The organism is Pyxidicoccus trucidator, assembly GCF_010894435.1.
Taxonomy (GTDB): Bacteria; Myxococcota; Myxococcia; order Myxococcales; family Myxococcaceae; genus Myxococcus; species Myxococcus trucidator.
The window spans coordinates 330,352-443,573 of record NZ_JAAIXZ010000007.1; the positions used below are offsets into that span (position 1 = coordinate 330,352).

General features: G+C 70.2%; 94 protein-coding genes and 2 pseudogenes (1 of these 96 running past the window's edge). 59 read left to right on the forward strand and 37 right to left on the reverse strand.

What is annotated here, in order from left to right:
• The first annotated feature begins 78 nt into the window (after window positions 1-78).
• From G4D85_RS21485 to G4D85_RS21515, 7 genes are all read left to right on the forward strand, one after another.
• The gene (locus G4D85_RS21485; protein WP_164014836.1) at window positions 79-1,446 is read left to right on the forward strand and encodes an AHH domain-containing protein; all 1,368 of its coding nucleotides are present in this window, start codon (window positions 79-81) and stop codon (window positions 1,444-1,446) included.
• 47 nt (window positions 1,447-1,493) lie between these two features.
• Window positions 1,494-2,744 (forward strand): imm11 family protein, encoded by a 1,251-nt coding sequence (locus G4D85_RS21490; RefSeq protein WP_164014838.1) that lies wholly within the window; start codon window positions 1,494-1,496, stop codon window positions 2,742-2,744.
• A gap of 139 nt (window positions 2,745-2,883) precedes the next feature.
• A complete protein-coding gene (locus G4D85_RS21495) occupies window positions 2,884-4,053 on the forward strand; it encodes a YcaO-like family protein (protein WP_164014840.1) in 1,170 nt (389 codons plus the stop codon).
• Entirely contained in the window at window positions 4,050-5,243 is a 1,194-nt protein-coding gene (locus G4D85_RS21500) for a TfuA-like protein (RefSeq protein WP_164014842.1), read from the forward strand. The genes G4D85_RS21495 and G4D85_RS21500 overlap by 4 nt, the downstream gene beginning before the upstream one ends.
• 79 nt (window positions 5,244-5,322) lie before the next feature.
• Window positions 5,323-5,469, forward strand: a complete 147-nt coding sequence (locus G4D85_RS21505; protein WP_164014844.1) for a hypothetical protein — start codon at window positions 5,323-5,325, stop codon at window positions 5,467-5,469.
• Window positions 5,466-7,481, forward strand: a complete 2,016-nt coding sequence (locus tag G4D85_RS21510; protein ID WP_164014846.1) for a serine/threonine protein kinase — start codon at window positions 5,466-5,468, stop codon at window positions 7,479-7,481. The genes G4D85_RS21505 and G4D85_RS21510 overlap by 4 nt, the downstream gene beginning before the upstream one ends.
• Window positions 7,482-7,538: 57 nt before the next feature.
• Window positions 7,539-8,462, forward strand: coding sequence for a DUF2381 family protein (locus G4D85_RS21515; RefSeq protein ID WP_164014848.1), 924 nt, complete (start codon window positions 7,539-7,541; stop codon window positions 8,460-8,462).
• A 47-nt stretch (window positions 8,463-8,509) separates the two neighbouring features.
• Here the strand turns inward: G4D85_RS21515 and G4D85_RS21520 are convergent, their stop codons facing one another.
• Together G4D85_RS21520 and G4D85_RS21525 are read right to left on the reverse strand one after the other, a co-directional pair.
• Window positions 8,510-9,421 carry a type VI immunity family protein gene (locus G4D85_RS21520; RefSeq protein ID WP_164014850.1) on the reverse strand — a complete coding sequence of 304 codons (912 nt, stop codon included), beginning with the start codon at window positions 9,419-9,421 and terminating at the stop codon, window positions 8,510-8,512.
• Window positions 9,418-10,209: a hypothetical protein gene (locus G4D85_RS21525; protein ID WP_164014852.1), complete on the reverse strand. Its 792-nt coding sequence runs from the start codon at window positions 10,207-10,209 to the stop codon at window positions 9,418-9,420. Before G4D85_RS21525 ends, G4D85_RS21520 begins: the two co-directional genes overlap by 4 nt.
• Before the next feature lie 112 nt (window positions 10,210-10,321).
• Here G4D85_RS21525 and G4D85_RS21530 point away from each other — a divergent pair, with 112 nt between their 5' ends.
• Together G4D85_RS21530 and G4D85_RS21535 are read left to right on the forward strand one after the other, a co-directional pair.
• Complete coding sequence (locus G4D85_RS21530) at window positions 10,322-10,564, forward strand: hypothetical protein (protein WP_164014854.1); 243 nt, start codon at window positions 10,322-10,324, stop codon at window positions 10,562-10,564.
• 37 nt (window positions 10,565-10,601) lie between these two features.
• Window positions 10,602-11,384: a DNA-methyltransferase gene (locus G4D85_RS21535; RefSeq protein WP_164014856.1), complete on the forward strand. Its 783-nt coding sequence runs from the start codon at window positions 10,602-10,604 to the stop codon at window positions 11,382-11,384.
• Here G4D85_RS21535 and G4D85_RS21540 read toward each other — a convergent pair.
• Complete coding sequence (locus G4D85_RS21540) at window positions 11,363-12,001, reverse strand: hypothetical protein (protein WP_164014858.1); 639 nt, start codon at window positions 11,999-12,001, stop codon at window positions 11,363-11,365. The two genes, G4D85_RS21535 and G4D85_RS21540, sit on opposite strands and share 22 nt — an antisense overlap.
• Window positions 12,002-12,106: 105 nt before the next feature.
• On the opposite strand from G4D85_RS21540, the gene G4D85_RS21545 reads away from it, so the two are divergent.
• The 3 genes from G4D85_RS21545 to G4D85_RS21555 all read left to right on the forward strand — a co-directional run bounded on the left by G4D85_RS21545 (window position 12,107) and on the right by G4D85_RS21555 (window position 16,186).
• A complete protein-coding gene (locus G4D85_RS21545; protein WP_164014860.1) occupies window positions 12,107-13,447 on the forward strand; it encodes a dicarboxylate/amino acid:cation symporter in 1,341 nt (446 codons plus the stop codon).
• A 72-nt stretch (window positions 13,448-13,519) separates the two neighbouring features.
• Complete coding sequence (locus G4D85_RS21550; RefSeq protein ID WP_164014862.1) at window positions 13,520-14,005, forward strand: FKBP-type peptidyl-prolyl cis-trans isomerase; 486 nt, start codon at window positions 13,520-13,522, stop codon at window positions 14,003-14,005.
• A 102-nt stretch (window positions 14,006-14,107) separates the two neighbouring features.
• Window positions 14,108-16,186 carry an OPT family oligopeptide transporter gene (locus tag G4D85_RS21555; RefSeq protein ID WP_164014864.1) on the forward strand — a complete coding sequence of 693 codons (2,079 nt, stop codon included), beginning with the start codon at window positions 14,108-14,110 and terminating at the stop codon, window positions 16,184-16,186.
• Window positions 16,187-16,222: 36 nt separating this feature from the next.
• Here the strand turns inward: G4D85_RS21555 and G4D85_RS21560 are convergent, their stop codons facing one another.
• From G4D85_RS21560 to G4D85_RS21570, 3 genes are all read right to left on the reverse strand, one after another.
• Window positions 16,223-16,603 (reverse strand): DUSAM domain-containing protein, encoded by a 381-nt coding sequence (locus tag G4D85_RS21560; RefSeq protein ID WP_164014866.1) that lies wholly within the window; start codon window positions 16,601-16,603, stop codon window positions 16,223-16,225.
• 3 nt (window positions 16,604-16,606) lie between these two features.
• Window positions 16,607-16,996 carry a hypothetical protein gene (locus tag G4D85_RS21565; RefSeq protein WP_240359423.1) on the reverse strand — a complete coding sequence of 130 codons (390 nt, stop codon included), beginning with the start codon at window positions 16,994-16,996 and terminating at the stop codon, window positions 16,607-16,609.
• A gap of 201 nt (window positions 16,997-17,197) precedes the next feature.
• On the reverse strand, window positions 17,198-18,112 hold the full coding sequence (locus G4D85_RS21570) for a flagellar motor protein MotB (RefSeq protein WP_164014869.1): 915 nt from the start codon (window positions 18,110-18,112) through the stop codon (window positions 17,198-17,200).
• Between the two features lie 329 nt (window positions 18,113-18,441).
• Here G4D85_RS21570 and G4D85_RS21575 point away from each other — a divergent pair, with 329 nt between their 5' ends.
• Window positions 18,442-20,916: an ABC transporter permease gene (locus tag G4D85_RS21575; RefSeq protein ID WP_164014871.1), complete on the forward strand. Its 2,475-nt coding sequence runs from the start codon at window positions 18,442-18,444 to the stop codon at window positions 20,914-20,916.
• 42 nt (window positions 20,917-20,958) lie between these two features.
• Here the strand turns inward: G4D85_RS21575 and G4D85_RS21580 are convergent, their stop codons facing one another.
• On the reverse strand, window positions 20,959-22,899 hold the full coding sequence (locus tag G4D85_RS21580; protein ID WP_164014873.1) for an ABC-F family ATP-binding cassette domain-containing protein: 1,941 nt from the start codon (window positions 22,897-22,899) through the stop codon (window positions 20,959-20,961).
• Between the two features lie 86 nt (window positions 22,900-22,985).
• Window positions 22,986-25,100 carry an elongation factor G gene (fusA, locus tag G4D85_RS21585; RefSeq protein WP_164014874.1) on the reverse strand — a complete coding sequence of 705 codons (2,115 nt, stop codon included), beginning with the start codon at window positions 25,098-25,100 and terminating at the stop codon, window positions 22,986-22,988.
• Between the two features lie 180 nt (window positions 25,101-25,280).
• Here fusA and G4D85_RS21590 point away from each other — a divergent pair, with 180 nt between their 5' ends.
• On the forward strand, window positions 25,281-25,643 hold the full coding sequence (locus G4D85_RS21590; RefSeq protein ID WP_164014877.1) for a nuclear transport factor 2 family protein: 363 nt from the start codon (window positions 25,281-25,283) through the stop codon (window positions 25,641-25,643).
• An 88-nt stretch (window positions 25,644-25,731) separates the two neighbouring features.
• A complete protein-coding gene (locus G4D85_RS21595; RefSeq protein ID WP_164014878.1) occupies window positions 25,732-26,073 on the forward strand; it encodes a hypothetical protein in 342 nt (113 codons plus the stop codon).
• Window positions 26,074-26,076: 3 nt separating this feature from the next.
• Here the strand turns inward: G4D85_RS21595 and sthA are convergent, their stop codons facing one another.
• Window positions 26,077-27,483 (reverse strand): Si-specific NAD(P)(+) transhydrogenase, encoded by a 1,407-nt coding sequence (gene sthA / locus G4D85_RS21600; protein WP_164014880.1) that lies wholly within the window; start codon window positions 27,481-27,483, stop codon window positions 26,077-26,079.
• 38 nt (window positions 27,484-27,521) lie between these two features.
• Window positions 27,522-29,318: a dienelactone hydrolase family protein gene (locus tag G4D85_RS21605; RefSeq protein ID WP_164014882.1), complete on the reverse strand. Its 1,797-nt coding sequence runs from the start codon at window positions 29,316-29,318 to the stop codon at window positions 27,522-27,524.
• A gap of 323 nt (window positions 29,319-29,641) precedes the next feature.
• Here G4D85_RS21605 and G4D85_RS21610 point away from each other — a divergent pair.
• From G4D85_RS21610 to G4D85_RS21620, 3 genes and pseudogenes are all read left to right on the forward strand, one after another.
• Window positions 29,642-30,975, forward strand: a pseudogene (locus G4D85_RS21610) (hypothetical protein).
• Window positions 30,965-32,512 carry a DUF2380 domain-containing protein gene (locus G4D85_RS21615; RefSeq protein ID WP_164014884.1) on the forward strand — a complete coding sequence of 516 codons (1,548 nt, stop codon included), beginning with the start codon at window positions 30,965-30,967 and terminating at the stop codon, window positions 32,510-32,512. Before G4D85_RS21610 ends, G4D85_RS21615 begins: the two are co-directional and overlap by 11 nt.
• Window positions 32,509-32,979, forward strand: a complete 471-nt coding sequence (locus G4D85_RS21620; protein WP_164014886.1) for an NUDIX hydrolase — start codon at window positions 32,509-32,511, stop codon at window positions 32,977-32,979. The genes G4D85_RS21615 and G4D85_RS21620 overlap by 4 nt, the downstream gene beginning before the upstream one ends.
• Before the next feature lie 221 nt (window positions 32,980-33,200).
• Here G4D85_RS21620 and G4D85_RS21625 read toward each other — a convergent pair whose 3' ends face one another.
• Together G4D85_RS21625 and G4D85_RS21630 are read right to left on the reverse strand one after the other, a co-directional pair.
• Window positions 33,201-34,007 carry a pseudouridine synthase gene (locus G4D85_RS21625; protein WP_164014888.1) on the reverse strand — a complete coding sequence of 269 codons (807 nt, stop codon included), beginning with the start codon at window positions 34,005-34,007 and terminating at the stop codon, window positions 33,201-33,203.
• A 54-nt stretch (window positions 34,008-34,061) separates the two neighbouring features.
• Window positions 34,062-34,277, reverse strand: coding sequence for a hypothetical protein (locus tag G4D85_RS21630; RefSeq protein WP_240359424.1), 216 nt, complete (start codon window positions 34,275-34,277; stop codon window positions 34,062-34,064).
• Window positions 34,278-34,416: 139 nt separating this feature from the next.
• Between G4D85_RS21630 and G4D85_RS21635 the strand changes: the two genes are divergently transcribed.
• Window positions 34,417-35,409: a DUF1028 domain-containing protein gene (locus G4D85_RS21635; protein ID WP_164014890.1), complete on the forward strand. Its 993-nt coding sequence runs from the start codon at window positions 34,417-34,419 to the stop codon at window positions 35,407-35,409.
• Between the two features lie 126 nt (window positions 35,410-35,535).
• Entirely contained in the window at window positions 35,536-35,787 is a 252-nt protein-coding gene (locus G4D85_RS21640; protein WP_164014892.1) for a hypothetical protein, read from the forward strand.
• On the opposite strand, the gene G4D85_RS21645 is transcribed toward G4D85_RS21640, so the two are convergent.
• Window positions 35,784-36,506 carry an RNA methyltransferase gene (locus tag G4D85_RS21645; protein WP_164014894.1) on the reverse strand — a complete coding sequence of 241 codons (723 nt, stop codon included), beginning with the start codon at window positions 36,504-36,506 and terminating at the stop codon, window positions 35,784-35,786. The genes G4D85_RS21640 and G4D85_RS21645 overlap by 4 nt on opposite strands.
• Before the next feature lie 264 nt (window positions 36,507-36,770).
• Here G4D85_RS21645 and G4D85_RS21650 point away from each other — a divergent pair, with 264 nt between their 5' ends.
• On the forward strand, window positions 36,771-42,503 hold the full coding sequence (locus G4D85_RS21650) for an alpha-2-macroglobulin family protein (RefSeq protein WP_164014896.1): 5,733 nt from the start codon (window positions 36,771-36,773) through the stop codon (window positions 42,501-42,503).
• On the opposite strand, the gene G4D85_RS21655 is transcribed toward G4D85_RS21650, so the two are convergent.
• Window positions 42,500-43,183 carry a phospholipase D-like domain-containing protein gene (locus G4D85_RS21655; protein WP_164014898.1) on the reverse strand — a complete coding sequence of 228 codons (684 nt, stop codon included), beginning with the start codon at window positions 43,181-43,183 and terminating at the stop codon, window positions 42,500-42,502. The two genes, G4D85_RS21650 and G4D85_RS21655, sit on opposite strands and share 4 nt — an antisense overlap.
• A gap of 163 nt (window positions 43,184-43,346) precedes the next feature.
• Here G4D85_RS21655 and pbpC point away from each other — a divergent pair, with 163 nt between their 5' ends.
• The gene (gene pbpC, locus G4D85_RS21660; RefSeq protein WP_164014900.1) at window positions 43,347-45,719 is read left to right on the forward strand and encodes a penicillin-binding protein 1C; all 2,373 of its coding nucleotides are present in this window, start codon (window positions 43,347-43,349) and stop codon (window positions 45,717-45,719) included.
• Window positions 45,720-45,771: 52 nt separating this feature from the next.
• Complete coding sequence (locus G4D85_RS21665) at window positions 45,772-46,152, forward strand: hypothetical protein (protein ID WP_164014902.1); 381 nt, start codon at window positions 45,772-45,774, stop codon at window positions 46,150-46,152.
• 1 nt (window position 46,153) lies between these two features.
• On the opposite strand, the gene G4D85_RS21670 is transcribed toward G4D85_RS21665, so the two are convergent.
• Together G4D85_RS21670 and G4D85_RS21675 are read right to left on the reverse strand one after the other, a co-directional pair.
• Window positions 46,154-46,567, reverse strand: a complete 414-nt coding sequence (locus G4D85_RS21670; protein ID WP_164014904.1) for a thiol-disulfide oxidoreductase DCC family protein — start codon at window positions 46,565-46,567, stop codon at window positions 46,154-46,156.
• 48 nt (window positions 46,568-46,615) lie between these two features.
• Window positions 46,616-48,427 carry a CotH kinase family protein gene (locus G4D85_RS21675; protein ID WP_164014906.1) on the reverse strand — a complete coding sequence of 604 codons (1,812 nt, stop codon included), beginning with the start codon at window positions 48,425-48,427 and terminating at the stop codon, window positions 46,616-46,618.
• A gap of 337 nt (window positions 48,428-48,764) precedes the next feature.
• On the opposite strand from G4D85_RS21675, the gene G4D85_RS21680 reads away from it, so the two are divergent.
• On the forward strand, window positions 48,765-49,235 hold the full coding sequence (locus G4D85_RS21680) for a hypothetical protein (protein WP_164014908.1): 471 nt from the start codon (window positions 48,765-48,767) through the stop codon (window positions 49,233-49,235).
• A gap of 70 nt (window positions 49,236-49,305) precedes the next feature.
• Here the strand turns inward: G4D85_RS21680 and G4D85_RS21685 are convergent, their stop codons facing one another.
• On the reverse strand, window positions 49,306-52,830 hold the full coding sequence (locus tag G4D85_RS21685; protein ID WP_164014910.1) for a PD40 domain-containing protein: 3,525 nt from the start codon (window positions 52,828-52,830) through the stop codon (window positions 49,306-49,308).
• A 197-nt stretch (window positions 52,831-53,027) separates the two neighbouring features.
• Between G4D85_RS21685 and G4D85_RS21690 the strand changes: the two genes are divergently transcribed.
• Both G4D85_RS21690 and G4D85_RS21695 read left to right on the forward strand, forming a co-directional pair.
• Window positions 53,028-54,473 (forward strand): LVIVD repeat-containing protein, encoded by a 1,446-nt coding sequence (locus G4D85_RS21690; RefSeq protein ID WP_240359425.1) that lies wholly within the window; start codon window positions 53,028-53,030, stop codon window positions 54,471-54,473.
• An 8-nt stretch (window positions 54,474-54,481) separates the two neighbouring features.
• A complete protein-coding gene (locus G4D85_RS21695) occupies window positions 54,482-55,576 on the forward strand; it encodes an EAL domain-containing protein (RefSeq protein ID WP_164014915.1) in 1,095 nt (364 codons plus the stop codon).
• Here the strand turns inward: G4D85_RS21695 and G4D85_RS21700 are convergent.
• The 9 genes from G4D85_RS21700 to G4D85_RS21740 form a co-directional block, all read right to left on the reverse strand.
• Window positions 55,566-57,854 (reverse strand): hypothetical protein, encoded by a 2,289-nt coding sequence (locus G4D85_RS21700; protein WP_164014917.1) that lies wholly within the window; start codon window positions 57,852-57,854, stop codon window positions 55,566-55,568. The two genes, G4D85_RS21695 and G4D85_RS21700, sit on opposite strands and share 11 nt — an antisense overlap.
• A gap of 590 nt (window positions 57,855-58,444) precedes the next feature.
• Window positions 58,445-59,770: a flavin monoamine oxidase family protein gene (locus G4D85_RS21705; RefSeq protein WP_164014919.1), complete on the reverse strand. Its 1,326-nt coding sequence runs from the start codon at window positions 59,768-59,770 to the stop codon at window positions 58,445-58,447.
• A 174-nt stretch (window positions 59,771-59,944) separates the two neighbouring features.
• The gene (locus tag G4D85_RS21710) at window positions 59,945-61,579 is read right to left on the reverse strand and encodes a hypothetical protein (protein ID WP_205525643.1); all 1,635 of its coding nucleotides are present in this window, start codon (window positions 61,577-61,579) and stop codon (window positions 59,945-59,947) included.
• Window positions 61,576-62,358: an outer membrane lipoprotein-sorting protein gene (locus tag G4D85_RS21715; protein WP_164014923.1), complete on the reverse strand. Its 783-nt coding sequence runs from the start codon at window positions 62,356-62,358 to the stop codon at window positions 61,576-61,578. The genes G4D85_RS21710 and G4D85_RS21715 overlap by 4 nt, the downstream gene beginning before the upstream one ends.
• Before the next feature lie 7 nt (window positions 62,359-62,365).
• Window positions 62,366-63,667: an ABC transporter permease gene (locus G4D85_RS21720; RefSeq protein WP_164014925.1), complete on the reverse strand. Its 1,302-nt coding sequence runs from the start codon at window positions 63,665-63,667 to the stop codon at window positions 62,366-62,368.
• A 4-nt stretch (window positions 63,668-63,671) separates the two neighbouring features.
• Complete coding sequence (locus G4D85_RS21725; RefSeq protein WP_164014927.1) at window positions 63,672-65,783, reverse strand: ABC transporter permease; 2,112 nt, start codon at window positions 65,781-65,783, stop codon at window positions 63,672-63,674.
• A 1-nt stretch (window position 65,784) separates the two neighbouring features.
• Window positions 65,785-66,525: an ABC transporter ATP-binding protein gene (locus G4D85_RS21730; protein ID WP_164014929.1), complete on the reverse strand. Its 741-nt coding sequence runs from the start codon at window positions 66,523-66,525 to the stop codon at window positions 65,785-65,787.
• Window positions 66,522-67,019 (reverse strand): GbsR/MarR family transcriptional regulator, encoded by a 498-nt coding sequence (locus tag G4D85_RS21735; protein WP_164014931.1) that lies wholly within the window; start codon window positions 67,017-67,019, stop codon window positions 66,522-66,524. The genes G4D85_RS21730 and G4D85_RS21735 overlap by 4 nt, the downstream gene beginning before the upstream one ends.
• Before the next feature lie 284 nt (window positions 67,020-67,303).
• Complete coding sequence (locus tag G4D85_RS21740) at window positions 67,304-67,948, reverse strand: S1 domain-containing protein (RefSeq protein ID WP_205525644.1); 645 nt, start codon at window positions 67,946-67,948, stop codon at window positions 67,304-67,306.
• 261 nt (window positions 67,949-68,209) lie between these two features.
• Between G4D85_RS21740 and G4D85_RS21745 the strand changes: the two genes are divergently transcribed.
• The 28 genes from G4D85_RS21745 to G4D85_RS21880 all read left to right on the forward strand — a co-directional run bounded on the left by G4D85_RS21745 (window position 68,210) and on the right by G4D85_RS21880 (window position 91,055).
• Window positions 68,210-68,491: a hypothetical protein gene (locus G4D85_RS21745; protein ID WP_205525645.1), complete on the forward strand. Its 282-nt coding sequence runs from the start codon at window positions 68,210-68,212 to the stop codon at window positions 68,489-68,491.
• A 151-nt stretch (window positions 68,492-68,642) separates the two neighbouring features.
• The gene (locus G4D85_RS21750; RefSeq protein WP_164014933.1) at window positions 68,643-69,236 is read left to right on the forward strand and encodes a hypothetical protein; all 594 of its coding nucleotides are present in this window, start codon (window positions 68,643-68,645) and stop codon (window positions 69,234-69,236) included.
• Window positions 69,237-69,317: 81 nt separating this feature from the next.
• Window positions 69,318-69,749 (forward strand): tetratricopeptide repeat protein, encoded by a 432-nt coding sequence (locus G4D85_RS21755; RefSeq protein ID WP_164014935.1) that lies wholly within the window; start codon window positions 69,318-69,320, stop codon window positions 69,747-69,749.
• Between the two features lie 19 nt (window positions 69,750-69,768).
• The gene (locus G4D85_RS21760) at window positions 69,769-70,164 is read left to right on the forward strand and encodes a hypothetical protein (RefSeq protein WP_164014937.1); all 396 of its coding nucleotides are present in this window, start codon (window positions 69,769-69,771) and stop codon (window positions 70,162-70,164) included.
• A 7-nt stretch (window positions 70,165-70,171) separates the two neighbouring features.
• Window positions 70,172-71,008, forward strand: coding sequence for a sigma-70 family RNA polymerase sigma factor (locus G4D85_RS21765; RefSeq protein ID WP_164014939.1), 837 nt, complete (start codon window positions 70,172-70,174; stop codon window positions 71,006-71,008).
• Window positions 70,890-71,450 (forward strand): ATP-dependent helicase HrpB, encoded by a 561-nt coding sequence (locus G4D85_RS21770; protein ID WP_240359426.1) that lies wholly within the window; start codon window positions 70,890-70,892, stop codon window positions 71,448-71,450. The genes G4D85_RS21765 and G4D85_RS21770 overlap by 119 nt, the downstream gene beginning before the upstream one ends.
• Before the next feature lie 104 nt (window positions 71,451-71,554).
• Window positions 71,555-72,370 carry a type III secretion protein gene (locus G4D85_RS21775; RefSeq protein WP_164014941.1) on the forward strand — a complete coding sequence of 272 codons (816 nt, stop codon included), beginning with the start codon at window positions 71,555-71,557 and terminating at the stop codon, window positions 72,368-72,370.
• A gap of 71 nt (window positions 72,371-72,441) precedes the next feature.
• A complete protein-coding gene (locus tag G4D85_RS21780; RefSeq protein WP_164014943.1) occupies window positions 72,442-74,349 on the forward strand; it encodes a hypothetical protein in 1,908 nt (635 codons plus the stop codon).
• Between the two features lie 24 nt (window positions 74,350-74,373).
• Entirely contained in the window at window positions 74,374-75,048 is a 675-nt protein-coding gene (locus G4D85_RS21785) for a FliH/SctL family protein (RefSeq protein ID WP_164014945.1), read from the forward strand.
• A gap of 10 nt (window positions 75,049-75,058) precedes the next feature.
• Window positions 75,059-76,372 (forward strand): type III secretion system ATPase SctN, encoded by a 1,314-nt coding sequence (gene sctN / locus G4D85_RS21790; protein WP_164014947.1) that lies wholly within the window; start codon window positions 75,059-75,061, stop codon window positions 76,370-76,372.
• A gap of 50 nt (window positions 76,373-76,422) precedes the next feature.
• Window positions 76,423-76,911 (forward strand): flagellar assembly protein FliH, encoded by a 489-nt coding sequence (locus G4D85_RS21795; protein ID WP_164014949.1) that lies wholly within the window; start codon window positions 76,423-76,425, stop codon window positions 76,909-76,911.
• A gap of 33 nt (window positions 76,912-76,944) precedes the next feature.
• Window positions 76,945-77,817 carry a flagellar hook-length control protein FliK gene (locus G4D85_RS21800; protein WP_164014951.1) on the forward strand — a complete coding sequence of 291 codons (873 nt, stop codon included), beginning with the start codon at window positions 76,945-76,947 and terminating at the stop codon, window positions 77,815-77,817.
• Window positions 77,814-79,292: a type III secretion system cytoplasmic ring protein SctQ gene (gene sctQ / locus G4D85_RS21805; protein WP_164014953.1), complete on the forward strand. Its 1,479-nt coding sequence runs from the start codon at window positions 77,814-77,816 to the stop codon at window positions 79,290-79,292. The genes G4D85_RS21800 and sctQ overlap by 4 nt, the downstream gene beginning before the upstream one ends.
• A gap of 90 nt (window positions 79,293-79,382) precedes the next feature.
• The gene (locus G4D85_RS48905; protein WP_240359427.1) at window positions 79,383-80,252 is read left to right on the forward strand and encodes a FliO/MopB family protein; all 870 of its coding nucleotides are present in this window, start codon (window positions 79,383-79,385) and stop codon (window positions 80,250-80,252) included.
• Between the two features lie 10 nt (window positions 80,253-80,262).
• Window positions 80,263-81,093, forward strand: a complete 831-nt coding sequence (sctR, locus tag G4D85_RS21815; protein ID WP_164014955.1) for a type III secretion system export apparatus subunit SctR — start codon at window positions 80,263-80,265, stop codon at window positions 81,091-81,093.
• A 14-nt stretch (window positions 81,094-81,107) separates the two neighbouring features.
• Window positions 81,108-81,371 (forward strand): flagellar biosynthesis protein FliQ, encoded by a 264-nt coding sequence (gene fliQ / locus G4D85_RS21820; protein ID WP_164014957.1) that lies wholly within the window; start codon window positions 81,108-81,110, stop codon window positions 81,369-81,371.
• Entirely contained in the window at window positions 81,368-82,186 is an 819-nt protein-coding gene (locus G4D85_RS21825) for a flagellar biosynthetic protein FliR (protein ID WP_164014959.1), read from the forward strand. The genes fliQ and G4D85_RS21825 overlap by 4 nt, the downstream gene beginning before the upstream one ends.
• Window positions 82,187-82,211: 25 nt before the next feature.
• On the forward strand, window positions 82,212-83,309 hold the full coding sequence (gene sctU, locus G4D85_RS21830) for a type III secretion system export apparatus subunit SctU (RefSeq protein ID WP_164014961.1): 1,098 nt from the start codon (window positions 82,212-82,214) through the stop codon (window positions 83,307-83,309).
• 11 nt (window positions 83,310-83,320) lie between these two features.
• Entirely contained in the window at window positions 83,321-83,611 is a 291-nt protein-coding gene (locus G4D85_RS21835) for an EscU/YscU/HrcU family type III secretion system export apparatus switch protein (protein ID WP_164014963.1), read from the forward strand.
• A 47-nt stretch (window positions 83,612-83,658) separates the two neighbouring features.
• On the forward strand, window positions 83,659-84,138 hold the full coding sequence (locus G4D85_RS21840) for a hypothetical protein (protein WP_164014965.1): 480 nt from the start codon (window positions 83,659-83,661) through the stop codon (window positions 84,136-84,138).
• Window positions 84,139-84,142: 4 nt separating this feature from the next.
• Window positions 84,143-84,619 (forward strand): SycD/LcrH family type III secretion system chaperone, encoded by a 477-nt coding sequence (locus G4D85_RS21845; RefSeq protein WP_164014967.1) that lies wholly within the window; start codon window positions 84,143-84,145, stop codon window positions 84,617-84,619.
• 135 nt (window positions 84,620-84,754) lie between these two features.
• Window positions 84,755-85,363, forward strand: coding sequence for a hypothetical protein (locus G4D85_RS21850; protein WP_164014969.1), 609 nt, complete (start codon window positions 84,755-84,757; stop codon window positions 85,361-85,363).
• 146 nt (window positions 85,364-85,509) lie between these two features.
• Window positions 85,510-85,725 carry a hypothetical protein gene (locus tag G4D85_RS21855; protein WP_164014971.1) on the forward strand — a complete coding sequence of 72 codons (216 nt, stop codon included), beginning with the start codon at window positions 85,510-85,512 and terminating at the stop codon, window positions 85,723-85,725.
• Between the two features lie 190 nt (window positions 85,726-85,915).
• The gene (locus tag G4D85_RS21860; RefSeq protein ID WP_164014973.1) at window positions 85,916-86,407 is read left to right on the forward strand and encodes a hypothetical protein; all 492 of its coding nucleotides are present in this window, start codon (window positions 85,916-85,918) and stop codon (window positions 86,405-86,407) included.
• Between the two features lie 128 nt (window positions 86,408-86,535).
• Window positions 86,536-87,021, forward strand: a complete 486-nt coding sequence (locus G4D85_RS21865; protein ID WP_164014975.1) for a tetratricopeptide repeat protein — start codon at window positions 86,536-86,538, stop codon at window positions 87,019-87,021.
• 81 nt (window positions 87,022-87,102) lie between these two features.
• A complete protein-coding gene (sctV, locus tag G4D85_RS21870) occupies window positions 87,103-89,226 on the forward strand; it encodes a type III secretion system export apparatus subunit SctV (protein ID WP_164014977.1) in 2,124 nt (707 codons plus the stop codon).
• Window positions 89,227-89,388: 162 nt separating this feature from the next.
• Window positions 89,389-90,489, forward strand: a complete 1,101-nt coding sequence (locus tag G4D85_RS21875; RefSeq protein ID WP_164014979.1) for a DUF1521 domain-containing protein — start codon at window positions 89,389-89,391, stop codon at window positions 90,487-90,489.
• A gap of 50 nt (window positions 90,490-90,539) precedes the next feature.
• Window positions 90,540-91,055, forward strand: coding sequence for a tetratricopeptide repeat protein (locus G4D85_RS21880; protein WP_240359428.1), 516 nt, complete (start codon window positions 90,540-90,542; stop codon window positions 91,053-91,055).
• 123 nt (window positions 91,056-91,178) lie between these two features.
• Here G4D85_RS21880 and G4D85_RS21885 read toward each other — a convergent pair.
• Window positions 91,179-92,246: pseudogene (locus G4D85_RS21885) on the reverse strand (FHA domain-containing protein).
• 34 nt (window positions 92,247-92,280) lie between these two features.
• Window positions 92,281-93,342, reverse strand: a complete 1,062-nt coding sequence (locus tag G4D85_RS21890; protein WP_205525646.1) for a tetratricopeptide repeat protein — start codon at window positions 93,340-93,342, stop codon at window positions 92,281-92,283.
• A 100-nt stretch (window positions 93,343-93,442) separates the two neighbouring features.
• Between G4D85_RS21890 and G4D85_RS21895 the strand changes: the two genes are divergently transcribed.
• Window positions 93,443-93,961, forward strand: a complete 519-nt coding sequence (locus G4D85_RS21895; RefSeq protein ID WP_164014983.1) for an outer membrane beta-barrel protein — start codon at window positions 93,443-93,445, stop codon at window positions 93,959-93,961.
• On the opposite strand, the gene G4D85_RS21900 is transcribed toward G4D85_RS21895, so the two are convergent.
• A complete protein-coding gene (locus G4D85_RS21900; RefSeq protein ID WP_164014985.1) occupies window positions 93,958-94,761 on the reverse strand; it encodes an RDD family protein in 804 nt (267 codons plus the stop codon). The two genes, G4D85_RS21895 and G4D85_RS21900, sit on opposite strands and share 4 nt — an antisense overlap.
• 183 nt (window positions 94,762-94,944) lie before the next feature.
• Between G4D85_RS21900 and G4D85_RS21905 the strand changes: the two genes are divergently transcribed.
• Window positions 94,945-98,091 (forward strand): cyclic nucleotide-binding domain-containing protein, encoded by a 3,147-nt coding sequence (locus G4D85_RS21905; protein WP_164014987.1) that lies wholly within the window; start codon window positions 94,945-94,947, stop codon window positions 98,089-98,091.
• Between the two features lie 28 nt (window positions 98,092-98,119).
• Here G4D85_RS21905 and G4D85_RS21910 read toward each other — a convergent pair whose 3' ends face one another.
• Window positions 98,120-99,763, reverse strand: coding sequence for a hypothetical protein (locus G4D85_RS21910; RefSeq protein ID WP_164014989.1), 1,644 nt, complete (start codon window positions 99,761-99,763; stop codon window positions 98,120-98,122).
• A 43-nt stretch (window positions 99,764-99,806) separates the two neighbouring features.
• On the opposite strand from G4D85_RS21910, the gene G4D85_RS21915 reads away from it, so the two are divergent.
• Window positions 99,807-101,372, forward strand: a complete 1,566-nt coding sequence (locus tag G4D85_RS21915; protein ID WP_164014991.1) for a bifunctional metallophosphatase/5'-nucleotidase — start codon at window positions 99,807-99,809, stop codon at window positions 101,370-101,372.
• 94 nt (window positions 101,373-101,466) lie between these two features.
• Here the strand turns inward: G4D85_RS21915 and G4D85_RS21920 are convergent, their stop codons facing one another.
• Window positions 101,467-102,972, reverse strand: coding sequence for a tetratricopeptide repeat protein (locus G4D85_RS21920; protein WP_164015216.1), 1,506 nt, complete (start codon window positions 102,970-102,972; stop codon window positions 101,467-101,469).
• 85 nt (window positions 102,973-103,057) lie between these two features.
• Between G4D85_RS21920 and G4D85_RS21925 the strand changes: the two genes are divergently transcribed.
• Both G4D85_RS21925 and G4D85_RS21930 read left to right on the forward strand, forming a co-directional pair.
• On the forward strand, window positions 103,058-104,080 hold the full coding sequence (locus tag G4D85_RS21925; protein ID WP_164014993.1) for a stage II sporulation protein M: 1,023 nt from the start codon (window positions 103,058-103,060) through the stop codon (window positions 104,078-104,080).
• A gap of 82 nt (window positions 104,081-104,162) precedes the next feature.
• On the forward strand, window positions 104,163-104,615 hold the full coding sequence (locus tag G4D85_RS21930; protein ID WP_164014996.1) for an inorganic diphosphatase: 453 nt from the start codon (window positions 104,163-104,165) through the stop codon (window positions 104,613-104,615).
• A gap of 338 nt (window positions 104,616-104,953) precedes the next feature.
• On the opposite strand, the gene G4D85_RS21935 is transcribed toward G4D85_RS21930, so the two are convergent.
• The 6 genes from G4D85_RS21935 to G4D85_RS21960 form a co-directional block, all read right to left on the reverse strand.
• Window positions 104,954-105,796 carry an Ig domain-containing protein gene (locus tag G4D85_RS21935; protein WP_164014998.1) on the reverse strand — a complete coding sequence of 281 codons (843 nt, stop codon included), beginning with the start codon at window positions 105,794-105,796 and terminating at the stop codon, window positions 104,954-104,956.
• A 303-nt stretch (window positions 105,797-106,099) separates the two neighbouring features.
• Window positions 106,100-106,855 carry a TfuA-like protein gene (locus G4D85_RS21940; RefSeq protein WP_164015000.1) on the reverse strand — a complete coding sequence of 252 codons (756 nt, stop codon included), beginning with the start codon at window positions 106,853-106,855 and terminating at the stop codon, window positions 106,100-106,102.
• Window positions 106,852-108,114 carry a YcaO-like family protein gene (locus G4D85_RS21945; RefSeq protein WP_164015002.1) on the reverse strand — a complete coding sequence of 421 codons (1,263 nt, stop codon included), beginning with the start codon at window positions 108,112-108,114 and terminating at the stop codon, window positions 106,852-106,854. Before G4D85_RS21945 ends, G4D85_RS21940 begins: the two co-directional genes overlap by 4 nt.
• Before the next feature lie 4 nt (window positions 108,115-108,118).
• On the reverse strand, window positions 108,119-108,637 hold the full coding sequence (locus tag G4D85_RS21950) for a hypothetical protein (protein WP_164015004.1): 519 nt from the start codon (window positions 108,635-108,637) through the stop codon (window positions 108,119-108,121).
• A 61-nt stretch (window positions 108,638-108,698) separates the two neighbouring features.
• On the reverse strand, window positions 108,699-112,253 hold the full coding sequence (locus G4D85_RS21955) for a serine/threonine-protein kinase (RefSeq protein ID WP_164015006.1): 3,555 nt from the start codon (window positions 112,251-112,253) through the stop codon (window positions 108,699-108,701).
• Window positions 112,250-113,222, reverse strand: the 3' portion of a protein-coding gene (locus tag G4D85_RS21960; RefSeq protein ID WP_164015008.1) for a sigma 54-interacting transcriptional regulator. It continues 875 nt past the right edge of the window; 973 of the gene's 1,848 nt are visible here — the last part of the coding sequence; the start codon falls outside the window, past its right edge; its stop codon occupies window positions 112,250-112,252. The genes G4D85_RS21955 and G4D85_RS21960 overlap by 4 nt, the downstream gene beginning before the upstream one ends.

The window sequence follows — 113,222 nt, forward strand, 5'->3', positions numbered from 1 at the left end:
TAGCGGTGGTTCTGGCGTGTGCTGACGGGCCTGGCGGATATTGCGCCGCCTGCCCCGCAGGGGGCTCGGGAGGAGTGCATGCCCCTGAAGCGGGGATGGACGGTGCTGTTGCTGGCGCTGCTGGGCACCGGCTGCGCGACGGCTCGCGTGGTGCACCTGGACACGGGCGAGGGGCCGCCGCGCGCCCATGTATCGCGCACGGACGTGAAGCCCGGGGTGCTGGAGGAAGCTGACTTCGAAGACGCGGTGCGGCGGATGGCAGGCACGGTGCCGGTGGGCGCGAGGCCGCGTGACGTGGCGCTGGGGTTGTTCGCGAGGCCCGGCGCTGGTGCGGACGTGCGGGTGCGAGGGCGGCTGGGGCTCGTCTCGGTGGAGGAGCCCGGGCGCGGCCGGCTGAGCCTGTCGGAGCCGGCCGAGGAGGGCACGGAGCTGGAGCGCGCCTATGGACGGTGGTGTCAGCGAAGGCAGCAGGCGGAGGACTGCCTGTACCTGTTGGACGAGGGAGTCACGCTGGACGAAGAGGGCCGGCGCACGCTGGCCTTCCGGCTGGGGCTGGACGCGGTATGGGACGAGACGGCCGAGGCGCTGGAGGAGCTGACGGACCGGGAGGCGGTGGTGACGATGCTGGTCACGACGGGGGCTTTCTACCTGGGGCTGTGGCTGGTGCCGGAGCCGCTACTCTCGAAGGGCATCGCCGCGACGCTGACGGTGGCGCTCATCGGCTACCTGGGCTGGGACACGGTGTGGAGCTTGGTGCGGGGCTGGAGGGTGTTGGCGGCGGAGGTGAAGGAGGCCACCACGTTCGACGAGCTGCGGAGGGCGGGAGAGAAGTACGGGGAGGTGATGGGGAAGAACGCGGCGAGAGCGTTCGTCATGCTGGCGATGGCGGCAATGGGGGGCACGGCGGAGTTGATGGCGGCGAGAGTCGCGACGCTGCCGGGCTCTGGACAGGCGGCGCTGGTGGCTGCTGCGCAGGGGGGAATCCGGCTGGGCGCGGCGGCGCGGGTGGAAGCGGTGGTGATATCCGCAACGGGTGAGGTGACCATTGCGCTGGCGCCGGGCGCGGTGGCCATGACGGCGCAGGGAGCGGGTGGAGCCTCGGCGGCGGTGGTGGCGGCGGGAGGACCGGAGCACCACATCGCCACGAACAAGAACTCGGAATCGGATGTGCGAGGCGGCCCGTGGACGCCCCGGTTCCAGGAAATCTTCGACCGCGCCGGCATGTCACTGGATGACGCCGCGAACCGGGTCCACGTTCCAGGACACAAGGGACCTCATCCCCGAGAGTACCATGAGGAGGTCTTCAACCGGTTGGACCGTGTGACGGCGAGGTGCCGTACCCTCGAACACTGCCGGAAGGCACTCACGGCCGAGTTGATGAGACTGGCGCGGGAAATCTCCTCGCAGGGGTCTCGCCTCAACGAGCTTGTCACCCGGAGCGAGTGACGCGAGGGTGGCGTGTCACCCGGCAGTGAATGCACAGGAGTCGACGCATGCCGAAGCGGTATTTCGACCTGTCGGACGATGTCTACTTCCCAGGGCGATGGGAGTTGGGAGTGCCGCTCGACGAGCGCGGCCAGAAACTCTGGACCTGGCTCTTCAGGAGCGGAGAGCGTGCTGCCTTGGAAGGGCCCATCAGGATTCCCGTCACCATTCAGGGGCAGGCGTTGGGGTTCTCGGTGGCCGGAGCAGCGGTTCCCATCATCGACGAGAAGGCCGCCAGCGTATTTGCCGAGCTGGCTCCAGAGCAGGTTCAGCTCATCCCGGTTGCTGTCGAGTCCAGGAGCGAGAAGTACTTCATCCTCAACGTGCTCCGTGTCGTGAAGTGCATCGACGATGCGGCCTGCAAGGAAGTGCAGCTCTGGACCCAGGAGGATGAGGAGCCCGAGTTGGTCGGAGAGTATCGGTCCGTGGTCGGCCTGCGCATCGACCCCGAGAAGGCGGGCGATGCGAGGGTGTTCCGCCCCTGGGGATGGCCTGTCGCGCTCATCGTCTCCGAAGACATCAAGGACGCACTGGAGCGCGCGGGCGTCACGGGCCTGAAGTTAGAAGACGTGACTGGCCCCGCACCGGCCGAGAGCGAGGACACCGCGGCCGAACAGCGGCACCTTGCCCGTCTGCGGCAACTGGACACGGTGCGTGACGCGGCCTGGAACTCAATGGGCCGGCTGGAGGAATCAGCCATCATCCCCATCATCCCGAGCGGCCCATACTGGCCGGGCCATCGCCAGGCGTGGCGGGTCATCCACCGGGAGTCGGGGAGCACGCTGCTGGTCACCGACGGCCTCTCGGACCCGTTCATCGACCGTGACGAGCTCTCCCCGGGCTTCGGCCTCGAGCTCGCCATCGAGACGAACGAGCCGATGCCCGAGGCACGCGGCAGCTGGCAGCTCCGCCTGTTGCGCGAGGTGACCGACGAGGTGGCGGAGCACGAGAACGTGCGCACGTGGCTGCACCGGGGGCTCATGACGATGGAGGTCTCCGGAGAGGCCATGCCCGAGCCGCTCGTCACGAAGGACGGCCGCGTGGCGGTGCTGCTGGGGCTGGAGTCGAGCACGCTGCCCAGGCGCTTCCCCACGCCCGCGGGAGACGTGCTGCTCGTCACCATCAAGGCCCTGCTGCCGGCGGAGCTCACGTTCCTCCTCGGGCAGGGCCGCGCCGGTCCGGGCGAGCTGGCGCGCCGCTTCGCCCGTGAGAGCGACGCCCCGCACCTGTCCCGCTCGTGGCGGAAGCCAGTGGTATGAAGGAGCCAGCACTTCGAGCAAGGCGCTGCTGCAACCAGGACGCGCGAGCTGGCGGCTCTGGCAAGCCTCGCGCCCGGCCCGGAGTGCCGCACCGGACCGCTAACGACCGGGCGCGGGTTTCAGGCTAGGGTCCGCGCCCGTGCGGCCTACCAGGGACGTCTTTTCCTCGCAGGAGTTCTCCCGTCGGCTGGCCCGGGCCATGGGGGTGACGCGGGTGGCGCGTGTCACGGGCCTGGACCGGACGGGGGTGGAGGTGGCGTGCGCGGTACGGCCCGGCGGCCACGTCCTGCAGGTGTGCAACGGCAAGGGCCTGACGTACGCCGAAGCCTCCAGGGGCGCGCTGCTGGAGACAGCGGAGCTGTGGGCCGCGGAGACGGTGCTCCCGGAGCGGCTGGTGTGGGGCTCCCGGGAGGAGCTGGACGGCCGGCTCGGTGTCCTGTGGAGCGCGGAGGCCCTGGGCTCCGCGGGAGCTCTGGTGGACCCACGCCTGTGGGGAGACACCGTGCGCTGCGCCTGGCGCGAGGCCCTGGAGCTGCACTCGGGGCGGCCCGTCTGGGTGCCCGCGCAGGGCCTCCACGTCCCGCCGCCGGGAAGTCCCTCGCTGGGCCCGGTGGCGGCGGCCTGGACGAGCAACGGCTCCGGGGCGCATCCGGACGCGGGCCTGGCGCTGCTCCATGCGCTGCTGGAGGCCACCGAGAGGGATCAGCTCGCGCGGGCGCTCCCGGAAGGGTGGACGGAGGAGGCCGTGCACCGGCGTCTGCTGCGGCCGACGGAGCTCCAGCAGGCGGCGCCCCGCACGGCGGAGCTGGCGGAGACGCTGCGGGAGCGGGGCTTTGGCGTGTACCTCTTCGACGCCACGCCCTCGTCGCGAACGCCGGGCGCGGTGGGCCTGCCGGTGGGCGCGGCGGTGCTGGTGGACCTGGAGGAAGGCCCGGTGCCGCTCACCGCGGGCTACGCCTGCGCGCTGGGGCGGGACGAGGCGCTGCTGAAGGCGCTGCTGGAGGCGGCGCAGTCCCGGCTGACGGACATCCACGGCGCGCGAGAGGACGTGGCCGCGGCGGACCCCGAGGCGGCGCGAGGCTTCGCGGAGGCCTGCGCGTCGGTGCGTCCGAAGCGGAGGGCGGGGGACATGCCCGACCTGGGCGCGCACGCGAAGGGGGCGGCGGTGAGAAGGGTGCGCAAGGTGCTGGAGCGGCTGAAGGCGGCGGGCTTCACGCGGGTGGCCGCGGTGGAGCTGGACTCGCCGGTGCCCGACCTGCACGTGCGACGGGTGGTGGTGCCGGGCATGAACATCTCGGAGCTCCTATGAAGCGGCGGGCGGACGAGCTGGTGGTCTTCCTGGGCCCCTCGCTGCCGGAGGAGGAGGCACGGCGGCTGGCGCCCTGCACGGTGCTGCCTCCCGCGAGGCAGGGGGACGTGTGGCGGGCGCTGAGTCTCCGGCCCCGGGCCATCGCCCTGGTGGACGGCGTCTTCGAGGCGCAGCCCTCGGTGTGGCACCACGAACTGCTCGCGGCGCTGGAGGCGGGGGTGGCCGTCTTCGGCGGAGCCAGCATGGGCGCCCTGCGCGCGGCGGAGCTGGCGTCACACGGCATGGTGGGCGTGGGGCGCATCTTCGCGTGGTACCGCGACGGGGAGGTGGTGGACGACTCCGAGGTGGCGCTGCTGCACGCCGACGCGGAGCATGGCTGGCGGCCGCTCACGGTGCCGCTGGTCAACGTGCGCCACGTGGCGGAGCGTGCGAGGGCCGCGAGAGTCCTGACCCGGAACGCGGCGACCGCGCTGGTGGAGGCGGCGGAGGCGCTCTTCTACCAGGAGCGCACCTGGCCCCGGGTGCTGGAGCGCCTGCGTCCGCACTGGTCCGCGTCCACGCGCGCCGCGTGGGATGCCTGGTTCCTGAAGGGCGCGGAGGACCTGAAGCGGCTGGACGCCATCGCCTGCGTCCAGGCCGCGGCGACGTTCGTGGCCTCGGGAGCGCCCGCGCCGGTGGGAGCGCGGCGGCAGCCCTCGTCGCTGGTGCGGCGGCGGAGGCTGGTGGACGACGTGACGCGGGTCCGGGGCGGGTGGGTGTCCTCGGGTCGGGTGCTGGAAGCGCTGAAGGAGTCCCCGGACGCGGTGGAGCTGGCGGAGGCGGGCCTGCGGCGGGCGCTGCTCGCCGGCCAGGCTCGCACGTGGGGGCTCACCGCCACTGCCGACGAGGTGGCCGCGGAAGAGGCCGCGTGGTGGGACGAGCGGGGCGTCGCTCCCGAGCGGCGCGAGGCCTGGCTCGCCACGAGCGGGCTCGACGCGGTGGCATTGCGGCGGCTCTGCGAGGAGCGGGCGCTGGAGCGGCTCGTCCTCGAGCACGCGCCGCGCCTGCTGCCGGACGGCCCGTCCTGGGACGAGGCGCTCGCCGACGAGTCCCGCCTGCGGGGGCGCTGGGCCCGGGTCGCCAGGGCCGTTGCGAGGGACGCGGCGGACGGCACGGAGGAGGAACCGACGGGGGACGTCGGGTCGGACTGAAGCGGGGCACCCACCTCGCGGGTGGGAAAATCCGTGACAGACCCAGGGGAGAGGGTAAGGTCAACCCTGGAGGTTGCCCTTGTTCAGCCCCGCTCCCTGGGTGGTTACCGAGCCTCTCGTGCTGTCCTCGCCGGTGACGGCCACGTCATCGCGCGTGGGCCGTCCGGGCGCGCGCGCCACCGTGGGAGGGCAGCCGACCTGGCAGGTGGTGGAGGCGAGGCCATGAGGTCGCCGCCCTTCCACCCGGACCAGCTCGTCCCGGACAGCCAGGTAGGGCCCTGGCGCGTGGTGGCGTCGCTGGGCGCCGGAGGCTTCGGCCGGGTCTTCAAGGTGGAGCGGGGCGGGCGGTTCTACTCGCTGAAGATGGCGCTCCGTCCGGCCGGGCCGCATGCCGCGGAGGAGGAGGACGTCGACGGGCGGCTGGCGCACGAGGTGGCCGCGCTGCTGGCCTGCGCACCGCACCCGAACCTCCCCCGGTTGCACGCGGTGGACCGCTGGCCCGAGCCGCCCGACGGCTACCTGTACTTCGTCACCGACTACATCGACGGAGAGACGTTCCACGAGTGGCGCTGGCGGGTGAAGCCCACGGCGGCGCACCTGCTCTCCGTGTTCACGGAGGTGGTGCGCGTGGTGGCGGACCTGCACCGGCGTGGAATGCACCACCGCGACTTGAAGGGCGACAACCTGCTCATCCGCCGTGAGGACGAGCGGCCATTCCTCATCGACCTGGGCACGGTGCGGATGCCGGGGGCGACGACGCTGACGGTGGGCGTGGCGCCGGCCTCGCCCCACCTGCTGCCGCCCGAGTGCGTGGCCTTCCTTCGTGAGGGCGCCTGGCAGAACGGCGCGCACTTCGACGCGGGTGTGCCGGGGGACCTCTACGCGCTGGGCGCGCTGTTGTACGAGGCGCTCACGGACGGCTACGCGTTCGACCCGAAGCTCCCGTACGACAGGCTGTTGCCGGCGATTGAATTGGTGGCGCCGCGAGCGCCCCACGTGGTGAACCCGAAGGTGCCGCGCGCCCTGGGCGAGGTCGCCATGCGGCTCCTGGCGAAGCGTCCCGAGGACCGCTATCCGGGAACGGAGGCCCTGCTCCAGGCGCTCTGGGACGTGGCCAAGGAGAAGCGCCAGCCCGCGTGGCGGGTGTCGCTGGACCGGCCTCCCGAGGTGGACTCGCAGGGCCCGGGGGCGGAGACGCCGCGCGTGCGGATGGTGCCGGAGCTCGGCCGCGCGCCACTGGAGTCCCTGAAGCCCCCGGAGCCCACCGCCTCCACGGACCCCGCGCCCACCACCCAGCACGAGCCCCAGACACAGCCGCCCATCGTGAGCGGCCTGGAGACCTCGCCGCCGCCCCTCGACGCCGGGGAGGTGGTTCCCCCGCGGGCCTCGCCGCCCTCGAAGCGGGTGGGGCGCCGTGCAGCCGTGGCGCTCGGTGCGGGCGTGCTGTTGGTCCTTGGCTTCGTGGCCTTCGGGCTGCCCCGTCTCTCTCAACCACCGGGGGGCGTGGCGGCGCCAGTTCCTCCACCCCCCGAGAAAGGAAGTCCCACTGTGACGAGCCGTGCTCCGAGTTCCCCTGATGCATCCCCCCTGGCGGCGGTGCCGCCCTCCGCGGACGCGGGATCGTCCCAGGACGCGGGCCTGCTGGCCTCAGCGCCGGTATCGGAACCCTCGGCACGCGCAGCCGCCGCACCGCCTCCGCCGAGGACTCCCTCCGCGAGTCGTTCCATGAGCAAGGCCGCGGCCGCGGCTTGCGTCGGCCTGGCCTGTGCAGGTGCGCCCAAGATCTACGCCGAAGCTCCGCAGAAGGATTGCCCGCCGGAGGTCGTCAAGTGGATGAACGACCAGGGCTTCACCGTCGGCAAGGCGATGGGAACCGAGAGTTCGCTCACGCTCCATTTGGACAGGGGCGCCCCGGCACCGGTGCCGCCAGAGGGGCCCCTGGTGGTCCTCGCCTACAATGACTTCGAGGGTACCGGGAGAAACCCCACGCCCTTCCCGGCGGGAAGCCGACTGCTCGGACAGGCCTTCCGCGGGAAGGACCGTCTCTATGGGTGGCTGACGGAGCTGGAGACGCCTGACGGCAAGCGCTACCCCATATGTGGCAACCTGGTGAACCCCTGGGCCAGGTTGAATGAGGAGATGGGGATTCCTTATCTCCCCTCCAGTACGCCGGAAAAGCCAATGATGGACCCATACTCGGCCGTGATAACTGCAAGGCGTTTCGGAGTCTGGAAGTAACGGGAGCAGCGCACCCGATGGGGTATGGATGTTTCCCCTCCTGGAGGTCTCCTGGCCTTGTCCGTCTCGTCGCCTGCCATCGTGATGACCTGCATGCTGTTGCTGGCGCCTGCTGCTGACGCCGCTGCGCCCGACATGCAGCAGGTTGCCGTCGGCGTGCGCCGTGTCGAGCTGCGGGACGCGAGGGAGTCACTGCCCGAAGTCCATATCGGCCCGGGACTCTCCACCACGGTGCTCTTCGACTCACCGATTCGCCCCGATGAGCTGGTGCTGGAAGGCCGTGAGCGCTTCCAGCGACTGGGGCTGTCTGACGACCACCTGGTGCTCATTCCCTCCGCCACCTTCCGGCAGGGTGAGCGGTTGCGGTTGGAGGTCCGGTTCTCGGATGGCGCAGCTCCGGAGCGGGCCGCGCTCTCGCTGGTGGTCGATGCCGCCCGGGTCGACCGCCAGGTCGAGCTCTATCGCCGTCCCCGTACCGCGGAGTCCTATCGCCAGGAAGTCGAGGCGCTGAAGGCCGCGATGGCGCGGCTTCAGCAGGAGGTGGAGCGGCTTCCGGTACCCGGCGCCACGGCTGTCGGTGGTGCCTCCTGGGCGACGACGGTCGCGCAGGTGGAGGAAGTCGAAGCGAGGCAACTGCCCTACCTGAGCGTGGCCGTCTCTGCCCCCGTCTCCGTCAGGGCGGTCTGGAGCCTTCGACTGCGTCAGCACTGGCAGGCCCTGCGAGTGAAGTTGCATGCAAATCCGGGAGCCTGGATGCCAACAGGCGCTTCCCTGCGGGACGAGCAGGGACGGTTTGTGAACGTATTGGCCCCCTGGGCGCAGGTCGTCGTGGCGCACAGGGTGCCTCAACACAACGAGCCTCAAATCGTTGTAGTTGCGTTGGAGGATGTGGCCGCGTTCCGACCGGGCGGCTACACCCTCAAGCTGTGGGACGAGGGCACCGGGCAATCGGTGACGTTCGAAGGCCTCCAGGTCCCGTGAGCATGAGGCCCTGACCTGGCGGGGCAGGGATGCCAAGAGAGCGGAGCTCAGTCCAGGAAGCGGCGCTCCCAGCGGAGCTTGTCCTCGGGTGGAAAGTCCTGGTTATAGACAGAGCTTGTGTCGTGGTAGAGCCAGGGCTCCAGCACACGCGCGAGCTCGCGGTACGCGGGCAGGCCTTCTCCCGCTTCCACGTTTCCCGCTTGGGGCCACTCGCCGAGCGTGACGACGGCGCGGTCTCCCTCCAACTGCTGCACTGTGGTGCCGGGTGATGACAGTCGGGAGCGTAGCCCCGCCACGCCGCCCAGCTCCCCCAGCACCGGCTGCCCCAGGAACGTCAGCCAGTACGCCCCGGGAACCCGGGTGCCGATGCTCCGATAAACGGAGTCATTGAGAACGTCCATACCCGGATAGCGGAAACAGACGCGTCGAACGTGCCTGGTGACGCCCAGGAGTTGGTGAAGCGCATTGATGGAGAGGCTTGTGTAGCCTGAATGAAATGGCAGGGTCGCGCCCAGCTTCATTGCCAGGTCGCGCACATGCCCCGGCCCATGCTGCTCGAGGAATTCCGTCGACAGCCAGAACCGTGCATCGCATGCCCGTCCAGGTTCATCGAATGGGCCTGTCTCGTCATGCGATACGCCCGTGTACTCGAACTGGAAGTCGGCTGCTCCATCGGGTCTGTTGGCCAGTGTGATGTACGGAGACCTTGATTCGAGCAACTCCTTCCTGGTGTGCTCCCAACACCGGTCATCCAGTCGCCGCCAGTCACCCTCCATGTCTGGGTACCATGCAAGGGTTTGTGGCCCCACGGCCTGAATGAACGCGTCCAGAGCAGCAACCAGGGTGGGTGCGAACTCTTGGTGGGAGTGATGCATGAAGAACCGGATGGTGAGTCCATCCCGGACGAGGACGCTGCCAGCTTCTGAATGGATCCGGATTCTTGGGTATCGCTCAATCATCGGGACGGTCTTCCAGGGGAGATGAGGCGTGCATCCGCGTCGAGGATTTTTTTGTAGGCATCCCCCTGATCCCTGAAAGGGCTTCCAGACGGGTAGGGGCGCCACCTGGCTAGATTGACTTCAGGGCAGGGAAACTTGAAGTCATAGACACTCTGGACCTGCAGTGGGTCACCCGTGTGGATGACGACGTCAGGCACCACCGAGCCCGCCAGTTCCTTGCCTCCGTTGCGGAGCATCCGCAGCTCCGTCTCATGGAGGCTCCGCTCCAGTTGCCGTGTCTCCGGGTGGAGGCGGTAGCGCTGTTCCAGGCTGAAGCGTCCATGGTGGGCCCGGCCCAGCTTCTCCCGTGTACACGCGAGGGCCAGCGTGTGTTTCGCGCCGCCCAGCTGCATGCCTCGCGTCACGGGATTCTCCCGCGTGCCTCCCACCTTCTGCTCGCACTCGGCCGCCGTCGGCTGCCGTCCTCCGAACTCCTGCTGATTCACCTCCGCATCGGCCCACCGTGCGCACTCGACCAGGATGTCCTCGAGGCCCTTCTGGACCAACGCATCGAGCGCCTGCCACGCTTTGCCCGCGGCCCCGGCCTGCGCGGCCCGGACCGCCAGTGGGGCGACCTCCCTGCCGGTCGCCGTGGCGCAGTAGGCCGGGTTGCGCTTGCACGCGGCCGTCGCCGAGTCCGTCGCCCATCCATAGCTCCCCGTGCCGCGCCGGGCCGGGCTTCCCGCTCCACACCCCACGGTGGGCAGCAGCACCGCCACGACAGCCAGGCCCATCCCGCATCGCTTCATCAGCCCCTCCCGTCCCGGAGCACGCCAGCCCACCCGTGAACGAGCCACGCCGCCCACCCGCCGTTACACTCCCCGGGCACGCCCAGCCCGGGCGAGAGGAGGCAGGCACCCCATGGCCCGGATGAGCCAGGACGACGTAGGCCGCTGCGACTTCATCGACGTGCTCGAAGAGGCCGTCCTCTGGCGCCGCCCCGTGTCCATCCAGCTCCGCGCCGGAGACACGTTCACCGACCAGGTCATCGACGTCGTCACCGAGCAGGGGGACGACTTCGCCATCTTCCGCTCGCACGCCCGGGTGCCCGTCGGAGACATCCTCTCCGTCACCCGCGAGCCTCCCGCGCCACCGACGACTTGAGCCCCGCGCCCCGCCGTGTAGGGTGCCACCCAGGACGATGACCTCCCTGCCCTCGCCGGACTCCCTTCGCTGCATCAACGCCGACTCGCGCGAGCCGGGCGGCTACCGTGCCGCCCTCGGCGACACGCGCGCCTCGCTGCTCCACACGGACCCGCCGTACTGCCTCCTCACGCGGCGCCGGAAGGGCGGGGACCTGCGGGACACGCGGGCCCACAAGAAAATCGACCAGAACCCCATCGTCCGCTTCGAGACGGTGCGCGACTACCGCGCCTTCTCCGAGGCCTGGCTCTCCCGCGCCGTCGAGCACCTCACCCCGGACGCGCCCCTCGTCATCTGGACGAACCTGCTGGGCAAGGAGCCCATCCTCACCGCGGCCCGGGGGCTGGGCTACCCGCACCTGCGCGGCGAGTACGTCTGGGGCAAGCGCACCACGGACAAGAACGCCAACGAGCAGACGCTCCGTGTGTACGAGGTCGCCCTCGTCATCGCCCGCACGCCCGCGCCGCCGCTCGCGCCCGGAGACCTGCCCACCGTCTGGGCCGTCGTCGGCGGCTACGACGACGAAGCCGAGGCCGCGCGCTGGGGGGGCCACCCGCACCACAAGCCCTTCTCCGTCCTCGAGCCCCTCGTGCGCACGTACAGCCGCCCCGGGGACACGGTGTTGGACCCGTTCGCCGGCAGCGGCTCCATGCCCTCCGCGGCGCTGCGGCTCGGCCGCCGGCCCGCCTGCCTCGAAATCGAGCCCGAGTGGGCCGAGCGCGTCACCCGCCGCCTCCGCGAGACGGCGGCCCAGGAGGCTCAGCGCGCCAGCGCGCGGTAGAGCCGTGTCTCGGCCCACGCCGGAATGTCCGTGGGCCGGTGCCCCCACCAGTTCATCACCAGCGTGCGCCGCTGTCGCGAGCGTCCCGGCAGCTTCCCGTCCGGAATGCGGTTCTCCGCATCCAGCACGCCATGCGTCAGCGTCCCCTCGAAGCGCACCAGCCGGTTGGCGCGCGGGGCCACCAGGTCCGCCGTGTCCATGCGGGAGGGGGCCAGCGACGGGTTCTCCGCGTCGGGCAACTCGCGCGTCACCACCAGCGCGCCGCCGCGCACGCGGTTGAGGAACAGCACGGAGGAGATGCGCGGGTGCACCAACTCGCCCGTGCGCAGCGCGAGCTTCTCGTCCCGGTCCTGGTGGAAGTCCACGCGGACGTCCGTGGGGTACATGCGTGAGAGCCACCACTCCACCCCGGCGATGCGCCGCCGTCCGGCCACGTCGGGGCGCAGCGTGAGGATGACCTCCTCCACCACGTTGGAGGGGGGGCCGAAGTCGTACCAGAAGGTGGTCTGGTACGTCTGGCGCAGCCGCTCCGTGCCCAGGGCGCCCACGCGCCGCAGCAGCCGGCGGAAGAGGGGAGCGGGCACGGCGCCTTCGGTGAGCTGGACGAGGGTTTCCAATCGGGCACCGAGCATTGTCCTACCGAGAGGGTGGGCGCCACCTTCCTTTACCGCTAGGCTGCGCGGCCCATTCCCCTCCGGCCAGGAGGGCGCGGAGACACCCGGATGAAGCCGCACCAGAAGATGCTCATCGGCATTTCCGCCGGCGCGGTGGCGGGTCTCACCGCCAACGCGGTCGCCACCGCCATGGCCCGGAGCGCGTCCGGAATCTCGGAGGGGCCGCTCCCCGCCGCCGTCATCGCCCAGCATGCGCCCTGGCTGTCGTGGGCCGCGGACAGCGTGGCAGCGCCCGTGGGCCAGATTTTCATCCGCCTGCTCCTCATGCTGGTGGTGCCGATGCTCTTCTCCGCGCTCGTCATGGGCGTGGCGGAGCTGGACTTGAAGCAGGTGGGCCGACTGGGCCTGCGCACGCTGGGCTACACCGTCGTCTTCTCCGCCATCTCCGTCCTCATCGGCCTGCTGCTCGTCAACGCCATTCAGCCCGGCGCCGGCCTCAGCGACGAGGCGCGAGCCATGGCCCGAGGCGCCCCCCAGGTGAAGGCGGCCCCGGCGCCGGGGGAGACGTCGTTCGGCTCCGTGTTCGTCTCCATGGTGCCCACCAACCCGCTCAAGGCCGCCGCCGACGGGGACTTCATCGGCCTCATCGTCTTCTCGCTCATCTTCGGCATGGGCCTGGCGCTCACCCAGGGCGAGGCCGCCCTGCGGCTCAAGGAGACCATCCAGGGCCTCTACGACGTGATGATGAAGCTCATCGACGGCGTGCTGCGGCTGGCGCCCTTCGGCGTGGCCGCGCTGCTGTTCTCGATGACGGCCCGGCTGGGCCTGGGCATCCTCGCGCAGCTCGCCGCCTACGTGGCCACGGTGCTGCTGGCGCTGGGCCTCCACATGTTCGTCGTCTACTCGCTGTCGGTGCGCTTCCTGGGCGGGCGCAATCCCATCCAGTTCTTCCGCGACATCCGGCTCGTCATGGCGACGGCCTTCTCCACGGCCTCCTCCAGCGCCACGCTGCCCACGGCGCTCAAGGTGGCCGAGGAGAACCTGAAGCTGCCGCGCAACGTGTCGCGCTTCGTGCTCACGGCCGGCTCGGCGATGAACCAGAACGGCACGGCGCTCTTCGAGGGCGTCACCGTGCTCTTCCTCGCCCAGGTCTACGGCGTGCCGCTCAGCCTGCCGGACCAGGGGCTCATCATGTTCATCTGCATCCTGGCGGGCATTGGCACCGCGGGGGTGCCGGCGGGCTCCATCCCCGTCATCGCGATGATTCTGGGCATGTTCAAGATTCCGGTGGAGGGCCTGGGCCTCATCCTCGGCGTGGACCGCTTCCTGGACATGTGCCGCACCACGCTCAACGTCACCGGAGACCTGGCCGCGGCGGTGTACGTGGCGCGCGGCGAGCCGGTCGACCGTCCGGCAGGGGAGGGGGCAGCGGACCCTTCCGCTTCCTGACGCCCGGCATTTCGCAGCCCATCCTTCACCACGAGAGAGCAGTCCACTCGCAGCACCCCCCAAGGAGCCCCCATGAGGGTCGCCAAGGATTCCGTCGTCTCGCTGGAGTACCGGCTGCACCTGGGCGATGAGCAGGTCATCGACCAGAGCGCGCCCGGGCAGCCGCTCGCCTACCTGCACGGCCACCGGCAGATTGTCCCCGGCCTGGAGGGCGCCATCGAGGGCATGTCCTCCGGCGAGAGCAAGCAGGTGGTGGTGTCCCCGGGCCAGGGCTATGGCGAGCATGACCCCGAGGGCGTGCGCACGGTGCCGCGCAACATGTTGCCCCCCGGCTTCAACCCGCAGCCCGGCCAGACGCTGATGGCGCAGACGGACCAGGGCGACATCCCCCTGCGCATCCAGGAGGTGCGCGAGGACGCCGTCGTCGTGGACCTCAACCACCCGCTCGCCGGCAAGACGCTGCACTTCGACGTCACGGTGCGCGAGGTGCGCGCCGCGACGACCGAGGAGCTCACCCACGGCCACGTCCATGGCGCGGGCGGGCACGACCACGGCTGACGCAGCGCGGCCACTCGCGGGGTGGGAGTCCCTGGACACCACCTCGCGGGTGGAATGAGCATTTCGCGGGGCAGGGGGCGTTGCACTATCTTTGCCGCCCCAATGAGTCCCTCCTCACCGTCTCCCTCCCCGAGCGAGCTGCGCATCCACCCGTCAGACCCGGCGTCCGGAGACCCGGGGGCGTCCGCGGCGAAGGACCCTGAGCGCTACTGGCTCGAGCACGTCTACCAGGGCGGCAGCCGCCAGCTCACCGTGCGCGCCGTCATCGCGGGCATGCTCATCGGCGCGGTGATGTGCCTCTCCAACCTGTTCGTCATCCTCAAGACGGGCTGGAGCCTGGGCGTCACGATTACGGCCTGCATCATCGCCTTCATGGTGTTCGCCCTGTTCGGGTGGCTGGCCCGCGTATGGGGCCGCCTGCCGCGGGTCGCCAAGCTCTTCCTGGCTGTCGTGGTGGTGGGGTCCAACGCCAGCGTCATCGTCATGTCGGGCTGGAGTGTGTCTTCCCTGGGGGCCTTGCTGGGGCTCGCGGTCTTCGGGAGCATCGTCTGGAGCGCGCACGGGCCGCAGCGGCACTTCACCGACCTGGAGAACAACGCCATGGGCTCGGTGGCCTCGGCCGCGGGCTACATGACGGGCGGCGGCAACATGGCGGCGGTGCCCGCGCTGCTGATGCTCACCGGCACGCTGCCGCCCTCGGGGTGGCTGGTGGTGTGGTTCGCCGTCATCTCCGCGCTGGGCGTCTTCGCGGCCATCCCCATCAAGCGCCAGCTCATCAACATCGAGGCCCTGCCGTTTCCCACCGGCACGGCCACCGCGGAGACCATCCGCGCCCTCCACGGCCACGGTGACGTGGCCCGCCGCAAGTCCATTCTGCTCGGCCTCGCGGGCCTCGTCGGCGCGCTGCTCGTCATCATCCGGGACGCGCGCGGGCGCTGGCTGGATGGCTCACTCTTCCCCTGGCTGACCAACATTCCGGACAAGAAGTCCCTGCCCTTCACGATGATGGGGAAGCCGGCGTCGGCCTGGTCGCTGTCGTTCGACTTCAGCCTGCTGCTGGTGGGCGCGGGCGCGCTGGTGAGCTTCAAGACGGGCTGGTCGATGTTGCTGGGCGCGGTGCTCACGTATGGCTTCCTCGCGCCGGCCATGGTCACCCAGGGGGCCATTCCCGAGGTGACGTACAAGGCCATCAACAGCTGGATGGTGTGGACGGGCTCGGCGGTGCTGGTGTCGTCGGGCCTGCTGTCCTTCGCCTTCCAGTGGCGCAGCGTGGCGCGCTCCTTCAAGGCGCTGTCCGGCCTCTTCGGAAAGAAGGGCGGCAAGCAGGAGGAGGAGGACCCGCTGGCCGGCATCGAGTGCCCGCCGCACTGGTTCCCCATCGGCTTCGCGGTGCTGGGGCCCATCGCCATCTTCCTGATGGCCTACCTCTTCCACATCCCGTGGTGGGCCGGCGTGCTGGCCATGCCGCTGGCCGTCGTCATGGGCGTCATCGCCAGCCGCGTGACGGGCGAGACGGACACCACGCCCACGAAGGCGCTGGGCCCCGTCACCCAGCTCATCTTCGGAGGCCTGGCGCCGGGCAACATCCCCGCCAACGTCATGAGCGCCAACGCCACGGGTGGCGTGGGACTGCACTCGGCGGACCTGCTGACGGACCTGAAGTCCGGCTGGCTGCTGGGGGCCAACCCGCGCCAGCAGTTCATCGCGCAGCTCTTCGGCGTGGTGGCGGGCGCGGCGGCGGTGGTGCCGGTGTTCAACATCCTGGTGCCCAGCGCGGACGTGCTGGGGACGGAGCAGTTCCCCGCGCCCGCGTCCATGGTGTGGGCCGGCGTGTCCAAGATGCTGGCCACGGGCGTGTCCGCGCTGCACCCCACGGCCCGCGTGGGTGCGCTGTGTGGCGTGTTGCTGGGCGTCTTCCTGGTTCTGTTGGACCGGTGGGCGCCGAAGAAGGCCAAGGACTTCGTGCCCTCGGCCGCGGGCTTTGGTCTGGCCATCGTCATCCCCGGCTCCAGCTCCATCGCCTTCTTCATCGGCGCGGCCCTCGCCGCCCTGCTGCGCCGCGCGAAGCCGAAGCTGGCGGAGGACACGGTGCTGCCGGTGTCCTCCGGTTTCATCGCCGGCGAGAGCCTGCTGGGCATCGCCATCGCGATTGCCAAGGCCACCGGGGCGATGCCCAAGTAGTCCGGGGGGGGCGCTGGGTGAGGCCCCCCACCGCTGTCACGGCATGTCGTCCATGCCTTCTAGCTGCCCCTGCGCCGTCTCCCGGTAGCGGGGCACCACTTCGACGGCCAGCACATCGCGCATCTCTTGGCGCGCGCTGTCGAAGTCGCCAGCCTTCTGGTGGCGGTACATCCTGTGTAGCGCGTCCATCAGCCTGTTGGACCCGTCAGTGATGCGCCGCGAGCTTTCGCGTAGGAGTTCTAGCGCCCCTGTGTCCGATGCCAGTGCTTGCTCCGCGTCGGCATCACTGATGGCCACTTCTCGCGCCGTGCGCCGGAGGAGCGCGCGCACCTCATCGTTGAGGACGAGCGGCGCCCCTTCGCGCAATACCCTGCGCGCCAAAGCCCGGATGGGGTCCCAGTCAATCCTCTCGGGCATGACTCACCGTGGCTTCTTGGGCGGGGTGCATCTGTCCTCTGGCCATTCGTGCTGGCCCTCGCAGTAGCGGAAGCAGTCATGGCACGAGCCAGACCAGCCAAATTCCTTGCAGTCACCATAGGCGCGGATGCAGCGTCGTTTCCACTCGGGCAGGCTCGCGTTGTGCGAGTCGTCCCATTCCTCGGTGCTGCTGTGCGTGCCGGTTGCAGCGACGCTGGCTGCCATGAGGGTGGCCGCCTCGGCTGCCGTGAGGCCGCACGCCTCGGGGGTGACGGGGTGCGCTTCGATACAGCACGTCACGCTGTCCATGCAGGTGACGGCGGCGGTGGCGCAGCTCAGGGAGAGCCCGGCGGCGAGCGTGACGAGGTGGCGCCTCCAGTGGGTGGCTTTCACGCTCGCATGGTGTTCATGGCAAGAAGGTCTGCGCCAGGGCCACGACTCAGGCGTGGCTCCGCACCACGAGACGCGGCGCAGCAGCGGCGCTGGTGGCCTGCGACCAGCGACTCCGCGAAGTCAGCGATTGAGAGGCCCGGCCGCCTGAGCGATACGGGGACGGCAGCCGTGGCCTCGAGGACTTCGCGCGGCCGGTGAAGCTCAGTCCACCTTCGACGTGGAGAACGACGCGCCGGCCATGAAGCGGATGGTGGGCGTGTCCAGGCCGGCGCCCACGCCGGGCCCGCCCATGACGTAGAGGTCCAGCCAGGACAGGGCGTGCTTGCGGATGGCCAGCAGCAGCTCGGCGCCCACGCGGCCTCCGTCGAGCGGCAGGCCCGCGAGCACGCTCACCTCGCCGCGGGTGGAATCACCGGCCCGGGACGTCACGGTGGCCCCCAGCCGCACCTCGCTGCCGATGACGTCCTTCGTCTCCAGGGACAGCATGGTCAGCTCCCGCTTCTCGCGCAGCAGCACGCCGGCCTCGGCGCCCACCTGCCAGCCCTCGGCCAGGTAGCCGAGCTGCAGCCGCGGGTGGATGGCGTACTCGTCGCGTGCCAGCAGCTCCTTGCTGCCCACGGGCAGCGCCGCGGTGACGTCCGCCGCCACCTGCAGGCCGAAGTCCTGGCGCAGCAGCGCCGTGCGCAGGCCCAGCCACGGCGTCCCCATGCCCTGGCCCTCTGGAGGGGCGATGTTCATGAACCGCTCGCCTCCCTGGCTGAGGATGTAGGGCACCTCCGCCGCCAGCTGGAGCCAGTTCGTCACGCCGTAGGCGGCCGTCACGTCCAGGGTGAAGCGGTTCTCCACCAGCCCGGAGCCGCCGCCCGGCTCCCAGCGCGTCTGGAAGAGGAAGGGCAGGTTCTCGTAGTGGCCCTGTACCGCCACGCGGAGCACGCCCTGCGGCAGCGTGCGACCGGTGCCCACCGTCAGTGAACCCAGCGCCGCCGGGTCCAGCTTCAGCCGCTGGAGGTTGAACTGGGGCAGCCCGGTAGCCTGCGCCTGCGCGGAGGCGGGGCCCAGGAGCAGGGCAAGGGACGACACAGCGGAGAGCAGGGCGAGCGAAGGCCGGAACGGCACGACGACTCCTTCGATGAAATACTGCGCGAGACTTGGCCCCGAAACCTCGGAGCAGTCGCATGGTTGGTGTTGGAGCGCAAGCGCACCTCAATCTCGCTCACGCGCCGCAAGTATCGGGTTCCATGAGCGGGAAGGCCCTTGACGCCAGCGCCATTCGGGCTCTCCCTGGCTTGCGGTGAAGTCCTCTTCTTTTCGCCCACGCGGAGCGAGCTCATACGGTTCACGGGGAAGAGCCGGCGAGATGGAAATCGATGCAGGGAATCCGCACTCGGCGCGGGTGCAATGGCCCCGGCCGCCGCCCGTAGGGCAGGTACCGCAAGGGGTGCCCCGTGTCCGTACTGGCCGATGACCTCCGCTTCTCCCTCCGGCTGCTGATCAAGAACCGGGGCTTCACCCTCGTCTCCGTGCTGACGCTGGCCCTGGCCATTGGCGCGAACACGGCCATTTTCAGCGTCGTGCATGGGGTGCTGCTGCGTCCGCTGCCCTACCCGGAGCCGCACCAGCTGGTGCAGGTGCTCCGCCGGGAAGGCGGTGGAGAGGGGCCGTCCCAGAGCATCCTCCACTACACGTGGCTGTCCCAGCAGTCCCCGGTCTTCTCCCACCTCACGGCGTACGAGGTGCTCCCCAGTGGCTTCAACCTGGTGGGGGATGGGATGCCCGAGCGGCTGTCCGGCATCCGCGTGACGGGGAGCTTCTTCGACACGTTCGGCGTGCGGCCGGAGCTGGGCCGCGGCTTCCTGCCGGAGGAGGACGTGCCGGGCGGCGCCCGCGCGGTGGTCATCAGCCACGGGCTGTGGCATCGCCGCTTCGGCGGGGCGGCGGACGTCGTCGGCCAGTCGCTCACCCTCAATGACCAGCCCTACACGGTGGTGGGCGTGGCGCCCGCCAGCTTCCGCTACCCGGAGGGCGTGCAGCTCTGGACGCCGCTGCAGCTGGACCTCACCAACGAGGACAACGCCAACTTCCTCTTCCTCACCGGGCGGCTGAAGGCGGGCGTGTCGCGCGAGGCGGCGGACACGGCCCTGGCGACGCTCAGCCAGCGCATGCACGCCGAGAAGCCCCTCCTGATGGACGCGAAGGAGCTCTTCCACGCACAGGACTTGCGCGTGTACCTCGCGGGTGACTTGCGGCTGGCGCTCTGGGTGCTGCTGGGAGCGGTGTCCCTGGTGCTGCTCATCGCGTGCGTCAACCTGGCCAACCTCCAGCTCGCGAGGGCGGCGGCGCGGCAGCGGGAATTGGTGGTGCGCGCGGCCCTGGGCGCGGCGCCGGGGCGGCTGGTGCGCCAGCTCCTCACGGAGAGCCTGCTGCTGTCGCTGGCGGGAGGCGGGCTCGGGCTGCTGCTGGCCGCGGCGGCGCTGCCGGCGCTGATGGCGCTGGCGCCCGTGGGGGCGTCGGTGGCGGGGGCCGGCGGGCTGGCTGGCGCGGAGGTGCGGGTCAACGGCGCCGTGCTGCTCTTCACCCTGGGCGCGTCCGTGGTGACGGGCCTGCTGTTCGGGCTGCTCCCCGCGTGGCAGGCGTCGAGTCCGGACCTGCAGGCGGCGCTTCGAGAAGGTGCGCAGCGGGCCACCTCGGGCCCCGGAGGTGGGCGCACGCGGCGGCTGCTGGTGGTGGGACAGGTGGCGCTGGCGGTGGTGCTGCTGGTGGGGGCGGCGCTGCTCATCCGCGGCTTCGCGGCGATGAGCAGCACGGCGCCGGGGTTCGACCCGCGCGACGTCCACGTGCTGCGACTGTCGTTGCCGGAGGCGCGCTACGCCGAGCCGGCGGCACTGGAGCGCTTCGCGAAGCAGGTGGTGGAGCGGGTGTCGGCGGTGCCGGGGGTGGAGTCGGTGGCCCTCTCGTCGTCGATTCCCATGAGCCTGGGCCCCAGCATGGAGTTCGCGATTGAGGGCAAGTACGAGGGGCGACAGGACGGGCCCGGCGTGGGCGGCGGGCAGTTCCGCCCGGTGACGCCGGACTACTTCCGGACGCTGGACGTGGGGCTGGTGCGGGGCCGGCTGCTGGCGGAGACGGACGTGGCCGGCTCCGAGCCCGTGGTGGTCATCAACGAGGCCGCGGCGCGCAAGTACTGGCCGGGCGAGGAGCCCATCGGCCAGCGCCTCCGGGTGGGCCACACGGTGCCGTCCATCGGCGACACGGTGCCGCGCACCGTGGTGGGCGTGGTGCGGGACGTGCGGGAGAACGGGCTGGCCGAGGACACGCCGGTGGTCCTCTACACGGCCCTGGGGCAGATTTCCCCGACGATGAACCGGATGCTGGTGCGCATGCTGCCGCAGCACATCCTGGTGCGTGCCCCGGGCGGGCACGCGGCGCTGGTGTCCTCCGTGCAGCGCGAGCTGTGGGCGGTGGACCCTCAGCAGCCGGTGACGGAGACGCTGAAGCTGGAGGACCACGTGGAGCGCTCGCTCGGCTCGGAGCGCTTCAACATGGTGCTGCTGGGGCTGATGGCGGGCCTCGCGCTGGTGCTGGCGGCCGTCGGCATCTACGGCGTGCTGTCCTACCTGGTGAGCCAGCGGACGCGGGAGATGGGCGTGCGGCTGGCGCTGGGCGCGCCGCGCGGCGAGGTGGTGCGGCTGGTGCTCGTCCAGGGCCTGGGCTCGGTGGGCCTGGGCGTGCTGCTGGGCGTGGCGGGCGCGTGGGGGCTGACGCGCGTGGTGGAGGGCATGGTGCACGGGGTGAGCGCCCTGGACCCGCTGGCCTTCTCCGCTGCGCCGCTGCTGCTGCTGGGCGTGGGGCTGGTGGCCACCTGGGTGCCCGCGCTGCGCGCCTCGCGCGTGGACCCCATCATCGCCCTCAAGTACGACTGAGCGGGGAGGGCGCCACGGACGGTGGCGCCTGGCGCCTGGCCCTCAGGCCGGGCCGCCGGCCGCCAGGTCCTGGAGCTCCTGCCACCGGGAGTACAGCCGGTCCACCTCGGCGGCGGTGGTCTCCAGCTCCTTGTTCACCTCGGCCACCTTGGAGCCGTTGCTGTACACGGCCGGGTCGGCGAGCTGGGCCTCCAGCGCCGCCTTCTTCGTCTCGGCCGCCTCAATCGCGGCCTCCATGCCGTCCAGCTCGCGCTGGTCCTTGTAGGAGAGCTTCCCTGGCTTGCGCGCGGCCTTCTGGGCGGCGGCGGCCGGCTCCTCCTTCTTCGGCGCGGGCTTTGCGCTGGCCGCCGCCGAAGCCGAGGCCGCCTGTGCCTCCGCCTGCTCCTTGAGCCGCCGGTACATCGCGTAGTTGCCCTCGTACCGGGTGACGCGGCCGTTGCCGTCGAAGGTCAGGATGCTGGTGGCCACCTTGTCCAGGAAGTACCGGTCATGCGTGACGAGCAGGGTGCTGCCGCCGAAGTCCAGCAGCAGCCGCTCCAGGATGTTGAGCGTGACGATGTCCAAGTCGTTGGTGGGCTCGTCCAGCACCAGCACGTTGGCGCCCTCCAGGAACAGGCGCGCCAGCAGCAGCCGGTTGCGCTCTCCGCCGGACAGCGCCTTCACCTTCATGCGCTGCATGGGCACGGGGAAGAGCAGGTCGTCCAGGTAGTCGCGCAGCGCCACCTTCTGGTCGCCCAGGATGACCCAGTCCTCGCCCTGCGAGGCGGATTCGTACACCGTGGCTTCCAGGTCCAGCTGCGCGCGCTGCTGGTCGTAGTACGCCACCTTCGTGTTCTTCCCGATGACGAGCTTCCCGCCGTCGGGGGGCGTCTCGCCCAGCAGCACGCGCAAGAAGGTCGTCTTCCCCACGCCGTTGGGGCCCACCAGGCCCACGCGCTCGCCGCGCTGGAGCCGGAAGTCCACGCCGCTCAGCACCTTCCGCTCACCGAAGGACTTCTGGAGCCCCTCCGCCTCGATGACGGTGTGCCCCAGCCGGGGCGCCGCCGCCACGCGCAGGTCCGCCACCTTGGGCCGCTGGAAGCCCTTCTCCGCCATCAGCTTCTGCGCCCGGTCGATGCGCGCCTTGCTCTTGGTGCGGCGCGCCTCGGGGCCCCGGCGCAGCCACGCCACTTCCTGCGCAATCCAGCGCTCGCGCTTGTGCTGCGCAATCTCCGAGTTCTCCTGCGCCACCAGCTTCTGCTCCAGGTACGCCTGGTAGTTGCCGGGGTAGGACGTCACGCCCTCGCCGGGCTGGATTTCGACGATGCGGTCCACCAGCCCGTCCAGGAAGTAGCGGTCGTGCGTGACGAGCAGCAGCGCGCCCGGCAGCTTGTCCAGCTCCTCCTCCAGCCAGTCCGTCGTGTCCGCGTCCAGGTGGTTGGTGGGCTCGTCCAGCAGGAGCAAGTCCGGCCGCGTCAGCAGGGCCCGGGCAATGGACACCCGCTTGCGCAGGCCGCCGGACAGCTGCGCCACCGGCCGGTCCCAGTCCTTCACGCCCAGCCTGTCCAGCAGCGTCTTCGCGTGGTGCTCGGTGCCCCAGCCGCCCATCTGCTCAATCCGGTCGCTGAGCGCGGAGAACTGCTCCAGCAGCTTCTCGTGCTCCTCGGCCGGGGCGGCCTCCAGCCGCTTCGCCAGCTCGGCGTGGGCGGCCAGGGCCTCCTTCAGCGGCGCCTCGGACACGGACAGCTCCGAGGCCACCGTGGCGCCCTCGGGGAACTCCGGCTCCTGCGGCAGGTAGGTGACGCGGGCGCCGCGGCGCAACTGCAGCTCGCCCGTGTCCGCCTTGGCCGCGCCGGCGAGAATCTTCATCAGCGACGACTTGCCGGAGCCGTTGACGCCCACCAGGCCCACGCGCTCGCCTTCTTCAATGGTGAAGGTGAGGCCCTGGAAGACGGTGCGGCTGCCGAAGCTGAGCTGGACGTTGGCGGCGCGAAGCAGCGTCACGGTGTGTGGACTCCTGAAAAGGCGAAAGGCGCCCCTCATTGAAGAGGAGCGCCTTCCTTACCGCCAGAGTGCGGCGGATGCGTGGACTACTTGCGGGCCGCCTGCTCCGCGGCCAGCTTCTCCTTGTACGCGGCCATCAGCGCCTCGGCCTCGTTGCGCGGCACCGGCGTGTAGCGGGCGAACTCCATCGTGAACTCGCCCTTGCCCTGAGTCGCCGAGCGCAGGTCCGTGGAGTAGCCGAACATGGTGTTCAGCGGCACCTCGGCCACCGCCGTCACGTAGCCCTCGGCGGTCTCCGTGTTGAGGATGGTGCCACGGCGCTGGTTCAGCTGACCCACCACCGAGCCCTGGAAGTCCTCGGGAGCCTGGACCTCCACCTTCATCATCGGCTCGAGGATGATGGGCTTCGCGGCGGCGTAGCCCTCGCGGAAGCCCATGATGGCGGCCGTCTTGAACGCCATTTCGGACGAGTCCACCGCGTGGAAGGCGCCGTCGTTGATGACCACGCGCACACCCACCACGGGGAAGCCGATGAGGCTGCCCTTCTTCACGGCCTCGGCGAAGCCCTTGTCGCACGCCGGAATGAACTCGCGGGGGATGGAACCGCCCACGATGTCATCCACGAACTCGTACTGCTGCACCGCGTCCGAGGGCAGCGGCTCGAGGTAGCCGCACACGCGCGCGAACTGACCGGAACCGCCGGTCTGCTTCTTGTGCGTGTAGTAGAACTCGCCCTTCTGGCTGATGGTCTCCCGGTACGCCACCTGCGGCTTACCGGCCTGGACCTCGCAGTTGTACTCGCGCTTCATGCGCTCGATGTAGATCTCCAGGTGCAGCTCACCCATGCCGCGGATGATGGTCTGCCCGGACTCCTCGTCGCGGTGAACGCGGAACGTGGGGTCCTCCTTGGTGAACCGGTTGAGCGCCTTGGAGAAGTTCGCCAGCGCCCCGCGGTCCTTGGGGGACACGGCGAGCGAGATGACGGCGTCCGGCACGTGCATGGACGTCATCGTGTAGTTCACGGTGCCGTCGGTGAACGTGTCGCCGGAGGCGCACTCGATGCCGAACAGCGCGACGATGTCGCCGGCCGTCGCATCGTTGATGTCGTTCATCTGGCTGGAGTGCATGCGAACGATGCGGGGCACCTTCACCCGCTTCTGGTTCACCTGGTTGACGATGAAGTCACCCTTCGCCACCCGGCCCTGGTAGATGCGCATGTACGTCAGCTGCCCGTAGCGGCCATCTTCCAGCTTGAACGCCAGACCCACGAACGGCTTCTCCGGGTCCGACTCGAGGATGACCTTCGCCTCGTTGTTCTTCTGGTCCAGCGCCTCGTTGGTCGCCTCCTTGGGGTTCGGGAGGAAGCCGCACACGGCGTTGAGCAGCAGCTGCACGCCCTTGTTCTTGTAGGCGGAGCCACACATGACCGGCGTCATCTTCAGGGCGATGGTGGCCCGGCGGACGGCGGCGGCGATCTGCTCGTTGGTGATGGGCTGGTCGGCCAGGAACAGCTCTCCCAGCTGGTCGTCCACCTCGGCCACGCCCTCGATCATCTGCTGGCGGCGCACCTTGGCGTCGTCGAGCATCTCCGCGGGAATCTCCTCCTCGCGGACGTTCTCGCCGTTCTCACCATCGAAGTAGAACGCCTTCATGGTGATGAGGTCGACGAGGCCCTTGAAGCGGTCCTCGGCGCCGATGGGCAGCTGGATCTTCACCGCGTGGTGGTTCAGCTTCTCCTTCAGCTGCGCGGCCACGCGGTCATAGTTCGCGCCGGCGCGGTCCATCTTGTTGACGAACGCGATGCGCGGAACGCGGTAGCGCTTCATCTGCCGGTCCACGGTGATGGACTGCGACTGCACACCGGACACCGAGCAGAGCACCAGGATGGCGCCGTCGAGGACGCGCAGGGAGCGCTCCACCTCGATGGTGAAGTCCACGTGTCCCGGCGTGTCGATGAGGTTGATGTTGTGCTCGCCCCACATCGCGAACGTGGCGGCGGACTGGATGGTGATGCCCTTCTCACGCTCCAGGTCCATCGAGTCCATGATCGCGCCCACGCCGTCCTTGCCGCGGACCTCGTGGATCTCATGGATCCGGCCCGTGTAGAACAGGATGCGCTCGGAGAGCGTCGTCTTGCCCGAGTCGATATGGGCAGAGATACCGATGTTACGAATCTTCTCGATGGGTACGTTGGCGGCCACGATCCGGTCCTTCTTGATTTGAAAAGTGCCTGAGGGAACAGAGCAGGCGGGGCCCTTACTTCCCACAGGACTGAGTTTCCAGCCAAATCCGCATGACGGTGGGCATGCCTACACCCACCTCCGCCTACCAGGCGTGTCTCCCGCCTTTATATAGATGTGGCTTTCCGGGGTCTCTTAACCATGAGCGCGTCCGAAAACTTCTCCGTTGCCCGAGCCTGGCTGAACGCCTTCAACGCCCACGACGTGGACGCCCTGGTGGCGCTCTACGCCGAGGACTGCACCCACACCTCCCCGAAGATTCGGGTGCTGCACCCGGAGACGGGCGGCCGCCTGCTGGGCCGCCCGGCGCTGGCGAAGTGGTGGCGGGAGGCCATCGCCCGGCTGCCCGGCCTTCGCTACGAGGAGACGGCCCTCACGGCGGATCAGGACCGGGTCTTCATGGAGTACCTGCGCCATGCCCCGGGTGAGGCCCCCATGCCGGTGGCGGAGGTGCTGGAGGTGCGTGGGGGGCGGATTGTCGCCTCGCGCGTGTACCACGGCTGAGAGGGCGGACGGCGGCGGGAGGATGGGCTAGGGTGGCCGCGTCCGACGCGCCCCAGGCAGGGCCCGGACGACAACGAGGAGGACGGACGTGGCGAAGAACCCCAGCCCCAGCTCCCCCACCGCCGCTTTCGACAGGGACTTCGGCTACCTCCTGCCGTTCCTGGACAAGGTGGCGGCCGCCGCCTCCGAGCTGCAGGACGCCGCGGCCCGCGAGGAGCTCACGCGGCTGATGGCCGAGGAGAAGGTCCGCTGGCAGCGCATCCAGGCGCTGCTGGGCGGCGCCGGGGGGCAGGGGGCGGCGCCGACGTCCACCCAGGCCTCGGGCCGCTCGGGCGCGCCGTCGCTGGCGCGCGCCTCGGCGGACGGCGTCCACCGCGTGGCGCCCACGGCGGCGGGCCTCACGGTGGGCAGCCTCAAGACCAATCGCTGAGCGTCAGCCGGTGCCGCGCTTCAGGTGGTCCAGCGCGTCGAAGGTGGCCGTCTTGTAGGCCTCCGACAGCGTCGGGTAGTTGAAGCACGTCTCCACGAAGAGGCGCGCGGTGGCGCCGGTGAGCATGGCGGTGAGGCCGATGTGCACCAGCTCCGAGGCCAGCTCGCCGAGGACGTGCACTCCCAGCAGCTTGAGGCTCGTCCGGTGGAAGAGCAGCTTCAGCATGCCGTGCGTGTCTCCGATGATTTGCCCGCGCGGGTTGCTGGCGAAGGCGGCGCGGCCGGCGACGTAGGGCACGCCGCGCTCGCGCAGGCACTCCTCGGTGTCCCCTGCCATGGAGACCTCGGGGATGGTGTAGATGCCGTACGGCAGCACGGGTGCCAGGGTGCGCGTGCCGGACAGGGCGAAGGCGTGCTCCACGGCGATGCGCGCCTGGTCCATGGACGTGGAGGCGAGGGCGGGGAAGCCGATGACGTCGCCCACGGCGTAGAGGTGGGGCACGGCCGTCTGGAAGTCGGCCCCCACCTCCACCTGGCCACGCTTGCTCAGCTTCACGCCGAGCGCCTCCAGCCCCAGGCCGGTGGTGTTGGCGGTGCGGCCGGAGGCCACCAGCACCTGGTCGGTGTCCACCGCCTCCCCCGAGGAGAGCGTCAGGCGGATGGGCAGGTCGGCGTTGTCGGGCACCTCCACCTGGTCCACGTTCATCCCGAAGCGCAGCCGGATGCCGAGCGCCTCCATGCGCTGGCCGAGCAGCGCGGACACCTCGTCGTCGAGGAAGGGCAGCACCTCGTGCTTCAAGTCCACCAGCGTCACGGGGATGCCGAGCGCGGCGAACATGCACGCGTACTCGCAGCCGATGACGCCGGCGCCCACCACCACCAGCGAGCGCGGCAGCTTGCCGATGTCGAGGATTTCATCCGAGTCGTGCACCCGGGGGTCGCCGAAGGGGTACTGCGGGGGCCGGTACGGCTTCGAGCCGGTGGCCACGAGGATGAAGTCGCCGGTGAGCCGGCGCTCCGGCGCCTCCCGGGACTGCACCACCACGGTGTGCGCGTCCGCGAGGGTGCCGGTGCCGCGCACCACCTGCACGCCATGGCGCTCGAGGTTGCGGAGGATGCGCTCGCGCTCCATGCCCTTCACGCGGCGCTCGCGGTAGAGAAAGTCGGAGACGGTGGCCTCGTGGCGCAGCGTGGTCTCCACGCTGTAGAGGCCGCGGGCCTTGAGGCCGGAGAGGTGCAGCGCCGTCTCGCGCAGCGTCTTGGAGGGCAGGGTGCCGGTGTTGGCCGCGGTGCCGCCCAGCACGGGCTCCCGCTCCACCACCACCACGCGCTTGCCCGCCAGCGCCGCCTGCACCGCGCCCCACTCTCCAGCAGGGCCGGAGCCAATCACCACCAGGTCGAAGTCCGCCATGGAGGCCGACGCTATGCGAGCCCGGGGGGGCTTTGAAGTCACGGCTGGAGGTGTTGCTCGAAGAAGCGCGCCGTCTGTCGCATTGCCTCCCGTGAGGACTCCACGTCGTCCACCATGTCGAAGGCATGGTGGGCCTCGGGCAATTCCACCAGGGTGAGTGGGGCGCCCCGGGCCTTCGCGTCCTGGGCGAAGGCGTCCAGGGCGGCGTTCAGCTCGGGCGCGTCCCTGCCGGCGCGGACCAGCAACAGGGGTGGCACCTTCTTCGCGTCGGTGGCGCGCAGGGCCTCGCGGGGGCCAGCGCCCTTCGGGAGCGCGGGCGCGTCGAGCATCGGGTACCAGGCCGCTACGCACCGGATGCTCACGGGCGCGTGGGGCTTCAGCGCGGGGGCCACGCCCCACAGGCCGCCGCCGGACAGGGCCAGCAGGCAGACGCGGTCCGGGTCTACGCGGTGGGTGGCGGACTCGCGGCGGAGGAAGGTGAGGGCCGCCTGCACGCGCTGTTGCAGGTCTGGCACGCCCGCGAACCACTGCTCCCGGGAGGGGCCGGTGGCGGGCGAGCCGAGCGCGGGGACGGCCACCGCGAAGCCCTGGGCCGCCAGCCAGCGCGCCTGCGCGGAGAAGGGGGGCAAATCTCGGACGAAGGGGGCGAGGGCCGGGTGCAGCATGCCGTGGACGAGCACCACCACCGGCGTGGGCGCGCGCGTGGCGCCGTCAGGGAGGTAGAGGTCCAGCTTGTCCTCGCGCTCGCCCGCGCGGGTGTACGTCAGGCCCCGGCGGACCTGGACCTCCTCCATGCCGGGGACGGTGAGGACGGGCCGCAGCTTCGTCCACTCGGGAAGGGGCTGGCCCTTCAGCTCAGGGGCGGTGGGGTGGGCGATGACGGGGAGGCTCTGGGTGGGGACCTCGGCGAAGCCCAGGTGGGTGCGCAGCCACTGGGCACGGTCCCTGCGGGCGGCGTCGCTCAGCTCGTGGCCGCCCTCGTAGAACTTGAAGAGCTTCGGCTCGCTGGCGGCGTCGATGAAGGCGCGGGCGCGGGCGTACGTCACGCCGGGGTCGGCGCGGCCGTACTGGAAGAAGAGGGCGGAGGGCGCGGCGTGGCGCACTCCCACCGCGCCATCGAGGGGTTCCAGGCTCCGCGCCAGCGCGTCGAAGCGCTGCTGTGCGGCGGCGTCGCGAGGCTGCTTCGCATCGGGGCCCTCCGTCTCGCGGAAGCGGGCGGAGAAGTCGCCGATGCCCGCCACCAGCACGAGCGCGCGAAGGCGGGGCTCGACGCCCGCGAGCGCGCCGCCCACGGTGGCGCCCCGGGCGTGGCCGACGAAGCCCAGGCGTTGGCTGTCCACCTCGGGGCGCGAGGCGAGCAGGTCCACGCCGCGCCGCAGGCTCACCAGCATTCCCACGTGGGCATCGAACACGGCGGGGCCGGAGAGGGAACGGCGCCACGGCTCGGGGCGCACGTGGGGCGAGTCCACCAGCAGGGACACCACGCCCGCGCGGGCGAGGGAGAGGGCCTCATCGAGGAACTCGCTCTTCGTGCCCTTGGCCCAGTGCTGGAAGAGGACGGCGGGGAAGGGGCCCTTGCCCGGAGGCGTGACGAGGTACGCGGGCACGGGGCCGCCCCTGGGGCTGGCGTAGGTCAGCTCCGTCACGGTGATTTCGCCGCGCTGCTGCGTGTGCACCGTCTTCACGTCCAGCGGGGCCTTGGCGTCGTACGCCGTCAACCTGCGCAGCTCGGTGAGCTTCGGGTCCGCTGAGGGAGCGGGCTCAGCCGCGAGGGCGGGAAGGGCCAGGGCCAGGGCGAGCAGCAGGGAGGGCAGCGAAGGGCGAAGCCGCGTCATGGGAACCCTCGGTGTGGAAGGCAACAGCGACCTACCATCGGACTACTTCCGGCACCATCTACCGGGGCTCCCGCACGGCGAACAAGGTCGTCTCCGTCAACGTCACGGCGACCGATAACGTCGGAGCGACGGGGCAAGCCAGAACCTCGTTCACCTGTCACCGCCAGCTGGATTGAGCGGATGCGTGATGCGGTAACGGCGCCGCGTCCTGACAGCCCATTGCCACGCAGTTGCGATTGCCAACGGCCCGGCGTTTTGTCGGACCCGGCAGGTATTACCCGGTTCTGCTCCCCGCATGGGAGCGCATCCAGGAGGCGAGCACGATGGGAACCCGCCGGTGGGGCGTGGTGCTGCTGCTGTGGTTCTGGCCGAGGCTGGGAGGGGCCATGGAGCCACCCGTCCCCGAGGAGGCCGCTCCCCCATCGATACCCCCGGCTCGCAGGTGGCACTCCCTGACGCGCCTGGAGGCGGCGACGCTGGCGCTGCTGCCGCGTGCGGGGATGGGCGAGGGCTTCGTACAGGTGGAGCCCACCGTCATCCTCGATGGCGGTGCTGAGTTCGGCGTCAATCTCGGCGCCCCCGTGCGGCTTCGACTGTGGGGGGCGCCGTGGGCGCGAGCCTCGTGCGTCGGGAGGACTGGGACAGTCTTTCGGACTGGGGGCAGTTCGTGCGCGGCCTCAAGTTGGGTTCGGACAACGCGCCGCTGGGGGTGTGGTTCGGCGCGCTGGAGGACTACAGCCTGCTCTCGGCGCACTTGGTCCGGCGCTACTCCAACCGGATGAACCCTGACTACCACCCGGCCGGAGGCTTCCTCACTGGCACACTGGGCCCGCTCTACACGGAAGCCTTTGTCTCGGACGTGCTGGGCGCGCGCCTGATGGGAGCGGAATTCTCCCTGGACATGCAGCACGTCCTCTTTGGCAAGCCGAAGGAGAAGGGACGCTACACTCTGGCCCTGTCCGCCGTGCATGACTGGGGACGGGCTGGCGGGCTCGCGGCGTCGGTGACGCTGGCGCACCTGGACGGTACGGCGGTGGTGGTGGTTCGGCCGGGATTTGAAGCGCTCCTGATTGCAGGCTGGGGGGGACGGCCCGGTGAGGGAGGCGCATGGGGCGCGGTGGTAGGCGCGGGCGCGGACGCGGTGACGCCCACACTGGACATGACACTGCGGCTGGAGTTGCGCAGGCAGCACGGCGGCTTCCGGCACGGCCTATTCGGTCCGGACTACGAGCTGGCACGACTCCGGGCGGCGGGCCCTCACGGCGTGCCCCTGGCTGCCGCGCCATTCCCGGACGGCTTTTCCCTCTACGGAGAGGCTGTAGTCGGTTGGGATGCCGTCAGCTTTGGCGGCCTGTACCGGCACCTGCGGCTGTCAATGGGCGCGGAGGCCTTCTCCTGGGGCCGCCTTGACGTGGATGGGCGCGTGGCGGTGCAGCTCTTCGGGCGCAGCCTGGAGCTGACGGTGAGGGGGCTGGGGGTGGGCATGGGGCAACCCGGAGCGCGTTACCTGGGCGCCGCCGAAGTGCGCTGGCGCATCCTCGGGGGACTCCTTTACGCGCTGGGCACGGGCGGCACGCTACTATTCCCAGAAGGGGATGGGACGCTGCGACCAGGGGCCTTCGCTTCCGTGGGCCTGGGGGTGGACCATGCGCGCTAACGCCCTGCTGCTGTGTGTGGCCGTGCTCGCCACCGGCTGCGCGTCGCTGGCGCCAGCGCTCGGCCAGGGGAGAAACCTGAGCCACACGCCACGCGGAGCCACCGGGCGCGCGTTGGTGCAGCCGCCGAGCGATGAGCACTCCCGCGCCCTCGCCTCCGCGCCACTGTCTACTGCGGGCTCCGAGGCGCCGGAACGGCTGAGCCGTCGTCGGGGCTCCCGTGAAGTGGCGACGGGAGCGAGCCCAGGCAGCCTGGTGAGCCCCGTTGGGGGCGGGCAACAGCGCGCGACACCGACCCGTCACGCGGTGCTCGATGCCATTGACGACGTGAAGGGCTCCACAGGCCGCGTCGCCAGCTCGCTCGCCAGACTCGCGGCCCGTTCACCGGGCCTTGGCGGGAGAGGCATTAGCGGAGTCAACGGTGCCTTCACCCGCTACCTCGACCATGCCTCCAACCAACTGCCATGGCTCTACAGCGCGCTGGGTAGCGCCACCACGCTGACAAATGCGGCCTCGGAAGTCGCTGACTCGGACATGGAAATGGGCATGTTCCGGATGACAGGCCCCCGGCTCCAGGCGGCCATGTTCGGCTCCATGCTGCTGGCCGCATGGCTCGACTTCCTCCAACTCACTGACGTCATGCTCCGAGAGTGCCCCGCCTATAGCGTCGAGAAGCTGTTCATGGACATGCACCGCGTGCAGCGGCTGACAGAGCCCACCCTGGCGGCACTTGCGTCACAGGACCCGGAGCGGGTCGAGGCAGCGGCAACCGCGATGCCCGAGGTGATGGGGCAGCTTACCCGTGAATTCGGCTCCATCCGTGACGGCGCACGTACAGCCATGGAGAAGAGCGGGAAGCTCATGGCAGCAGTGCAGTTCGCGGAAATGCTCACTTTGGTCTCGACAATGAGGATGTCGCTGCCACGGCTGCCGCCCGCCGCTCCCGCTATGCTCGGCGTTGGCTTGGTGATGGGCTCAGGCGGCGTGATGGCGGGCTCGCGGATTGTTGTTTCCGCCGAGTGGGTGGAGATGATTCGCCGGCTCGTGAAGGCGGGCGTCATCTCCGTTCCCGTCGTCAGTGCCGCCGTTCGAATCCACGGCGGCCAGGTGATGATGGCGCAGGCGCACGGGCACTTGCCGCAAGGCGTGCGCGACGCGTTGGGAGACGGACCCGAGGTTCGTGGCATGCACGAAACCGGCAGAGCGGGAGCGGGCATGTCCGAGGCACCGAGGCACCACGTCCTCCCAGATGAGCACCGCGCATGGTTTGAGGAGCGCGGCTTCAAGGGTGACATGGACATCGACCAGTTCTGCGTCCGGCTGGAGCAGGCCCACCATCAGGCGATTCACGGCGGCGGCAACTGGCGCCTGGGCCGGATGTGGCCCGGCGAATGGAGCCGGATGATCATGGAGGCGTTGCGCGACGCCGAGGCGAGAACGGGCCGGCTGTTGACGCGGAACGAGGTTCTGGAGATCGTTTCAGAGCGAATGAAGCGCTACGACATCCCGATGGACTTCACTTCTGGGAGAGGGCGATGACTGACGGACGTTCCTGGCAGGGGAACTGGAGGGTCCGTTTGTATGAGCGGGTTCGTGAGCGCGGCTATGATTCGCTCACCGCTTTTGCTGAGGCGCGCCCTGCCGTCCCGCTGAATTTGCTGGCCGAGGAACTTGGCAAGGATGATGTCGCGGGTGTGCAGGTGTTGAGCGGGTTGCTCGTCGAGGCGGAGCGGAGCAAGCAGGTCACACGCCTTGTTCGGGATGTGCTCGCGCGCCAGCTGTCCGAAAGCCTTCCGAGTGGTTGGCCGGGCGTGATGGACGACAAGTCCCGTTTCCAGGTCGCCAAGGCGCTCGGCTGCTGGTCCGCCGATACCCCTGATTCTCATAAGGGGCGTGTCAGGCGGGCCGGCGATGCGCTCCTCGCAACATCGCCGCCGCCCGGGTGGCATCCGCTCGGCCCCGACGACGAGCTACTCCGTATGCTTCTTCCCGACGAGGAAGCGTGACCGTCAAGGGCGGCCCTGCGAGCAGATGCGCGGGGGCGCCATGTTGCACGTCTGTCGCAGGCCTGCGGAACGGGCTGGGACAGGACGGGATGACAGGGGAGGGCTGGACCACCTCTCCCTGAAGCTGCGCGCAAGCGCTGGATGCTCGGGCTGCCTCTACCGCGTGCGCGTCATCATCAGGGCGAGTGCCTGTGGGGACAGGCTTGGTGGTTCCCGGCGTTCTATTCACCCGCGGTCGTGCCTCGTCCCTCGTAGTGGAGGGACTCGCGGACCTCCTCGTCGCTGAGGAGACGGAAGCCGCCCTCGGGAATGTCCTTCAGGTCCACGCTGCCCACGGCCTCGCGGTGAAGCGCGCGCACGGGCAGGCCCACGGCGCCGAGCATCCGCTTCACCTGGTGGTGGCGGCCCTCGGTGAGCGTCACTTCCACGGTGTGCTCGTCGCGGACGACGACCTTCGCGGGGCGGGCCAGTCCATCGTCGAGCGTCATCCCCTGGCGGAGCGGCTCCACGCGCGCGTCGTCGGCGATGCTGAACACGGTGGCCACGTAGCGTTTGGGCAGGCGGGTGTCCGGCGAAGTGGCATGAGCGACGAGCTTGTCGTCATTGGTGAAGAGCAGCAGGCCGGTGGACTCCACGTCGAGGCGGCCCACGGCGTGCCACGTGTAGCCGGCGAGCTCGGGTGGGAGCTGGGGCAGCAGCACCTCGAACACGGTGCCGGTGCGGTGCTGGCGCGCGGTGGAGGACAGCACGCCAGCGGGCTTGTGGAAGGCGAGCACGCGGGTGGCCGGCGCGCCCAATTGCACGGGGAGGCCGTCCACCTTCACGACGGCGCCCGGGGGCACGGGGGCGAGCGGCATCAGCGCCACGCGGCCGTTGATGGTGACGCGGCCCGCGAGGATGGCGGTCTCCGCCTCCTTCTGGGGGAACACTCCAGCCCGGGCGAGCGCGCGCGACAACCAGTCCGGCTTCTCCTTGCCTTCCCAGCGCTTGGTCTGCTGCGGCTTCGTCTTGACGGGCTTGCGTGACATGAGCGCGGCACTGTACCCGCCCGGGCCGGGCGGGACAGGCTCAGTTGACACGGACTACTTGCGCGGAGGCTGGTCCGGGTCCTCGCCCTCGGCGGAGCCGGGCGTCTTCCCGGGCTCGCCCTGGGGCATCCGGCGCTCCTCGTCGAGCCCGCCGCCCTCCGCCGACTTGGGCGTACGGCCCGGCTCATCGTCCGGCGGCGCCTGACGCTGACTGCCGCGGCCGGGCTCCTCGTCGCCGACCTGCATCGACTCATAGGGCATGTGGTCCATGCGCGTGCTCCTCCTGAAAGTGGGGTGCCAGTGTCTGGCTACCCGGCCAAGGTAGGGACGATTCCAGCCCGTGACGCCTTGGGCCTTGCGGCCGGGTGCCTGCTCGCTCACCCTCCAGGCCCCTCGCTGCGGAGGTCTCATGTCGCGTCTTGCCGCCTGTCTCGTCCTGCTCGCGCTCCCCGCCCTGGCCGCCGAGCCGGCCGCGGTCCCCCGCCGTCCCGTGCACACCTACTCCATCGTCGCCCGAGACGCGGCGACAGGAGAGCTGGGCGTGGCCGTGCAGTCGCACTGGTTCTCCGTGGGCTCCACCGTCCCCTGGGCCGAGGCGGGCGTGGGCGCCATCGCCACCCAGTCCTTCGTGGACCCGTCCTACGGCAAGCTGGGCCTGGACCTGATGCGCGCGGGCCGCTCCGCGCCGGACGCGCTCAAGGGGCTGCTCGCCGCCGACAGCGCCAGCGCCGTGCGGCAGGTGGCGATGATTGACACCCAGGGCCGCGTGTCCGCCCACACGGGGGCGAGCTGCATCGCCGCCGCCGGCCACATCGTCGGAGAGGGCTTCTCCGTCCAGGCCAACATGATGGAGCGCGACACCGTCTGGCCCGCCATGGCGAAGGCCTTCCGCGAGTCGAAGGGAGACCTCGCCGAGCGCATGCTCGCCGCGCTCGAGGCCGCCGAGGCCCAGGGCGGAGACATCCGGGGCAAGCAGTCCGCCGCAATCATCGTCGTGGCCGCGAAGCCCTCCGGCCGTCCGTGGATGGACCGCAAGTTCGACCTTCGCGTTGACGACGCGCCCGAGCCCCTCAAGGAGCTGCGCCGCCTCGTCACCCTCCAGCGCGCCTACAACTTCATGAACGAGGGCGACCTCGCGCTCGAGCACAAGGACACGGACGGCGCCCTCAAGGCGTACGCCTCGGCGGAGAAGCTCGCGCCCGGCAACGCGGAGATGGTGTTCTGGCACGCCATCTCGCTGGTGGGCGTGGGCCGGGTGGACGAGGCCCTGCCGCTCCTGCAGCGCACGTACAAGGCCGACCCGCGCTGGCGCGAGCTCGTGACGCGGTTGCCGAAGGCGGGCCTGCTCCCGGACGACCCGAAGCTCCTGTCCCGGCTGACGGGCGCGAAGCCAGCGAAGTAGCGCGTCCGAGAGGGGAGGCCGGGCAGGCGTGCGGTCCATGCCCGGCTCCGTCCCCGACTCGCCCCCCGGTCCCGTGCGCTTGTGGACATCTTCCGGAATGGAGACGTTGCCCGGGAGAGGATGCCCATGCGCACGACCCTGGCCCCGTGGCTCACGTTGCTCGCCCCCGTACTCGCCTTCGCCCAGGCGCCACTGCCGGGCCCCATCGAGCAGGAGGTCTCCCGCAGTCCGGCCTTCTGGTATTGGGTAGTGCTGCTCGTGCTGGCGGCGGTCGCCTTCGCCTGGAGCGCGGTGCGCATCTCCCGTAAGCGACGCGGCCCACCACCCCGGGGCCCCGGCTCCGGTCCCCGCACGCCCAGGACGCCGCGCACCGTCTAACCTGGAGTCAGCTTCTTCCGGAGCGTGTGGAGCGCGGCGAGCCAGAGCCGCGCCTCCTTCCGAGTCAGCCGTGAGCGGCGCAGCGGCGAGAACAAGTCGCGCAGCGCCGTGCGCCCCGGAACCTCATCCACGAGGAATCCCCCCGCGCCGAGCGCCGTATCGAGCGCGGACTCCACCTGCGCCAATTCCGCGTCCGTGGCCGCGACGGGCAGCGGGGCCGGAGGCGGCGCGCTGGCCGCCAGCGTGGCCACGCGTACCTCATAGGCGTAGAGCAGCACCGCCTGGGCCAGGTTGATGGAGGGCTGCTCGGGCGCGGTGGGGACGGCGGACAGGTCATGGCAGCGCTCCACCTCCGCGTTGGTGAGCCCGCTGCGCTCATCCCCGAAGACGACCGCCACCGTCCCCTGCGCAGCACGGGACACCAGCTCCTCGCCCACCGCGCGCGGAGGGAGCCGGCGCTTGCCCTCGACCTTGCGCGAGCTGGTGCCCACCACCCACACGCAGTCGGCCACGGCCTCCTCCAGCGTGTCGGCGCGCCGGGCCGCGTCCAGCACGTCCTCGGCATGCACGGCCAGCCGGCGCGCGGGGCCCAGGTCCTCCACCTCGGGCGTCACCCAGACCCAGTCGGACAGGCCGCAGTTCTTCAGCGCGCGCGCGGCGGCACCGAGGTTCTCCGCGTTGCGCGGGCGCATGAGGACGAAACGGACGGGCGGCACCATTCGCCGCGCACCTTAGCGCCTTCCCGTCGTCACACCTCGCCCGTTGACCCGGAGCCCTCCACCCCCCTATAGCCTGACGGCATCGACGTCTTCGCAGGCGTCCGGGGGCCACGGCGGCGGTGTGGTCCCCCAGACACTCTGCGGGCCCGATGACGCATGGGGGACGCGTCACGGCTGCGGGCGACCGACCACAGTCCTCCCTCGTGCGGTATGCGCAGGCCCGGCACGCCGCATGAAGAACAGCAGGCACCTTTCGGAGGAACCATGGTTTCGCGGTCCGTTGTCCCGCAGCGAGCGCCCCGCGCGAGCTGGCCCCTCGTCGCGCTGCTGGTCGGCGCCACGCTCGCGGGTTGCAAGCAGGAGCCGCCGAAGCAGCCCGTCACGCCCCCCGTCGCGGAGGCGCCCGCGGCCACCCCTGGCACGGACGGGGGCCCGGCGACGAGCGCCGCCGTCACGCCGCCCACGCCCGAGTCGGTGACGCCCGTCATCCGAGAGCTGGCCGTCGAGGACGCCGTGCCCCAGGGCATCGTCTTCGAGTTCCCCCGCCCCGTGGCGCCCGATGAGCGCGAGGTGAAGAAGGGCACCGTCGTCACCGTCACCCCGCGAGTGGCCGGAAGCCTGGCCTGGCGCAGTCCGTCCACGCTCGCCTTCACACCGGCGAGCGGGGGCTTCGGCTTCGACACGCAGTACACCGTCACGCTGGAGTCGCTGGAGACGGCCACCGGCGTGGTGAAGCCGCCCTCCGAGGGGGCCTGGTCGCACCGCTTCACCACCCCGCCCTTCCGCTTCGTCCGCCTCGCGCTCCGTCAGGTGGACCTGCTCAAGGGCCGCGTGCAGGTGGACGTCGTCTTCACGGGCCCCGTGGACCTCAATGCGGTGCGCTCGCGGGGCACCTTCCAGGTGGAGGGCCAACCCCTCTCCGACGTGAAGTGGAGCACCGTCCCCACTGCGCGCAACGTCCTCAGCGCGCAGCTCGCGAACCCGCGCCTCAAGCCTGGCGCCACGCTGCGCTTCGCCCTGAGGGAAGGGCTCGCCCCCGCGGGTGACGCGAAGGTGGCGGCGCCCGCGGCCGAGGGCACGGTGCAGCTGCGCGCCGGGAAGCGGCTGGACATCACCGCCGTCACCCGGGCCGAGGGCTCCACCGGCCACTACCTGGAGGTGAGCTGCCGCGACGTGGAGGCCGATGCCCCCGCCAGCCCGCGCGAGTCCGAGGAGTATGACGAGTACTACTGGGACAACCGCAACAAGGGCTGCACGCTGGACGACGGGGTGGCGGCGGACGCCATCCACCTGACGCCTCCGGTGAAGTTCTCCATCGCCCCGTCCCGCAAGGGCTTCCGCATCTTCGGTGACTTCAAGCGCGGCCCGCACTCGCTGCGCATCGACGCGGGCACCACGTCCCAGGGCGGCGGCATGCTGCTGGCCCCGTACGTCCACGCCTTCTCCGTGCCCGCGCGCCAGCCGCAGGTGTCCTTCGCCTCCTCTGGCCGCTACCTGCCGCGCAGCGCGTGGCGCAACCTGCCCCTGCAGCACCTCAACCTGGACGAGGTGGAGCTCACCGTCCGTCACGTGCCGCCGGAGAACCTCGTCTTCTGGATGAGCGACGACCGCACCGAGACAGTCGACGAGCGCACCTCCAACGTGGTGGCGAAGCGCACGCTGCCGCTCAAGTCCCCGCCGGACACCTTGGCGACCACCTACGTGGACGTGGCCAGCCTCGTGCCCTCCAACACGAAGGGCCTCGTGGAGCTGTCCGCGCGCAAGGGTGACTGGAATGCCGCCACCCGCATCCTCCTCACCAACCTGAGCCTCGTCGCCAAGCGCGGCGGGCCGGCGCCCGGCTCCACCGACAAGGGCGAGGTGTGGGTGTGGGCGCTGGGCATGGAGAGCACCGAGCCGCTGTCCGGCGTGGAGGTGTCGCTGGTGAAGAAGAGCGGGCAGGCGGTGGCCCGCTGCACCACGGTGGGCACGGACGGCTGCCAGCTCAAGGTGCCCGCGCCCGGCGCGGATGACAGCGAGCCCTTCGCCCTCATCGCCCGCGACGGCGAGGAGCTGACGTACCTCAAGTACAGCGAGCTGAAGACGGAGATTGCCAACTCGGACGTGCAGGGCGAGCCGTACCGCGCCGAGAAGCCCTACCGCGCGTCCATCTGGTCCGACCGCGGCGTGTACCGCCCGGGAGACACCGCGCACGTCGCGGCGGTGCTGCGCGGGCAGGACGACAAGGCGCCTCCCTCGGGCATGCCGGTGGAGCTGGTGGTGGTGGACCCGCGCGAGCGCGAGCTGAAGAAGGTGTCGCTCAAGACGAACGAGGCGGGCGTGGTGGCGCTGGACGTGCCCTTCGAGGCCTTCCAGGACACGGGCCGCTACCGGGTGACGCTGAAGGTGGCGGACCGCGACGTGGCCACCTACGGCCTCAGCGTGGAGGAGTTCGTCCCCGAGCGGATGAAGGTGACGGCGCGCACGGAGAAGGAAGGCTACGTGCAGGGCGAGGAGGTGCCGGTGGCGGTGGAGGCGGCGTACCTCTTCGGCGGCTCGGCCGAGGGCAGCCCGGTGGAGGTGACGTGCCGGCTGGTGCCGTCCGAGTTCAAGCCGAAGGAGAACGCGCAGTACGCCTACGGCGTCTGGCGCCAGGACGGCGCCGAGCCCCGCCCCGTCACGCTGGGGCAGGTGAAGGGCACGCTGGACGCGAAGGGCCAGGCGCTGCTGCGCTGCCCGGCGCAGGCGGCCATGGGCGGCCTGCGCAGCTCCGCGAGGCTGACGGCGCTGGCCAGCGTCTTCGAGTCGGGCAGCGGCCGCTCCTCCGTGGGGGACGCCTCCACGCCGGTGCACCCGGAGGCGTACTACGTGGGCCTCCAGGCCACGACGCGCAAGGTGAAGGCGGGCAAGCCCTTCACCGTGAATGGCGTGGTGGTGGACTGGGACGGGAAGCTCCTCACCGCCGCCGGCAAGGCGCCGAAGTCGGTGGAGGTGGAGTACCTCCGCCTGGAGGAGGAGTACGGCTACTACTACGACGAGTCGGAGGGCTATGAGCGCTACCAGCGCTACCTCCGTCCCATGCGCGAGGGCCGCGTGACGGCGCAGGTGCGCGACGGCCGCTTCACCATGGACGTGACGCCGGGCGCGGACGCCGCCGGCTACCTGGTGCGGGTGAGGGCGGGCGCCACGCAGACGGACCTCGAGCTGGAGGGCGAGGGCCGTTACTACTGGTGGGGCGAGGGCTCGCGCGTGGACCAGACGCCGCGTCCGCTCAAGCCCACGTCGCTGGACGTGGCGCTGCCGGCGAAGGCCCGCGTGGGGCAGCCCGTCGCGGTGAAGCTGAAGGCCCCGTACAAGGGCCGCATCCTCTTCACGGCGGAGACGGACCGCGTGCTCGCCACCGAGTGGAAGGCGGTGGAGCCCGGCGAGGTGTCGTGGACCTTCACGCCCTCGGGCTTCGCGCCCAACGTCTACGTGAGCGCCTTCCTGGTGAAGGACCCGCACCTGGAGTCCGCCGAGGCCTTCATGCCGGACCGCGCCTTCGGCGTGGGCAGCGTGCCGCTGGAGCCGGTGGACTACACGCAGGCGGTGACGATGAACGTGCCCAAGGAGGTCCGCTCCAACGACACGCTGACGGTGGACCTGGACCTGGGCGCGGTGGAGGGGCCCACCTTCGCCACGGTGGCGGTGGTGGACGAGGGCATCCTCTCCCTCACGCGCTTCCAGAGTCCGGACCCGCTCAAGCAGCTCTTCACCAAGCGCGCGCTGGGCGTGGACACGTTTGAAACCATCGGCTGGACGCTGCTGGTGCCGCCGGGGGGCAACTCGCGCTCCACGGGTGGTGACGGCGAGGGGGATGCCTCTGGCCGGGTGCAGCCCGTCAAGCCGGTGGCGCTGTGGAGCGGCCTGGTGGCGGTGCCCGCCAACGGCAAGCTGCGCGTGCCCTTCAAGCTGCCGCAGTACCGGGGCGCGGTGCGGGTGATGGCGGTGACGGCGGGCGCGAAGCGCATCGGCAGCGCCAGCGCGCAGGTGCTCGTGAGAGACCCGCTGGTGCTCCAGACGACGCTGCCGCGCTTCCTCACGCAGAACGACGAAATCCAGGTGCCCGTCTTCGTCACCAACCTGTCCGGCAAGGCGCAGGACGTGAAGGTGACGCTGGCCACGGAGTCCCTGCCGGTGCCCGGCCTGGCCCCGGTGGCGACGGCGACCGCCCCCGTGCAGCTGCTCGGCAAGAGCGAGGGCCGCGTCCGGCTGGAGGATGGGAAGTCCACCACCCTCGTCTTCCAGGCGAAGGCGGTGCAGGCGGTGGGCGCGGCGCGGATGACGGTGACGGTGGAGGGCGGCGGCCACACCTCGCGCGAGACGCTGGACGTGCCGCTGTCTCCCGCGGGCCCGCGCGTGCGGAACGTGCAGCAAATCGAGCTGGCACAGGGGACGACGGACGTCTCGAAGTACCTCAAGGGCTGGGTGCCCACCACGGAGCGCTCCACGCTGTGGGTGACGGCCAACCCGTATGCGCGCTCGCTCCAGCACCTCTCGTACCTGGTGCAGTACCCGTACGGGTGCGTGGAGCAGACGACGTCCTCCACGCGGCCGCTGCTGTTCGTGTCGGAGCTGCTGGACGACGTGGACCCGACGCTGAAGCAGGGCAAGGACGTGGGGGAGATGGTGCTGGCGGGCATCAACCGCGTGCTCTCCATGCAGACGCCGTCGGGTGGCTTCGCCTACTGGCCGGGCCACACGGAGCCGGTGGACTGGGGCACGGCCTACGCCACGCACATGCTGCTGGACGCGCAGAAGCTGAAGTATCCCGTGCCGCAGGACCGGCTGGACGACGCCCTGACGTGGATGGGCAACGAGCTGAACAACTACGAGGGACGCACGGACCGGCACGGCGGCTACAGCGCGAGCTCCGAGGCGTACATGCACTACGTGCTGGCGCTGGGCGGCAAGGGGCGCAAGGCGCGGGTGCAGAAGATGGTGGAGACGCTGACCGAGCGCGCGAAGAAGACGCCGCTGACGGGTGAGGACCTGGAGCAGGACTACATGCTCAAGGCCGCGCTGTGGCTGGCGGGGGACCGCCGCTACGAGAAGGAGCTGCGCAGCCCGGACCTGTCGCCCGTCACCGACGAGCGGAAGAACAACTGGTCCTTCTACTCGGACCGGCGGCGGCGCGGCTTCATGCTGAGCACCTTCCAGGACCTCTTCGGCAACGACGCGGCGGGCGAGCCGCTGGCGCGCATGGTGGCCGAGGCGCTCCAGGGGCAGCGCAGCAGCTGGTACACGACGCAGGAGCTGGTGTGGGGAGTCACGGGCCTGGGCAAGCGGCTCCAGGGCGTGGCCTCCAACTTCGCTCCGCCGGTGCTCATGGCGGACGGCAAGGTGGTGGCGCCGACGCAGGGCAAGGACTCGCGCGGGTCGGACCGCACGTGGGCGCTGGTCCGCGCCAGCGAGCGCAACGGCCTGCAGCTGGAGGTGAAGACCAAGGACGAGGGGAAGCTGTACCTCGTGCTCAGCAGCGAGGGCGTGCGCACGGACGGGCAGGTGGCGACGGGCGGCGAGGGGCTCGTGTTGACGCGCACGTGGCGGAAGCTGGACGGCACGGCGCTGGACGTGCGCTCGGGGCCGGTGGCGCTGGCGGACCTCGTCTACGTGGAGCTGCAGCTGACCAACACCACGGCGGAGCGCGTGCAGAACATCGCCCTGGTGGACCGGCTGCCGGCGGGCTGGGAAATCGAGAACGCGCGGCTGGGCCGGGGCGGCGGCACGAGCTGGATTGACGCCGACTCGCAGTGGACGCCGGACTACGTGAACATCCGCGATGACCGCATGGAGGTGTTTGGCAGCCTGGGCGCGCGCGAGTCGAAGAAGGTCACCTACGCGGTGCGGGCGGTGACGGCGGGCTCCTTCACCCTGCCGTCGGCCGAGGCGGAGGCCATGTATGACCCGCGGCTGTGGGCGCGGGAGCTGGCCGCCACGGTGCAGGTGTCCGGTCCGTGGAAGGACAACCTGCTCTAGGCCAGCGTGTCCCAGAGCGCGTCGAACGCGCGGCTGAAGGGCTGCACCAGCCGCGCGTCGTCGGACACGAGCACGTTCTCATGGTTGTGCTCCGCCGCGGAGCGCGTCCAGTTGTAGCTCCCCGTGATGAGGCGCAGCCGGTCGAACACCGCGAACTTGTGATGCATATGGGCCGCGCTCCTATCCAGCCGCACCGGCACGCCGGCGGCGCTCAGCCGCTCCATGTCGGAGCCCGCGTCGAACGCCTTGTCGTCGTCGCCCACCACCCGCAGCCGCACGCCGTTGCGGTGGGCCTCCAGCAGGGCCCGGGTGATGCGGTCATCCGTCACGGTGAAGACGCACACGTCGATGGAGCCTCGCGCCTGGTGTATCTGCTGGATGATGGCGTTGAGGGGTCCCTCGCCCGGGGAGAAGTGCGCCTCCATGCGGGACAGCTCCACGGTGCGTGGGGCATGCAGGGCCTCCACCGTCTCCTCCAGCCAGGAGATGACCTCGCGCGAGCGCGGCTCCTTCACGGAGGCGCGGGCGAGGGCGAAGGCCCGCGAGCGGAAGAGGGTAAGCAGGGCCTCGCCTGCCCGCCGCTCCATGAGCACCGCCTGGAGCGCCTGGCGCTCGGTCGGCGTCAGCCTCCGGTCCTCGAGGATGGAGGTGAGGATGGCATCGACCTCGATGGGATTCATGGCGGGGGGACTCCTTGCGGGGATGCGCGTAGCATAGAGGGAACTCCGTGCTTCCGTGTGCCATGCCGGGGAGCCACCGCTCCATGAGTCGTGCCCGTAGCATCGCCAGGAGGCTCGCCCTCGTCACCGTGGGGCTTCAGCCGTGGCCGGGAGCCCCCGCCCCATGAGTCGCCTCCGCCGCATCGCCAGGAGGCTCGTCCTCGTCACCGTGGGGCTCCTCGTCCTCGCGGGCGCGGGGTGGGCGGTCGCCGGGTGGGTGCCACTGCCTGAGCGGCTCTCCGCGCCGGCCTCGGTGGTGATGGAGTACCGGGACGGCACGCCGGCCCACGTCTTCCTGGCGCCGGACGAGCGCTGGCGCATCCCCACCTCGCCGGAGCGGGTGGACCCGGCCTACCTCCGCGCGCTGCTGGCGCTGGAGGACAAGCGCTTCTTCCACCACCCGGGCGTGGACCCGCTCGCGGTGGCGCGGGCCGCGGTGCGCAATGTGACGCGGGGGCGTCGGGTGTCGGGGGCGTCCACGCTCACCATGCAGCTGGTGCGCGTGCTGGAGCCCCGGCCGCGCACCTTCACGTCGAAGCTCCTCGAGTCCCTCCGGGCGGTGCAGCTGGAGCTGCGGCTGACGAAGCAGGAGGTGCTGGCGGCCTACCTCCAGTTCGTCCCCTACGGGCGCAACGTGGAGGGCGTGGAGGCGGCGTCGCTGGCGTACTTCGGCCACACGGCGGCGCACCTGAGCCCGGCGGAAATCGCCACGCTGCTGGCGGTGCCGCAGAACCCCAACCGGCGCTTTCCCACGGCGGAGAACGCGGCGCGGCTGAAGGGCGCGCGGGACGGCGTGGCGCGGCGGCTGCTGGAGGACGACGCGCTCCCCCGGGGCCCGGCGGAGGCCACGGTGTCGCCGGAGGCGGTGCTGGCCGAGGTGCGCGCCACGCCGGTGCCGGTGTCGCTGACGCCCTTTCCCCGCGAGGCGCCGCACGTGGCGGTGTGGCTGCGGTCGCAGCGGCCGGAGCTGATGCGGCCGCGCACCACGCTGGACGCGGGCACGCAGCGGATGGTGGAGCGGCTGATGCGGGACGCGGCGGGCGGGCTGGCGTCGCGGGGCATCCACAACGGGACGGCGGTGGTGGTGGAGCGCGAGCGCGCGGAGGTGCTCGCGCTGGTGGGCAACTTCGACTTCTTCGACGCGGAGCACGGCGGGCAGATTGCCGGCTTCGCCACGCCGCGCTCTCCGGGCTCGGCGCTCAAGCCGCTGCTGTACGCCATGGGCATCGACCAGGGGCTGGTGGGGCCGGAGCAGCTCGTGGCGGACGTGCCCACGGCGTACGGCGGCTATGCGCCGCGCAACTTCGACGGCCGCTTCCAGGGGCTGGTGCGGCTGGAGTACGCGCTGTCGCAGTCGCTCAACATGCCCTTCGTGAGGCTGTTGCAGCGCGTGGGCGTGGAGCGCTTCCTGGGCACGCTGCGCGCGGCGGGCGTCGCCAGCCTGGAGTCGGAGCCCGGGCACTACGGCCTGTCCGCGGCGGTGGGCGGAATCGAGCTGACGCCGCTGGAATTGGCGGGCGTGTACGTGGCGCTGGCGGAGGATGGGCGCGCGCCACCGCTGCGGCTGCTGGCGGACGGGCAGCCGGCGGGGGCGGCGGTGGAGGTGCTGTCTCCGGGGGCGGCGTGGCTGACGCGGCGGGCGCTGTCGCTGAGGGACAGGCCGGACTTCCCGGAGCGGCGGCGGCTGACGGGCCTGCCGGCGCGGGTGCACTGGAAGACGGGGACGAGCTTCGGGCACCGGGATGCGTGGGCGGCGGGCTCGGGGCCGAGGCACACGGCGGTGGTGTGGCTGGGGAACTTCGACCACTCGCCCAGCGTGCACCTGGTGGGGGCGGATGCGGCGGGGCCGCTGCTGTTCGACATCCTGGAGGGCGTGGGGCCGCGAGGGAAGGCGCTCCCGGACGAGGAGGTCTCGGCGCCGGAGGACCTGATGCGCGTGGAGGTGTGCGGCTACTCGGGGCACCTGCCGACGGACGCGTGCGTGCAGCGCAAGACGGTGTATGCGCGGCGCTCGGCGGTGCCCACGGGTCGCTGCCCGTATCACCAGAAGGTGGAGGTGGACGTGGCCACGGGGCTGGCGGTGGGGCCCACGTGCAGGGCGGGGCGGAAGACGGAGGAGCGGGTGTTCCTCACGTGGCCCGCCACCATCCGCCGCTGGCTGGAGGAGCAGCACCGGAGGTTGCCGGAGCCCCCCTCGGCCGCGCCCGGCTGCGAGCCCGGAGGCGCCCGCGCTGCGCCCTCGATTGTGTCTCCGGCGGAGGGGCAGGTGGCGATGCTGATTCCAGGCGTACCGGCGGAGCAGCAGGAGATGCCGCTGGAGGCGGAGGCGTCACACGAGCGGTCGCTGACGTGGTTCGTGGACGGGGCGCTGCTGGGCACGGCGCGGGCGGACGAGCGCGTGTGGTGGACGCCCTCGGTGGGCTCGCACGAAATCCTCGTCACCGACGACCGGGGGCTCACCGCGAAGCGGACGCTGGTGGTCCGCGAGCGGCGGTGAGCGAGTCCCCGGGAGGGTGACACGACCCCTCGGGGCATGGGATGCAGTGACGATGCAAGGCGCACCCGTGAAGCCGTGGAACCTCCGACTCGTGGGCATTGTTGGCGCCAGTGTGGTGGCGGTGTTGGGGGCACTCGCGACCGTGGGGCCCGTGAGGCTCATCCAGATGCCCGACGGTCACTGGCTTCGCGTCCGCACTCCCGGAGCCATCAAGGTCGCGGGAGGGCGATACCGCGAATTTATCTGGGGTATCGACACAGTTGTACGGGTGGAGCTCGATACCGACGGTGATGGCCGGTACGACGTGCGAGGCGAGGACTGGCAGCGCGTGGCGCCCAGGTGGTGCTGGGCCCGTGGAGAGTCCGGCTGGGTGGCCGCCCCTCTCCAGCACTGCGTGACGGCCTGGGACCAGCTCGTGAAGGGCCACGAGTAGGTCAGAGAAATCGCGCGTGCAACTCTGGCGTGGGCATGCGGCACGCCTCCGCCTTGCCGAACCAGCGGTAGCGGTTGCGCGCGATGAAGCGGTAGACGACGTCGCGGATGGGCGTGGGCACCACGACGAAGGCGTAGAACAGCTTCCACGCGCCGGGCAGCTTCCGTGCGATGCGCAGGGCCGCGCTGGAGCGCATATAGACGCGTCCATTCTCCACGAGGATGAAGCTCTGGGGCTCGGCCTCGGGCACGCGGCCCAGGGGCGCGAGCAGCGCCGCGGCCTGGGCGGACTGGAGCGCCGCGAAGCGGATTTGCGCCGACGGGTCCCGGTCGATGATGAAATTCACAGCGCCATTGCAGAGATTGCAGACGCCGTCGAACAGCACCACCGCCGAGTCCTGCTTCGTCTCGCCCATCCCGAGCCTCCCCCCGCTAGATAACCTGCCGCCGGCCTCGCCGCATGTCTACTTCACCTCCCAGCCCTTCGTCCCGCGCTCGTAGCGCTTGCCCGACGGCAGCTCCCCGTAGAAGAGGAGGTCCTTCACCCCCACCACGGACGTGCCGTTGAACAGGCCAAGCTCGCCGTTGGCGGGCAGGTGGATTCCCAGCTCCGCGATATCGAGGCGCACGCGCTCGCCCGGGGCCACCGTCACGTCGGGCAGCACCGCGCCCGTGGGGTTGCTCACCTGCGTGGGCGCGTGGTCGCTCTGCGCCAGGCTCACCCGCAGGTTGGTGGTCAGCACCATGCCCTTCAGCGACAGCGTCGCCGACGTCCGGTTGCCCACCTCCACCCAGCCCTCGCGCGGGTCGAACGCCTCGAACACCAGCGTGGGCTTCTGCTTCGAGTACCGCTCCAGCTCCCCGAGGATGAAGGCGCGGCGCTCCTTGACGTACCGCTTCAGGTAGTCGCGGCCCGCCGCGAAGCGCTCGTAGCTCATGTACGGGTCCGCGGCCATGTGCGGGTCGATGAGCTTGTGCAGCGAGTCGATGTACGGGCCCATCACCGCGGTGGAGAACAGCTCGTCCATCGCCTTGTCCAGCCGCGCCTCCAGCCGCTCCCGCAGCACGGGGTGCAGCACCACGCGCGTGCCCAGGTTGGAGAACACCGGCAGGTAGCCCGGGTAGGACGCCGTCTCGTTCTTTCGCTGCAGGTACATCTTCTCCACGGACGCGTCGGTAATCGTGAAGTTGAACAGCGGGTGGCGCATGTTGGCGCTGTACGTCCGCATGTCCTCCACGGAGATGGGGTACCACCAGCGCGCGTCCACGTTGTTGAGGTCCCAGGGCACGTAGGACCACTTCGCCGTCGCGCGGTCGTAGATGAAGTAGCTCTCCGAGTCCTCCACGTAGTTGTTGGACATCAGCACGTCCAGCACCATGGAGCGCAGGTAGTGCTCCAGCTGGAAGCTCATCTCCAGCGCGGCCACCAGCTGCGGCTCCGGCGTGTGGTTGATGACGCCCATCATCGTCCAGAGCTTGTCGTCCGGCTGCGACTCGTTCGTCTTCTTCAGCCACTTGCCCTGGTAGGGCACCTTCCACGTCTTGAACTCGCAGTCCTTCCAGCCGCACCGGTAGATGTCGGCGTCGTCGTCCGCGAAGTCGTGCGCCTTGAGGAAGGCCTTGTTCACCTGCTCGATTTCCAGGAACACGCCCTCGTATGCGCCATTGAGCTTCAGCCGCACGAACTTCGCCTTCGACGCGGGCACGCGCATGGCCTCCAGCAGGTCATACGAAATCTTCTCCGCCAGCAGGGTGGCGTCCGCGTACTCGGCCACGAGGTTGAGCGAGGTGCGCCCCTCGAAGCGCACCTTGTCCTCGAAATTCACATTCCAGCTCTTCTTCTCGAAGTAGCGCGCGGAGGCCCCGCGCAGCCGCACCTTTATCTTGTACGTCGTCCCATTCGCCTTGAAGACGGCGTCCTGCTCCGGCGTCCACACGTCGGCCTCGAACTTCCGCATCGCCTCCTCGGGGATGATGAGCTCGTACTCCGGCACGGAGGTCTGCACCGGCGGCAGCTTGAAGGGCCGCTCCACCTCGGGCACCGGAGGAGGAGGAGGCGGCGGCGGTGGCTCGGGCTGAGGGTCCGGGTCCGGCTGGGGCTGAGGGTCCGGGTCCGGCTCGGGGACGGGCGGTGGACGCTCCTCCTCGGGTGGCGTCACCTGCGGAGACTCGCCCACGGGAGGCGGAGGTTGCTCGACGTTCGGAGTGTCCGTCCCGGCCCCACAGGCCCACAGGCCCAGCAACGGAAGGCAGATCAGCAGTCGTGCGTGATTCATCCCGGCCCCGGTGAGCAAGGGACATGCCCTCCGTCCAGGGGAGCGCACTGGCGGAGAGTGGACGCTTCGGGGCCTGGGAAGGTGTCTCCGCGTTCCACCCTGGGGAAAGGAATTGCCCACGGTGGGGCTGGCTGCTCGCCCCTCCCCCGGGGGCAGGGCCCGGGGAGGCCGCGCCTGCCGGGCGTGAGGGGAGGGGGATGCCGGGCGGCCTGTCCTCCCTGGTGGGGCAGGCGGGCGGGCGGCGGGGGCCAGACGGCATCCGGGCGCGTGGTGCACGGCCCGTCACGGCGGTCCTAGCTTCACGGGAAGCGCGCGCCGCGTCACGGGAGACAGCCGCATGGAGACCTGGAACCAGACATCGTCGGATGCCGTTCGCAGCCACACGCCCTTGGTGGTGAACCGGCGCATCGACGAGCACGTGGAGGCGTGCGTGCGGCACATGGCGCAGCATGCGGACCGCGCGGAGATGAGCCGCTACCTCGACCGCCTGGAGAAGGAGTGGGACATCAGCCGGGCCCTCTCCGTGGGGGCCGCCGCCGCGGTGGCGCTCGGCCTGCTGCTCGGCCGCAAGGATGGTGGCTCCTGGCGCGTGCTGAGCGCGGTGGCCGCCGGCACGCTGTTCCAGCACGGGCTGTTCGGCTTCGGGCCCATGTCCGGGGTGCTGCGCCTCATGGGCGTGCGCACGCGCCGGGAAATCGACCTGGAGAAGTTCGCCATCAAGGCGCTGCGCGGCGACTTCGAGCGCATCCCCAACGACGGGGGGCCGCTGGCCAAGGCCAACGCCGCCCTCGTCGCCGCGCAGTCCTGAAGCCCCGCCTGGCGGGGGGACTTGAACACGATGCCGGAGGCGGGCCGAGCGGCCCGCCCCCGGTGCGGCCTCAGTGACGGGGGCCGGTGTAGCCGCCGCCGAGCGCCGGCATCAGCGCCGGGGACGTGGACTTGGGCGGGCCGTTGTTCGTCGCCCCGGTATTGCCCTGGTCGAAGAAGCCGTTGAGGCCGGCGATGCCCAGCGAGAAGTTCGTCACCCAGCCCGGGTCCGGCTTGCCGGCCGCCGCGCCGATGTCGATGGGCCTCGCGAAGTGCAGCCGCATCAGCAGGGGCCCCAGCGACAGGTTGAAGCCGACGGCGGCGTTCAGCACGCGGTGGTCCCAGAAGTCATCCATGTTCTCGCCCACGCCACCGGCGTCCAGGCCCGCCACCGCCTCCAGGTCGCTCAGGAAGGCCACCCGGACGATGTCGTTGAGCGGCAGCTGCAGCTCCAGCGTGGAGTAGACGAAGTGGCGGCCCAGCAGCCACCGCTCGTCGCCGAAGTTCACCCCGCGCAGCGTGTCGAACGACGACAGGAAGTAGGAGCGCGCGTACCGGCCTCCCAGCGTGGTGCCCGCGCCGCCGCGCAAGAAGAGGTGGGTGCGGCCGTAGATGGGGAAGTAGCGCTCGGCGTCCAGGCGGATGTTGCTGTACGCCTCGTTGTTGAAGGGCTGCACGCCCACCGTCGTCTCCAGCAACGCCGAGCTGCCCGCCAGCGGGCCGGTGGCGTAGTGGTACTTCAGCGTGTCGTAGCCAATCTGGCCGCTCACCTCCGTCTGGAAGCGGATGCTCTCGTTGGCCGCCTTCCAGGCCGACAGCAGCTCCTGGTTGGCCTCGTTGCGCTCCGCGAAGAACAGGTAGAACTCGGTCGGGTCGTCGAGGAAGTACTTCGTCCCGCCCAGGCTCAGGTCGCCCTGGAGGTAGAAGAAGGTGCTCAGCGGGTAGCGGAGGCTGCCGAGCACGCCGAAGTACCGCTCACCCGACGTGAAGAACACGGGCGAGTTATCGAAGGTCTGGTCCACCCGGAAGCGCAGCGACTGGAAGACGCCGGTTCCCCACGTCGTCCGGCTCTGGTCGTTGATGTAGAGCAGGTAGCCGTCCGTCAGGTCGAAGCTGCCGTACACCGACAGGGTGAGCAGGAACTGGTGGTCCTTCATGCGGTCACTCGCCGCCGCGAAGAGCTGGCCCACGAAGCCGCCGCCGCCCGCGCCCGCGAAGCCGAAGATGGGGCCGAACTCCAGGTTCTTCCGCGTGAAGGGCTCGTAGTGCTGCGCATCTGTCAGCGGGCGCACCGCCAGCGGCTTCGGCGGCTCCGGCGCGCCCTCGGCGGGCACATCCAGCGCCAGCATGCGCGGCGGCCGCAGCACCGCGGGCCTGCGCTCGCCGGACACGTGGAACAGCATCCACAGGCCGCCGTCCGGCCCGGGACCCGGCTCGAAGACGCCCGTCGTCAGGTCCGTGCGCCGGACGATGCGGCCGTCCGGCATCAGCTCGTGCAGGTCAGAGCTGCTGTTGTTGAAGGCCGTGAAGAACAGCCGGCCGTCCGCCAGCGCCGTGGGGTCCGCATGGTCCCGGTTCTCGTGGGTGATGCGCTCCACCTGGCGGGGGGCGTCCGTCCTCACCCGGAAGAGGTTGAACTTGCGGTGGGATGTGGCGTCGGACGTGAAGACGACGCCCGCCGGGCCCCACGTCACCTGCCGCTCGGAGAACACGTCGTCGGTGAGCTGGAGCGGCTTCGCCTCCGGGCCCGCCTGCAAATCAATCGCATACACGTCGCGCAGGCCCGCGTCGTTGATGCCGATGAAGGCCACCCACCGCCCGTCCGGCGAGAAGGCCGGCGAGTACGCCGCCAGCAGCCCGTGCTTGTCGATGCGGTACGCCACGCGGTTGCCCACTCCCAGCTTCACCGTGGTGCCCACCTCCCGGTCGATGCCGGTGCGGATGGCGGTGCGGCGCACCAGCACGTCCTGCGCGCGCTTCTCCACCACGTGCGCGTAGTCCTGGACGTAGATGACGTCGCGGCCGGTGATTTCCGCCACGAAGGCCAGCTTGTTCTGCGTCAGCGCGAAGCTGCGCCCGGAGATGGGGTGCAGCGACTCCACGCCCGGCGCGCCGTCGCCCGTGACTTTTACTGTCCGGTCGGGAGCGCGCGGGTCCATCAGGTACAGCCGGCTCTCGCCCGTCTCCGGGACAATGGTGCGCAGCGCCAGCACGTGCCCGTCCGGCGAGCTCGTCATCGAGGTGATGTAGCCGGGCCCCTTGTCCAGCATGTCCATGACGGGCGCGGACTGCTCCGAGCTCAGGTACGTCTTGAACGCGCGGCGCTTCAGCCAGTTCTCGAACCGCGCCGCCAGCCGCTTCGGGTCATCCCCGGTGAGCCGCTCCAGCAGCTCCTCGAACTTGAGCGCCGGCGAGTCGCGCGAGCCACCCACCAGCCGCGGCGACTCCTCCAGCACGCGCTGGATGATGCCCTTGCCATACTCCTCCTCGAGGAAGGCCACGCGGACCTGGCCCACCTTGTAGATCCACAGGTAGCCGTAGGGCCCGGGGGAGAAGAAGTCGAGGAAGGCGTAGCCCTTGTACAGGTCCGGATTCACCAGCAAGTCCCGCACCAGCATCTCCGCCTCGGGGTCCATGCCCCGCTTGGCGTAGAACTCGGCCAGACCTTCGATGAACCACAGCGGAATCCCGCCCAGCGGGTCGCCGAACACCTTCGCCTGCTCGGCCACGGTGCGCACCTTCTGGATGGTGAACTGGTGCGCCAGCTCGTGGGTGCTGATCTCCTCGAACAGCTTGTGGTCGCCGAGGTACGGCAGCGTCAGCTTCAGGTCCTCGCCAGTGCTGGTAAGGCCCAGCGTGCCCTCGGACACCTGGAAGAGGTTGGTCTGCAGGAACTCCTGGTAGCTGCTGTAGAGGATGTAAGGGAAGGTCTGCGTGGGGACGTACTGGAAGGTGTCCACGAGGTAGCGGTAGGCCTCTTCGATGAGGGGGGCGGCGCGCTCGGCCACCGCGCGCTCGCGCTCATAGAAGTAGAAGCGCACGCCGCCCGACTTGTCCCCCAGCGTCTTGGCGTAGGTGTAGTTGAAGCCGCCGTCGGGGCTGCCCAGGCCCAGTGACGCCAGCCCGCCACCGTCCGCCGTGCCGCCGTCGCCCGCACCCGCGGCGCTGAGCAGCGTGCCGCCGTCCGCGCCCTGGATGCCCGCCGTGACGGTGCCGCCATCCGCCGCGTCCGTCAGCAGCGGAGGGGCGGAGGGGGGCAGGCCGCCGGTGGCCTCCGGCTCGGGCGTCGGCTGGGCGGACTCCGGGGGTGGGCCGCCAGGCGGGTTGAGCGGATCGCCCGTCTGGGGGGACGTGGTGGGAGCGTCCGGGTTGGCGCCTCCCTGGGCGCCCGGCGGCTGGTCATGTGCCGTGTGCTCCGGGGGCGGGGCCAGGCCGGTGGCACCGGGGCCCACGAGGATGTCCACGTGCCGCCACTCGAATTCGTAGCTGTTCACCGGGGATTTCCCGGGTCGCCGGGGCACGACGTAGAACTGGGCGAGTGCCAGCCCGGGTAGGAGCAGTGCCAGGAGGGCAGCTGCGAGGGGACGGGGGTTCACAGGGGGTCACCTCTTCGAATGGGGAACGGGCGACAGGGCAGCGTCCTGGAAGGTTCCCTCCCAGGGGCTTGTGTATACAAGCGGTTGGATTATTTCTTTCCGTTTACTTGCCGGGCGATGGGTGACCCGCCCGGAGCGGCTTGCGGGGCAACAGGGGCTTTCGTCTGGTGCTGGCGCCCGATGATATGGATGGGGGCATGAGACGCCTTCTTGCACTTTCCTCCACCCTGTTCCTCGCCCTGGGCTGCGGCAAGGACGATGCGACTGATGCCCGAGCCGACTGTCAGCTTGCAGCCATCGATTTGTCGGCCTGTCAGCGTTCCAGCCTCGCCCAGCTTCAGGCTGATGGAATCTGGAACCTCAACGTCGAGCTGAACGACGGCTCCGGCGCCGCCAGCACCATGCGGCTGACGGGGCTCGCCAGCGGCGCGACGCTGCTCGGCCTCAACGTCACGGAGCGGCAGGTCTCCGAAGACACCTTCTTCATCGCCAGCGACGTGGTGGACACGGCGGGAGACCCGGTGCGCTACGTCGTCGCGGGCTGCTCGGCGACGGGGCCGGGCCAGCTGGCCGGCATCTTCCGTCGTTGCCAGGACGGTCGTGCTGACCTGCAGGGCACCTTCGAGGGAGTGCGCCTCGCGCGCCGCGCGGGTGAGGAGGAGTCCTCCAAGGTGGAGCGCGTCGGCGAAGTCGGCCTGCCGCGCGGCTCCGCCACGGAGCTGGCGGTGGCCCACGGCCACGCCTACGTCACCGCCGGCAAGGAAGGCCTGTTCATCTTCGACGTGAGCAACCCCGCGCAGCCGACCCGGGCGGCGGAGTCCAAGCCCGCCGACGACGTCTACAGCGACGTGCTGGTGCATGGGCGGACGCTGTACCTGGCCACGAAGAACAGCGGCATCGGGGTGTTCGACCTGACGGACCCGAAGGCGCCCACCCGCGTCCGCTCGGTGCCGGAGACCGCGGTGGAGGTGGGTTCGCTGGCCATCGACGGGAACACCCTCTTCGCGACGTCGCCGTACCCCAACGCCGAGGTGCTCGTCTTCGACATCGCCACGCCCTCCGCGCCGAAGCTCCTCACGCGCTACTACGTCGAGGGCAGCGAGCCGGCGACGGGCGAGCGCCCGCTGGACGTCACCGCCGCGGACGGCAAGCTGTACGTGAGCCACTGGACGTACGGGATGACGGTGTCGGACGTCACGACGCCGGCCAAGCCGAAGCTGCTGGGGCGCTTCGCGGGCGCCACCTCGCGCACCACGGCGGTGGGCACGTTCGGCAGCCGCACGGTGGCCTTCGACGCGGGCGAGGACTGGGGCGCGCACCTGAGCGTGCTGAACGTGACGGTGCCGGCGCTGCCGGAGCAGATAGGGTCATTCCGCTTGCGCAACGAGGTCTCCATCCGCTCGGTGACGCTGTCCGGCACGAAGCTGTACGTGGCCTACTACCAGGACGGCCTGCGCGTGCTGGACGTCTCGGTGCCCGGCGAGCCCCGGCAGGTGGGCTACTACAACACCTGGCGTGAGGCGGACGTCGGCCGTGGCGTCACCTTCTTCGACGGGCTCAACACCCTGCGCGTGCCGGGCGACGGCTACATCTACGCGACGGAGACGGCGCGCGGGCTGATGATCTTCCGCGAGACGGAGTAGACGCCACGATGAGCGACACCCCGACGCGGCTGTGCGGCCGGTGCCAGGAGCTGCCGGCGAAGCTGGAAGGCACGGGGCGGCTGTTCCTGTGGTGCCCGCTGGGCCACAGCTTCGGCAAGCTGGTGGCCTTCCTGCGGGAGACGGGGCGCGAGTATCAGGTGCGCCCCGAGGCACAGTGCGTCGTGGTGTGCGTGGCGGACGGCGACCTGGGGACGCTGGCGGTGAGCACGGTGGGCGCGCTGACGCAGGAGGAGACGCGGGGCACGCGCGCGCTCTTCCTGGCGGGCGACGGGGAGCCGGGGCTGGCGGACTACCCTCGGGTGGGCTCGCTCCAGCAGTTCGCCACCATGGCGCAGGCGGGGTGGCTGCTGGACATGCTGTCAGAGCAGCGGCTCACCTCGCACTTCCAGCCCATCGTCCATGCGCAGGACACGCGGCGCATCTTCGCCCACGAGGCGCTGCTGCGCGGCCGCGAGCGGGACGGCGCGCTGGTGTCACCGGGGCGGATGTTCCAGACGGCGCGTGACGCGGACCTGCTGTTCCAGCTGGACCTGGCGGCGCGCACCACGGCCATCCGCGAGGCGGTGCGGCACCAGCTGCGCACCCACCTGTTCATCAACTTCACGCCCGCGGCCATCTACGACCCGGCGTACTGCCTGCGCTCCACGGTGTCGGCCATCTCCGAGGCGGGCATTCCCCCGTCGAGCGTCATCTTCGAAATCATCGAGTCGGACCGGGCGGCGGACGCGTACCACCTGAAGGGCATCATCAACTTCTACCGGCAGGCGGGCTTCCGGGTGGCGCTGGACGATTTGGGGGCGGGGTACTCGTCGCTGAACCTCATCCACCAGCTGCGGCCGGACATCATCAAGCTGGACATGGAGCTGGTGCGGGACGTCCACGTGGACCCGTACAAGGGGGCCATCGTGCGGAAGCTGCTGGAAATCGCGCGGCAGCTGGGCATCCAGACGGTGGCGGAGGGCATCGAAACGCCCGAGGAGCTGCGCTGGGTGCGCGCGCACGGGGTGGACTTCGTGCAGGGCTACCTCATCTCGCGTCCGCAGGCCGCGCCGGCGGAGGCGACCCCGTTCTTCACGGGTTGAGGAGGAGGTTGCCGGTGCTCTGGCGTCCCAGGCTGGCGGAGCGGGCGAAGCTCAGCTCGAAGCCGGCTTCCTCGAGTGCGGCGCGGGCGCCGGAGACGTCCCGGTTGGCGACGGCGTTCTGGGCATAGTTGATGAAGGCGCGGGCGCGCTCCACGTGGACGACGACGTTGCCCTGGCCGTCCTGGGAGGCGCTGGCGCCCACGTCGGCGAAGGCGGTGTCCGCCTGGGTGAGGGCGTTGCTCACGTCGAGCTCGCCGATTTCGAGGGCCTGGTCGGCGGCGAGCAGCCACTGCCCCGCGGTCTGGATTTGAGCGAGGCGGCGCTGGCGGGCCTGCTCGACTTCGGCGGCACGGTCGCCGACTCCGTCGATGTGCTGCTCCACGGTGGCGGTGCTCTCGGCGAGCTCCTCGTCGCGGGCCTTCAGCTCGGATTCGAGCTGCTGCATGCGATTCTGGAGTTGGATGAGTTGTTGCTGTGTGGGGGCGGGCTGGGCAGTCGGCTGCGGGGCGCCCGTGCCGCCCGTGCCCGTCGCTCCTACGCCGCTCGTATCTGCTGAGCGCGTGCCATCGGTGCCTGCGCCGCCCGTACCTGCCGCGCTTGTGTCACCGATGCCCACGCTGCCAGTGCCTGCCACGCTTGTGCCACCGATGCCCACGCTGCCCGTGTCTGCCGCACTCGTGTCATCGACGCCGATGCTGCCCGTACCTGCCGCGCTCGTGTCACCGATGCCCGTGCTGCCCGTACCTGCCGCACTCGTGTCATCGACGCCCGTGCCTGCCGCACTCGTGTCATCGACGCCGATGCTGCCTGTGCCAGTCGTGCCCGCGCCTGTCGAGGTGTCGGGCGTCGTGCCGGTCGCGCCCGCGCCACCCGTGGCATCTCCGCTGCCCGTCCCTCCTTCGTCTCCGGTGACATCACCCGCGTCCGTCGCGGCGCCAGTTGCCCCCGCTCCGCCCGTACCTGTCGCAGGGGTCGCCCCAGCGCCACCCGTGGCCGCGCCGGTGTCATCAGGAGAGGGCAGCGAACCCGGCCCGATGGTCCCCGGCGCCGCCCCCGTCGTTCCCGTGCCGTCCGTCGGGGCTCCAGGCGAAGCGCTCGTAGCTCCGGCTCCCGGCGGAGGTACCGACTCCGGCTCCGCCGTATCGCCGGGCGTTACGTCCGCGCCGGTTCCTGGCGCCGTGCCCGCACCGCCCGTTGCGTCCTGCTCGTCTGGAACGAACGTTCCTTCCGTGCCCGGCGGCTGCCCAGGGGGCACACCCGAGCCCGTCGTATCCTGGCCGGCGGTGCCCGCGCCGCCCGTCGCGTCCTGTCCGTCTGGAACGAACGTTCCTTCCGTGCCCGGCGGCTGCCCAGGGGGCATACCCGAGCCCGTCGTATCCTGGCTGGTGGTGCCCGCCGCTCCCGAGCCACCGGTCGAGTCTTGTCCCGAGGCACCCTCCGCCCCTGCTCCACCGGTCGCGTCTTGTCCCGAGGCACCTTCCGCCCCTGCTCCACCGGTCGAGTCTTGTCCCGAGGCACCCTCCGCCCCTGCTCCACCGGTCGAGTCTTGTCCCGAGGCACCCTCCGCCCCTGCTCCACCGGTCGCGTCTTGTCCCGAGGCGCCGGCCGCCCCCGCGCCACCAGTTACATCCTGCCCCGAGGCGCCGGCCGCCCCCGCGCCACCAGCTACATCCTGCCCCGAGGCTCCAGCCGCCCCAGCGCCACCAGTCGCGCCCTGCCCCGTAGCTCCGGCCTGCGTGCCCTGGGGCTGCGTCGTCACGCCTGTCTCGGCGGAGCCTGGCTGTGTCCCATCCGGTCCGGTGGACTCAGTGCGGGTGGGGCCGCTCGTCACGCCGGGCGGAGGGTTCTGGTAGTTCTCTCCCGAGGTGGTCTCGGGCGCTGCGGTGTCCGCGGCGTCCGTGCCTGACGGAGACGTGGGGCTGCCGCTGCCGCCGATGGCCGCCTCGTCCTCCGCCGTGGCATTCCATGGAGAGGGGATGGGCTGATAGACCTGCGCCGCCTCCTCGTTGGCGACTTGTCCCGCCGCCGTGGGCACTGAGCCATCGGGAAGGGTCGGCGTCAGCACGAAGCTCGCCGCTCCCTCATCGAGCGGTTGCTGGATGACGTAGCCCGCGGGGGGCCTCGCGCCCTCGGCCTCTTCGGCGGCGCGCTCATAGGCGTCTTTCAGCGCCTCCGCCGCGGGGTCCTGGATGGAGGGGTCTAGCGGCGGAGTCACCAGTGGCTCGTCCGGCGTCTGACCGAGGCTCAATCCAGCAGCGAGGGCAATCCACAGGTGCATAGCTGAACGATGTCCACCAGTGGATGTTCAGACACGGTTCCTGGAGAAGGTCCGCCCGCCGGCTCGCTCGGGCAGCGGCCTCCAGGGCGTCCTGTTCAGGAATGTCGGGACATTGGCGCGGCACAAAACCCCCGACATTTCCGAACAGCGCGCTACCGGACCGGTGCCAGCCCCGGCCAATGGGAAGCGATGGCCCCTCCGGGGCGCAGTCACGAAGGAAGCCATCGCATTGGGGCAGAAGGTCCGTCGAATGGCAGGCTCCAGTGCTGGACAAGACGCCCTGGGAGAGTCGCCATCCCGGGTGCCGGGTGCCGGGTGCCGGGTGCCGGGTGCCGGGTGCCGGGTGCCGGGTGCCGGGTGCCGGGTGCCGGGTGCCGGGTGCCGGGTGCCGGGTGCCGGGTGCGGCGACGAGACGCTCCGACTGGCCGCGGGGCAGCGGGGCTCCTGGTCGCGGAGGTGGGCACACCAGTCGCGCCGCGAGGGCCGCGCGGTCATCCACGAACCAGAGGTGGTGGTGGCCGAGGTTCGACTCGTAGACGAAGCATTCAGCCTGCGCCGGCAGCAGGAATGCCCGCCCCTCGGCATCGGGCTCAGCCGCGTTGCTTCACCTGCGCCAGCACCTCGCGAGCCGCACGCTCGCCGGTGGCGATGGCGCCGTGCACGGTGCCCTCCTCGCCCTCCGTGTTCGTGGCCTCGCCCGCGAAGAACAGGGTGCCCTCCACGGGCGTGGCCAGTGCCTCGACGGCGTCCACCGCGCCCGAGGGGATGACGGCATAGCCGCCTCGGGTGAAGGGCTCGCGTTGCCAGTCCTGCACGTGCCACGACTCGAGCAAGGCATGCAGCGCCCGCCGGGACAGCCGGAAGATGCTCGCGAGCGATTCCACGGCGCGCATCAGCACCTCCTCCTCGCCTGGCCCGGACAGCGCCTCCGCGGCCGGGCCGCCGGCCCAGCCCACGAGGTGCCGGGACTCGCGAGGCGACAGTGTCCACCACGTGGGCACGGGCAGCGACGGCCCATGGAAGAAGCCAAACCGCCGGGTGTCGTCGCGCTCGCTCCAGAACGCGGTGCGGAAGCGCAGCAGCACCTTCACCAGCGCCCCCATCTCCAGCCGTCCCCAGGCGCGCTCCTTCTCCGGGAGCCGAGGAAGGAAGCGCACCGCCCCGGGCTCCGGCACCCGCGCCCGCAGCACGCCGAGTGGCAGCGTCACCACCGCCCGCTTCGCCCGCACCTGTCCCAGCGGCACTCCCTGGCGGGCCCGGATGCGCACGCGCACCTCGCCGGCTGCCCAGCGCACCTCCTCGGCCACGGCGTTGAAGAACACCGTCCCTGGACGCTCCAGCAGCGGCCGGGCCAGGGCATGCAGCATGCGGTCATACCCTTCCAGGACTCGAGATGGCGTGGTGCCTCCCAGCTCCTCCGCGGCGGTCTCCATCCGAGCGATGGCCAGCGCGCTCGCGGTGTCCGGATTGGCCGCGTAGAAGCCCTCCACATACGCCCGCGCCATGGCCACCTGGAGCGGAGACCATCGCTCGGCCCGAGCCCGCTCCTGGAGCACCTCGGCGACAGGCCGGTCCGGAGGCTTCGCGGAGGCGAGGGCCTCCATGAAGCGGAAGGCTTCCGCGCCGTCTCCGAACCGCCCCTTCCACGACAGCGCATGCGTGTCGTTGCAGGGCCGGACGGTGAGGCGCGCGCGCCGGGCAAGCTTTCGCAAGGACTCGGGTTCCCCGTGGACGAACTCCGCCCCCAGCTCGAGCGGCACGTCGGTGACCGGGTCGTGAAGGGTGGCCACCCGCCCGCCCAGGCGCGAGCGGGCCTCCAGCACGGTGACGCGCAGGCCCGCGCGGGACAGGGACGCCGCGGCGGCGAGTCCGGCGGCGCCCGCGCCCAGGATGACGACATCCGAGATGAGGTCCATGCCGCCACACCTCTATCCACGCGTCTCGCGAGGCACAGCCCCGGAATCGGCCGCCGTCGCGCGCGAGACACTCCCGTGCGCCAGCCGGGTGCGGCACCGCACTTCCGGGAAAAGCGAAGGGCCGCGCCTCCAACGAAGGAGACGCGGCCCTCACGGGCGGAAGGTCCGCGCGTGTCAGAGGTTGATGCGCAGGCCGGCCCCCACCTCGAAGGTGGGCGCGGCCAGGGTGAAGCCCTGGATTGGCACGTCGTTGACGACGACGTCCGGCACGGTGAAGCCGAGCCGGAACTCACCGCCCTTGCGGCCGTAGTGCACGGCGCCGAAGGCTTCCACCGTGAGGTAGGTGAGCACCCGGTGCGTCACGTTGAGCTGGCTCTGGAAGGAGCGGTCGGAGAGGTTGCCCAGCGTGAAGAGGTTGAAGGACGTGCGCTCCAGCGGGCCGGGCCGGTCCAGGAAGACGTAGGCCGCGCCGTAGTGCCGGCCCACGTAGAGGGGCTGGAAGGCGTTCTGGTTGAACAGGTACGGGTAGCCGATGGCGCTGGTGTAGCCCGTCGAGTTGTAGAAGTACTCGAGGCCCACGACGGCCAGGTCGTTCTCGCCATAGCCGAAGGTGTAGTTGGCGCCGCCCGTCACCTGCGGCGTGAGGCCCTCGGGGATGTACGACTCCACCTGGACGCCGTTCTGGAAGATGTCCTCCAGCGTGGCGCCCTCGGGCAGGCGGTACAGGGGGCGGTCGGTGCCCTTCTTCAGGGCCAGCTCGCCATAGACGTCGATGGGGCCCAGGGCCGAGGACAGGTCCAGCCCGAAGCGGGGCTTGCGGCCTCGCTGGGCCACGGCGCTGGCGCCCACTTCCGCGGGTCCCAGCACCACCTCGGCGCGCAGCGCGGCACCAATGCGGCTGATGCGGTTGACCGGCTCACGGCCTCCGGGCTGCGCCGTCGTGCCCCCGCTCGGGTCGGTGACGGCGCCCGCGTCGGTGCCCAGGTCGTCCATCACCGCGATGCCGTAGAAGTTCCACCCCCGCGCTTCCCAGGGCACGTGGAGCTTCACCATGGACACGCCGGTGCGCAGGTCCACGAAGGCCAGCGGATCCCTCCGCTGGGGGGACAGGAAGTCGGTGGGGTTCCAGATGCGCCCCGTGCCCCACTTCACGTGCTGCTTGCCCACGGTGAAGAACACCGTGCGCTCCAGGTCGAAGCGCAGCCACGCCTGGTCCAGCAGGACGCGCGGGTTGGCGGGCGCGTCCTCGCCGGTGCCGGTGGCGAGGGTGGGGTCATAGCTCAGCCGCCCCACCACGAAGCCGCGCAGCCGGTCCGTGGGCCGCGCGTCGAAGTAGCCGTCCACCAGTGTGGGCGCGGAGAACCGCGTGTTGCCGAAGGACACGCCCTCGTTCGCCGCCACGTTGCCGCGCAGGTAGAACTGGCCGCCAATCTTCAGCGGGTCGTCCACCGCCTCCTCGGAGTCGAAGGCGCTGCGAGTCGCCGGGCCACCCAGGGCCTCCGAGTCCCGGTCGCCGCCCGGCTCCGAGGGCCCCGTGGAAGACGGCTGCTCCGCGGCGCTGGCGGGAGCCTCCGCCGCGGTGTCCCCCCCGAAGAGGGAATCCTCGCTGGGACGGTCCGCCGGAGCCGCCTGCTCGGAGGCGGCGGGCGGGGCAGGGGCCTCGGCGGGCTTCTCGGGCTCGCCGCCGCCGAAGAGGGCATTCTCGTCGGGCCGGTCGCCCTCGCCCTGGTCCGGAGACTGGGCGAGGGCGGGGCCGCCCACGAGGGCCACGGACAGCGCCGCGGCCAGGGTGAGGGTGCGCGGGCTCATCGGCTCTTGCTCTCGAGCCACGCCTTGGTGAAGAGGTTGGCTTCCAGTGAGCGCAGGTCGATGGACTTGATGAGGATGGTGGTGGAGTTGGCCTTCTCCACCTCGTCGTAGATGCGAATCTCCTCGGGGAACCAGACGTCGGCGCCCTTGGACTCGCTGAACAGCTTCTTCCAGCGCGGGTAGAGCAGCGTGCGCATCTTCCGCCCGGACAGCGCGTACTCCTCCCGCTTGAGGATGTTCGTCGAGTCCTTGTCCACCCACAGCTTGATGACGGGGTAGGCCACGTCCACGCCCTGCTTGGCCTTGAGCGTCAGTAGATTTGCGGCGTACTTGCCCAGCTTCGCCTCGCCCTCGAAGGTGGGGTCATACTCCTCGGCCAGGCGGGACTGGTCGAAGTCGGCGCGGCGGCTGTCGGTGCCGGCGATGCGCTCGCGCTCCGTGCGCCGCTCCCACTTGCCCACGTTGGGGTCATAGCTCCAGAGGTTCTTGTCCAGCCGCAGGTAGCCCTTGCCGGCCTCCGCCTTGGGGCGGCTGAACAGAATCATCAGCTTGTCGTCCGCGTCCCGCCGGTAGATGAACGCCTCGCGCACGGTGTCCGTCTTGTCCTTCTCCTTCTGCTCCATGTAGGCGAGCGCCTTGTAGTCACCACCATTGCGCTGCCGGTCGTCGATGGTCGACAGCAGCTTCACCATGGCGGCCGGCTCCATCGCCAGCGCCGCCTGGGCGGACAGCAGGGCCGCGGCGAGCACCGCGGCGGACAGCACGTTCTTGAGGCTCATGGAGGACTCACCCGATGTGGTGCATCGCCGTCACCGGCTTGAGCCGCGCGGCGAGGAAGGAAGGAATCAGCGAAATCGCCGTGGTGCAGGCGGTGATGAACAGCATGGCGCCCACCACGGAGTTGGGGTGGACCGCGAGGTTCAGCTTCTCCGACATGATGAACACCGCCACCACCTCGGGGACGGACACGCCCGCGGCGTTGACGGCCAGGCACACCCCCAGCCCCACCAGGGCGCCCGTCAGCGTGCCCAGGAAGCCCAGGGTGAGGGCCTCGAAGACGAACATCGCCAGTACGCGCGTGCGCTGCATGCCAATGGCGCGCAGCGTGCCAATCTCCCGGGTGCGCTCCCGGATGGCAATCCACAGCGTGTTCATGATGCCCACGCAGATGATGATGAGCAGGACGAAGATGAGGATGCCCGTGAGCCCCTTGAGGGCGGTGAGCGTCCAGTTGATGAACGAGATTTCGTCCTCCCAGTTGGTGAGGTCCAGCTTCTGGCCCGTCCACGCCTCGCGGTTGACCACCTCGAACTTGAAGAAGAAGGCGCGCGGGTCGTTGTCCATCACCTCGTGGCCCGCCTCCGTCAGTGTCTTGCGCAGCCGCGCCTGCACCTCGGGCACCTGCTTCACGTCCTTGAGGTACAGGTAGATGGCGCCGGTGGTGTCCTCCCGGAGCTGGTAGAGCGAGCGCAGCGTCCCCGCCGGTACGTAGACGTTGAAGTCGCTCATCAGCCCGATGTTCGCGGCGATGGCCACCACCCGCAGGTCCACCGTGTTGCTGGTGCCGCGCATGGTGGGCGCGGCCATCGTCACCGTGTCGCCCACCTTGACCTCCAGCCGCTTCGCCTGCTTCTCGAAGAGCAGCACGGTGTTGGGCTCGGCCAGCCCGTCCAGGGTGCCCTCGCGCACCTGGATGACCTGGCGGAAGCCCGGCTCGGACGCCACGTCGATGCCGCCCACGCCCAGCTGCATGGAGCCGGCCTCGCTCACCACCTTGGCGTAGCCGCGCCCGCGGTGGACGATGAAGTCCAGCTCCGGCACGTCCTTGCGGACCTGCTCGAGGATTTTCGGGTAGCCCGTGACGATGGGCGCGGCCTGCCCGGCCGACACCTTGTAGAAGCCGCCCACGTTGACGTGGCCGGTGGACAGCGTGGTGGCGGACCGCAGCATCGTCTCCTCCATCCCGGTGGACAGTCCCATCAGGATGACGAGCAGCGCGGTGACGCCGGCAATGGCCCCGCCCAGCAGCAGCGTGCGGCGGCGGTGGGTGCCCAGGTTGCGGAAGGCGATGAGGAAGAGCTGGAGCATGTCTTTACTCGTCCGTCTGCATCGCCTGGAGGGGCGAGACCCGGGTCGCGAGGAACGCGGGATAGAGGGTGGAGATGGCGGACACCACGAGCACGATGACGAAGGCCGCCACCAGGTTGCCAAGGCTCAGCGTGGGGTACAGCCGGGGACCGGAGAAGAAGAAGTAGAGCGCCTCGTTGTTGGCGGGGATGCCGGCGTTGCCCAGCGCGGCCATGATGCCGCTGCCAATCAGCGAGCCGCCCGCGCCGAAGACGAGTCCCAGCAGCACCGTCTCCACCAGCACCATGCCCAGCACGAAGGAGCGCTGCGCTCCAATCGCCCGCATGGTGCCCACCTCGCGCACGCGCTGCAGCGTGGCCATCATCATCGCGTTGTTGATGATGACCAGCGCCACCACGAAGATGATGAAGACGGCGAAGTAGAGCACCAGCTTCGCCATCAGCACGAACTGGCCGATGATGCCCGCCGCCTGCTGCCAGGACACCACCCGCAGCTTCAGCCCCGCGTCCGTGGCCGACTGCTTCAGCTCCGCCATCGTCTGCTGGAGCTGCTCCGGGTCCTTGAGAATCACCGCCGCGCTGAGCGCCACGCCCTTCTCGATTTCCTCCTGCGAGTAGACGCGCGCCGCCAGGTCGTCCCGGCGCAGCGAGCCCAGGGTGCCGTCGAACGCGTCGCTCTCGTCGATGAGGCCCGGCGTGGCGTTGGCCACCAGCGTGTTGCCGCTGTCCTCGCCGAAGAGGGCGTCCTCGGCATTGGCCCGGTCCACCACCTTCACGGCGCTCGCCTTCTGCATCTCGGCGATCTCCTCCTTCCGGTCCGCGGTGAGGTAGCCGTACAAGTCACGGAAGGACATCAGGTCCATCAGGTTGATGGCCCCGGCCATCGCCGACTTCTCCAGGCCCTTGAACTGGTAGGTGCCATAGATTTTCACGTTGACGCTCTGCACGTAGCCGGTGCGCGTGAAGGCGGTGATGGTGAGGCTGTCACCCAGCCGGATGCGGTACAGCTCCAGCAGGGGCGCCAGCTCCGAGTAGAACTGCGCGTAGCGGGCGTCGAAGTTGGCGTCGTCGGTGGCGAAGAACTCCGACAGCAGCTTCTCCAGCTTCGGCTCCTGGCTGCCCAGCAGCTTCTGCAGCCGCTCGGTGGCCAGGCGCGTCTTGATGGGGTCCAGCTGGAAGAGGATTTCCCGCGTCTGCGTCTGGTTCTCCTTCACCCAGCGCTGCAGCTGCGGGTCCGTGGCGATGAGCTTCTGGTTGAGGTCCCTCGCCTGCTTGATGTTGTCCAGCCGCAGCGCCGTCTTCAGCTTGAGGAAGTTCTCGTAGAAGAACTTGGACAGCAGCATTCCGCGCTTGCCCTGGGGAACGGCCTGGCCGTCCACCAGCTCCATGCGGTCGAAGGTGCGCTGGAAGGCGTCCAGGTCCGTGCCCGCGTAGCGCATGTCGAGCAGGTCTCCGTCCGGAATCTGCGGGGCGATGCGGTTCTCCAGGAACTCCAGCGAGCCGAACGGGTCCTGGTCGAAGGCGTCCCAGAACGCGTCCGTGCGCGCCCGGGCGAGCGCCTCCACCTCGGCCGGGTCCTGGGCCGCGTCGCTCAGGAGCGCCCGCGCCTTGGCGTTCTGCTCCTCGATGAGCGACACCATCTGCCGCACGTGCGCCTTGACGCTGTCGATGCTCTCGCGCAGGGCCGGCGTCTCGCCGCCCTCCGCGCGCTTCTTGTACAAGTCACGCATGCGGGCGAGCGTCAGGTCCACCGTGTTGCCCGAGGAGATGAGCGCGCCGCTGGTGCCCATGGGCACCACCGTCTTCACGTTGGGGTGCTTCTCCAGCACCGGTTTGATTCGGCTGAAGTCGTCGAGCGCCGCCAGGTCCGGCTCGCCGGCCATGCCGCCGTAGAGGGCCAGCTCGTCCTTGGACTCGTCCGAGTACACCTGGAGGTGCCCCGCCACGCTGCCGATGATGCTGCGGCTCATGGCGCTGTCCATGCTGTCCAGCAGCGCGCCGCCCACCACCACGAGCAGCGTGCCCAGGAAGATGATGCCGCCGATGAGCAGGTTGATCTTGCTGGTGAACAGGTTGCGGAACGCCACCTGCAACAGCAGCCGGAAATGCCCTCCCATGTCAGTGACTCCCCGCGGCCATGGCCCGCTGCGCCTCGGTGGCGCTGAGGCGGTCCAAAATCTTCCCGTCCGCCAGGCGCCACACGGCGTTGGCGTGGTTCATCACCTTGGCGTCGTGGGTGGAGAAGATGAAGGTGGTGCCCTCCTTCTGGTTGAGCTCCTTCATCAGGTCGATGATGTGCTGGCCCGTCACCGAGTCGAGGTTGGCGGTGGGCTCGTCCGCCAGCACCAGCTGGGGCCGGGTGACGAGCGCGCGCGCCACCGCCACGCGCTGGCGCTGGCCGCCGGACAGCTCGTTGGGCCGGTGCTTCGCGTGGCTCGCCAGCCCCACCTGCTCCAGCAGCTGCATGACGCGCTCGCGGCGCTGGGCCTTGTCCAGCTTGCGCTGGAGCAGCAGCGGGAACTCCACGTTCTGGAAGACGCTGAGCACCGACACCAGGTTGAAGCTCTGGAAGATGAAGCCGATGGTGTGCAGGCGCAGGTCGGTGAGCTGCCGCTCGCTGAGCTGCTTGGTGTCCTGGCCGGCCACGCTCACCACGCCGGTGGTGGCGGTGTCCACGCAGCCGATGAGGTTGAGCAGCGTCGTCTTGCCGCTGCCGGACGGGCCGGCGATGGAGATGAACTCTCCCGGGTGCACCTGGAGGTCCACGCCGCGGAGCGCGGGCACGACGACCTTGCCCAGGGTGTAGTCCTTGGTCACGTTCGTGATGGAGACGATGGGGGACTTCGCTGCGGCGTTCATGCGGTGCGTCCTTTCGGAGCCTTGGAAGTGCGGCCGGGGCGGGTGGCGCGGGAGGCGCGCCAACGCTCGGCGATGCCGGCCATCTCGGCCAGATAGAAATCACAGAACTCGGCGGCCTCGCGCAGGTGCGGCTTGGCGGCGAGGTGCGGCGTGGCCAGGGCACTCTGGCACACCCGGACGAAGGCCTTCATCGCATCCTCCGCGGTGTGCAGCCGGCTCTCCCAGCCCTCGGAGCTGATGACGTAGTAGTGCTGCCGGTCGCCCGGCACGCTGGCCGGCTCCACCAGCCCCATGGCCATGCAGGCGCGGATGTTGGTGGACACGGAGGCGGCGCTCACCTTGAGCAGCTCGGCGATGCGCTTGAGCGACAGCGGCTCCTCGGCGAGCATCAGCAGCGCGTGGATGCGCCCGCCGATGCGCGTGCCCCCCTGCCGTTCGAAGTGCAGCCCCATCGCCTCGATGAAGCGGTGCTCGGCGGCGCCCAGCTCCGTCATGCCCGGTCTCCGTGCCCCCCCGCCCGGGCCTCGCGCTGCTCGCGCGGGCGGGGCCCTGGAAGGCACGCCGGCATGTAGTGGATTCAGTTCATTCAGTCAAGACTGAACGGACTGAAGCAGCTGAACACAGTGGCGCCGGAAGTGTGTCACGGAGGGGCGTCGCCCTGGCCCGGAAACGGAAAGGGCCCGCGGCCATTTTGGCCGTGGGCCCTTTCGCTTCCCCGCGTGGGGGAGGGTGGTCTGTCACGGGCGTGTGTCCGTGCTCCTTCCGGTGTGGGTTGGCCTCAGCGCGTGTCGCTGTCGGCGCCCGTGTCGGGGTTCATGGTGTCGTCACCGGAGCCGCCCATGCCGGGGTCGGTGGCCGGAGGCGCCTCCATGCCCTTGTCCTCCTCGAGCCCGGTGCCCTGGTTGATGGACGAGTCGGGCGCCATCATGTCCTCGGAGCCCGAGCCGCCGGTGCCGGACATGGAGATGCTCTTGGCGATGTTGTCCGTCTCCTTCACCTCGTAGCTGGCGCGGATCTCCTGGCCCACCTGCAGGTCCTTGGAGCGCTTGAGGTTCGGGTCGCTGAACTGGGTGCTCTTGTCCACCTTCAGCGGCACCACCGCGCCCTGCATGTCCACCCAGACCATCTTCGAGTCGGCCTTGACGACCTTGCCCGTCAGCTCCTTCTGGCCCATGGCGGCGCCCGAGCCTCCCATGGCCGGGTCCTGCTGCACGGCGCCCGAGCCGCCCATGGCCGGGTCCTGGGTGGCGGTGTCGTGCTGCATGCTGCTGTCCTGCGGCAGGCTCTCGCTACCTGCGGCGCCGGCGCCTCCCTGCGCGGAGGACGGGTCCTGCTGTGGCGGCTTGTTCTTGTCGTCGTTCGCGAGGGCGGCGCCCGAGCCGAGCAGTGCGATGGTCGCGAAAACCCCAACCAGCTTCTTCATGGAGCTTCTCCTGTGTGAGTGCGGCGGAGGGCGTGCGGGCCACTCCGTTGCGGAAAACCTAGGTGCGGGGGTGGAAGTGGACAGGGCTTGCAGGGCAGTCCGGTGGAGTGCCTGTTCCCTCCTCGGCCGGTGGGACGTGGAGTGTCATCCCCACTTGAAGAAGGGGGGCTGCTTGAAGGGGACAGGGCTTTTCCCCTACCGTCCCGGGTCCAGTGCCCATCGGCCGTACGGCCGCTGGCCCGACAGGAGACCTGCTCCGCAATGCCCCCGTCCTCCAAGCCTTCCACCCCGGCCCCGGCCCCGGAGCTGCCCGCGCCCTCCTATCCCGCTGTCGAGTCCCTCCTCGAGGCGACCCCGGTGGACGACGTCCGCGCCTTCTTCGCTCCGGTGAAGGCCGGCCTCGCCGAGCTCAAGGGCCCCAAGGTGGAGCAGGGCAAGAAGGCGCAGGCCGCCATCGCCCGTGCCGAGGAGCTGCTGGAGCTGCTCGTGGACACCCGCGAGCGCATGCTGGCCGAGGCCAAGGGCAGCAAGGGTCGCCGCTAAGTATCAGGAATGACACGGGTTTTCAGGGCGGGGCAGCTTTTTTGCCTGGATCAGGAAACCCGGGGCCCGCATGGCCGATAATACGAGGGAGAGCATCCGGAACATTGGGGATCTCTACCCTTTCCGCTGGCAGCAGCGCCTGGAGGAAGCAATGGCGAAGATCGACAACATGATGGGCCCGAACGTGCGTCTCTCGACCAACGTGACGACGGCGCGGCAGACGCCGCAGACGGGCTTTGGCGCCCGGCTGCAGAACGGACTCAACAGCGCGGCGGGCGCGGTCGGCGCCGGCGTGGGCGCGGTGGCCGGCATGATTCCGGGCGGGCAGATTGTGTCCGCCGCGGTCTCGTCCATGCACACCTTCTCCAGCACCAGCGGCTCCGGCATGGCCGGCGCGCCGTACGCCGGTGTCATGGGCACGGCGGTCGCGCCGATGGGCGGCGGCATGGGTGGCGGAATGGGCGGCGGCGCGGCGTCCATGATGTCCGGCTCGGCCGGCATCTCCGTGGGCGGCGGCGTGGCGGGCGGCATCGGCGGCACGCCGACGTCGGGTGTTGGCGCCAACGCCAGCCCCACCGACACCGTGAACGGCAGCTTCTCGCTGAACAAGATGGCCGAGGAGAACTCCAAGCTCCTCAACCTGCAGGCCGCCATCCAGCAGGAGTCGCAGACCTTCACCGCGATTTCCAACGTGATGAAGTCGCGGCACGATTGCATCAAGAACTCCATCAGCAACGTCCGCTAGAGCGCGGCGAGCCACCTCCGACGGGTCCGGGAGCGGCGCCGCTCCCTGTCCCGGCGGACGCGGAAAGGAAGAGCGAAGTCCATGGCGGAGAGCTCGGAGATTTCGAACAGCCTCGTCCCCGTCGGGCGCCAGCAGGCCATGGTCCTGCTGGAGACCGGCTACCTGTGGTTGGACATGGGCCACTTCGACAAGGCCCGGGACGTCTTTGCCGGGGCCGCGGCGCTGATGCCGAAGAGCGAGGTTCCGCAGCTGGGGCTGGGCGCGGTGGAGTTCGCGCAGGGCCGCCACGACAAGGCACTGCAGGCCTACCGCTCGGCGCAGCGGCTGGCGCCCCAGGCCGCGTTGCCTCGCGCCCACGCGGGCGAGGCGCTACTGTTCATGGGGAAGGTGCCCGAGGCCCTCAAGGAGCTGAAGGCCGCCATGGACCTGGAGCCGGACGGTGATGCCGCGAAGCTGGCTCAGTCGCTCATCCAGGCGAAGGAGGCAGGAATCCTGCCTCCGGCCAAGAAGTAGAAGACGGGAGGAGAAGGCGATGGCTGTCGGTGGCGTGGGACGAGGGGGTGGCAAGGGGCGTGCCGGTGGCGCGAAGGGCGCTGCTGGCGCCGCGCCGGCGGCGGGTGCGAGCTTTGGCGGCAAGGTGGACAAGGCCGAGTCTCTTGTCGGTCCCTCGGGTCTGGTAGGCTCCAGCAACGTCCAGGGCCCCCAGGCTGCGGACCCGGTCGCCGCCCAGGCGGTGGCCATTGCCCGGAAGCTGAAGAACGGGGGCTTCAAGAGCAAGGAGGAGGCGACGAAGGCACTCGTCGCCGAAATCCTGAAGGAGAAGCTCCGCATGAAGTCCTCCTCCCTCACGAGCAAGATCTCCGATGCGCTGCAGGATGATCCGCGGCTGAACCAGGTTCTCGAGCGGCTGTGGTCCAAGGCCGAGTGAGCTGCGCTTGGCTCTGGGCGACGACAGGAAGGTCATCCTCGAGAAGTACGGGCCCTACGTCCGGTCGCTGGCTGCGACTGTGCGCAAGCAGTTCAACGCCCAGCTCGAGCTGGATGAGCTGGTGGCCTACGGACAGATAGGCCTCCTGGAGGCCGCGGAGCGGTTCGACCCGAAGGTGGGCGCCAACTTCCTCACCTTCGCGCACTACCGCATCAAGGGCGCCATCTTCGACGGCCTGCGGAAGATGGGAATCCTGCGGGGCTCGGATGCCCGCACGGCCTTCGCGGGGGAGCGGGCGGCGGCGTACCTGGGAAATCTTTCGGACCGCGAGTCGGGAGCAGGCAACCGCGGCAGCTCTTTTGACGATGATGTCAGTGACATCTCGGATGCGGTGGCCGGGCTCGCGATGGTGTTCGCGACGAGCCTGGAAGGGGCGGACACGGCGGGCTACACCGACGAGTCGCTGCCGGTGGACGTCCGGATGGAGCTGGAGCAGACGAAGAACCGAGTGCGGGCGGCGATAGAGAAGCTCCCGGAGAAGGAGAAGAAGCTCCTCCAGGGGTACTACTTCCAGGGAAGGACCCTGGAAGAGGCGGGCGCGGAGATTGGGCAGTCGAAGAGCTGGGCGTCGCGGCTGCATGCGCGCGCCATCGACCGGCTCAAGGAACTTTTGAACGAGGAGGAGGAACTGCCTCCTTCCCCGACAGATGCAAGGAGGGTCTCACATGGCGGGTCCGATGGCCGGGGTCTCCGCGGCGCAGGTGGCGCAGCAGAAGCTGCAAGACCAGGGCGCCCAGCAGACGAACAAGCAGGGAGCGTCGAAGTTCGACGGAGTTCTCGCTGACAAGGCCCAGGGGGCGGGCCAGGTGGACGCCACCCAGGGCGTGAACAAGGCCCAGGCCGCGCAGGCCACCCAGAAGGCGGACGCCGTCCGCCAGGTGGAGACCGTCAACAAGACGGAGAAGGCCGCCCTCAACAAGGTGAACGTCGCGGGCCAGGAGCCCATGACGGCCAAGGGCGCCGAGCCCGTGGCCGCCAAGGCCGAGACGGCCAAGACGTCCAAGGCCGGCGACATGATGACGCAGGTGGTGGGCGACCTGGAGAAGGGTCAGCTCAACCTGGAGAAGATCATCTCCCAGGCCTCCAGCGGGAAGCAGTTCTCCAACGCCGAGCTGCTCTCCCTCCAGGCGTCCATGTACCAGTACACCCAGCAGCTCGACCTGACGTCCAAGGTGGTGGAGAAGGCGACCACCGGCCTCAAGGACGTCGTCAAGACGCAGGTCTAGGCCTCCCACCAGGCTCCCGGCGACGCCGGTGAAGGGCGGCTCCTCCCTCCCGGGAGGGGGCGCCCTTCCGCGTTTTCCGGGGGCCTAGTAAGCTCTCTCCGCCCATGATTCGCCGACCGCACGCGTTTGCCGCCCCGCTCCTCGCCCTCTTCCTCCTGACGGGCTGCCACATCGAGCTCCAGCACGAGCTGACGGAGTCGGACGCCAACGAAATCTACGTCCTGCTCAGCAAGAACGGCATCAACGCCAAGAAGGAGAAGGAGGAGGGCGGCAACGAGGTCCGGTTCATGATCACCGTGCCCAAGGCGGACGCCGCCCAGGCCGCGGAGCTGCTCAAGCGCAACTCGCTGCCGCGCCCGGTGGAGAAGGGCCTGGCCCACTTCGCCAAGGGCAGCATGGTGCCCACCGCCACCGAGGAGCGCGCCATGCTCCTCAAGGCGATGGGCGGCGAGGTCTCCAACGCGCTCAATCAGATTGACGGCGTGCTGGAAGCGCGCGCCATCGTCATGATTCCGGAGAACAACGACCTGACGCAGCCGGAGAACAAGCCGATGCCGTCCGCGTCGGTGTTCATCAAGTACCGGCCCACGGACGGCAACAAGCTGCCCATCTCCGAGGCGATGGTGAAGAGCTTCGCCGCCTCCGCGGTGCCGGAGCTGAAGCCGGACGCGGTGACGGTGCTGATGACGCAGGCGATGCTGCCCACGGCCGAGACGGACTCGGAGAGCCGGCTGCAGGACGTGCTGGGGCTGCGGATGACGGTGGCCAGCGCGAGCCAGTTCAAGGTGATGTTCGCGGGCGCCTTCGCGCTGGTGCTGGTGATGATGGGGCTGACGGCGTGGACCTTCATGCGCTCGGGTTCCAGCGCTCCGGCCGCGCGCGCCGGAGGCCGCGCCCGGGGCCGTCCGCCGGAGGCCTGACGCCCGGCCCACTCCGGCGGCAGGCTTCCTCTCCCCTCCCAGCGGGCGGCCGTGAGCCCGCGAGGTGACGTTTGGACTCGTTCTTCACCTCGCTCAACAAGCGCCAGAGCATGCTGCTCCTGACGGCCGTCACCTTCGGCGGTCAGGAGAGCCTTGGCGCCTTCGAGCACCTCCCGGAAGAGGAGAGCGCGCTGCTCAAGCACCGCGCGCAGGAAATCCTCCAGATTCCGCGTGAGAAGCGCATCCCCGCGCTGGTGCAGGAAATCAAGCGGCTGGTGAAGGACCGGCGTGGGCAGCTGTGGAGCGCCGAGCCGGAGCGGCTGGCGGCGCTGCTGCAGCGCGAGCGTGGCGCGCTGGTGGAAGTCGTGCTGCGCGCGCTGCCGGGCGCGCTGGCGGACGCGGTGCGCACCCACCTGCCGCCCTCGCGGGTGAAGCTCTCCCGCGAGGTGCGCCCCCAGGTGCTGGACATCGTCCGGTGGAAGCTGGAGGAGGTGCTGGCGCGCGAGGCGGCGGCGCAGCAGGCCGCGGGCTTCAAGTTCTCCGACGTGCTCAACCTGCAGCAGCGCGAGCTGCTCACCGTCTGCGACAGGCTGGGCGCGCGCGTGCTGGGGCCGGCCATGGCGGGCCTTCCCGACGGCGAGCGCGAGGCCCTCTTCGAGCCGCTGCCGCCGGACCTGCGCCTGCTGGCCAACAAGTCCGTGGCGGCCAACGCCCCGCGCAAGCTGCCGGAGGAGGACGCGCGCGCGCAGCTGGAGCTGCATGAGGGGCTGAAGAACCTGGGCGGCGCCATCCGCAGCGCGGGTGTGCAGCGGCTGTCTCGCGCGTGCGTGGCGCAGTCTCCGGAGTTCGCCGCGCGCATGCTGGAGAAGCACCGCGGCGAGTTCGGCGGCCTCATCGCGAAGTGGGTGCGCGAGGAGCGCATCCGCCCCACCGCCCGGGGCGACGGCGGCCGCACCGACATCGTCATGGACCTGGAGCGGCTGGCCACGCGCGGCCTCATCGAGCGCCCGGTGCGCCTGGCGTCGCCGCCTCCGCCCCGCCAGTCCGCGGTGCTCCCGCCGCCGCCGGGCGCGCGCCGGGCCGCCGCCGCCGCTGCTGCGCCTTCCCGTGCGGCCCCGTCCGTCCCGGAGGCGCCTCGCGCGTCCGTGCGCGGCCCCGCCGTGTCCCGGCAGCAGCCCCGCTCGTCCATGGCCGGCCCCGCCGCGTCCCGGCAGGAGCCCGCCGTCCGCCGTGACGCCATGGCCGAGCGCGCGGCCCGGAACGCGGGGGCCCTCTCCGGCCGCGAGCCCTCCCGCGTCTCGCCCGGGGTGAAGGCGGGCGCGCAGGATGGCTCGGCCGTGCACCGGGTGCCGCCCCGCCGTGAGAACTCCATCGCCACGCCCGCCGCCGGGGGCCGCCGTGAGGGTGGGCCCGAGCCCCGGCCGTCGCGGGCCGTGAAGGGAGACCCGGAGGGCGCCCGCATCGGCCCGCCGCCCTCGCGCCTGGGCCTGCGCGGCGCCCAGCGCTCCGAGGGCCCTCCGACGAATGCCGAGCCCGGCCGGGAGCGCTCCCGCGTCTCGGGCGGCGAGTCCTCGCGGGTGCAGCCGCGCGAGGGCGGCGAGGCCTCGCGAGTGCAGCAGCGCCCGCCCGAGGAGCTGTCCCGTGCCTCCCGGATGCGGCCCCGCGCCGAGCCGGAGCCCGAGTCCCGGCCGCCCCGTGAGGACCCGGAGGGCTCGCGGGTGTTCCGCTCGCGCGGCTCCATCCCCGCGGCCCGGCCCGGGGCCAAGGCAGGGGGCCCCCGGGAGGAGGCTCCGCCGGAGCGGCCTCCCCGGGTGCTGGCCGGGCGGGCGACCACGTCCCCGGGCCAGGGGGCGGCCCCCCCGGGCCCAGGCACAGGGGAGGGCACGTCGGTGCAGCGCCGGCCCCGCTCGACGTCGGGGACGGACCGTCCGGTGCCTCCGGGCGCGGGTGGGCGTGGACCGAAGGGCGGAACGCGCTAGCATCCGGGCCTCAAGGAGCACCGCATGGCTATCGGCAAGGTGATCAAAGGTGACGGGACGGTCGAGCCGGGCCTCGCGTCGGAGCGGCCCGTGCTGCGGCCCCCTCGCGCCGGCGTGATGAACGCCGAGGTCTTCGAGGCCCGGCAGGGCGCGCAGTCCATTCTCGAGGACGCCCAGCGCGAGAAGGAGCGCATCCTCGCCGAGGCCCAGCGCGAGCGTGAGGAGCTGCTGGCGAAGACGCGGGATCAGGGCCGCCAGGAGGGCCTGGCGCAGGCCACCGAAATCATCCTCCGCGCGAAGATGCAGGCCGGGGAGCTGCTCGGCAACAACGAGAGGGACGTCATCGCGCTGGCGCTGCGGATGGCGGAGAAGATCATCGGCCGCAGCCTGGAGAAGGACCCGGACCTGATGGTGGAGCTGTGCGCGGCGGCCATCGACAACCTGCGCAGCGCGCGGGCCATGGTGCTGCGGGTGCACCCGAAGACGGCGGCGGTGCTGCGCGCCAAGAAGCCGGTCCTCATGGAGCTGATTGGCCGGGCGGTGGACCTGGCCATCAAGGAGGACCCGGAGGTGGCCCCCGTGGGCTGCATCGTCCAGACGGAGTTCGGCACGGTGGACGCGCAGCTGCCCACCCAGCTCGAGATGCTCCAGAACGTCCTCCTTCCGGACCCGAACGGCCGGAAGGAAGGGCCGGCCTGAGAGGGCGACCATGGCCATCGACCTCGCGCATTACTTCGACCTCATCAAGGAAGCGCAGGTGGTGCGCGTCCGGGGCCGCGTCACCGAGCTGACCGGCCTCATCATCAAGGCCAGCGTCCCCAACGTGCGCGTGGGTGAGCTGGTGCTCATCAAGACCCGCAACCGCACCGCGGTGAAGGCGGAGGTGGTGGGCTTCCAGGGCGACGAGGTCATGCTCATGCCCCTGGGCGAGCTGCAGGGCATCGGCCCGGACAGCGAGGTGGTGCCCACCGGAAAGCCGCTGAGCATCAAGTGCGGCGAGGGGTTGCTCGGCCGTGTCCTCAACGGCATCGGCGAGCCCATGGACGGCAGCCCTCTGCCCGACGAGGGGCTCATCGACTGGTCCGTGGACCGCGACTGCCCGGACCCCTTCACCCGCCAGCGAATCGAGAAGCCGCTGCCCCTGGGCGTGCGCTGCATCGACGGGCTGCTCACCGTGGGCGAGGGCCAGCGCGTGGGCCTCTTCGCCGGCTCCGGCGTCGGCAAGTCCACGCTGATGGGACAGATAGCGCGCAACACGACGGCGGACCTGTGCGTCGTGGCCCTCATCGGCGAGCGTGGCCGCGAGGTGCGCGAGTTCATCGAGGACGCCATGGGCGAGGAGGGCATGAAGCGCTCCGTGCTGGTGTGCGCCACCTCGGACCAGCCCAGCCTCGTGCGCCTCCGCGCCGCCTACGTGGCCACGGCCATCGCCGAGTACTTCCGCGAGCGCGGCGGCAACGTGCTCTTCATGCTCGACACGGTGACACGTCTGGCCCGTGCCCAGCGTGAGATTGGCCTCGCTGTCGGTGAGCCCCCGGCCCGCCAGGGCTACCCGCCGAGTGTGTTCTCCATGCTGCCGCGCATCCTGGAGCGCACGGGCAACTCGCTGAAGGGCAAGTGCACCGCCATCTACACGTGCCTCGTGGCCGGCGGTGACATGGAAGAGCCCATCGCCGACGAGGTCCGCGGTATTCTCGACGGCCACTTCATCCTCAACCGCGCCCTGGGCGAGCGCAACCAGTGGCCCGCCATGGACGTGCTGGCCAGCCTCAGCCGTGTGATGAGCGGCATCGTCAGCAAGGAGCACAAGAAGGCCGCGGGCACCCTGCGCGAGCTGCTCTCCACGTATGAGAAGCAGCGGGACCTCATCCTCCTGGGCGCCTACCAGTACGGCACGGACCCCCGCACGGACCGGGCCATTGACAAGTACGACGCCATCATCGACTTCCTGAAGCAGGACACCCACTCCAACTCCCAATTCGAGGACACGGTGGCCCAGCTCATCGCCCTGTTCGAGGACTGACGCCGGGCCGGGGGTGCGCGGCTGGAATTCCGGGTTAGGATGGCGCCACCATGCCCCCGTATCGGTTGCAAGTGCTTCAGGACATGCGCGCCCGCGCCAAGGAGGAGGCCGAGCAGGCCTTCGCCGCGTCCGTCGAGGCCCTGAAGAAGGAGAAGGTGGAGCTCCAGCGGCTCATCGACGAGCTGGAGCGCCGCAAGCGCGAGCGCAAGGAGAAGGTGGCCGCGTACCTCAAGGAGGTCATGGCCAAGGGCGCCGGCATCAACGGCATGAACATGATGAGCCGCTTCGAGCAGCGCCTGAAGGACGAGGAGGCGCAGGTGGCGCTGGAGGTGGAGCGCCAGCGGGAGGCGGTGAAGGTGGCCGAGCGGGTGATGGAGCAGCGCCGCCAGGCGATGGCGGACGCTACCATGGAGCTCAAGGCCATCGAGAAGCACAAGGAGACCTGGCAGAAGCAGGTGAAGCACGAGCGCCAGCAGCGTGAGGAGCTGAGCCAGGAGGAGATTGGCAATGCCTTGTTCCTGGCTCGGCAGCGCAAGTAACCTGCCGCCACCCCTTCCCTCGGGAAAGACGTCATGAGCCGAGTCGACGACGACCGCGATGCAGCGCGCCTGGCTGAGCGCATCATGCAGGAGAAGAAGCTCGCCGAGGGCCAGTCCAAGAAGCGCCAGGAGGGCGCCTCCGCCTTCCAGAAGCTGATGCAGCAGCCCTCCGCGCCCCCCGGTGCGCCCCAGACGCCGGCCCCGCCGCAGGGCGGCCTGGCCCGCTCCGTGCTGGCGAAGGCGATGCAGCAGGGGAAGACCTTCGGCGAGAAGATCCAGCAGCCGGGCGGCGAGGCCACGTCCCAGGCGGCCCGGCAGTCGGAGACGGGGGCCTCGGAGGCCCGCTCCGGCTCGCGCGCGGCGGGTGCGAAGGAGGACAAGCGCACCTCCGAGACGCGCGACAAGGACATGTCCAAGGCGGAGTCCGCCCTGGGGCAGGTCAGCGCGGAGAAGGGCGCCGCCATCCGGGCGGACGCCGACGCGGGCGGCGGCAAGGGCAGCGGCGGGGGCGGGAAGGACAAGAAGGAGGGCGGGACGGAGATGGGCCCGGGCTTCCGCTTCAACCCCGCGCTGATGGCCCCGGTGCCGGTGGCCAAGCCCAAGGACATGGCGGGCTCCGAGCGACTGCGCGCCCTGGCCAGCGAGATTGCCCAGAAGATTGTCGACCGCATCCGCGTGGGCACCAACGCCGCCGGCAACGCCGAGTTCCAGATTGATTTGCGCGGCGACGTCATGAACGGCCTGTCCATCAAGGTCAGCGCGCGCAACGGGAAGATTTCGGCCACCTTCAGCGGCTCCAACCGCGAGGTCCTCAAGCAGTTGGAGGAGCAGAGTGAGGGGCTGCGCACCGCGCTGGGCGGCCGTGGCCTGAGGCTGGAGGACCTGAAGTTCGAGGCGAAGACATGAGCGTGGAGCCCGACGACGACGGGCCCGGCGTCCACGAGCGGACGATGCTCGTGGACCTCCGCGAGCTGAAGGCCCGTCCGGAGCGCCAGGAGCGTGTCGAGCGCTCGGAGCGTGTCGAGCGCCCGGAGCGCGTCGAGCGCTCGGAGCGTGTCGAACGTCCCGAGCGCGTGGAACGGCCGGAGCGCCAGGAGCGCTTCCCGGAGCGTCCCGTGCGGCCGGAGCGTCCCTGGCGTCCGTTCACCTTCCGGAACCTCGAGAAGGTGTCGCGGGCCCAGGGGCTGCTGGCGGAGCGGCTTCGCTGGCTGACGCCGGAGCGGGGGACGCTCGCCGCGGTGGGTACGCGGCTGAAGGAGCTCTTCGACGCCCCGGTGCAGCTGTCGCTGGAGTCCGTGCAGGTGCGTCCCCTGGGGGAGCTGCGGCGCTTCCTGGGTGACCCGACGTTCCTGGCGGTGCTGGCGCCGGGCGCGCTCCAGGGGCGGGCGGTGCTGGAGGTGGAGCTGGCCCTGGCGCACGCGGCGGTGGACCTGCTGCTGGGCGGGGCAGGGGAGATGGTGGGCCTGCGGCCGCTGACGGACATCGAGGAGGGCGTGATGGGCTACGTCGTCCTCGAGGCCCTCAAGGTCCTGGTGCCTGCGCTGCAGCAGGCGGTGCCGCGCCCCCGGCTGGACGGCGTGGCGCGGGGCGTGGACGAGGTGTCCGCGCGCCTGGGCGACGACGGGCCCATGCTGGCCGTCCACCTGCACGCCACGCTGGGGCCGCATGGCGGCATGGTTCGGCTGGTGGTGCCCGCGGCGGTGCTGGAGGCGGCGGAGCCGGTGGTGGAGAGCGCCCAGCGGCGCGCCCGGCTGAAGGTGGACCTGGAGACGAACGCCAGCCGGCTGTCGGCGGTGCGCAGCTGGCTGCGGGCGGAGATTGGCACGGCGGAGATTTCGGCCCAGGACCTGGCCAGCCTGCGTGTGAAGGACGTGCTGCTGGTGGACGCGCTGTCGGCGCGGCCGGACCGGGGCGAGGACGGGACGGCGCAGCTGCGGGTGGGCTCGGGGCGGGCGGGGAGGGCGGAGGCGGAGGTGTTCATCGAGAATGGGCGCTACCGGGCGCGCATCACCGACATCGTCCCCGGGGAGCCGGGCCACCCGCGCTCGGCCGGTGAAGAAGGGGCGGAAGAAGAAGAGGACTTCACCAACCCGGAGCTGGACGTACCTCCGGAACTCGAAGGGGCGGCCTTGGACGACGTGAACAAGCCGGACGGAAGCGACCTGCTCGGGGACGTGCCCCTGCAGATTGCCGTGGAGCTGGCGCGCGTGCCCGTCACGGCGCAGCAGGTGGTGGGGATGCGGGCGGGCCAGGTGTTGGAGCTGAACCGTGGCCCCGGCGAGCCGGTGGAGCTGTCGGTCAACGGCAAGGTGGTGGCCCGGGGTGAGCTGGTGGAGGTGGAGGGCCAGCTCGGCGTGCGCATCATCAACCTGGCGGGGTGAGGCCCCCCGCGGGTCCGGGGAGGGGCAGGCGGGCAGCCGGGCGGGGCCCGTGGCGGTCCTTCCCCCAATGAACTAGCCTCGCCCCCAACCATGGCAGTCCTCCGTCCTTCCCTCATGCGCCTGTGGCTCGGTGCCGCGCTGGTGCTCACGCCGCCCGCCGTCCTGGCGCAGGCTCCATCCTCGGCGGCCGCGCCGGCTACCGCGGCGGAGCCGTCAACGAAGGGCGTGCCCCCGGACGTCGTGCAGGCCGCGCCCGGAGCCGGGCAGAAGGCCGCGCCCGCCGTGCAGGGCGTCGCCAGTGCCGAGCAGAAGGTCGCGCCTGCTTCACCCGCGCCCGCTGGGCAGGCCGTGCCCGGAGCCGCGCAGAAGGTCGCGCCGGCTTCGCCCGCCAGGCAGAAGGCCGCATCTTCCGTCCCCGCCACGCAGCCGGTGCCCGCCGCCGAGGAAGCGCCCGCCCTGAAGGCCGAGCCCGCTCTCGCGGAGCCCGCCCTGAAGCGGGAGCCCTCCGACAAGGACCGGGAGCTCACCGAGGCCTGGCAGGACCCCACCCTTGAACCCGCGGCGGAGGCGGAGCCGGACAGCCTGGGCTGGACGCTCATCCGCACCCTGCTCGTGCTGGGCGCGGTGGTGGCGTCCATCTACCTCACCCTGAACGTGGGCCTGCGCCGGCTGATGGGCCTGCAGGCGCAGTCCGCGGGCCGCCAGCCCCTGGTCTCCGTGGTGGAGCGGCTGCCGTTGGACCAGCGCCGCAGCCTCTTCGTGGTGAAGGCCGCGGACGAGTACCTGCTGGTGGGTGGCGGCGAGGCTGGCCTGCAACTGCTGTCCAAGCTGGATGCGGAGGCGGTGGAGCGCATTCGCGCTCAGCGCCCGCAGACGAACGTGGTCCCCCTGAGCCCCTTCCTCCAGAAGCTCCTCTCCCGCCGCTCCGGCGGTTCGCCCTCCCAGCCCCCCGGCGCCTGAAGACCTTCCCGTGAACACCCCGCTCTCTGCCCGCCCCCTCCTTCCGCGCATCCCGCCCTGGCTGTTCGCGGCCGCGGTCTCTCTCCATCCCTTCATCGCGCTCGCCCAGAAGAAGCGGGGCAGCGGTCCCGGCATCTCCGATGCCGTCGCCAACGAGGCGGTGAGCAGCGACTCGTTCACCTCGCGTCCGCTCATCCTCATCCTCGCGCTCGCCGCCATGGGCCTCGTGCCCTTCGCGCTGATGATGGTGACGAGCTTCGTGAAGATCTCCGTGGTGCTCTCCATCGTCCGCTCGGCGCTGGGCACCCAGCAGATTCCGCCCACCCAGGTCATCACCGGCCTGGCGGTCATCCTCACCGTCTACATCATGGCCCCCGTGGGTCAGGAGATGTACCGGGCGGCGGGCATGGACCTCTGGGCGAAGGGACCCGGCGTCTTCTCGTCAGAGACGGTGGGCACGCTGCTCGGTGCCGCCGGCAAGTCCAAGGAGCCCCTGCGTGAGTGGCTGATGAAGAAGGTCACCACCAAGGACCGCTCCCTCTTCTTCAACCTCGCCAAGAAGATGCGCAAGGGCGAGGACCGCGACGCCGTGGAGAGCGATGACTTCATGGTCATCATCCCGGCCTTCGTGGTGTCCGAATTGAAGGAGGCCTTTCAAATAGGCTTCCTCTTGTTCGTACCCTTCATTGTCATAGACATGGTGGTGGCCAACATCCTGCTAGCCCTGGGCATGCACATGTTGTCACCCACCACCATCTCCATGCCGTTCAAGCTGCTGTTGTTCGTGCTCGTGGACGGCTGGTACCTCATCGCCAAGGGCCTGGTCATCGGCTACCTGTAGAAAGGCGCCCCCCCATGAATCAGCTCACGGCCATTACCCAGGAGGCGCTGTTCCTGGTGCTCGTCGTCTCGGCACCGCCGGTCCTCACCAGCCTGCTGGTGGGGTTCATCATCGCCCTGTTCCAGGCCACCACGCAGATCCAGGAGCAGACGCTCACCTTCGCGCCCAAGGTCGTCATCGTCTTCGGCGTGCTCGCCCTGACGGGCCCGTGGATTGGAAGCCAGCTCATGCGCTTCACCTTCCACGTCTTCGACAGGTTCCCCGCCCTCATCCGATGAACGTCGCGGATCTCGTCAACGAGCTGGCCGCTCGGACCAACTTCTCCGCTGCCATCTTCACGGTGGCGCTGTTGATGTGTCGCATCATGCCGATGCTCATCTTCAGCCCCTTCCTGGGCGGTGAAGTCGTTCCCACCGAGCTGAAGATGGGCGTCGGGCTGACGCTCTCCATCGTGCTCTACCCGGTCATCGCCGGCTCGGTGACGAAGATTCCGCTCAGCGCGCTGCCGTACATCGCGCTCATGGCCAAGGAGGTCTTCATCGGCTTCTCGCTGGCCTTCATCGTCAACATCGTCTTCGAGGCGGCACGCGTGGCCGGCACCCTGGCGGACACCATGGCCGGCAGCAACAACGCCCAGCTCTACGTGCCCCAGCTGGGGCAGCAGGTGTCCCTCTTCTCCAACCTGAAGGTCCAACTGGCGGTGGTGCTGTTCCTCACGCTGGACGGGCACCACCTGGTCATCCAGGCCCTGGCCGAAAGCCTGGCCTCCGTCCCGCTGGACGGCTTCCCCCGCTTCAGCAAGGGCGCGTGGCCCTTCTTCGACCTGCTCATCCGCATCTTCTCGGACATGCTGCGCATCAGCCTCGCGCTGGCCGCGCCCGCCATGCTGGCCACCTTCCTCACCGACGTGGCCCTGGGCGCCATCAACCGCGTGGCACCGCAAATCCAGGTGTTCTTCATCTCCATGGCCATCAAGCCCCTGGTGGGCGTGCTCCTCGCCTTCCTCGTCATCAGCGCGCTGCTCAACCGCATGCAGGACGAGCTCCGGGACATGCTGGTGGTGCTCAACCAGGCCCTGCGGCTGCTGTCCTGAACCTTCTTCCCCCCGGACGCGCGCCATGTCGGACGAGAGCGGAGAAAAAACAGAAGAGCCATCGCAGAAGAAGCTCGATGACTCTCGCAAGAAGGGCCAGGTCTGGAAGAGCAAGGACCTGAGCGGCATGGGCGTGCTGCTCGTGGGGCTTGGCGCCGTCAAGGGCACCTGGGACATGCTGGAGCACGAAATCTCCACGCTGTTCCTGTTCACCTTCGACCATGTGGCGCATCCGCAGAACCTGGACGTCGTCACCGGGCAGGCCCTCTACATCGCGCTGCGCACCATGGTCCTGGTGTCGCTGCCGGTGCTGGCCGGGGGCGCGGTGATTGGCGGCCTGCTGGAGTACGTCCAGGTGGGTTCGCTCTTCACCATGGACCCGCTGATGCCCAAGCTGGAGAAGCTCAACCCGCTTGCCGGCTTGAAGAACATGTTCTCCAAGAAGGCGCTGGTCGACCTTCTCAAGAACCTCATCAAGATTACCGTCACCGCCCACGTCGTCTACGGCGTGGTGCGCGATGCCATGCCCCTCGTCGTCGAGACGGTGCGCCAGGACACGCGCGGCATCATGATCATCATGGGCGAGCTGGTGACGCGTGTGGCCGCCCGCGTCGCGCTCCTCTTCGTCATCTTCGCCATCTTCGACGTGTGGTGGCAGCGCAAGTCCTTCATGAAGGACATGATGATGACGAAGGAGGAGACCAAGAAGGAATACAAGGAGAGCGAGGGCGACCCCCACCACAAGGCCAAGCGCAAGGAGCTGCACCACGAAATCATGGAGGGGGCGCAGATGGAGGCCGTGCGCGAGGCGGACGTCATCGTCACCAACCCGGACCACGTGGCCGTCGCGCTGAAGTACGACCGCGAGAAGGACGGCGCGCCCCGCGTGCTCGCCCGCGGCGTCGACCACAAGGCCGAGCGCATCAAGGCCATTGCCCGCGAGGGCGAGGTGCCCACCCTGCGCAACGTCCCCCTGGCCCATGCCCTGCTCCGGGTGGAGGTGGGCCACGAGGTGCCGGAGGAGCTGTTCGACGCCGTCGCCGAGGTCCTCAACTTCGTCTACGGGCTGAAGTCCGGCCCGGAGACCTCCCCGGCCCCGGGTGCCCGGGGTGCCCGCGCCTGAAGGGTTGGCCCATGAGTGGTGACGACGAGGCGGAAATCGCCATCGCGCTGAAGTACGACAGGGAGAAGGACGGCGCCCCGCGCGTGGTGGCCAAGGGGATGCGGCTCAAGGCGGAGAAGATTCGCGCCATCGCCAAGGAGCACGGCATCCCCTTCATGAAGAACGTCAACCTGGCCAACGCCCTGTTCCGCGTCGAGGTGGGACAGGAGGTTCCAGAGGAGCTGTACGACGCGGTGGCCGAGGTCCTCAACTTCATCTACGAACTGCAGCGCGACCAGGCAGCCGCCAACGGGAAGCGCTAGGGGGACTGGACGGCCCCCACCCACCTGGAGTGAGGTTCGGTACCACGATGGCCAGAATCAACAATCAACCCCCCAAGACGCCCGTATGGCCCTGGGGCGGCCCCCGAAGCGTCCGTGAGCGGCTCGTCGATGCCTCCCAGGTCGACCGCAAGAAGCTCCGCAAGACGGGCAACCCGAAGAACCCCGCGCTCGCCTCGGCGGCGCTGCTGGACTTCATCGGCCCGGCGCACTCCTCCGAGGAGCTGCGCCTGCCGCTGCCCCCGCACCCCGGCGGGCACGACGCGGACCTGGAGGGCTTCAGCGACAGGCCCCACCTGGCCAGCGTCGCCGGCCGCGGGGAGGAGGACCAGCGCCGCATGCTGGAGCGCAGCCTGGCCAAGGTGAATGCCGCGCCGGACCGGCTGGATCGCCTCAAGGCCCTGCTCTCGCGCGAGTCCGCCATGTTGAACCTGGTGGATCAGGTCAACGAGGAGACGAAGGAGATCATCCGCCAGATGTGGGCGGCCCAGAAGGACGAGGGTTATTAGCGCCATGGCCGTGCTGGACCCGGAAGACCCGAAGGACGAGGCGAAGCTCGCCGCCACGCTGCAGCGCTGGGCGGACGGAAAGGCCACGCTGCGCGACGTGCGCGGCTACTCGGATGACGAGCTGTACGCCATCGCCAAGACGGCCTACTTCTTCTACTACCAGGGGCGGCTCAGCGAGGCGCGCACGCTCTTCCAGGGCCTGTACGCCGTCAACCCCACCGACGCGTACTTCGCCAAGGCCCTGGGCGTGGTGGAGATGGCCGCCGGAAACGGGCAGGGCGCCCTCGCCGCCTTCGACGTCGCCGCCAAGCTGGCCCCGCAGGATCCGTCCGTCTACGTCGGCCGCGCCGAGGTGAAGCTGGCCCTCGGCCAGAAGCCCCAGGCCATTGAGGACCTGCGCCGCGCCGCCGCCATGACGCCCGAGAATGACCCCGTGGTGCGCAAGGCCGGCGCCATGCTGACGGCCCTGAGCCGCCGCTGAGGGCCTCCGAATGGCCGTTGACGGCCGTACACACGTGTTGCACGTGTCTCGGCTCGCTGGATGTGTGAGTCCGGAACAGTCTGCTAAGCTCGGACCGTTCACCCCAAACCAATCGATGGAGAGGTGGAGAGAATCATGAGCACCCAGAACACGAAGAAGGAGAAGCGCCCGCTTCCTCCTGAGCCGGCGGAGCTGATCGAGAAGCGCGAGAAGCTGCTGGTCGAGCTCGAGGCGCAGCAGAAGACGGCCAAGGGCACCTTCAAGGAGGTGGTGTTTACGATGAAGTCGCTGGTGTCCTCCACCCAGCCCGGCTCGCCCTTCGACGAGCGGCTCTATGCCGACGTGTCTGGCGCGCTCCAGCGCTTCATGAAGGACCCCCTCCTCCCGGTGCCGCCGGTGCTGGGCATGGTGGTGGAGTATCTCTCCCTGCGCCTGAACACCTATGGCGTCACCATCCAGAACGCGGTGAAGGAGATGAACCCGGAGCTGCACGCCAAGCTGGCCTTCACCCCTCCCTCGGGTGGGGGTGCGCCCGCCGCCGCTCCGGCCGCCGCGCCCCGGCCGCCGGCCGCTGGCGGCGCCAAGGGCCCCAAGGACGGTTTCGAGTCCTCCGCCAAGCGCCCCCTCTCCCTGGACCCCGACGCCGCCCCCGCCGGCCCCGCGGACCCCAAGAAGGAGCAGCAGAATCTCGAGTCCTTCAAGGCGTGGATGAAGAACCCAAGCCTTGGAAAGCTCAAGGGTTAGGGGCTCTCGGGGCCTCCCGCGAAAAAGCCGGAAATGATCCCGGTTAATTCGCAGGAAACTCCGGACGCCTTCCTCCGATAATCCTTTTGTAGCCGCTGCTGCACACCACTTCGCAGCAAACCGCCCAAACCACACAGGAGCATACAATGACCATCGGAAACGTGTTCAACGCCGCGGTGAGCAACATCAAGCAGGGCTCCGACGCTTCCCGCGCGATGATCGACGCGGCGCCCCCGGATCAGCGCGCGTTCCTCGAGGCCCAGCAGCAGATGCAGAAGGACGCGCAGATCGTCCAGCTGGTCACCAACTGCATGAAGAAGCTGGACGACATGGCGACGTCGGTCCTCCAGAACCTGAAGTAAGAAGTAGCCGGTCGCTGGTCTCCCGCGGCCCTGCTTCACCCCGGCCTCGCAACAGTCCTTCAAGGACTGCTGCGAGGCTGGTTCATTTTCAGCGCCTGGCAACGGTCTCCGCGGGCGGCCCACGCGCAGCAACTTTTTCCGTCGCCGTGAGACAATCCTTCCGAACCGTCTTTCGAGGAGAACTCCTTAAATGGCTCCGATCACCCGCAGTGCCCCGCCCCGCACGCCGACGCAGCCCACGGCCGCGAAGCAGACCGCGCCCGCCGCCGCCGCCGGTTCGACGCCGACGGCCTCCGCTCCCGGCGAGGACCTCAAGAACCTCCAGGCCGAGATGAAGCACATCGAGGACAAGGCCAAGAAGGACCCCAAGAGCCTGACGGCCGACGAGCGCTCTGACTACGCCAAGGCCGCCGGCCTGGAGAAGGTGCTGGAGAACAGCAACTTCATCGGGTTCCTCAACAAGGACTCGGGCGAGAAGATCTTCAAGAAGGTCGACGAGGAGATGCAGAAGTTCATCGCCGCGAACCCCAACGCGTCGCTGGAGGACATGAAGAAGCACGCGGAGACCAAGTTCAAGGCGGCCCTCTCCTCCGAGGTCGTGTCCAAGGGTGTGGTGGACATGGCCATCAAGCAGATGCAGGAGCGGCTCCAGGAGATTCGCGACAGCTTCGAGGAGAAGTAGTTCGTCATCACGGTCCACCGGCCGAAGGGGCGCCTCCTTCAAGGAGTTGATGCCCCCGGCTGGTGGGCCCGCCGGAGCCGGGCTAGACTCCACGCCGCTTCCGTTCTCGCCCCGGGGATGAGTCCACGATGACGACCCAAGCCAAGGCGCCGGTCTCCAACGAAGATGGGAAGCCGCTGTCAGGCCCGGAGATGCTCGAGCGGGCCACGGACGGCTTCAACCTGTTCCAGGATGGCCACTTCCAGGAGTCGCTGGCCGTCTTCGAGCAGCTGTCGGCCATGGATCCGGCCGAGGCCTACTTCCAGACGGCGCTCGGCGCCTGCTACCTGGCGCTCGAGGACCTCGACCGCGCCGAGGCCTTCTTCAACCGCGCCATCGAGCTGGACCCGACGGACATCACCCCCTTCGTCAACCGGGGCGAGGTCCACCTGCGCCAGGGCAAGGTGATGGAGGCGGCGCATGACTTCAATCATGCCGTGAGCCTGGACCCGGAGGGGAAGGACCCCCTGAGCGCCCGGGCCCGGATGCTGGCCGCCGCCGCGCTGGAGAGCGCCGAAGAGGCGCAGGGGCTCTCCGAGCCCGGTTCGCCCGAGTCCGGCACCAGCGGACGCTGAGGGCTTTCCCCCACAACCGACCAGCCTGAGGGTGCCCCCTTGGGCTTGGGGCCGAGCACGGACTAGGATGGCTCCCCGCTGATGGCCGCCCTCAATCCGAACAGCTTCCTCGCTAAGTACTCCGACATCGTCCTGGCGTTGGTGGTCGTGTGCATCGTCGGGATGATGATCGTCCCGCTGCCCACGCTGCTGCTGGACGTCTTGCTGACGCTGAACATCAGCATCTCGGTGGTGTTGTTGCTGGTGTCGCTCTACGTGCCAGCGGCACTGCACCTCACGGTGTTCCCGACACTGTTGCTCATCACCACGATGTTCCGGCTGTCGCTGACCATCTCCACCACGCGGCTCATCCTGCTGACGGGTGACCCGGGAGAAGTGGTCATCGCCTTCGGCAACTTCGTGGTGCAGGGCAACTTCGTCGTCGGCGCCATCCTCTTCGTCATCCTCGTCATCGTGAACTTCATCGTCATCTCCAAGGGCTCGGAGCGCGTCGCCGAAGTGGCCGCGCGCTTCACCCTGGACGCGATGCCGGGCAAGCAGATGTCCATCGACGCGGACCTCCGCGCGGGCTCCATCGACCAGGACCAGGGCAAGAAGAAGCGCCGGGACCTCGAGCGGGAGAGCCAGCTGTTCGGCGCCATGGACGGCGCCATGAAGTTCGTGAAGGGCGACGCCATCGCCAGCATCATCATCACCGTCGTCAACATCGTCGGTGGCCTCATCATCGGCGTCACGCAGAAGGGCATGTCGGCGGGCGACGCGGCGCAGAAGTACACGCTGCTCACCATCGGTGACGGCCTGGTGAGCATGATTCCCGCCATCCTCATCTCCACCTGCGCCGGCATCATCGTGACGCGCGTCGGCGGCGAGGAGGAGGGGGCCCACCTCGGCATCGACATGGGCCAGCAGCTCACCGCGTACCCGAAGGCCATCGCCATCGCCGCGGGCATGCTCATCGTCCTCGGCCTCGTCCCCGGTCTGCCCAAGATTCCGTTCTTCCTCCTGGGTGCCGGCGCCGGCTTCGGCGCCTGGACGATGCTCAAGAAGGCGAAGGAGTCGGAGCTGGTGGAGGAGGCGGGCCCGGCCCTGGAGACGGACAACGGCACGCCCATGGCGTCCGAGCCGGCTCCCAAGGAGCCGATGAACCCGGACTCCGAGCTGTTCATCCCCGTCGTCACGCCGATTGTCCTCGAGGTCTCCGACGCGCTGGTGCCCTACGTCGACTCGCGCCAGGACAACGGGAAGTTCCTCTTCGAGCTCATCCCCTTCATGCGCGACGGCCTCTTCGTCGAGCTGGGCGTGCGCTTCCCGGGCGTGCGCGCGCGCGGCAACGCGTCCCTGCCGCCCGGCGCCTACCAGGTGCAGATCAACGAGGTGCCCGTCGTCACCGGCCAGGCCACGTTGGGGCACATCCTCGTCAACGACACGGTGGACCGCCTCAAGCTGATGAACATCCAGGGCTTCGAGGCCATCAACCCCGCCACCCGCCAGCCGGCCGCGTGGGTGCCCGAGCAGCACCGCGACACGCTGGAGGCCGCCGGCCTCACCACCTGGGACGTGCCCGGCTACATCATCCTGCACATGGCCGCCGTGCTGCGGCGCAATGCCCGCGAGTTCGTCGGCGTGCAGGAGACGCAGACGATGCTGGAGCAGTTGGAGAAGGCCTTCCCCGCCATCGTCAAGGAGGTGGTGCCCAAGGTCGTCAACGTCCTCAAGCTGACGGACATCCTGCAGCGCCTCGTGGAGGAGGAGATCTCCATCCGCGACTTGCGCGGCATCCTCCAGGCCCTGGCCGAGTACGGGCAGGTGGAGGCGGACAACGTCATGCTCACCGAGCACGTGCGCGCCGCCCAGCGCCGCTACATCTCCCACAAGTACGCGCGCGGCACCGGCACCCTGGTGGTGTACCTGTTGGACCCCAACATCGAGGAGGCCATCCGCGGCTCCGTCAAGCGGACCTCGGCGGGTGCCCACCTCGCGCTGGAGCCGGAGCTGGCCCAGGAAATCGTCCAGGCCGTGCGCTCCGAGTGCGGCCACCTGCCGCCCAGCGCCCAGCGGCCCGTGATCCTCACGGCCATGGACATCCGCCGCTACGTCCGGAAGCTGCTGGAGTACGAGTTCAACCCCTCGTTCTCCGTCCTCAGCTACCAGGAGCTGTCCCCCGAGCTGAACATCCAGCCCGTGGCCCGCATCTCCACCCGGTAGGCGTGACGCCCGGTTCCGAAAGGTGGGTGCAACACCCACCCGGCGGACTCCGGCGACATCGGAATCCTGCCCGGAGACGCAACTCGGGAGTTGGCGCCTCGATAATCCAGGGGAAGCAGCAAGCGCTTACTCAGCGCACTCAAAACGAATTCGGGAGGCACCATGACCACGATCAACCAGGCTGCCAGCACCACCCGCACCGCCACCACCAGCAACACGTCCGGCCCCAGCCAGGCGGACCTCGCGAAGAACCTGAAGCTCATCGAGTCCACGGTGGACCACTGCATCGCCGAGATTGAGTCGGCGGTGAAGATGCTGAAGTCGCTGGACACGACGAGCAGCAGCTCGTTCTGCGGCACCCCGTCGCGCCCGGGCGACTCGCAGGGCATCGCCGCCGGCGGCAACGGCTGCTTCCCCAGCGAGTTCCCCGGCAAGTACGAGGACTACTTCCGCCCGGCCGACAAGCTGAAGGTGGACTCCAACTCCGGCACCATCACCACGCCGGGCGGCTACAAGATCGAGCAGCTGGGCCAGTTCGAGTGGAAGATTTCGGGTCCGGACGGCAAGAGCACCCGCGTCTGGGGTGACCCGCACGTCGACGAGAGCGACGGCGGCAAGTTCGACTTCAAGAAGAACACCACCTTCGCGCTGCCGGACGGCACGCAGATCCACGTGACGACCAAGCCCTGGGGCAACAGCGGCATGACTGTCACCGGTCAGCTGGACATCACCTGCGGCAGCGACCGCGTCACGGTGTCCGACATCGACAAGGGCAAGGGCAAGATCACCGAGGGCCTGAAGAAGGACGGCTACGAGAAGCTGGTCGACTTCCGCAACAAGAGCGACGACATCCTCTACATGGGCAAGGAGTCGGACGACTGGTCCTTCAACGGCCGCGAGGTCATCGGCGACGTCAACGGCGGCGAGTCCTTCAAGGTCGGCGACCTGCTGGCCGCCGGCCACTACTCGGTGGACGGCACCAAGACGGAGCAGTGGCAGCCCGGCAAGGCGAAGCCCGAGGTGCGTGACGACTTCGTGGACCGCATCAACAAGGCCGTCGAGAAGCTGTTCGACCTGACCAAGGAGACGCGCGCGTTCGGCCACAACCCGTTCCGCGGCACGGACGACCTGGGCAAGTACGACAAGCAGGAGCACAAGGACGGCATCAACGACGCCTTCAGCAACGTGAAGCAGATGTTCCGTGCGCTGGATGAGATCACCAAGCTGAATGATATGGTCAGCCGCCGTAACTTCTTCGTCTGACCCTGACCCGTTGGGTGGGGGCTGCATGCCAGCCCCCGCGTGAGGTGGCCGTGAGCAAGCCCGAGAAGCCGCAGCCGGAAATCAACATCCCCCAGGACGTCGGGGAGCGGCTGATTCGAGGGGAGGTCTCCCTCGGCAAGTTCCTCGGGCTGACGCACGAGCAGCTCATGTCCATCGCCCGGTCCGGGCACAAGATGCTCGAGGCGGGCAAGGCACCGCTCGCCCTCGAAATCTTCCAGGGCCTGGTGGCCGCCGCGCCGCAGGACACCGTCTTCCTCACCCAGCTCGGCGCCACGTACATGACGCTGGAGCGGATGGACGACGCCTTCGACGCCTACAGCCAGGCCATCCTGCTCAACAGCGCCAACGTGGATGCTCTGGTGGGCCGCGGGGAAATCCACCTGCGCCGGGGCCAGGTCCCCGAGGGGCTGAAGGATTTGAGCCGGGCCATCGAGTTCGACCCGGGCCTCAAGCGCCGCTCCACCCAGCGCGCCCGCGGCACGCTGCTCGCCCTCAAGAAGCAGGCGGAGCAGGCCAAGGTGGCGTCGGCCGCGCCGAAGAAGTAGGGCCCTTCGCCCACCCCGAGTCGTAGCGAGCCTCCGCCCTGGTGACAGGGCCGGAGGCTTCGTTCGTTCTGGGGCTCGGGGGGGACGCGGCGGGCCCGGGGCGCGGGGGGGGCCCGCGCCCGCTCAGGCGCCAGCGAGCACGGCAATCATCATCACCAGGAAGAGCAGCCCCACCACGCCCATCACCACCAGCGGGACGAGCTTCTGCTTGTCCTTGAGCGCGGCCATGGCCCCACCCCGGCCCTCGTTGTCGGGGACGGGACTCTCCGAGGACAGGGAGATGGGCTCCTCGCTCGGTGCGGGCTCCTCGCTCGGTGCGGGCTCCTCGGCGGGCGGGGGCTCCTCGGCGGGCGGGGGCTCGGGCTCCTCGGCGGGCGGGGGCTCGGGCTCCTCGGCGGGCGGAGGCTCCACCACCTTGACCTGGCGCGACGGCGAGGGCGGCGGGGCCTTGGCCTTGGCCTCGGTGGAGATTTGTACGGGCTCCTCCGCGGGCTCCGAGGGGTCGACGTAGAGGAAGCGCGTCGCGCCCACCTCCAGCTCGTCGCTGTCCTTGAGCGCCTTGCGGTTGATGCGCTTCTTGTTGACCTTGATGCCGTTGCGGCTGCCCAGGTCCTCCACGTGCGTGCCGGACCAGTCGCGGCGCAGCTTGGCGTGCTTCCGGGAGACGAGGTCATCCTTGAGGATGACGTCCGCCTCCTTCTCGTCGCGCCCGAAGATGATCTCCTTGGCGTCGCCAATCTCGATGCGCTCGCCCTCGCGCGGCCCGTTCATGAAGCGCAGGTAGCGCTCCTCGCCGGACGCGAGCCCGCGCATGGCGTCCTTCACCATGCCCCGGGCGATGAAGGACGTCTTCTCCGAGTTGACGTCGGCGTTGAGCTCCGTCATCCGCTCGAACTTCACGTCGTACTGGGCAATGGCGATGACGTCGCCATTGCGCAGCAGCCGCTTCTCGCCCTTGGGCAGCGGCTTGCCATTCAGCTGGGTGCCGTAGGCGCTGCCCAGGTCCTCCAGGAAGAAGAGGGTGTTCTCCTAGACGATGCGCGCATGGTTGCGCGACACGGCCTGCTGGGCCAGCACCACCTGGCAGGCCTTGTCCCGCCCCATGGTGATGACCGCGTCGTCCAGGACGACCTCGGTGCTCGGGGCGGCGCCGGCCTCGCTGCGCTGCGTGACGGTCAGACGGACGCTCATCGAGGAGGGTGCACGGGCGGGGGGAGTCGGGACGTCAGAAGGTGGCGTCGCTGATGAATCTCTCGCACGTCTGGTACTCGGTAGGGAATTCCTCGGACGTCCCATACTTCAGGAAGTTCTTGCAGGCTATCTGCGCGTGCTCCTGCTTGTGGGCGTCGGAGAAGAGCTGGAAGAGGCCGAAGTGGCAGGGGGCGAACTTGGCGTCCAGCTTCACGCACTTGCGGTAGGTGGACTCCTCCTCGGCCAGCAGGCCCTTCTCGCGGTACTGGCGGGCCAGCATGTAGAGGGCGGGGGCAGAGTTCTCCGCCTGCTGGGTGTCCTTGAGCTCCTTGAAGGCCGCGTCGGTGAGGGCCGTCTTGCGCTGGGCCAGCGAGAGGTTGTTGACGCAGCTGCTGTTCTTCGGATCCAACTGCGCGCAGTTGGAGAAGGCCTCGCGCGCCTCGGGGAAGCGGCTCAGCTCCATGAGGGCGGTGCCCAGGTCATGCCACTTCTCGGGGACGTCCGGGGTGAGCTGCACCGACTGGGACAGGTGGTCCACCGCGTCGTCGAACTCGTTCTCCGAGTAGGAGATGATGCCCAGGGTGTGGTGCGCGTCGGACAGGCCGGGGTTCACCGCCAGCAGGGTGCGCAGCTCCTTCTTCGACGCCTCCATCTTCCCCATCTTCATCAGGGTGAGGGCGAGGTTGTAGCGCGTCTCCATGTTGTCCGGGTTCACCTTGAGGGCCCGGCGGAAGTTGTCGTGCGCCTTCCCGTAGGCGCCTTCCTGCAGGTAGATGCCGCCGAGGTTCTGGTACGCCTGGAGGTGCTCCTGGTTGAAGCGGAGCGCCTTGATGAAGTGCTTCTTGGCGTCGTCGTTGCGGCCGGCATACAGGGCGATGAGGCCCTTGTTGGCCCACAGGTCCGCGTACTGGGGGGAGAACTCCAGGCCCAGGTCGCAGTAGGTGTCGGCGCGAATCAGGTCGCCCTTGGTGATTTCCTGGGCGCAGAGCTCGTTGTTGATCTCCGCGCGGGGGTGGGGCGGCGGGGTGTTGACGCAGGCCGCGAGCGGCAGGGTGGACACCAGGGACAGCGCGGTTACGAGTCGGCGGAGACGCATGGCGGGGCGAGTGTAGGAGAGCCCCCGCTTCCGAATCAACGCCCCGGGGGGGCTGAATCCGGGCTGTTTTCGGTGGGTTGCGCCATTAGAGTGGCGGCCCATGCGTACCCTGCTCTGCACCCTTGGATTCGCCCTGGCCCTCCTAGGGGCCGCTCCCGCGCATGCCCAGTTCGCCAATCGCAGCCTGGGCCTGTCGCTGGGCTACATGGACTTCAACAACACCAACGGCCTGGATAACGCCTTCTTCCTGGGCATCGACGCCAGCCTCTACATCGAGAGCGGCTTCGAGGTGGTGTCCCTGTCGAAGATTGCCTTCCCGAAGGACACCACGGATGGGGAGGACAAGCGGGTGATCGGGCTCGCCCCGTCGCTGGGCCTGCGCTACCTGTTCTCCGAGGAGTCCATCCGCCCCTACGTCGGCACCGACATCAGCTACCTCCTCGTCTTCAAGGAGAGCGTCAGCAACTTCGTGGGCATCGGTCCCAACGTGGGCATCGACTTCTTCGTGTCGGACTCGGTGAGCGTGGGCCTGCGCGGCCAGTACAACTTCTACCTCGCGCTCAACGAGAAGACGCAGTCGTCGCTGACGGTGTCCGCTGGCGCGGCGGCGTACTTCTAGCCTGCCAGTGCCCGGCCCCGAGGCGCCGCGGTGCGCGTGCCCGGGGGCGGCAGCAGGGCGGCGGCCACCAGCAGGGTCCACTTCTCGTCGGAGAGGTGGGCCGGCTTCTCCATGGCCAGCGCGTCCTGCAGCCGTGCGCCCAGCGCGGCGAACAGGCGGAGCCGCGCCTCCAGCCGCAGCTCCTCGCGGCGCAGGGCGGCGGTGAGCACCAGCTCGCGCTCCTCGGTGGACAGCCGCTTCACCCGGGACACGAAGAGCGGGTCGGCCAGCAGGCCCTCCTCGCCGGTGGTGCCCAGGGCGGACGGCACCTTGAGGCGGCGCTCGCGCACCACAATGGTGCCGGCCAGCATGTCCCCCAGCCGCTGGTGGGCGCCGGAGACGAGCGCCGAGACTCCACCCACCAGGTAGAAGAGGGGCAGCCGGTCCACCGGACGCGTCAGGTTGCGCAGCGCCGCATGGTAGAAGCCGATGCGCACGCCGCTCTCCTGGATGACGCGCAGGGAGAGCACCCTCTTGCCCACCGTCTGCCCGCTCCACGCCGTCTCCAGGGCGATGGAGTATCCCCACTCCACCAGGAAGAAGACGACGGCCCCCAGCGCGCTGCCGAAGCCGGGGAAGGCCAGCATGAGGAAGCTGAGCGCCATCATCACCATCATCGAGAGGGCGGCGACGATGAGGCCGTCCAGCAGCCACGCCAGGAAGCGCGAGTAGATGCCCGCGAGCGTGAAGCGGAACTCCACGTACTCGGGGGTGAGCACCGTGTGGGTGCCGTCCAGCAGCGTGTCGGTGGCCGTGGCCATGGCGGCACTCTAGCCCGCCCGGGGGCGGCCGGGCGGGCGCCGATTCCAGTGCCGTGACGGAAATGGGGCAGGGGTGTCACGAAAGACAGGGCCCGCCGTCCGGTGGGCAGGCGGGCTCACGAGGCCACGCAGGGTTATTCGTGGCTGTCCGGAGGGTAGGCTATTCTCCCGCCCTCTTTCACCGTGGCCCCCTCCGACTCCTCATCCTGGAACCGCCGACTCTGGCCGGCGGCTGCCTTCCAGTTCGCGCTCATCGCCGGGGTGACGCAGCTCAAGACGACGGCGAACGCGCTCGTGTTGTCGCGCTTCGAGTCGCAGGCGCTGCCGTACCTGTACCTGCTGGGCGCGCTGATGACGGCGTCGCTGACGTTGCTGCCCCGGGGCAAGCCCGGCTCGGCGCTGGAGTCGCCGGGCGTGCTGACGGGCGTGGGCGGCGTGGTGGCGCTGGGCCTGGCGGGGGCGCTGTCCGCGGGGCAGCGCATGCCGGCGCTGGCGCTGTACCTCTTCGCGGACACCTTCTCCACCTTCGTGTCCTTCCGCTTCTGGGGGCGGATGGCGTCCGCCTTCGACGCGCGCGAGGCGCGCCGGGCCTTCACCTTCCTCAACGGCTTCGCCATGGGCGGAGGCATCGTCGGCGGGCTGCTGGTGCAGGCCTTCGCCGTCCGGCTGGGCACGCCGGCCATGGTGGTCAGCGGCGCGCTGGGCCTGCTGGCCGCCGGGGCCATCTTCCACCACCTGTACAAGGGGGCTCCCGCGCCGCCGCCGCGAGGCCGTCCCGCCGCCGCTTCGTTCATGGGCTGGGGCTACCTGGCGGAGAGCCCCTACGCGCAGGTGCTGGCGGCGCTGGGCATCGCCTTCGCGGTGCTGTCCTCCTTCGTGGACTACCTCTTCCGGCTGCGGCTGGAGGGGACGATGAGCGAGGACGCGCTGGCGGCGCTCTTCGGCTCGCTGCAGCTGTGGATTGGCCTGTTCTGCGTGGCCTTCCAGCTGCTGGTGGCGCAGCGGCTGCTGAAGCGGCTGGGACTGCTGCGCTACGTGGCGCTGGTGCCGCTGGTGCTGGCGCCCCTGGCGGGCGCGGCGCTCGTCACCCCTGAGATGTGGCCGGTGCACCTGCTGCGGCTGGTGGAGACGGCGGTGAGCTACTCCATCCTCCCGGTGGGCATCCAGCTGCTGTACGCGGCGGTGCCGGACGACCAGCGCGAGGGGCTGCGCGCGACGGTGGAGGGCCTGCTGCGCAAGGGCGGCGTGGTGCTGGCGGGCCTGCTGCTCATCGGCGCGGGGCGCGGCGCCACCGGCGTCACCATGGCGGTGGCGGTGGTGGGCATGTGCGCCGCGCTGGGCGTGCTGCTGGTGCGGCTCAAGCCCGCCTACGTGGCGGCGCTGGGCGAGCAGGTGGGCGCGCCGGAAGAGGAGGAGGTGGAGCTGGAGGGGGAGGAGGAGCAGCGGCTGCTGGCCGAGGCGCTGGCGGCGCCCGCGCCGGAGCGGGTGCTGCGCGCGGTGGACATGATGGAGCAGGCCGAGGTGCCGCTGCGGCCGCACCTGGCGGCGCTGCTGCGCCACCCGAACGAGCGGGTGCTGGAGCGCGGCGTGTCCCTGGCCCTGGAGCTGGAGGCGCACGAGCTGGCGCCCGTGCTGGAGCGGCTGGTGGAGGAGGGCCCCCGGCGTCCCCGGGACCAGGCCGTGTGGGCGCTGGCGCGGCTGTCGCCGGACCGCGCGGAGCGGCTGCTGCCGGCGCTGCTCAACCACCCGGACGTGGGGCTGCGCTGCGCGGCCATCGGCGCGCTGCTGAAGTCGACGGGCAGCGCCACGGCGCTGGCCGCGCTGCACACGGTGCTGGCCCGGGGCGACGCGGCGCCGGAGCCGGAGCGGCGCGAGGTGGCGCGGCTGCTGGGACGACTGCAGGACACACGCTTCGCAGGGCCGCTGGCGCGCTACCTGGAGGACACGGACCCCACGGTGCGCCGCGTGGCGCTGGCCGCGGTGGGCGAGGGCGGCTACGTGGAGCTGGCCCCGCGCCTGCTGCCCTTCCTCACCTGGCGCGAGGAGCGCAAGACGGCGCGCGAGTCGCTGGTGGCGCTGGGCGACGCGGTGACGCCGCTGGTGGAGGAGCAGCTCAACAACAAGGGCGCGCCCCTGGCCATGCGGCTGCAGCTGCCCCGCGTGCTGCGCGGCATCGGCACGCCGGCGGCGCTGGATGCGCTGCTCTTCTCCAACGTGCGGGACGACGCCTCGCTGCACTTCCGCATCGGCGCGCAGCTGTCGCGCCTGCGCGACGAGCACCCCGAGCACCCGGTGGACGTGGAGCGCGTGCGCGAGGCGCTGGGACGGCGGCGGGACGTGTACCGCTCGCTGGTGGGCGCCTTCCGCGACGTGCGCGCGGCGCTGGGGGACGGCTCGCTGCTCACCCGCGCGGTGGGAGACCGGCTGGACCAGGCGCTGGAGCTGTCCTTCTTCCTGCTGGGGTTGTTGCATCCGTCGCAGGTGATGCGCGGCATCCACTACAACCTGGTGGGGCAGGACGCGCGGCGCCGGGCGCTGGCGCTGGAGCTGCTGGAGAACCTGGTCGCCGAAGAGGACCGGGAGCTGGTGATGGAGCAGGTGGAGGCCCACCACCGCGAGCTGCCCCCGGGAGCCCCGGGGCGCCTGTGGCGGCGGCTGGCCGCGCTGGTGCAGAGCGAGGACGTGGTGCTGCGCGCGTGCGCCCGCCACGTGGCCCGCGTGAATGGGCTGAACGTGCTCCCGCAGGAGGGTGACTTGAGCGACCGCACTGTCCAACGGATGTTCGCGCTGGAAGGCGTGAGCGTCTTCTCCCAGAGTGACGTGGACGACCTGGCCGCCATCGCCGCCGTGGCGCGCGAGGCGTCCTTCCAGGCGGGGGAGCGCATCTACGCCCAGGGCGACCCGGGTGACGCGCTCTACGTCATCGTCGAGGGCGGGGTGGATGCCTTCCACGACGGCGAGCACGTGCTGCGCTTCCAGGGCAAGCAGGCCTTCGGCGAGGTCAGTCTCCTGGACGGCGCGCCGCGCCCCACGGACATGGTGGCCGCGGTGGACACGCGGGTGCTCGTCATCGACCGGCGCGACTTCCTCGACCTGCTGGCGGACCGCCCGGAGCTGCTCACCGGCTTCTTCCGAGCGGTGAGCCTGCAGCTCCAGAAGCTCATGGCCCTGCCCGACTCGCGAGAGACGGGCCAGCGCCTGGAGCTGACGGGCCCGCAACCACTGGAGGTGCCCCCGCTGCCCACGGGCCCGGCCCCCGAGCCCACCGGCGCCAACGAGGTCATCATGTCCTCCGGTGAAGAGGACGACCGCTCCCGCGAGGAGAAGTAGCGCGCGGGGAGGAGGCTCCCCGTGGCCGTCAGGCCCCCGTCTCGCCCGCGGGAGTCTGGGGCCTGGACGCGAAGGGTGCGGTGTCGGACCGGTAGGCGGCCTCCGCCGCGAGCAGGTGCGCGGAGGCGACGGGGATGAGCGGCCGGATGAAGAACTTCATCGGTGGGAAGGCGCCCAGGAAGCGCACCAGCGTCAGCCCCGCGAAGGCCCAGGGGTGGCGCTCCACCGTGGCTATCGGCGCGAGCACCTCGCCCGAGCGGCGCGACCACATCGCGCCGTAGCGCTGGAGCACTCCCCAGCGGAACCCGGGCACCTTCGTCGTGAGCCAGGTCCAGGCTCGCAGGAACCAGGGCGCGTGCGGCTCGGCGGGAGGCACCCACGCATGCTCGCTCTTGGCGGCGGTGAAGACCATGAGCCACCACGCGCCCCAGGCGGAGCTGAGCACGGTGAAGACGCCGCTGCTAATGCAGAGGAAGGGCGTCGCGAGGACCACCATGGCCGGCACGCCCACCACGAACAACATCAGCGCCCGCCAGCGCCGCTTCACCTTCTTGCGAATCCACGGGACGTCGAGGCGCACGTGCGGGATGACCTCGTCGTCCTCAGGCTTCACGCCGGTGAGCAGGCTGGCCTCGCGGGCGATGACGTCGTGGTAGTCCCGCGACAGCGCGATGACCACCCATTGAGACAACTGCAGGGCCGCGAACAGGGCGGCCCAGAAGGCCAGGCCCCAGAGGGAGAAACCCTTCGCCGTCCAGAAGGACTCCTCCCCTCCGACCGTCACCCGGATACGGCCACGTGAGTCGCCGTCCCGGGGTGTGCCGGCCCGGGCGGCTGCCGCCGTGCCGCCGTCCTCAGATTCGGAGGCTGCCTCGTCCTCGGCCTCGTCCAGGTCGTCGGAAGAAGAGGCGGCTTCGAGCGCCAGCGCGGCGATGGCCTCCGGCAGGGATAGGGATGTGCCCCCGTCGAGCCCCTGGGCCGCTGCCTCCAGGTCGCGGATCCGCTGCTGCAGGCGGGCGTTGGCCTCGGCGCGGGCCTCCGCGCGTGAGCGTCGGGCCGGACGTCCCGCGTCCTCCAGGTCCTGCGCGAGTGCCGCCGCGGCCTTCCGGCGAGACGGGGGGGGCTGCTCGGCGGCTGCCGGGTCCCCCTCATGCGGCTGGGACTCGGAGTCCTCCTCGGCCCGCTCTCCGGGCGCGGCGCCCCCTTCGAGGATGCGTCGGGCGGCGCGGGCCTCGGCCGCTTCCAGGTGCTGGTCCGCCAGGTCCGCGGCCACCTTCCGGAGGGCCTTCGCCCGGGCCTCGTCCTCAGCGCGGGACTCCTCCCGGCTCACGCCCTCGACGGCCTCCTTGCCGGAGCCCATGCAGGTCAGCGCCAGCACCAGGGCCGCGAGCGTCTGGAGCAGGCCGACGCGCAGGTACAGCCGCCGCGCCACCGGGTCCTTCAGCAACGCCCCGGCCAGATGGAACGGCAGGCTCATGCCATGGAAGAACTGGCGCAGGCGCCCGGGCGGCCGCGAGCCGCCCCGGAGGTGGAAGTGCTCCACACCCCCCCGTACTTCCTTCCAGAGTTCCCGCCCCAGGGCCTCGCCCTGGCCGGTGAATCCCCGCTCTCCGGGCCGACGCCCCGGCTCTTCCGGTGAGGACGGGTCCTGTTGACCCTTCGAGTCCGACACGGCATCACCGTAGCACGAGCCGAGTTGTGCTAAAGGCGCGGGTGTGAAAACCACCCCTCCTGGCTTCCGTCCGAGTCCCCTCCGCCAGCCGCGGCTGTCCGGCGTGCTGGTCCTCGCTCTTGGCGCCCTCGCTGGCTGCGAGAAGAGCAACCCCACGCCTCCGCCGGCCCCGGTGGAGCAGCCCGCGGCACAGGCCCCCGCGGCCCCCGCCGTCCCCAACGAAGTCACGCTGCTCGTCACGGGCGGCGCCTTCGGCCAGCTCCAGCCCGTCGAGGGCAAGGGCGGCGCGGCGGAGCTGCTCGGCCGCTGGGTCTCCGAGGAGAAGCACTGTCCCGGCCCCGTGAAGGAGGGCCAGGCCTCCTGCCCCGACTCCGGCACGCTGGCGCTCGCCACCGGTGACCACTGGAATGGCCCGGCCATCTCCTCCTTCTTCCTGGGCACGTCCACCGCCGAGGTCATGGGCCGCATGGGCTTTGCGGCCTCCGCCATGGGCAACCACGAGCTGGCCTTCGGCAAGGAGGCCTTCCTCAAGAACCGCACGGCCGGCGGCTTCCCGTTCCTCGCCGCCAACCTCAAGGTGAAGGACCCGGCGCTCGCGGGCGACCTGTCCCTGCCCGCGTTCCAGGTGTTCGAGCGCCGCGGCCTCAAGGTGGGCGTGGTGGGCCTGGCCTCGGAGAAGACGGTCCGCACCGCCATGTCCGGCCGCGCCGAGGGCCTGGAAGTCACCGGCTACGAGGAGGCCCTCTCCATCGCCGTCCCCGAGGCCCGCAAGGCCGGCGCGGACGTGGTGGTGGTGGTGGCCGACACGTGCGTCAGCGAGCTGCAGCCCGTCGTCGCGAAGCACGCCGACTGGAAGCTGGCGCTGGTGGCTGGCGGCCGCTGCCCGCAGCCGGTGGACACGAAGGAGGGTGACACCACCTTCGTCTCGCTGGACCGCGGCTTCGGCAAGTACCTGCGCGCGCACCTCAAGTTCGACCCGGCGAAGCCGGCGGGCGAGAAGGTGACGGGCGTGGAGACGAAGGTCGTCGAGGTGTCGGGCGGCACGCCGGACACGGAGACGGCGCAGCTCGTCGGCAAGTGGAAGGCGCAGCTCGACGAGGTGCTCGGCCAGCAGATTGGCTTCACCAAGGCCGGCATTTCCCAGGCCTCGCCGCAGATGGCGAAGTGGGTGGGCGGCGCGGTGCGCGAGGTGCTGGGCACGGACGCGGCCATCCTCAACAAGGGCGGCATCCGCGGCGACCTGCCGGCCGGCGCCGTCACGCGCGGCAGCATCTACTCGGTGATGCCCTTCGAGAACACGCTCCTCGTGGTGAACCTCAAGGGTGAGGACCTGGCGAAGCAGCTGGCCAACCCCAACGCGCTCATCTCCGGCTTCACCGCCGCCGGGAAGAACAAGTTCAAGGACGCCAAGGGCAAGGCCCTGGACCCGAAGAAGGACTACACCGTGGCCACGGTGGAGTACCTCTACTTCGGCGGTGACGGCTTCGAGTTCGAGAAGCTGGACCCCGAGCCCACCGAGACGGGCATGGCGTGGCAGACGCCCGTCGTCGACTGGACCAAGGGCAAGGAGTCCACCGAGAAGAAGCCGCTGGAGAAGCTGGTGAAGTAGGCCGCTCGCTCCAGGGGTTCACACCGAGGCGCCGGATGGACTCCCTCGAGGGTCCTCCGGCGCTTCGCCATTTCCGGCCCCTGCCGCGCGCGCCTCAGGGCCCCGAGGACGTCGGCGCCGCGTGCGGGGCGGAGGCGGAGCCACACACGGCCTCGTAGCGGGCCAGTGTGTCGCGCACCGTCCGCCGCAGCCGCTCCGGAGTGCTCTCGTGGAGCATGTCGGCGGCGAGCTGCTGCGTGGAGAGGGCCTCCTGGCAGCGGCCGAGCTGGAAGAGAATCGTCGACCAGGTGTCGAGCACCGAGGGGTTGCCAGGGGCCAGGGCCACGGCGCGCTGGGCGGCGGCCAGCCCCTTCTCCGGCTGCGAGGTGCGCGCATAGAAGCCGGCCAGGCCGTTCTGCGCGCTGACGCTGTCGGGCAGCAGCTCCACCGCGCGGAGCCGGGCGGACTCCTGCTCCTCGGAGGTGTTGCCCGCCGCGTCCAGCGCCTGGGCCAGCGCGTCCCAGGCCTGTCCGCTCTCCGGGTTCCGCTCCACCAGCTGCTGGGCGAGTCCCAGCCGGTGGGACGGGTCCTCCGTGGAGCGGATGTGCAGCAGGGTGGCGGTGACGTTGCCCGGGTCCTCCTTCAGGGCCTGGGCCATCTCCCGCTGCGCGTTCTCCAGGCGCTCCTCGGGGGGCGAGGCCCCGGGCGTCATGAGGAAGAGCTGGGCGCGGATGGCATGTACTTCGGCGGGCTGGAGCGGGCGCGTCTGGAGCGCGCTCGTCACGGGCTTCAGCGGGGCGATGACGGTGGGGTAGGTGACGTGGCGGCCGCCGTAGACGTAGCCATGAAGCTCGCCGGCCAGGTCCTTCACGCCGCGGAAGGAGGCCTCCCAGGCCGGGCGGGGCTCCTCGCCGCGCATGAGTCGCGTCTGGAAGTCGTCGAAGCGGTCTCCGTGCCGGCTGATGAAGAAGTGCACCCACAGCCAGGAGGACGCGTAGTACTGCCGCGACTCGGCGGTGCTGAGCAGCTCCTTGCCGTCCCACTCCCACAGCTCGTTCAGGGTGCGCCAGCCGCTGCGCTGCACGTGGTTGAGGAAGGGCATGTGCAGCCCTCCGAGGATGACCTCGTGCTTCTCCGGCCGGAGGGAGATGGACTCCAGGTAGGCGGCGAGCCCCTCGGACAGCCAGCGCGGCTGGCGCACCAGCGCGAACTCGGAGAGGTAGTGCGTCAGCTCGTGGGCCTGGGTGCCCACGTCGGCGGGGGCCTCGCTGAGGGCGTAGGCGTTGCCTGCCAGCACCAGCACCGGGCCGTCCGAGGTGTTGGCGGAGAAGCCCTCGATGCGGATGTTGGTGAACTCCTCCAGCGCGCTGCGGTTGCGCAGGACGATGACCTCCACGCTGCCCGGCGGGTCGAAGGTGCTGGCCCAGGCCTGGAGCAGCCCCTGCCGGAGCAGCTCCAGCTCGCGCGCCGCCTCCTCCGCGGTGTCCGCGTCCAGGTTGGTGCGGACGCTGAAGTGGGGGCTGCGCACCTCCACCCAAGGGCGTCCGCCCTCGGCGGGACACAGGGCGCGCATGCTCGTGCATCCAGAGAGCACGCTCAGCACCAGCCCCAGGAACGCCATCCGACACGTCATGACCCGGGTTTTCCCACAACCGGGGCTTCCGGGGCAGGGAGGGCGTGCCGGGGCTGGGCTAGAGTGTCTGCCCATGGAGATGGCGGAGTTCATCGAGTCGCGTCGGCCGCGCTGGGAGCAGCTGGAGGCGCTGCTGGACCAGTCCGAGTCCCACGGCCTCCGGAGGCTGAGCCTGGAGGAGGCCCGCTCGCTCGGCAAGCTGTACCGGGCCGTCTCCAGTGACTTGCTCTGGGTGCGTGCGCGCAGCGGCTCGGCGGACGTGAGCGCCTATTTGAATGACCTGGTGGGCCGGGCCTATGCGCTCACCTATCCGGGGCGTCGGCCGCGCTTCGCGGACGTGTGGGGCTTCGTCGCCCGGGGTTTCCCCGCGCTGATGCGCCGGGAGTGGCGCATGTACGTCGCCTCCCTGCTCCTGCTGCTGGCGGGCATGGGCTTCGGCTACCTGGGGATGATTGTCGACCCGGATGCGGCGCACTACCTGGTGCCCACCGAGCACCTGGACCTGGACCCGGTGCAGCGCGCGGCGGACGAGGCGGCGGGGGATGGGATGTCGGCGGGGCAGCAGGCGCAGTTCACGACGTTCCTGTTCACCCACAACATCCAGGTGGCCTTCCTGGCCTTCGCCCTGGGAATCACGCTGGGGCTGGGCACGGCGATGATGCTCTTCGTCAACGGCCTGTTCCTGGGTGCGCTGGCGCAGGTGTACGCGGCGAAGGGGATGGCGGGCTGGTTCTGGGCGTGGATTCTCCCGCACGGCATTCCGGAGATAACGGCCATCTGCATCGCGGGCGCGGCGGGGCTGGTGATTGCGCGCGGGCTGGTGGCGCCGCGCGGTCTGCCACGAGGTCAGGCACTGCGGCAGGAGGCGGTGACGGCGGTGAAGATGTTGTTCGGCACGCTGGTGCTGTTCGTGCTGGCGGGCTTCATCGAGGGGACCATCTCCCAGATTCATCCGCCGAAGCTGTCGGTGCTGTTCAAGGTGTCATTCGCGCTCACGGTGGGAGCGGGCGTGTACGCGTACCTGCTGTCGGACTGGCTGCGGGGCGGGAAGCCGGGCGCGGAAGACGGCGCACGCGAGGTTGCCAGCACGCCCTGACGCCGCCCGTGCCGGTCTGCCTCGGGCGCTGCCTGGAAGGAACCGTCGTTCCAGTCTCGATGGGGCGTGCTACACCGCCCACGTGCTGGAACGCCTTGCCCTACCTCCGTTGCCCCGCGAGCCGGAGGTCCTCATCGAGTGCCCGCGCTTCTCCTTCGTGAAGCGGCGCGCGAACGGGACGGTGGACTTCGTGTCGCCGCTGCCATGCCCGTACAACTACGGCAGCATCCCGGGCCTGATGTCGGACGATGGTGATCCGCTCGACGCGGTGGTGATGGGCTCCCGGCTCCCGCGCGGTCAGCGGGTGCGCGTGCCCGTGGTGGCGGTGCTCGGCTTCATCGACGAGGGCAGGGGAGACCCGAAGGTGGTGTGCAGCGCCCGCCCCCTCAGTGCCTTCGAGCGCGCCGGGCTGGAGCGCTTCTTCAGCATCTACGCCTTCTTCAAGCGCGGGCTGCACCGGGTGCGCGGCAATGTGCCGGACACGCGCTTCGTGGGGTGGCTGCCAGGGTTTGGCGCTGAGACTGGAGCACGCTGAGGGCGACGCTGCGCCCTTTCGGGCACCCGATGTGGAAGTCCGGTCCAACGACTTCGGCCTGTGTGGCGGGCGAAGCGGGGCCGCTGCCTATACGAGCGGCTTCGACATCCTCATGCTCGATAACGAGGAGTTGGTCGCTCGCTTGGAGAACGCGCCAGCAGAGGGAGCGTAGGGGCGCTCTTTGGTGGGCACCGCGCACGGGTTGCTCATCTTCAGCGAACCCTGAGCGTCCTCCAACACCTGCCCACACGCCTCGCGGAGAAGGTTCCCTCCGCAGGAGCAGTCCAGCCGGTCGCCCTGGCCGGCTGGACCGCGCTACCCGCGAACCTTCGCGCGGATCAGCAGCCGGTGAGCCAGATGCGGAGCGCCTCGATGCGGCGCCCCTGGCCCGTGGTCCCGGAGATCTGTCCGTCCCAACGCAGCCCCTGCCAGCCAATGCCCGCGAGGTGGGTGTCGTACATGACGCGGCAATTTGCGGGGACCGCCCCCGTCAGCCAGATTTTGATCGCCTCCATCTGGCGCCCCTGGCCCGTCGTTCCCGCCGTCTGGCCGTCGTAGTACTCGCCCGTCCAGCCCACGCCGCCCAGGTGCACCGAGTACCGGACGGACACGCCCGGAAGGCTGAGCAGTTGCATCTCGACCGCCTCCATCCGGAGGGACGCTCCAGTGAAGCCCGACTGCTGCCCATCCAGGGACCAGCCACTCCACCCGGAGTTCTCCATGTGGGCCCGGTAGCGGATCGCCCCGTAGCAGTTCATATCGATCTGATAGGTGCCGGTCTGCGCGGGGCTGTAGCCCCGGACTGTCGCGAAGTAGAGGCTCGGCTGCTGCACGTAGACCTGGATGCGCGAGGCAAGGCCCTCGCCGCTGTCGTTATCCGTGGCGAGGAGGGGCATCGAGCTGTTCGGCCCGTAGAGCGACAGGTACGAATCCGGCAGCGTGCCCAGCGTCGTCTCGAAGACACAACGGCCTCCCGCAGCAAAGTAGGTGTGCGTTTGCTGGGCGCCTACCGTGAGGATTTGGCCCGGCTCGGTCAGCGAGCTCTGGACGGTCGCGAACGCCGCGTCGTCGGGAGGCGTGGACAGGTCCCCTTCGAACTCGGGACCACACGCCGTGACCACAAGGGTCAGGGCAAAAACAGACAGCCAGGCGCGAGGCGCCAGGGAATTCCAATCAGTCATGAAGATCTCCACGGGAGCAGGGATGTAGAACAGCCAGGGGCACGACAGTTCAATTTCGCTTCGGCTTGGGCGCCCCAGCACAAGGCTTCAGCACGTGTCATGCCAAGCTCTGCCGGCAGCGCGTCTTCAGAGAAGCCTCCCATTGCTGAGACACTGGCGCAGGGCGACACTAGGCGCCGTGTGTCTCCGGCATCCGAGCAGGAGCGGGAGGAGCCAGGCCTTCCGGCAAGTTCTTGCTGAGAGGCCTTGCCCGGCAACTCCTGGCGGCAACTTCTTGCCGGAATGCCCGGAGCCCGCGGCGCGCTACTCCTCCGTGCGCGGAGGGAGCGTGGCCTCCGCCTTCCGGCGGATGTGCTCCCAGGAGTCCGTGTGGGCGAAAGGGTAGCGGGTCTGCTTCGGTGGCAGGCCGGCCTCCAGCTTCGCGCGCAGGGTGTGCAGCAGGCGCAACCCGTCGAGCCGCTTTGCGTCCACCCGGCGCTCGGCCACGAAGCGTCGGCATGCCTCCAGCCCGGCCGCGTCGAGCCCCGCCTCCTGGCCCTGCTTCAGCAGCCGGTGCCAGCTGCGGTCGGCATGGAACAGCCCCTTGGCCAGTCGCTCCAGCGTGTGTCGCGCCTCCGGGCCGAGCACCCCCGCGTGCTCCGCCGCCAGGAGGGTGGCGCGGATGTTCACCATCGCCTCCGAGAGCGGACGGTAGCCGTCCTCGGCCCCGGCATGCACCACCGCCACCTCGTCGTCGTCTTCCAGCGCTCCGCTCGCGAAGGCCTCGTAGATGGCTCCGACGCCCTCCATGCCGAAGGCCGCCAGCTCCGCGGCGCGCAGCGCCCCCATGCTCGCAGCGCCGAAGACGTGCACGCCCTGCGTCATCGCCCAGAGGATTTCTTTGTGGGACACCGAGGGCACGCGCTCGAAGTAGCCGTCGATGAGCCCGATGGCCACCGGCTTGCCCAGCGCCGCCTTGTACAGGTCCCCCTGCGCCGCGGGCGGCAGGTACACGGCGTCGAGCTCCCGCCTTCCCTCCTCGGCGGAGAGCGTGGGGCCGGCGAAGATGACCACCGTCATGGCGCGCGCTCCGAGAGGCAGCGGCGGGCGCGGGCGCCCGGCACGTAGCCAGGAATGTCGTTGAGGGGCTCGAGGCTCGGCACGATGACGCGCACCACCGGGATGCCGAAGTGGGGCCGCGTCAGGTCCACCACCACCGCCTCGCCGAGCCCCACGGCGCGCAGGCGGCCCAGCAGGAAGGCGTGGTCCTCCTCCAGCGTGCCCCCCTGGAAGTCGGGCGCGGCCTGGAAGCGGTGCACCTTCGGCTCGGCCACCAGCGCGTCCCGCATCCGCCGGGCGGCTTCGAGCTCCTCCTCGGAGCCCTGAGGCCCCATGTGGCGGACGTCGTCGCGGGCACCGGTGATGATGGTGAGCCGGCTCTGGGCCGCCTCGGTGAGCGCACGGGAGAGCGCCACGGCCCGGCAGGGATGGCAGCCCATGCCCCCCATGGGGCCGATGGGCCGCTGCGGCTCGGGGTCCGCGTCCACGATGGTGCAGGAGAACGCCGCCACCCCCACGTCCGACGTGAGCTCCCAGATGCCGACCTCCACCCCGGCGCGCGCGTACTGCGCCAGCAGGGCCCGGCAGCCCGGGTCATCCACCGTCGACGGGTCCACCCGGCGCTCGCGCCGGGCCTCCTCGCCGGAGAGGCGGAAGAGGGTGGTGGCGTCCCGCTCGATGAGCTCGCAGAGCGCATGGTTCACCGCTTCGAGCAGGTGGTTGCCAGAGGCCAGGCCACTGGAGCTCATCAGGAACGAGCCGCTCCCCGACGGCAGCGGGAGCGTGTAGTCCATGTGGACCAGCTCGTAGGGCACCCAGGTGGCGCCCTCGTCGAAGAGGTTCCTGCCTTCAATCCAGAGCGTGCGGAAGTGGCCGTGGAACCCACTCACGGACAGTGCCGGCAGCGCCGTGACGTCCACCATGCGGTGGGTGAAGCGCAGCTCGTTGAAGGAGGCGAGCTTGAGGGGCTGGGGGATGTGCTCGGCGTGATACAGCTCGATGGCCTCCATCAGCCCCGAGGCCCGGGCCGATGCGAGGTCGCCCCCCTTCCCCTGGGAGACGGAGAGCGAGCGCGCATTGGGCCGGATGACCATCACCACCGGGATGCCGATGGTATCCAGGCCCGTGACGTTGGCGACGCGGGTGATGCCCATGAGGGGCAGCAGGCCGCGCACGCGCGCGACCGTCGCCTCGGGTGGGACGAGGCGGTGGGTGCCGGCGAGGAAACCCTTGGGCGTGGCTTCCCTTCCAGGGCTGACGGGAGCGGCGTTTCCAGACACGGGGTTATGGTTTCTTGGTTTTATCGAGCGCGAAGCTCTTGAGGTTCAACACGTAGCACGTGACGGCTTCTGACGGAGGGGTTCCCGGGCTCGGCGTTGTCGAGGCGATGCCAGTAATATCCGCGACGACCGCGTTGCAATCGACCATGGACTTGACGCGTGAGTCGACCTCCACGTGGGGTTTGGTGGTGCCGTCAGCGAAGACCTGCCAATGATTGTTATCGGCACCTACGATGACGACCGAGCCGACGTAGAGATTCAGTGTCTCGAAATCCCCGCTCGTAGCCTTCACCGCGATTTTGACGAGGCCAAAGGCACGTCCTGTGACAACCCAGGCCCTCGCTACCGCTTCGGGCTTAGAGGTGAGCAGCGTGCCGCCGGAGTCCTCACCCCACTTGAACGAGCCCGAGCCACCGGAGGCAGTCAGAGTCACCTGGCTGCCGACCTCCACACATGCTTTACCGCCTGGCGTGGTGGGCGCAGGGGTACCGGAAGGCGTACTGACTGTGATTGTGAGTGCCATGTCTTGCTCTTTCCTATGGGAGTGCCCGCGAGATTCTTCGAAACCCGGGGCCCGGTTTTCGTTACAGATAGCCAGCACGCTCCGCCTCCTGGAGCGCGCGTTCGATGACCGCACCTGCGACGTCCTCGCTCCTGCTGTCCCAGGTCGCCTGGGCTTCCTGGAGCGCTGCCGCGAGCGTGTCGGGCAGGCGCTGCTGTGCTGATTGCAACAGGCGCGCCACCCGGAGCGCCGCGTCCGCCGGCCGTCCACTCCGGAGTTCCAGCAGGGCCAGGGGAAGCAATGCCATCCACTCGAAGGGGTAGATGAGCGAGGTGGTGCCCCAGAGCTGGAGCGCCGCCTGGCAGTGGCGCTCCGCGTCCTCGGGGCGGCCCTCGCGCAGGGCCACCCAGCCCAGGTTGGCCCGGGCCGCGCCGGCATAGCTCGTCATCTTCCCGGCCCCGGCGGCCTGCAGGCTCCGCTCGGCGCAGTCACGCGTCGCCTCGACGGCGCACCGCCTCCGGTGAATCTGCGTCAGGTAGGTGAGGCCCCGCACCTCCAGGGCCACATCCCCCATGCGCCGTGCCTGCTCCACCGTGGCGAGCATCCTGTCCGCGGCCTCCTCCAACGCGCCGTGCCACAGCAGCACGCAGGCGAGCACACACCCCGCCTCGGCGCGCTCGTCCGGGTCGCCCGAGGCCTCGCTGGCCCGCTGGTAGTCCCGCGCGAAGCGCACGGTCTCCGCGGACGCCAGGTAACGCTCGGCGCGCAGGTTGCGCTGGACGCGCACCTCGAAGAAGCGGGCCCGCTGCAGCGGCGTGCCATGGCGCTCGACGGTGGGCTCGATGCGCCGTGACAGCGCTTCCATCACCTCCAGCCGCGCCGTCCAGTAGTGCACCGCGAGCTGCTCAATCTGGATGTGCAGCCACTCGTTCCACCACGCCTCCGCGCCTTCGGTGGGGGGCGTGCCCAGCGCCTGCTCCGCGGCGAGGTACGCCGAGAGCGCCTCGTCATGCGCGTGGTGTACCTCCCACGCCTTGCCCGTCTTGCGGTGCAGGCGCGCCAGCGCGAGGCCGTGCTCCGGCGCGGTGCGCTCCAGGGCCCGCGCGTAGGACTCCCGGGCCTCTTCGTGACGCCCCACGAGCGCGAGCACGTCTCCGAGCGCCTCGTGGAGCGGGAGGGCCGGCGTCCGTCCCCCGTCATCCCACCCGGAGGGAGCGGGCACTTCCTGGAGCGCCGCCTGGTACAGCCGGATGGCCTCCCCATTGGCATACGTGGCCCGCGCCCGGTCCGCCGCGCGGCCGAGGTAGAGGAGCGCCTTGTCGTGGAGGCCGGCCTGCGAGAAGTGGTGCCCGAGCTCCGGCAGGGCCGCGGGGGCGTCGTGGTCGCGCGCCTCGAGCAAGCATGCCGCGCCCAGGTGGAGCGCGCGCCGCCGCTCCAAGGCCAGGCGCTCGTAGGAAATCTCCCGGAGCTTGTCGTGCACGAAGCGCAGCCGCCCCAGGGCCGTCTCCTCGATGAGCTGCCGCCTGCGCAGCTCCCCGAGCGCGTCGAGCGCCGCCGTCTCCGCGAGCCCGGCCAGGGTGGGCAGCAGCGTGCCGTCGAACTCGCGCCCCAGCACCGAGGCGCTCTCCACCAGCCGCTGCCCGTCGCCCCCGAGCGTGGACAAGCGACGCACGATGAGCTCGGCCAGCGTGCGTGGCAGTGGCACCTGGCGGGCCAGCAGGTCCGCGCCTTCGCCGGGCTGGCGGAGGTGCCACCTCCCCGTCCGGTCCCTCGCGAGCAGCCCTTCGTCGATGGCCGCGCGCAGGTACTCCGCGATGAAGAAGGGATTGCCCGACGAGCTGTCCGCCAGGAAGTCCACCAACGCGACAGGTGACTCGCGGAGCGCCAGCATCCCGGCCACCATCGCCCCCACGCTCCCCGTGTCGAGGCGACCGAGCGGAATCCTCCGGGCCCCCGGCGCGCTCAGGAGTGCCGTGAGCTCGGCGCCCGTCTCGCCGAGGCGGCACGTCCCCAGGATGAGCAGCCCCGGCTCACCTCCCCGGGCGACCAGCACATCGAGGAACGCGAGCGAGAGCTCGTCGGCCCACTGCAGGTCATCGAGGACGAGCAGGAGGGGCTGCTCCCCGGTGAGGCCGAGGAGCGCCGCTCGCAGCGCCTCCAGGATGCGCTGCCGGGCCGCGGCCGGAGGCAGTACCGGGGGCTCCGGCTGCTCCTTCACCCAGGGAAGCTCGGCCAGCGAGGGCTCGAAGAGCGCCAGCCACCTGCCGCTCGTGCCCAGCAGCCGCTCCGCTTCGGCGGCCCCCTGCGCGCGGCAGCGGTCCGCGAGCAGTTGGAGCAGCGGGCGGAAGGGGTGGAGCGGGACGGCCGCCCTGCTCTGCTCCGGGGCCGTCATGCTCCATGGGGCGCATTGCCCTGTCACCACCCTCACCCGCTGACGGGTGGCGAGCAGGGCCAGCTCCAGGGCGAGCCGCGTCTTCCCCACGCCGCTCTCACCCTCGAGGAGGATGAGCTGTCCCCGCCGCTGCTGGCGCAGCTCGTCCAGCGCGCGCTTCAGTTCCTCCAGGGGACTCGCGCGGCCCTCGAGCCCGGGGCGATACAGGTAGCTCCTGGGACGCGGCAGGCCGTGGCGCTCCTCGCCTCCGGCGCCCAGCGCCCCGAGCGCCTCGGCCACGTCCTCGGCGTAGCCGGGCCGGGCATCCGGACGTTTCGCGAGGAGCCGCAGCACGAGCCGCTCGAGCTCCTCCGGGATGCCCTCGACATGATGCGAGGGAGGAACCGGCGCCTCGTTCAGGTGCTGGAAAACGATGGAGCCCGCCCCCGAGCCGATGAAGGGAGGGCGGCCCACGAGGCACTCATAGAGAATGCAGCCGAGCGCATAGAGGTCCGCGCGCGCATCCACGAGCTCGCCCAGGAGCTGCTCGGGCGCCATGTAGGCCACGCTGCCCATGACGCGCCCTTCGGCGACGAGCTCCTCCCGGCTCGCGGCGCCACTGAACGAAGCGGCGATGCCGAAATCCACGAGCACAGGCCGTCCATCCTCGCGGATGAAGATGTTCTCGGGCTTGAGGTCGCGGTGGACGAAGCCCTCCCCGTGCAGGTGGGCCAGCGGCGCGCAGAGCCCTCGCACCAGGGACAGCAATGCCTGGAGCGCGGGCAGGTCGACCCTGGGGCGCGCGGCGGGAGGGGCCGGAAGAGAGGGAGGCGTCGCCACCGGGCCCGCCAGGGTGGCTTCGGTGGAGGTGGGCAGCCAGGTCCCGGTGGAGTCCACGGAGGAGGCTTCTGGTCGCCTGACCCACCGGGGGACCTTGAGGCGGCTTCGCAGCGTTCCCCCCTCGAAGAGCTCCATCACATAGAAGGGCAGGCCGTGGGAGAGGCCCTCGTCGAGGATGCGAGCAATGCCCGGATGGCTCAGCCGCCGGAGCGCGTGGATCTCCCGGCGGATGCCCGCGAGCAACACCTCGGAGGGAGTCCGCACCGTCTTGAGGGCCACCGGCACGGCCTGCTCGCGGTGCTCCGCGCGGTAGACCACGCCCATCCCGCCGCGGCCGAGGATGCCTGTGATGCGATAGGGCCCGAGGAGGGAAGGCAGCGCCTCTGACAACCCAACCGGAGCCGGCGTCCAACCGGGCAGGTTCATGGCTTCTTGAGCCCATGGACTTTCATCCGGTAGGACAGGGTCCGCACCGGGATGCCCAGACGCTTCGCGGCCTCGCTCCGGTTCCAGCCCGTCGCGACGAGCGCCTCCTGGAGGAGTTGCGCCTCATAACCCCGCATCTGCTTGCGGGCCGGGGCTGCGTCTTCCCGCTCGAGCCCGGGCGCGGCCAACCCGGGAGGGGCCGGCGCGGAAGCAGGACGCTCCGCCGCCCCCGCCGCCTGCACCCGCACTGGCAGATCGCCGGGAGCGAGGAGTGCTCCACGTGCGACCACCACGGCGCGCTCGATGGCGTTCTTCAGCTCGCGCACGTTGCCCGGCCAGGAGTAGGCCCGCAGCAGCTCCAGCGTCGCGGGCTCAAGCCCCTGCACGTTGCGGCCGTTGCCCTCGTTGGCGAGCCGCAAGAAGCGGTGCACGAGCGGCTCCAGTTCGTCCAGGCGCTCCCGCAACGGCGGAATGGCCAGGAGGATGGCATTGAGCCGGTAATAGAGGTCCTCCCGGAAGCTCCCGGCCGCCACCATGCCCTCGAGGTCCCGGTGCGTCGCGGCGATGACGCGTACGTCGACGGTGAGCTCCTTGCTGGCGCCCACCCGGCTGAACGCGCCGGTCTCCAGCACGCGCAGGAGCGCCACCTGCGCCGCGAGCGGCATCTCGCCGATTTCATCGAGGAACACGGTGCCGCCGTGGGCCTCCTCGAAGACGCCCTGCTTCAGCTGGCCGGCGCCGGTGAAGGCCCCGCGCTCGTGACCGAAGAGCGTGCTCTCGACGAGCTCCCTGGGGATGGCGCCGCAGTTGACCCGCACCATCCGCTGCGCGCGCCGAGGCCCCTCGTCGTGGAGGAAGCGGGCCAGCACCTCCTTGCCCGTGCCTGTCTCTCCCTGGAGGATGACCGGCACGCGCGAGGCCGAGACCTGACGTGCCGTCGCCAGCAGCGCGCGCATGGCGGCGCCGGCG

Excerpts from the sequence above, each read along its gene's own strand:
- G4D85_RS21485 (WP_164014836.1), top strand. The coding sequence starts at position 79 with ATGCCCCTGAAGCGGGGATGGACGGTGCTGTTGCTGGCGCTGCTGGGC.
- G4D85_RS21490 (WP_164014838.1), top strand. The coding sequence starts at position 1,494 with ATGCCGAAGCGGTATTTCGACCTGTCGGACGATGTCTACTTCCCAGGG.
- G4D85_RS21500 (WP_164014842.1), top strand. The coding sequence starts at position 4,050 with ATGAAGCGGCGGGCGGACGAGCTGGTGGTCTTCCTGGGCCCCTCGCTG.
- G4D85_RS21510 (WP_164014846.1), top strand. The coding sequence starts at position 5,466 with ATGAGGTCGCCGCCCTTCCACCCGGACCAGCTCGTCCCGGACAGCCAG.
- G4D85_RS21520 (WP_164014850.1), bottom strand. The coding sequence starts at position 9,421 with ATGATTGAGCGATACCCAAGAATCCGGATCCATTCAGAAGCTGGCAGC.
- G4D85_RS21525 (WP_164014852.1), bottom strand. The coding sequence starts at position 10,209 with ATGAAGCGATGCGGGATGGGCCTGGCTGTCGTGGCGGTGCTGCTGCCC.
- G4D85_RS21530 (WP_164014854.1), top strand. The coding sequence starts at position 10,322 with ATGGCCCGGATGAGCCAGGACGACGTAGGCCGCTGCGACTTCATCGAC.
- G4D85_RS21535 (WP_164014856.1), top strand. The coding sequence starts at position 10,602 with ATGACCTCCCTGCCCTCGCCGGACTCCCTTCGCTGCATCAACGCCGAC.
- G4D85_RS21545 (WP_164014860.1), top strand. The coding sequence starts at position 12,107 with ATGAAGCCGCACCAGAAGATGCTCATCGGCATTTCCGCCGGCGCGGTG.
- G4D85_RS21550 (WP_164014862.1), top strand. The coding sequence starts at position 13,520 with ATGAGGGTCGCCAAGGATTCCGTCGTCTCGCTGGAGTACCGGCTGCAC.
- G4D85_RS21555 (WP_164014864.1), top strand. The coding sequence starts at position 14,108 with ATGAGTCCCTCCTCACCGTCTCCCTCCCCGAGCGAGCTGCGCATCCAC.
- G4D85_RS21560 (WP_164014866.1), bottom strand. The coding sequence starts at position 16,603 with ATGCCCGAGAGGATTGACTGGGACCCCATCCGGGCTTTGGCGCGCAGG.
- G4D85_RS21590 (WP_164014877.1), top strand. The coding sequence starts at position 25,281 with ATGAGCGCGTCCGAAAACTTCTCCGTTGCCCGAGCCTGGCTGAACGCC.
- sthA (WP_164014880.1), bottom strand. The coding sequence starts at position 27,483 with ATGGCGGACTTCGACCTGGTGGTGATTGGCTCCGGCCCTGCTGGAGAG.
- G4D85_RS21605 (WP_164014882.1), bottom strand. The coding sequence starts at position 29,318 with ATGACGCGGCTTCGCCCTTCGCTGCCCTCCCTGCTGCTCGCCCTGGCC.
- G4D85_RS21615 (WP_164014884.1), top strand. The coding sequence starts at position 30,965 with ATGCGCGCTAACGCCCTGCTGCTGTGTGTGGCCGTGCTCGCCACCGGC.
- G4D85_RS21620 (WP_164014886.1), top strand. The coding sequence starts at position 32,509 with ATGACTGACGGACGTTCCTGGCAGGGGAACTGGAGGGTCCGTTTGTAT.
- G4D85_RS21625 (WP_164014888.1), bottom strand. The coding sequence starts at position 34,007 with ATGTCACGCAAGCCCGTCAAGACGAAGCCGCAGCAGACCAAGCGCTGG.
- G4D85_RS21630 (WP_240359424.1), bottom strand. The coding sequence starts at position 34,277 with ATGGACCACATGCCCTATGAGTCGATGCAGGTCGGCGACGAGGAGCCC.
- G4D85_RS21635 (WP_164014890.1), top strand. The coding sequence starts at position 34,417 with ATGTCGCGTCTTGCCGCCTGTCTCGTCCTGCTCGCGCTCCCCGCCCTG.
- G4D85_RS21640 (WP_164014892.1), top strand. The coding sequence starts at position 35,536 with ATGCGCACGACCCTGGCCCCGTGGCTCACGTTGCTCGCCCCCGTACTC.
- G4D85_RS21645 (WP_164014894.1), bottom strand. The coding sequence starts at position 36,506 with ATGGTGCCGCCCGTCCGTTTCGTCCTCATGCGCCCGCGCAACGCGGAG.
- G4D85_RS21650 (WP_164014896.1), top strand. The coding sequence starts at position 36,771 with ATGGTTTCGCGGTCCGTTGTCCCGCAGCGAGCGCCCCGCGCGAGCTGG.
- G4D85_RS21655 (WP_164014898.1), bottom strand. The coding sequence starts at position 43,183 with ATGAATCCCATCGAGGTCGATGCCATCCTCACCTCCATCCTCGAGGAC.
- pbpC (WP_164014900.1), top strand. The coding sequence starts at position 43,347 with ATGAGTCGCCTCCGCCGCATCGCCAGGAGGCTCGTCCTCGTCACCGTG.
- G4D85_RS21665 (WP_164014902.1), top strand. The coding sequence starts at position 45,772 with ATGCAAGGCGCACCCGTGAAGCCGTGGAACCTCCGACTCGTGGGCATT.
- G4D85_RS21670 (WP_164014904.1), bottom strand. The coding sequence starts at position 46,567 with ATGGGCGAGACGAAGCAGGACTCGGCGGTGGTGCTGTTCGACGGCGTC.
- G4D85_RS21675 (WP_164014906.1), bottom strand. The coding sequence starts at position 48,427 with ATGAATCACGCACGACTGCTGATCTGCCTTCCGTTGCTGGGCCTGTGG.
- G4D85_RS21680 (WP_164014908.1), top strand. The coding sequence starts at position 48,765 with ATGGAGACCTGGAACCAGACATCGTCGGATGCCGTTCGCAGCCACACG.
- G4D85_RS21690 (WP_240359425.1), top strand. The coding sequence starts at position 53,028 with ATGAGACGCCTTCTTGCACTTTCCTCCACCCTGTTCCTCGCCCTGGGC.
- G4D85_RS21695 (WP_164014915.1), top strand. The coding sequence starts at position 54,482 with ATGAGCGACACCCCGACGCGGCTGTGCGGCCGGTGCCAGGAGCTGCCG.
- G4D85_RS21700 (WP_164014917.1), bottom strand. The coding sequence starts at position 57,854 with ATGCACCTGTGGATTGCCCTCGCTGCTGGATTGAGCCTCGGTCAGACG.
- G4D85_RS21705 (WP_164014919.1), bottom strand. The coding sequence starts at position 59,770 with ATGGACCTCATCTCGGATGTCGTCATCCTGGGCGCGGGCGCCGCCGGA.
- G4D85_RS21710 (WP_205525643.1), bottom strand. The coding sequence starts at position 61,579 with ATGAGCCCGCGCACCCTCACCCTGGCCGCGGCGCTGTCCGTGGCCCTC.
- G4D85_RS21715 (WP_164014923.1), bottom strand. The coding sequence starts at position 62,358 with ATGAGCCTCAAGAACGTGCTGTCCGCCGCGGTGCTCGCCGCGGCCCTG.
- G4D85_RS21720 (WP_164014925.1), bottom strand. The coding sequence starts at position 63,667 with ATGCTCCAGCTCTTCCTCATCGCCTTCCGCAACCTGGGCACCCACCGC.
- G4D85_RS21725 (WP_164014927.1), bottom strand. The coding sequence starts at position 65,783 with ATGGGAGGGCATTTCCGGCTGCTGTTGCAGGTGGCGTTCCGCAACCTG.
- G4D85_RS21730 (WP_164014929.1), bottom strand. The coding sequence starts at position 66,525 with ATGAACGCCGCAGCGAAGTCCCCCATCGTCTCCATCACGAACGTGACC.
- G4D85_RS21735 (WP_164014931.1), bottom strand. The coding sequence starts at position 67,019 with ATGACGGAGCTGGGCGCCGCCGAGCACCGCTTCATCGAGGCGATGGGG.
- G4D85_RS21740 (WP_205525644.1), bottom strand. The coding sequence starts at position 67,948 with ATGAAGAAGCTGGTTGGGGTTTTCGCGACCATCGCACTGCTCGGCTCG.
- G4D85_RS21745 (WP_205525645.1), top strand. The coding sequence starts at position 68,210 with ATGCCCCCGTCCTCCAAGCCTTCCACCCCGGCCCCGGCCCCGGAGCTG.
- G4D85_RS21750 (WP_164014933.1), top strand. The coding sequence starts at position 68,643 with ATGGCGAAGATCGACAACATGATGGGCCCGAACGTGCGTCTCTCGACC.
- G4D85_RS21755 (WP_164014935.1), top strand. The coding sequence starts at position 69,318 with ATGGCGGAGAGCTCGGAGATTTCGAACAGCCTCGTCCCCGTCGGGCGC.
- G4D85_RS21760 (WP_164014937.1), top strand. The coding sequence starts at position 69,769 with ATGGCTGTCGGTGGCGTGGGACGAGGGGGTGGCAAGGGGCGTGCCGGT.
- G4D85_RS21770 (WP_240359426.1), top strand. The coding sequence starts at position 70,890 with ATGGCGGGTCCGATGGCCGGGGTCTCCGCGGCGCAGGTGGCGCAGCAG.
- G4D85_RS21775 (WP_164014941.1), top strand. The coding sequence starts at position 71,555 with ATGATTCGCCGACCGCACGCGTTTGCCGCCCCGCTCCTCGCCCTCTTC.
- G4D85_RS21785 (WP_164014945.1), top strand. The coding sequence starts at position 74,374 with ATGGCTATCGGCAAGGTGATCAAAGGTGACGGGACGGTCGAGCCGGGC.
- sctN (WP_164014947.1), top strand. The coding sequence starts at position 75,059 with ATGGCCATCGACCTCGCGCATTACTTCGACCTCATCAAGGAAGCGCAG.
- G4D85_RS21795 (WP_164014949.1), top strand. The coding sequence starts at position 76,423 with ATGCCCCCGTATCGGTTGCAAGTGCTTCAGGACATGCGCGCCCGCGCC.
- G4D85_RS21800 (WP_164014951.1), top strand. The coding sequence starts at position 76,945 with ATGAGCCGAGTCGACGACGACCGCGATGCAGCGCGCCTGGCTGAGCGC.
- sctQ (WP_164014953.1), top strand. The coding sequence starts at position 77,814 with ATGAGCGTGGAGCCCGACGACGACGGGCCCGGCGTCCACGAGCGGACG.
- G4D85_RS48905 (WP_240359427.1), top strand. The coding sequence starts at position 79,383 with ATGGCAGTCCTCCGTCCTTCCCTCATGCGCCTGTGGCTCGGTGCCGCG.
- fliQ (WP_164014957.1), top strand. The coding sequence starts at position 81,108 with ATGAATCAGCTCACGGCCATTACCCAGGAGGCGCTGTTCCTGGTGCTC.
- G4D85_RS21825 (WP_164014959.1), top strand. The coding sequence starts at position 81,368 with ATGAACGTCGCGGATCTCGTCAACGAGCTGGCCGCTCGGACCAACTTC.
- sctU (WP_164014961.1), top strand. The coding sequence starts at position 82,212 with ATGTCGGACGAGAGCGGAGAAAAAACAGAAGAGCCATCGCAGAAGAAG.
- G4D85_RS21835 (WP_164014963.1), top strand. The coding sequence starts at position 83,321 with ATGAGTGGTGACGACGAGGCGGAAATCGCCATCGCGCTGAAGTACGAC.
- G4D85_RS21840 (WP_164014965.1), top strand. The coding sequence starts at position 83,659 with ATGGCCAGAATCAACAATCAACCCCCCAAGACGCCCGTATGGCCCTGG.
- G4D85_RS21845 (WP_164014967.1), top strand. The coding sequence starts at position 84,143 with ATGGCCGTGCTGGACCCGGAAGACCCGAAGGACGAGGCGAAGCTCGCC.
- G4D85_RS21850 (WP_164014969.1), top strand. The coding sequence starts at position 84,755 with ATGAGCACCCAGAACACGAAGAAGGAGAAGCGCCCGCTTCCTCCTGAG.
- G4D85_RS21855 (WP_164014971.1), top strand. The coding sequence starts at position 85,510 with ATGACCATCGGAAACGTGTTCAACGCCGCGGTGAGCAACATCAAGCAG.
- G4D85_RS21860 (WP_164014973.1), top strand. The coding sequence starts at position 85,916 with ATGGCTCCGATCACCCGCAGTGCCCCGCCCCGCACGCCGACGCAGCCC.
- G4D85_RS21865 (WP_164014975.1), top strand. The coding sequence starts at position 86,536 with ATGACGACCCAAGCCAAGGCGCCGGTCTCCAACGAAGATGGGAAGCCG.
- sctV (WP_164014977.1), top strand. The coding sequence starts at position 87,103 with ATGGCCGCCCTCAATCCGAACAGCTTCCTCGCTAAGTACTCCGACATC.
- G4D85_RS21875 (WP_164014979.1), top strand. The coding sequence starts at position 89,389 with ATGACCACGATCAACCAGGCTGCCAGCACCACCCGCACCGCCACCACC.
- G4D85_RS21890 (WP_205525646.1), bottom strand. The coding sequence starts at position 93,342 with ATGCGTCTCCGCCGACTCGTAACCGCGCTGTCCCTGGTGTCCACCCTG.
- G4D85_RS21895 (WP_164014983.1), top strand. The coding sequence starts at position 93,443 with ATGCGTACCCTGCTCTGCACCCTTGGATTCGCCCTGGCCCTCCTAGGG.
- G4D85_RS21900 (WP_164014985.1), bottom strand. The coding sequence starts at position 94,761 with ATGGCCACGGCCACCGACACGCTGCTGGACGGCACCCACACGGTGCTC.
- G4D85_RS21920 (WP_164015216.1), bottom strand. The coding sequence starts at position 102,972 with ATGGCGTTCCTGGGGCTGGTGCTGAGCGTGCTCTCTGGATGCACGAGC.
- G4D85_RS21925 (WP_164014993.1), top strand. The coding sequence starts at position 103,058 with ATGGAGATGGCGGAGTTCATCGAGTCGCGTCGGCCGCGCTGGGAGCAG.
- G4D85_RS21935 (WP_164014998.1), bottom strand. The coding sequence starts at position 105,796 with ATGACTGATTGGAATTCCCTGGCGCCTCGCGCCTGGCTGTCTGTTTTT.
- G4D85_RS21940 (WP_164015000.1), bottom strand. The coding sequence starts at position 106,855 with ATGACGGTGGTCATCTTCGCCGGCCCCACGCTCTCCGCCGAGGAGGGA.
- G4D85_RS21950 (WP_164015004.1), bottom strand. The coding sequence starts at position 108,637 with ATGGCACTCACAATCACAGTCAGTACGCCTTCCGGTACCCCTGCGCCC.
- G4D85_RS21955 (WP_164015006.1), bottom strand. The coding sequence starts at position 112,253 with ATGAACCTGCCCGGTTGGACGCCGGCTCCGGTTGGGTTGTCAGAGGCG.